The sequence below is a fragment of the Helicobacter pylori genome (assembly GCF_001653475.1).
Taxonomy (GTDB): Bacteria; Campylobacterota; Campylobacteria; order Campylobacterales; family Helicobacteraceae; genus Helicobacter; species Helicobacter pylori_CM.
Genome location: NZ_CP011487.1, coordinates 1,326,032 through 1,441,374, shown reverse-complemented (window position 1 = coordinate 1,441,374; position 115,343 = coordinate 1,326,032). Strand labels below are relative to the sequence as shown.

The following is a 115,343-nucleotide window of genomic DNA, read 5'->3' as shown; positions in this document are numbered from 1 at the left end:
TGCCAGATTTTAAGCCCTATTTTTTTGATTAGTTTGTTTTTCACGGCTGTTTATGTGGGGTTGAATGCGACTCCTTTTGTGTATATGGAAGAAAAAACACAAAATTTAATCTATAAAGACAATTCTTTGAGCGTCTCAGAGCATTTGTTAGTGAAATATAACGATGATTATGTGTATTTTGATAAGATCAATCCCTTATTGCAAAAAGCCCAAAATATCAAGGTTTTTCGCCTAAAAGATAAGACTTTAGAATCTTATGCCGAGTCTAACGAGGCCTCTTTTGAAGGCAAGTATTGGATTTTGCATGACGCCACTATCTATGAGATGCCCTTAAGTTTTGAACTGGGTGCAAACGCTTTAAACACCACGCGTTTAGAAACCTTTAAAACGCTCAAAAATTTCCGCCCTAAAGTTTTAGACACCATTTATCAAAACAAGCCCGCAGTTTCTATCACAGACGCTCTTTTATCCTTGCATGCTTTAGTGCGCCAAAACGCAGACACGAAAAAAGTGCGCTCGTTTTTGTATGTGTTTGCGATTTTGCCCTTTTTTGTGCCGTTTTTAAGCGTTTTAATCGCTTATTTTTCGCCCAGTCTCGCCCGCTATGAAAACCTGGCTCTTTTAGGGCTAAAGTTTATCATTATCGCGCTCGTTGTTTGGGGGCTATTCTTTGCTTTAGGGAAGTTCAGCATTTCAGGGATACTCATTCCTGAAATAGGCGTGCTATCGCCCTTTTTCGTATTTCTAGCTCTGAGTCTTTGGTATTTTAAAAGGCTTAATAAGAGGTTATAGGATTTATAAACCTACTCAAGCCCTCAATTAGAAAGCTAAATTAAAAGACTTGCAACGCAACATTAACTTAAGACTTGTAAAATAGCTTGAAAAATGATTAAGGTCTTTGGTGGGTTTTGTTTAAATCCTAGTCTAATCTCAATTATCCTATTAGCAAAGTGATTAACGAAGGGCTAAGAAATTCTTTAGACACCCATATTATTGCAGTTGCTTTTTTAAGATACAGTGGGGTTGAGGTTATTCAAGATGCTTTGATTGATTCTTTAGAAAGGGGGCAGAATTTGAGATTATTGTAGGACTTGATTTTAAAACAACCGACTCAAAATCCATACGATTTTTGCTAGACTTAAATAAAACTTATAAAAAATTAAGATTTTATTGCTACGGCGACAAAGAAAATAACAAAACAGATATTGTCTTCCACCCTAAAATTTATATGTTTGACAATGGAAAAGAAAAAACTTCCATCATAGGTAGCACCAACTTAACCAAAGGAGAGTTGGAGAATAAGTTTGAAGTCAATACCATATTTTACAGAAAAGAACCCATTATATTATTCACAACTGAACGCTATCTACAATTCTATAAAATATGCAGATAGTCTATTCACTCCTAATGAAGAGTATTTGCAAAGCTATGATGAAGTTTTTAGCGCCATTATTCAAAATGAACAAAAAGTCTCAAAAGATAAAAGCATTCAAGAAAAGATTAAAGAAATTGGAAAACAAGAAAAATTGCTTCCTGGAACCATTCCCTCTATCAAGGCAATGATAGTGGAATTTATTTCCGCCTGTTGAGGAAAAAGGCGTTAAACAAGTCGCATTGCAAGATATTTATCAAGCATTAGAAAGGCGAATAAAAAAAGAATAGTGGGGAAACAAATACAAAAGCGATACTTTTAGGAACACTATTAGGGGCGATCTCAACCACCATGTGCTAAAAGATAACCCTTTAAAAGATAACTTGGGGCTTTTTGAGAGACCAGAAAAAGGTTTTTATGCGCTAACACCCAAAGGGCGTTTGTATAAAGGACGCTAAAGGTATTTATTTTAGACATTACTCAGTCTAGCCTGATTAAATTCTTTGTAAGACTATCTCTATCAATCAAAATAAAGAATTGAAAGAAAAATTTGACTCCAATGAATATATCTTTAGCGATGAAGAATCAGAACACCTTATAGAAATACCCCCACAACAGCATGAGAACTCATGCGGTAATGACAGATTTGTCAAAAGAGCAGAAAATAGCACAGAATGGCTACAGATCAATGACAATTTGAAAGTTTAAAGCATCAAGCTTTCAAATCTAAAGCCTTGCTTAAAAAACCCTACCAAACTTAAAAAGTATAAACATAGCGCAAATACATAGAATACTGACGGCGTAAGGTTTGGGTTAAGCTGAAATTGGTTTCTGCTCCGGTGATAGTGGTTGATTGGCCATTCTCTAGCGGACCTTGTTTTTTCGCTCTTATGGTAGTAGAGCCTTTGAAAAAGTGGTTAGGGAGCGTGGGGATTTTGATACCAAACTCAATGCCATGGTGTTCAAAAATATTAGTCCTAATGCCCACATTCACTAAAAATTGGAAAATCGTGTTATTCACTTTAGCGTTCAATTTTCCTGTGGTATAGACGCTATTAGGGTTAATCCCCACATTACAACTCGCCGGCGTCGTGTCCCCGCATGTGATCGTGCCATCAGCGTTAGTCATGTAAGCGTTAGCGTCGGTATTGACGCCATAAACATACCCATCCTTAAAATACCCCACACGATTATTAGTCCAAGTGTTACCCGCAAAATTCACGCCTACAAAAAACCCAGCCGTGACTTTAGGCTTATCTATAATGTTAAAAAGCATGTCTGTGCCAAAACCATAAGTATACATGTCTGCTTTTTGATCGCTCAAATAGAAAGGCGATATAGCGTTAGCGGCTCTGGAGTTAGAGAAATTGGTATGCCCATAATCAAAAAAGCCGTAATAACGCAACCCAAACCACCTCTTTTTACCGATAAAATGCTTATAGCCTGTCATCACGCCTAGCCCATACATCGGCTGGTTACGGCCAGGAATGCTTTTATTGGTGCTAAGCATGGTGCGAGAAGTCCAATTGACCACGCAATTAGCTTTAGTATAGCCTGGCGTTCCTGGCGTCCCTGAAGCTGGCTGACAGCCACCGGTCTGCCCAACAGGAACTTTGCCATCATCATTAGCCGAAACATCTCCAAAAGGCACTTGAAACAACCCGCCGTTTTTATAAGCGTTTGTCTTTTGATCAGCCCTACCCACTTCCAAGCTAATCCCCACAAACGCACCATTCTTTTCATGTGCATTTAAGGGGTTTGTCAGCCATAACGAACTCAAAAGAGCGCCTAAAATTACCGAGCCTTTTTTAGAAATATCTAAAGATTGAGCTATCAAAACAGATTCCTTACGATTAAAATTTTTACAAACCTTACGATTTTGCATCCTACTTTTCTTCTTTGTCATAAAATTGAACACCACTCTCTAGGGTACTCCGCTTAAGTGTTACTTTTTTAATTATTTTATTATAACTAATTACAATCTTAAAAGTCAAGCAAAATCCACCCCTAAAATTCCCATAATAGTGGGCTACTTGACAATAAAATCCTTTTATAGTAGATTAAAAACTCTTTAATTTTCCCATAAATAAAGGATTTTAAATGGATGCGATTTATCCTTATGTATTGGTTGTTCATTTATTGTGCGCCATTATTTTTATTGGCTACTTGTTTTTTGATGGGGTAATTTTCCCTAATGTGAAGAAAATGTTTGGCGAAGAGTTTGCTAATAAGGCCAATACAGGAATCACTCAAAGAGCGGTTAAAATCATGCCCTTATGCGTTTTAGGGCTTGTTTTAACAGGGGGCATGATGCTTAGTCAATACATGGGGGGCGATAAAGGCTGGTGTGAAACCCCTTTTCAAAAGATACTCATGCTTAAAGTGATCTTAGCGTCAAGCATTTTTCTTTTAGTGCTTTTTTCTTTATCGTGTAAGTTTTTGGGTAAGAAAAACCCTATTGGTAAATATACCCACCCTATCGCTCTCACTTTTGGTTTTTTAATTGCTATTTTAGCCAAAACGATGTGGTTTGTTTAAAAGCGTTTCAATCTCAAAGAATTTAAGACCACTAAGAGCGAACTCGCGCTCATGCTCAAACTCGCTATTAAAGGATTGATGTATCCTAGCATAGCGACTGGGATTAAAATAGCGTTATAAATCAAGCTCAAAACAATGTTTTGCAACACCACTTGATAGACTTTCTGAGCGTTATAAAACGCTTTTTCCAACAAACTCAAATCCTCTTCTAAAAGCAAAATATCGCATGCGCTTTTACTCAAAGCGCTTTTTTCAAACCCTAAAGAAACGCTCGCTTGTTTTAAGGCTAGCGCGTCGTTATTGCCATCGCCTACCATCGCGCAAACGCCCTTATAAGAACTGATGATTTGAGCCTTATCTTCAGGGGTCAAATTGGCATGATACTTAGAAATCCCTAATTTTTTCGCGCACTCCTTAACCGAGCTTTCATTATCCCCGCTTAAAATTTCTAATTTTAAGCCTTTATTTTGTAAAGCCTGAATAACTTCTTTAGCGTTAGCTTTCAAACGCTCTTCTAAAATGAATAACGCGCATAGAGTCTTATTTTTAACAAAGCCTACCATGATATTAGCGCTCTCTTTAGCCTTTATATTAACCCCCATAGCGTTTAAAAATTTCAAACTCCCCACTAGCAGGGTTTCATTGTGATAGCTCGCTTTTAAGCCATGGGCGAAAAACTCTATCTTTTCTAAATTAACCTCATCACCATCTAGTGATTTAAGAATCGCGCTATGGGCTAAATGCTCCCTCACTTTTAAAAGGCTCTTTAAAAGCCTTTCATCAAATTCTTCATAAATGATTTTTTCTTTTAAAAGGACTTCTTTTTGCGTGAGCGTGCCGGTTTTGTCTATAAAGATTTTTTTCACTTTAGCCAGAGTTTCTAAAAACAACGCTTCTTTAAACACGATCAAAGGGTTTTTAAACACTCCTATCACTAACGCAATGGGCGTAGCCAGAGCGAACGCGCAAGGGCAGCTTATGACTAACACGCTGATACACACCATTAAGGCTTTTTCAAAATTACCCCCCAAACCAAATTGCCATAATAAAAAGCTTATAAAGGCTAAAAACAACACCGCTTTAGAAAAAATATCCGCAATTTTATTCGCGCTGCTCTCAATTAAGGGCTTTTCTAAAAAACTCTTTTTTAAAGTTTCTAACAAACAAGAAAGGCGTGAGTTTTGAAAATTAGCACTCACTTGATAGCTAAAAGGCACGCCTACATTCACATAACCCCCTAAAATTTGATCATTAACCCCCAATTCCAAAGGCTTAAACTCCCCACTGATCAAAGACGCATCCACGCTCGCATGGTTTAAAAGCACGCCGTCTAAAGCGATCTTAGCCCCATTTGGCACCAAAACAACAGAGCCTATAGCGACATCTTTAGGGTGTTTTTCTATCTGCTTGCCATTTTCTACAACGATCACGCTATGGATTTCATGCGATTCTAGGGCCAGGCATTTTTCATTCGCAAACAGCCTGGCCTTTAATTCCAAAAACTTAGAGCCAAAAACAAGCGTTAAAATCGTGCTGCTCGCTTCAAAGTAAGTCTCTTGGGACACCAGCATGGCATAAACGGAATAAACAAACGCCGATAGTGCTCCAAAAGACACGCTCAAATCCATGCCCAAAACGCCATTTTTTAGCCCATAAAATGCCCCCTTAATGAAAAAACGCCCCACAACCACTAACACCAACAAGCTTAAAAAGAGCGATACGAGATCCAAATTCCTTTGCATGAGTTTATCCATGCCAGCGCCATAACTTGCGTATTTGGCAATTGCAATAAACATCAAATTCATGGTGGCAAAAAACCCCACGCTTAAAGTGAGTAAATAGGAGCGCTGCTCTTTTTGGGCTTTTAGAGCGTAATTTTTTGCGTTATAAATTTTAGCCCCATAACCTAAACTCTCAATTTTTTGAACGATCTCTTTAGGGTTTAAAGACTGGTCAAACACGATTTGTAAATGGTGGGTGGTGAAATTCACGCTCACTTTTTTAACCCCTTTTAAGCGCTCTAAAACCTTTTGATTGAGCCACAAGCAAGCGTTACAATGCGTTTTTTCCAGCAAAAGATTCAGGATAAAATCGCCCTTATGGTTTTCTTCAAGAGCCTGTTCTAATTCTAAAGCGCTCATTGAGTTTTGGGGCGTTACGGGGGCTAAAGTGGAATCGTTTAATTTGTCATAAAAGCTCTCTAAATTCAAATCTGATAACAACGCATACACCCTAGCGCACCCCATGCAACAAAAATACAATTCTTTATGATTGATCACTTCTTTAAAAAGCTCACTTTCTTTAAATTCCAACTGGCAATGCGAACATTTCATTTTTTAATCCTTAATTTAGAGGTGCTAATTTAAAAGTGCTTTGATAGAATAAGTGTTACAAATTTGATAGATGGTTAGAACTTCTTTGGTGTTGTCGCTTTGGTTTTTGGAATTGTGCGTGATTAAAGGGGGCAAAACTTTCAGAGTGCTTTTGGAATTATTCCTAGCCGCTCCAAGCATCAAATGAGCGTTTTTGTCTTTAAAACTTTGGACAAACCTTAAAGTTTCTAGCGTGAGTTTAACGCTTTTTAAGCTCTCTATGACCAAGCAAAGCGACAAGGCTTCATAGCAAAAAATAAAATACCCTTTAGGTTTCAGGCATTTTTTCACTTTAGCCGCTAAAGAAACGAAGTTTAATTCGCTCTGATGCCTCGCATGCCCTTTATTTTGAGATTTGATAGAGCCTAAGGCATAAAAAGGAGGGTTGCACACAATCACATCATACAAAATCGGAGGGTTGAAATCTAAAAAATCGCTCTCAAACACTTGAGCGTTAGGGAATTTAAGAGCGTTTTTTTGGGAACAAAACGCCATTTTGCTATCCTTTTCCACTAAATGAACGATCGCTAGCGGGTTGTCTCTAGCGCAGAGTAAGCCTAAAACCCCACACCCTGAACCTATGTCTAAAACCGCACCGCTATTTTTGATAAAAGGGCGTAAAAAATCGTATAAAAAAAGCGAATCACTATTGTAAGAATAAGCGTTTAAAGGCTGGTATAATCTTAAGAGTTTTCTATCCATAAAAGGGCTTCATTTTCTAAGATTTGCACATGCAACAACCGCCCTTTAAAAGGGGTTTTTAGAGCGAGCGTGTTAAACGCTTCGCTAATCATAGACGCATGCGAATGCAAAAGCAATGCGTCTGTTTTATCCCTCAAGCTCTCAAACAATTCCCACCCCCCTTCAATGAAATTAAACCCCTTCTCTAGGGGTAAATCTTTGGGGTCATGGAAAGTATTAACTAATCGATTAGGCGCAGAAAAAACTTTGGAATTGGGGTTGATTGAACGCTTGGATAAAATAGCGATATTGGGGTTTTTATTTTGATAAAAGCTATCGCAAAAGCGAGCGTCTAATAAGGGGTTATCCGTTCTTATGGTTTTCCCAGAAATGATGAGAGTGTCGCATACCGCTCGCTGGTTGTGCGTGAAAATAACGCTTTTTTGCCCAGTGATCTTGCCATGATGATAATCCCCATTCATCCTTAAAGCGAGCTTGAACAAATTAAAACGCTCCTTTTGTTCCATTATCCTAAAAGGCAAGAGCAAGTCTTTAGCCTTGTTTTCTAAATTGTAACAAACCACTCCTTCAATACGAGCCTTTTTTAGCCTTGCTAAACCCCCTTTTTTAGCCCCGTTTTCTTCTGCGGCAATGACCACTCTTTTAGGCTTTAAAATTTCTAACAATTCGCTGCACGCTGGGGTTTTGCCATAAGAATTGCATGGCTCTAAGGTGATTAAAAAAACGCAGTCTTTAAAAGCGTTATCGTGGTGCGTTTTTAAAAAATCGCTTAAAGTTTTAGGGTCTTCTAATTTTTCTAAATCGTTTTTTAAACTGGGGCGTAAAATCTTTAACGCTGATTTGGTGGCTAAGACTTCTGCATGCGGGGTGTTGGCTTTCTTGTGGGTTTCTAAACTTAAGATCTCATGGTGTTTATCTAGCACCATGCAAGCCACGCTTGGGTTTTCTAATGCTAGGGTTTGATGCTCCCACGCCTTATTCAAGCAAATTTCTAATAAACTCTCATAAAGTCTCATGACGGGAAAAAAGGCAAGAGCAAAAAGCCTTTAATCGCTAAAGCGTTAATAATATCAACAAAAAACGCTCCCACTAAAGGCACGACGATAAACGCTACATGCGATGGCCCGTAGTGGTTGGTGATGGTTTGCATATTCACCATAGCCGTTGGGGTCGCTCCAAGCCCAAAACCGCAATGCCCCGCGCACAACACCGCCGCATCATAATCCTTCCCGCACACCCTAAAGGTTACAAGCACCACATAAAGGATCATAACCACCACTTGAACGCTCAAAATAACCGCTAACGGTACAGCGAGTTTTAACAATTCCAATAAATTCACGCTCATTAAAGCGTAGGCTAAAAACAGGCTCAAACTCACATTCCCTATGACTGAAACCTCTCTGTCAAACACGCTATGGATTTTAAAAAACGACAAGGCGTTTCTCAAAATAACCCCTACAAACAAGCACCACACAAAAGTCGGCAAAGTGAAGCTTTTAGGCATCAAATGCGATAAAAAAGTCCCTACTAATAAAGCGATCGCAATCAGAGCTAAAGTTTCTACAAAACTGGATGCGGTGATTAGGCGCTGCTCTTTAGGGGTTTCAAAACCTTTAGACACCACGCCCTCTAAAGTATCTTTTTCTTTAGTGTCTTTAGGTTCTAGTTTGTATTTTGAGATCAAATATTTAGCGACAGGCCCCCCGATAATCCCCCCGCTCACCAAGCCAAAAGTCGCGCATGCCATGCCCACTTCCAAGCTAGAGCTAAAATTATAAGGTGGTTGGGTGAAAAAATTAGCCCATGCCGCACTAGTGCCATGCCCTCCCACTAAAGCGATAGACCCCCCTAAAAGCCCCATTAAAGGATTGACTCCTAAAAGGCTAGCGGTAGAAATCCCCACTGCATTTTGACACACCACAAACCCCGCTACAGCCAGCAAAAAAACCGCAAGCATTTTCCCGCCTTTTTGTAAAGATTTGAAATCCGCACTCAAACCAATGGTGATGAAGAAAGTCAGCATTAAAGGATCTTTTAAGGAAGAATCAAATTGCAAGCCAAAATTGTAAAACTGACGCGCTAACATGATAGCAAAAGCGACTAAAACCCCGCCCACAACAGGCTCTGGAATATCATAATCGCGCAAAAACTTGACTTTAGAAATCACATAACGCCCCAAGAGTAACACTAAAACCATGCACACCAAAGTGGCATAAATATCCAACTTAATTTCTTGCAAGCTTGCATCCTTATTAATCAAATTTATCTTATTATAATATAATACCCCCCTAAAAGAACGAGATTAGTTAGAAAGTAGGTGTTCCTTGCATACAGTATTACAAATTGGAGCTGGTGGCGTAGGCAGTGTGGTAGCGCACAAAATGGGCATGAACAGGGATGTGTTTAAAAATATCATTTTAGCGAGCAGAAGCTTAGACAAATGCTATGCGATTAAAGAAAGCATGCTCAAAAAGGGTTTGGGGGAAATCAGCGTTGAGCAAGTGGATGCCGATGATACGCAAGCCTTAGTCGCTTTGATCAAAAAATACAAGCCTAAAGTCGTTATCAATGTGGCTTTACCCTATCAAGATTTAACGATCATGCAAGCATGTTTAGAGACTAAAACGCATTACATTGATACCGCCAATTACGAACACCCGGATTTAGCGAAGTTTGAATACAAAGAGCAATGGGCGTTTGATAGGGCTTATAAAGAAGCAAGGATTTTAGGGGTTTTAGGGGCTGGGTTTGATCCGGGAGTGACTAACGCTTATGTCGCTCACGCTCAAAGACACCATTTTGACACGATCCACACTTTAGATATTTTAGATTGCAACGCTGGGGATCACAAACGCCCTTTTGCGACGAATTTTAACCCTGAAATCAATTTGAGAGAAGTCAGCTCTAAAGGGCGTTATTATGAAAATGGCAAATGGATTGAAACAAAGCCTTTAGAAATCAAGCAGGTGTGGGCTTACCCGCAGATTGGCGAAATGGATTCGTATCTTTTATACCATGAAGAATTGGAATCGTTAGTCAAAAACATTAAAGGCTTAAGGAGGGCGAGGTTTTTTATGACTTTCTCTCAAAATTATTTAACCCACATGAAATGCTTAGAAAATGTCGGCATGCTAGGCATTAAGGAAATAGAGCATCAAGGCGCAAAAATCGTGCCGATACAATTTTTAAAAGCCCTACTTCCTGATCCGGCAACTCTGGCCAAAGACACCACCGGTAAAACCAACATCGGGTGCTATATGACCGGCATTAAAAACAACCAAGACAAAACGCTCTACATTTACAATGTGTGCGATCATAAAAAATGCTATGAAGAAGTGGGTTCGCAAGCCATAAGCTACACCACCGGCGTGCCAGCGATGTGCACGGCTAAAATGATTTGCAATGACACTTGGAGTGCGGATCATTTTAGGGCTGGGGTGTTTAACATAGAAGAATTAAACACCGACCCTTTCATGGAAGAATTGATCAGACAAGGCTTGCCTTATGAAGTGATTGAGCGCTAGTTTTAGGCTTTTAATCCTCACCTGGCGCAATAAACACCGATTCCCTTTCTATCGTAATGTTCTTATCGTCTGTGCTATAAGCTTGTATTGTAATAGGGATTAAAGCGTCTTTAGCGTTCTTGTATTCTGTGGCTTTACTCTTTAGGGGTTTTCTTAAAATCACTACCGCTTTAATCTTTTGCCCAGCTTTAATCGCAATAGGGTTTAAAGGCTTTTTGATTTGAATGTCTTTTTGCCCTAAAATTTTGAAATAAAACTCATGGTCTTTATTGTCCGTGTTGTGGAATAAAAACACATAATCGTTATCCACATACCCGTTAGAGCGCAATTCATACAGATCGCTGTTGCGGTTAATGTCTAAGAGCATGCGTTCTTTTTTAAACGAAGTGATGGCTAAAAGAGCTACCACAATAGCGATAACCCCCATGTAAGCGATCGTTTTTAAACGCACTAGGCGCACTTTTTGGTGCGTATTAATGGCGTTAGTTGAAGACCATTGGATGAGTGAAGGGCGGTTGAATTTAGACATGGTAATCGTGCATGCATCCACGCATTCTAAGCAATTGATGCATTCTAATTGCAAGCCCTTTCTGATATCAATATGCGTGGGGCAAACCTGCACGCAATGCAAACAATTCACGCATTCGTTTTCTGGACTGCGTTTTTTAGGAGGCAAAGAAAAGAGATGACCCTGATTGTCATAAAGCGCTCCGCCGCGTTTTTCATCATAGATGGGGTTTAAGGTATCGTTGTCATACAACACCGATTGCACCCTAGCATAAGGGCATAAATAAATGCAAAAACGCTCCGCAACCACCACTATATCAAATAGCACCACTAAGGCGCTAAAAAGCCAAAAACCCATAGCAACAGGATGCTCGCTAGGGTTTTTAAGATACATAAAAAAGTCTTCAGGGGCGATGAAATAAAAGAAAAATAACATCATTAGCCCCGCCACAACAGGAGCGAACAATAAAACGCTCAACACTTTACGCACCTTATAGCTTGAGGTGTTTTTAGGGCTTTCTTGCTTGTTGCTGATCTTTTTATGGAGTTTGAAAATCTTAGTCTCAATCACATCTCTATAAAGCACCCTTAAAAAGGTTTGCGGGCAAGCCCACCCGCACCACACACGCCCAAGGCTAGTGGTGATGAAAAAAATCCCTATAAAAAGCAAAATAACCATAAAAGGCATGACATGCAATTCTTCAGCGCTAAAGATCTTGCCTAAAAAATGCAGTTGCTTATGTTCAAAGGAGATCAAAAACAAATGCGCCCCATCAATGCGAATAAAAGGCGTGATTAATAGCGCTAAAGAAATCAATAAAAACCCTATATAACGCTTCAAGCGGAACGATTTTAAAAAATGGCTAGAAGATTCAAGCATTCTCAATATCCTAAAATTTTTAAGCCACTATACCCTAACAACTTAACGCTTTCACTTAAAAATCAACATGTTATAATGATCGCTATTTTATTTGAAAGGGTATTTATGGAAGGCGTTTTAAATTTCCTAACCAATATCAATGTGATTTTCACCCTTTTGGGCTATCTTATTGGGGGGATTCCTTTTGGCTATGCGTTAATGAAAATCTTTTATGGCATGGATATTACTAAAATCGGATCGGGGGGCATTGGTGCAACGAATGTCTTGCGCGCTTTGCAAAGTAAGGGCGCAAGTAACGCTAAACAAATGGCCCTATTAGTCCTAATTTTGGATCTATTCAAAGGCATGTTTGCTGTTTTTCTAAGCAAATTGTTTGGGTTGGATTATAGTTTGCAATGGATGGTCGCTATCGCTAGCATTTTAGGGCATTGCTATTCGCCTTTTTTGAATTTCAATGGAGGTAAGGGCGTTTCTACAATCATGGGCTCTGTGGTGTTGCTCATTCCTATTGAAAGCCTGATCGGTTTAACGGTGTGGTTTTTTGTGGGTAAGGTGCTTAAAATCTCTTCACTCGCTAGCATTTTAGGGGTAGGCACAGCGACTGTTCTTATCTTTTTTGTGCCTTATATGCATATCCCAGATAGCGTCAATATCCTTAAAGAAGTCGGCACGCAAACGCCTATGGTGCTTATTTTTATTTTTACCCTTATCAAGCATATGGGCAATATTTTCAATTTATTAGCCGGCAAGGAAAAGAAAATCTTATGAAAATCCGACAAGGCGTTCATATCCATAACTTTGTGTTTGAAACGATTTTGGGGATTTTAGAATTTGAACGCCTAAAACCCCAAAAAATAAGCGTGGATTTGGATCTTTTCTACACGGAATTACCCAATAAGGCTTATTTAGACTACATGGAAATCCAAGAGATCATTCAAAAGATGGTGCAAGAAAAACAATATCTTCTCATTGAAGACGCCCTAAAAGATCTAAGCCATGTTTTAAAAACGCGCTATAGCGGAATCTCTGAGCTTTATTTAAAAATCAGCAAATTAGAAATTTCTCCAAATTCTCAAGTGGGAGCGAGCGTGAAAATTTGCTATGAAAACAATCTTTAGCCTCTTTTTTCTCGTTATTGTTTTAAAATCAAACCCCATAAACCCTTTATTAGAGCCGCTATATTTCCCAAGTTACGCGCAATTTTTAAATTTAGAACCGCATTTTGTCATTAAAAAAAAGCGCGCTTATAGACCCTTTCAATGGGGGAATACCATCATTATCAAACGCCATGACTTAGAAGAACGCCAAAGCAACCAGCCAAGCGATATTTTCCGCCAAAACGCTGAAATCAATGTGTCTTCTCAAACTTTTTTAAGAGGAATTAGCAGCGCTTCTTCACGCATAGTGATCGATTCAGTCGCTCAGTAAAATGCTAAAACTTTTTTTAATCACATTTTTCTTGGTATTTTCTTAATTTTAAAACAAAATTTAAGGTATTATTAAATAGAATAGTGTAATAATAATCTAGGTTTAAGATTCCATTAAACTTAAGAAAAAGTAAATAAAAAGGCTAAAAGAAATGCTCAGAAATAAATTTCGTATCGTGTTTGTCTCTTGTATTGTCGCTAGCAGCTTGCAAGCTGAAGAAAAAACCCACACTTTGGGTAAGGTAACCACTAAGGGTGAAAGGACTTTTGAATACAACAACAAAATGTATATTGACAGAAAAGAGCTCCAACAACGCCAAAGCAACCAAATCCGTGATATTTTTAGGACTAGAGCGGATGTGAATGTGGCCAGTGGAGGCTTGATGGCACAAAAGATCTATGTTAGGGGGATTGAGAGCCGTCTTTTAAGGGTAACGATAGATGGCGTCGCTCAAAATGGTAACATTTTCCATCATGACGCTAACACCGTGATCGATCCTAACATGATTAAAGAAGTGGAAGTGATCAAAGGGGCAGCGAACGCTTCAGCAGGTCCTGGTGCGGTGGCGGGTAAATTGTCTTTCACCACGATTGACGCTAACGACTTCTTAAGAAAGAATCAAACTTATGGCGCTAAAGCGGAAGCTGGCTTTTACACCAACTTCGGGTATCGCATGAATGCTACTGCAGCCTATCGCGGTAAAAATTGGGACATACTCGCTTATTACAACCATCAAAACATTTTTTACTATAGAGATGGGAATAACGCTTTTAGGAATCTCTTCCACCCTAACTACGATTTACAAGATCCAAGCAATAGCGATATGAGCGTAGGGACTCCGAGTGAAGTCAATAGCGTTTTAGCTAAAATTAATGGCTATATCAATGAAACCGATAGCATTAGCGTGAGCTACAACCTCACACGAGAAAATTCTACAAGGCTTTTACGCCCCAACACCACTTCAGCCCTCTCCAAAGCCAATGACCCAGGAAGCCAGCCAGCCCCCTTTGTGATTGACTTCGGGAAAGAATTAGCCCATACGATCAACTTCAACCACAATCTGAGCTTGAAATACAAGCATGAAGGCGGCCCTAATTTTAACCAGCCGCGCGTTGAATCCACCGCCTTTTTAGGGGTAAGGGGGGGGAATTATAACCCTGTGGTGAATCCTTTCGCTTACAATTCTAACGAGCCAGCCAATCCGGATTATATCCCTGAAGTGAGGGAGTGGTGTAATAACCCAGATAATATCAGTCAATGCACGCAAGGGGCTATCAGGCCTTCTAATGGAGGGTATCAAATAGGCTATGGCGCGCCTAACTCTATTAATTGGCAAGGGACTGGCGATTCTAGTGGGGGGGCGCAAGCAGGGTATGGGCAGCTTAACGCTACTATGCTTTCTACAAGCGCGAATGTTTATCATGGGCTTGTCCCTAAAAATCCTGATTATGACATGACTCCCCCTAACGCTCAAAACCCTAGTGCAAACGATTGGACTTTAGGGAATGCGGATGCTGAGGGGACTTTAGCCAGAAGGATTTTCTTAATCAACTCGGGTGTTAATTTTAAAGTGACCCACCCCATTAGCGAAGATTATGGGAATGTGTTTGAATACGGCATGATTTATCAAAACCTGAGCGTTTTCTCTGGATTGGATAAGGGCAAAAACGGCTATTATAAAAACAACATTGACCCTAACGACCCTAACGGGCCGGGCTTGCCTTACCGCCATTACTACACCGATCAAAGCTCTCAATACCCTCAAAATCTAAACGCGCCTAACCCGCTCTATCGTAACATGCCCCAAAATTCGCATGCGATTGGGAATATCATCGGTGGATTCATGCAAGCAAACTACAATATTTTAAGCAATGTGATCGTGGGTGCGGGAACTCGTTATGATATTTACACCTTGCTAGACAAAAACGGTCGCACGCATGTGACTTCTGGTTTTTCACCTTCTGCAACCGTGCTTTATAACCCCATTGAAAGCATTGGCTTGAAAGTGAGTTATGCGTATGTGACCAAGGGGGCTTTGCCTGGCGATGGCGTTTTGATGCGCGATCCTACGGTGATTTATCAAAGGAATTTACGCCCTGCGATCGGTCAAAATGTGGAATTCAATGTGGATTACAACAGCAAGTATTTCAATGTGCGCGGAGCAGCGTTCTACCAAGTCATCAATAACTTCATCAACAGCTACGGGCAAGACACTTCTAAAAACGGAGGGGGTAACGCGACTGCAAAAAACATGTCAGGGAATTTACCCGAAACCATTAATATCTATGGTTATGAAGTTTCAGGGAATGTGCAATATAAAAATTTCGTAGGGACTTTCTCAGTGGCTCGCTCTTGGCCAACGGCTAGAGGGCATTTATTGGCCGATACTTACGCTTTAGCTGCAACGACTGGGAATGTGTTTATCTTAAAAGCCGATTATAATATTCACAGATGGGGGCTTACTTTAACTTGGCTCTCACGCTTTGTAACCAACATGTTCTATGAAGGCTATTCTATCTATTACCCGCAATACGGCTTGATGAAAATCCATAAACCCGGGTATGGCGTGCATAATGTCTTTATCAATTGGACTCCGCCTTCTAAAAGATGGCAGGGTTTAAGGATTTCAGCCGTGTTTAATAATATTTTAAACAAGCAATATATCAGCCAAGCTTCGGTGTGGCAAGCGAGTGCGGACGCTCCAGCAAGCGATATGATCCCCAAAGATAAGCGCATGGCACTCCCTGCCCCTGGATTTAACGCGCGTTTTGAGGTATCCTATCAGTTCTAAAATTAAAGAAATCTTAGGATTTCTTTTTGAATTTTAAAACATGGAAACAAACATGAAAAAGCCCTATAGAAACCGCCAAACTCTATGGAAAAAATTCCAATCACTCAATAAACTCATTAAAACACTCTTAAGGATTTTAAAAAAGTAGTTTTATCAAAAATTTAGCGAGTTTAGTTTAAGATAACGCTTTATTTTAATCCTCAACAAAGGAACCAAACGCGCTTCATTATGGCTAAAGAAACACCCCCAATAACCCCGGATCTTTTGAAAAGCCCTTATCAAAAAATCATCAATGCGAGCGCGAGCGTTTTTGATGAAAATCATGGGCGATCGTTTTTTAGCCCGCAACTTTATGAAAAAATTGAACCTTATTTAAAAGAAGTTTTAACCCATCCCATTGATTTAGAATGCGATTTAAACACCGCTAAAAAAAAGGATCGCTTAGCCCCTTTAAAAAAACTTTTCAAAGCGTGTTTTAACACGGAAGAAATTTTGATTGTGAATAACAACACCAGTGCAATATTCCTCATTGCTAACGCTTTAGTGCAAGAAAAAGAAATCATTGTTTCTTATGGCGAATTAGTGGGGGGGGATTTTAACCTTAAAGATATTTTATTAAGCAGTGGGGCTAGATTGCATTTAGTGGGGAACACTAATCGCGCTTATTTAAGGGATTACCGCTTAGCCTTGAATGAAAACAGCAAAATGCTGCTTAAAACCCGCAACCCCCATTTTAAAAAAGACACGCCCTTTAAAGATTTACAAACTCTAGCTAAAGAGCATGATTTGATAGATTATTACAATTTAGGGGATGTGGATTTGCTAGACAGAGCGGCTTTAGAAGAAATTTTAGCTCTAAAACCATCGCTTTTAAGCTTTAGCACGGATAAACTCTTTAACAGCGCGCAAGCGGGCATTATTGTGGGGCAAAAAGAACGGGTTGAAGCGTTAAAAAACCACCCTCTTTATAGAGCCTTGAGGGCGGGTAAAATCACGCTCACCTTGCTTTTTCATAGCCTAAAAACATGGGCAAATCATCAAGAAGAAATCACCATTTGTGCGCTACTCCACCAAACTAAAGACGCCTTATTGCAAAAAGCCCTCAAACTCTACGCCCTTTTAAAACCCTTAGAATTGAATGTGAGTATAGCGTCTAGCTTTTCTAAAATAGGGAATTGGTCCAATAGAGAATTAGAATCCTTTTGCGTGAAAATCCAGCCCAAAAACACCCGCGCTTTAAATGGTGAGAAACTTTATTTAAAGCTTTTTCAAAAAGGCGTTATCGCAAGGATTTCATGCGAATTCGTGTGCTTTGAAGTCTTTAGCTTGAATGAAAAAGATTTTGAAAAAATCGCTCTGGTTTTAAAAGAAATTCTTAATAAAGCTTAAAAATTCGCTATAATAAAGTTTCTTTTAAACGCACCATATCCCCCACAAAACGATAGAGAATGACAGAAAACGACAGAAAATAAATTTAAAGGAACTTAAGAATGGAAAAAATCAGCGATCTTATAGAATGCATTGCGTATGAAAAAAATTTGCCTAAAGAGATGATTTCAAAAATGATTCAAGGCTGTTTGTTAAAAATGGCACAAAATGAGTTAGACCCCCTAGCGCGCTACTTGGTAATTGAAGAAAACAAGCAGCTCCAGCTTATCCAGTTGGTAGAAGTTTTAGAAGATGATGATGAAAGATTGATTAACGACCCTTCTAAATACATCAGCTTGTCTAAAGCCAAAGAAATGGATCCAAGCGTTAAGATTAAAGACGAATTGTCTTACAGCTTGAGTTTGGAGAGCATGAAGCAAGGAGCGATCAACCGCCTTTTTAAAGATTTGCAATACCAGTTGGAAAAAGCGTTAGAAGACAGCCACTTTGAAGCGTTTCAAAAGCGTCTCAACAGCGTTTTAATGGGGAAAGTGATTTTAGTGGATAACCATCAAAACACTTTCATTGAGATTGAGCAGCAATTTCAAGGCGTCCTTTCCATGCGCCATCGCATCAAGGGCGAGAGTTTTAAAGTAGGCGATAGTATTAAAGCGGTTTTAACGCAAGTCAAACGCACGAAAAAGGGCTTATTGTTAGAGCTGAGCCGCACCACCCCTAAAATGCTTGAAGCTTTGTTGGAATTAGAAGTCCCTGAAATTAAAGATAAAGAAATTGAAATCATCCATTGCACACGAATCCCAGGCAACAGAGCGAAAGTGAGCTTTTTTTCCCATAACGCTAGGATTGACCCCATAGGCGCGGCGGTGGGGGTTAAGGGCGTGCGCATTAATGCGATAAGTAACGAATTGAATAAAGAAAATATTGATTGCATAGAGTATTCTAATATACCTGAAATTTATATCACTCTCGCGCTCGCTCCAGCCAAAATTTTAAGCGTTGAAATTAAAAAAATCCCTATAGAAGAATTGAGCGCTGAAGAAAAAGAATCCATTCAAGAGCGTTTCATTGTCAATAACCATTTGCAAAAGGCTAAAGTGCGTTTGTTAGACCTTGAAAAATCTAAGGCTATCGGTAAAGGCGGGGTGAATGTGTGCTTAGCGTCCATGCTTACAGGCTATCACATAGAGTTTGAAACCATTCCTAGCGTCAAAGAAAACGCAGAAAATGAAAGCGAAAAAGAAACGCAAAAAGTAGGGGTAGAAGCTTTAGAGTCTTTGTTTAAGAATTAAAATTGTTTCTGTGGAACTTGTTTGAGTCTTTAATCAAAAGGCATTTAAATTAAAAGGCTTGCGGTGTTGAATAAATATGTAATGCAATTTCAAAAATTTGGAAGAAAGTTTTTAATGCGATTTTAAATGAGTGGTTTGCAGCTTTTATCAAAATCGTTTTTGAAAGATTAGGATAAAATAACGCTCACCCCCTAGTTTTTTCCACTAGAATTAGGGGGTAAATTACCTTCAAAGGATTACTATGTCCAAAAAACATGGTAAAAAGCCTTTGGTTGTATTATACTTAAAAACACCTTTTTTTAAGTATAGGGTTAAAATCGTTGTTAAAAAAACCCATTAAAGCCAAAGGTTTCCCCTATTTAAGGGGTTTCCTTTAAGGTAAATCGCTTTTTTTGATCGCCTTCAATGATTTTAATTTCTTCATCGGTGAGGCTGTAGAGCTGATAGACTAAGGCGTCAATTTCTTTTTCTAATTCTTGGGTGTTGGCTTTAGGGTCTTTTTCTTTTATTTGCAGGATTTGCTGTGCGCCATCGGTGATTTTACGGGCTAACTCTTGGTTTTTGGGGGTAATTTTGGGAATGGGAAGCCGTTCTATAAAAGCCTTTTTATAGCGATAGCCACTCTTGCCTAATCCTCCGCCTGCATAGAAAGTTTTGAAAGCAAAAGTAATCAATTTAGAGTGTAACATTCCTAAAAGATAGCGCAAATGCTCTCCTGTGAGAATGAAGCTCGTGGCTTCTGCATAAAAATACCCTCCATTATCTAAATAAAATCGTGGCTCTTGCTCAATCTCGCCATACACAATTTTCTCTTTTTCAAAATCTTGATAATAATTTGCCGCCCATCTTTGCAAACAATACCATTCGTATCTTTTTCCGGTTTCATCTTTATTGCGTTTTAAAAGTTTATCTTTATGTGAAAGCAAGTGAGCATAGATAATAGGATAATGGATAGAAAAATCTTGTTCATTTTCTTCCATGTTTTTTGGGTTATCAGTATTTGGAAAATGCCAAGGTATAAAAATAACCCACTCCCCCGCCCACTCATAACGATACCTTTTAATGTCTTTCCCTCTTAAAATAGGCTTGATGAGAGCGTCTGTGCGCTCCCTCTCTTCTTGCGTCTTGCAAGCGTTTAAAATTTCGTCTCTTTTTTCAGTAGGAATGATAAAGGCGCCGTTAAAACCGGTTTTTATCCCATAATTGATTTTAATATCCCAGTCTTTAAGCGGTGCCGCTTTTTCCATTTTGTCCCTTAAATCTAAAAGCTTGGTGTCGGCAAAAATAAAGCTTTCTGTTTTGAGCGCGTTTTGTCTCATAAGTAGAGGGCGAGCGCTTTTCAAATCGTCTTTATCGGTGGGTTTGTAATAATTAAAGCGACTCTCTTCAAGGGGCGGTTCTTTGATGAAATTCATGATGCTTGTATCCACTGCGGCGCTCTCAAAGACTTTTAAAGCATTTAATTCCATGTAGCTAAAGATGGTGGTTTTTTTGAGCAGCAATTCTCTCAATTTAGCGCCGTATTTAGCTCGCGCGTATTTGTTAGAAGTGATGAAAGCGTTAAACCCCTTTTCTTTTAAAAGCTTGAAAGCCAGGGCAAAAAAGTAGGTGTAAAGATCTGCGGTGCCAGCGTAGAAATCTTTATATTGCTTTTCTAGTAAAGACTTGTCTTTGATTGCTTCTTGGCGGATATAAGGCGGGTTGCCTATGATTAAATCAAAGCCTAAAAAATCCCCCTCATCATCTAAAACTTCAGGGAATTCAAAGCGCCATTCAAATGCATTTTGATACTCTCCACCACTTAAGGCATCATCAAGTTTTTTTCTTAAAGATCTAATACGCCCATAAGAAGCAAAAGCCTCTTCCTCTTCTTTAGGGCTTAGTTCGGGCGTGCCAAAAAGGTTTGGGATAAAGTAATTTAACCCATCTAGCAAACTCTTATCGTCTAGGGCAAAATCATTGTAATTTTTAATGTGTTTTTCAATAGCCTTTTCAAGCTCTGCTTTAGTTTTAGGGTCTTTGAGCGTGAGAGAAAAAGTGTTTTTTAAGTCTTGGATTTTGTTGATAAGATCTGCTTTATTTAAAGGATAGAGAGGGTTTGGGTCTTTGTATTGGGCGACTAAATCTTTGTAATCTTGGATTTTTTTCTTGATATTGGAGATCTTTTTGAGATCGTCATTCAAATTAAAGCGTGAGATCAAGCTGTTGCCGCACTTAATGTTAATATCAATGTTGGGGAGGGTTTCAAGCGTTTGGGTGTTTTGATTATCCTTAAAAATATAGTAGCTGTATTTTAAAAGCTCTATCCATAGCCTGAGCTTGGTGATTTCGCAAGAATTGGGGTTAATATCCACGCCAAAAAGGCAGTTTTCAATGATAGATTTTTTAAGCTCAAAAAGTTCTTTTTGGATTTGGTGGTTTAGCTCTTCTTCAGAGCTTGGGCGTGTGTAGAGAAATGGCTTATTAGAAATTTTAATAAGGATTTCATCATTTTCTAGCTCTAAAATAGCGCTTAAGGGCAAGGAAACAATAAACCCCAGCTTAAAAGCAATCCACACCATTTCATTGAGCGCAGAAACTAAAAAATGCCCGCTCCCTACCGCCGGATCGCAAACGCGTAAAGTGAGAAAGACTTGCAAGTATTCTTTGCGTTTATTCTCTTTATAGTTATAGTTATTTTTGAGATAATTTTTTAATTCTGTTAAATCTTTACACTCTATTTTATAATTTTGATTGAATTTCTCCAACACGATTTTCGTGATACTCTCTTTACACATGTAGCTTGTGATGAAGCTTGGGGTATAAAAGCTTCCCTCTTCATAGCCGTTGAGTTTTTCAAAAACAAGCCCTAAAACGCTAGGGTTAATCAAACGGCTTTCGCTAGTATTTCTATTATCTTTAATGTCTTTAGGGGTGGTGGTGAAATCATAAGCATGCAAAAATTTAAAAAGGTATTCCAGCAAGGGCAAAGCTTTTTCTTTTTTATCATTTTTATCTTTTTTGAGAATGGAATTAGGATAAATCTCTAAACGCTCGTTTTGGAGCAATTTGATTTCATACCCATTTGATTCTAAAGGCGTTTTATCAAACAAACTGGAATTCAAATAAGGGATTTTTTCTAAAATATTGTCTTTTTTTTCTAAGGAGCGTTCATTATTTTTCTTGGCTAGGACTTCAAAAAAGAGGGTGTTTAGGGCGTTGAAATCTCTAAAGTTTTCTGTGGTTAAGAAAGGTTTTTCAAGATGCTCAAAAGAAATTAAAAGGCTTTCTAAAAGCCGTAAAAACAAGATGCGGTTATTCCAAGCAATCAACAACGCCATGACTTTTTCATCATCATTATCTAAATCTTTATATTGCTTTTTTAAAGCATCGCTTAGGGAGTTTGTGGTGCCGCTAGGATTGATTAAAATTTTCCCTTTGTCTTTTTGCTCTTTTAACCCTAAAATGTAAAGCAATTCGTTATAAAAACCTTTATTAAGCGTGTTAGCGTCAAGGGTTTTCTTTTGCTTTAAAAGGACTTCGTGGCTTAAAGCTTGATAAATCAAAGGAAGCTTTTCATCATCGCTCAAATTAAAGTGAGCGTAACGGAGTTTGCCCTGAAAACCTTCTTGTAAATAGTGTTCTAAATCTTGGTAAAATTTTGGTTTTGAAGAGTCTGTGCCTTCTTTTTTAGTGCAATTGTTATAGAATTTTTTGATGTTTTTATCTTCGTTTAAAAAGAGCAAATCCTTACAATCAAAGAGAAAAAATTCATGCGCGTTGCAAATAATGGCGTGTTTTAGGGAGTTGTTTTCCTTTATCTCTTCTAAAAAATACAAAATCATTTGACAAAAGGCTTTACTGAGCGGATTTTCTTTGTCTTTAGGGAATTCTGTCTTGTTGTTTAGGGCTTTGACTTCAATAAGCACCCGAACTTCTCCATCCACATAGATCGCGCTATCCACTTTTTTATGGGTATTGCAATCATAGTCATAAGTTTTTTCTAAAAAAGAATTAATTTTCTTTTTTTGAAACTCTTCATCATCTTGTCTTGGCGCTTTTTCTAATAAGCTGTTTATTTCTTTTTTAAAATTTTCTATAGTTTCCGTTTTGGGTTCTTGGGGATTGTATTTTTTAATAAAATCTTTGAGCGAAATGCGAGTGAAATTAATCATAAAACGCCTTTGAAATGGGATAAAAACGATTATAACAAAAGCGCTGTGAATTTTAAATAAAACGCTTTTCTTTAAAATTGTTCCATGTGAAACATTAAGGTAATTGATCTTATTAGCTCTAATCTTTACGATTTAAAACTTCATTAATCAATGCACTTAATTGATGGTTTTCCATCTTGGTTTTGTATTCAATATTCACGCCTTGCTTTTTTAAAGCTTCAAAAAATTTCTCAGCGGTTGAAATTTTGCGCTTTTCTTCTTCGCGCAATTCGTTTTCATTTTCAACCCCCTTAGTTTCTACCACTAACAACACTTTTTTATCGTTGTTTTCAACCACATACCCAAAATCAGGGCTATAAGTTTGATTCAACCCTATCGGGATCTTAACCCTAGGGAGCTTGCCAAAAACAATGATTTTAGTGTCGTTAGATTCTTCAATCGTGTCTTTTTCAATCTCGCTATCCACTTGCATGAAATTTTCATACAGGCATTTTTCTCGCGCGCTTGAATTTTTAATCTCGTATTTATTTACCCCCAAACTCCCGTCTAAAAATTCTCTAATTTCTCCTTTTTCATCATAAAATGCATCGTTTTTTTTGTTTTTAATAGTCGTTTCGCGCATTTGATAGGAAATTTTATCTTTAATATTTTGATAAATCATTTCTAAAAACAGCTCTTCTAACCGCCTTAAGCTCTCTTGTTCGTTCTTTTTAATCAGCTCAAACTTGTTTCCATCAATGCTTTCTAACACTTTAGCCACGCTTTTAAAACTCAATTTCACCTTATTAGACAAAGTGCTGATAAATTCATGCAAGCTCCACACGCATGCGCTTTTTCGTTCAAAACTCTCTGTTTTGGCATCATTTCCCATCGTTTCTACTTTTTTATGAGTCGTAACCGAAACGATTTTTGATTTGACATTAAAAGAAGAATCGATCTTTTTGACAATCTCATCAATCAAGCTCTCGCTATCAATGGCATAAGCGATCCGGGCTTGATGATTCAAACCCTCCCATAAGGTTTCAAATTTTTTAAAATTTTCCTTATTGATTTTGATTTTTTCAGTTTTTCGCTCGTTTTTGTTCTTAACTCTAAAATGGCCCACTAAACGATCTTTTAAAAAATCTTTTAATTTTTCAAGATTCAGCATGTATTTTTCATCTTTTAATTTTTCTAGTTCTGGCTCTTTTTTTAAAAATTCGTTTTGGTTGAGAGTGAGTTTAAAGTTTTCATCATCTGTTTTTTCTCCAAAACCCAAACCCTCTAATGTTTCCAATAAAGCCCCGTAATACCCTTTTTTAACAATGCCGCTTTCTTCCAACTCTTCCCCGCTAAATGCTTGTTTAATCAAACTATGTTCGCTTATCTCTTGCTGGATCGCTCCCACAAAATCCCCCTCAACTTGCGGCACGATCACCACCAATTCATTGACAAAATCAAAATCAGCATGCTCTTTAGTGATGCGTTCACCCTTATCATTCACAGCGAGCCTTAACCCCCTACCGATTTGTTGCAATTTAGTGATATTGGAATGGCTAGGGGCTAATTTGCAAATCGTCATCACATTAGGGTTATCCCACCCCTCTTGCAACGCCCATTGCGAAAAAATAAACCTGAGATCGGAATCAAAACTCATCAATTTTTCCTTTTCTTTTAAAATGAGCGTGATCACTTGGGCTTCATCGCCATCTTTATTGCTTTTAGCAAAATACCCTCCATGCACTTTTTGAATAGCGTCTTTGGTGCGTTCCAAATACGCTCTATAATTTTCATCTAAAGGCTTTTTTAAGACTTTTTCAAGCTCTTGTTGGTAGAGTTTTTCAAATAAAAGGGCTAATTTGGCCGGCTTTTCATTCTCGCTTAAATAGCTATTCACCCCGCTAATAAACACCATGCACAAGGCTTTAATCCCCTTTTTAAAAAGCCCTTCTTCTCTTTCAAAATGGCTTTCTATCGCTTCTTTGAGCATCACTTCTTGATCGCCCTCTAAAAGATGAGAAAAAGGCTCTTTTTGATCCAGCAACAAATTAAAGCCATTACTAAAAAGAACCTTAGTTTTAGCGATATTTTCTACAATGTAATCTTCTAAAGCGCTGATTTGAGTTAGCACCCCTAAATTATCATGCTTTTTGATTTTGACGCTTTTTGTTTTATTTTCTAAATTCGTGTAGTTAATCGTAGCTTCATTTCCATTTTGTTTTTTGTTAACCTCTTTAAGCTCTAAAAAACACTCTTGACTCTCCCCCACAGACGCCACGCTAATGCTTTTCACTAGGGCGCAATCAAACGCTTTTTTGCTGTCTAGTGCATAAATCAGATTATGATAATCATCTTTAAAAGTCGCCCCAAACCTGAGCGTAAATAGAGCGTTTAATTGTTCCAAATATTTTTTTGTTTTATCGCCCAAAAATCGGTGCGGTTCGTCCATGATTACGATAGGGCGGATACTGGCTAAAGCTTGCATGTAACTTTTTGCACCATTGAATAGATTCGTGTCTTCTAAACATGATTTATTGATAACATTCTTCTCTTTATTGAAGGCAGAAAAAGTCATCACCAACACGCAGCCTTTGTGATTGCTCGCTAGAATGAAGTCTCTTATATTTTCATAGCTTTCTAAATGTGCAGGATGCTCGCTCGTAGAATACTCGCTTTTAAAAAATTCTCTGGTGATTTCAATACTCTTTAAAACCCCTAATTTAATGGCGTTGCTTGGCACTAAAACGATGAATTTTGACAAATGGTAGTTTTTATGCAAGGCATAAACGCATTCCAAAAAGCAAAAGGTCTTCCCTGTGCCTGTTTCCATTAAAATATCGTAGTTTAACGACTCACCAATCCCCACGCTCCCATGGGTTATTTTTTGCTCTGATTGCAAGTTTTGGATATTTTCTAATAAAAGATCTTTGAGATCCCCTATTTCAAAAACGGGGTTAGAAATCCTTTGAATGTCCTTTTCTGGCTCTCTCAAATCAATCCCCTTAAGAACCCCTAAAATTTGATTCAAGCATTTTTCTTGGTAATCCAATCGTTTGAATTTGATTTTCATCTCTACCCCCTAATCTTTAAATCGCCACTCTCTAATTTCAAATCAAACAAATTACTGCCCAATTCCAAACACAGCCTGTCGTTACTGATAGCTGGCATATACATGCTGATTTTTTCCACCCCTTTATCTTTCAAGTTTTCTAAAACTTCACTCGTTTCTATATCCCCCACAATGAAAGCCGTATTTTTAGCCAGATACAAGGCGTTTTCAATCAAGCAAGTTATAGGGGTGGTGAGCTCTAAACCCTCGCAGCATAAAAGCTTGATTAAAATCGTTTGAGTTTCCCTTTTTTCAGGGTTAGAATAAAGGAATAAATCCTTTTGATGGGCTTCACCCAGATTTTTATCATTAGCATGCGTTTCATCATCAATGATTTCAAACGCTTGAAACCCCACATCTAAAGGCGGGCAATCTTCTTTGATTTTAGCCCCCGCTCTTTTAATCCTTTCTTCGGTGATGTCAAAAATGCTTGGAGAGGCAGATTTTAGGGTGTTTAAACAAAAATCATGCGCACTTTTGTTTTTCTTGGGATCAATTTTTTCATCTAACTGAACGAGAATGAACTGCCTTTCTTTAAATTCGGCGTTCAAGCCATTAAATAACCCCCCCCCCTCACTTAATTTTTGATAATCGTTCTTATTACTCTCCAACACGGCATGAGCGGTTGTCCCGCTTCCGGCGAAAAAGTCTAAAATGATGTCGCCTTCGTTTGTGGATAATTCAATCAGTCGGCTAATGAGTTTTAGGGGTTTTGGGTATGAAAAAATTTTTTCTCCATTAAAAATATTTCTTACTTCATTCGCTCCTATATCGCTATAAAGATTAGTAATTAAATTAGAATACGCATTCCCACTTTTACGATAGATAATCTGTAGTTTTTTATTATCAATTGCACATAATTCATACATTTTTCTATATGCACACCAAAAACCATCGCTCGTTTTTTGAAATTCAATAAACCCATTTTGATTACCAAAATCAAATAATTTTTTACTCCAAGTATAGCAGTATGATTTCTCTTTTTTAATATTTTGATGGTTTTTAAACCATGTGCCATCAGGCGCTTGTATTTCATAATCCAAGCTCTCAATATATTGAAAACTACTTGCAGAACATGAGCGCATTAAAGGAGTAAGCTTATAATGCCCTCTTGTTTCAAAATATTCATCTTTTAAAATATAACCTTTTTCTTCCAATTCTTCTTTTGTATTTTCATGTTTATTTGCTTTAAAATTATATCTTTGATAGCAAAAAATATATTCTGTTCTTGTATCAATCGTTTTATCTTCTGTTGTGTTGCCACTTGGCTTATTTTTAGAATGCCATATAAATTGAGCCACAAAATTCCCCTCCCCAAAAATTTCATCGCATAAAAGTTTGAGTTGGGCGCATTCGTTATCGTCAATGCTGATAAAAATCACGCCGTCTTGTCTGAGCAAATCTTTAGCGAGTAACAACCTGGGATACATGAAACTAAGCCACCCGCTATGGCATTTGGACCCAAAAAGATTCTTGATATAATCTAATTTTTCTTTAGAATAATCCAATTGTTTTAAAGTCTCTTCATTGGATTGTGAAAAATCATCGCTATAGATAAAATTATCGTTTTTCGTGTTGTAAGGCGGATCAATGTAAATCATTTTGATTTTTTCACTATAACTTTGTTTTAAGATTTTGAGAGCGTCTAAATTATCGCCCTTGATGAGAATGTGCTTGCTAGTGGATTCGTTTAAGGGCTTTAAAATCTTATTATTTTTCTTAAAAGCTTCATTTAAGGCGATTTTCTTACCCACAAAATCCAACCCATAGCCCTCTTCTTTTATTTCGCTAAAATCCCCTAGCAACGCTTTTAATCTTCCCACATCCAGCGTGAGTTTATCATCATTTTCTATACTCAAGCAACCGGGAAAATAACGATTAAAAACCTCTAAATTTTTTTCATTAACGCTTTTTTCTTCACAAATTTCTTTATTTTGCATCTCTATCCTTTATTTTAAATGATTTAAATTACTCAAATCTACCTTAATTTTCAAATGTTCCATGTGAAACGCTAGCGCTTTTTAAAAAATCCCGTTTCACTTCAGTGATAATGTTTTCATCTTTGGCTAAGTCAATGTATTCAAAACTATTCCCGCTCTGCTCTCCACCTTGGAGTAAATCCCCGCTTTTTCTGTATTCCAAATCCAATTCAGCGATTTTAAAGCCGTCTAGTTCATCAGCAAATTTTTCTAATCGTTCGTTTTCTTCTTGGATCGTGCATAAAAAACAATAGCCTTTCAAGCCATTACGAGACACGCGCCCCCTTAACTGGTGCAAAGTCGCTAAGCCTAATCTCTCAGGCGCTAAAATCACCATCACGCTCAATCGTGGTAAAGAAATGCCCACCTCAATGAGCGTAGTCGCTAAAAGAATGCTCCCAGACTCCATGAATTCTTCAATCACTTCTTCTTTATTTTTATCTTGCCCTGAAGTGGTATAAACATTTTTAAAGCGTTTTTGCCAAAAACTTGCCCCCTCACTGAGCGATAAATACGGGATTTTTTCGCTTTCATTCACAAGCGGATAGACGACAATGACTTGATGGTTTTGAGCGATTTCTTCGCTGATTTTCTCCATCACTATTTTAAAATCTCTTTTATGCAAAACTAGAGTTTCAATCTCTTTAGAATAAGGGATTTCTCTAATCATGGTCGTTTTCACAAACGCGCTTTTGGCTAAAGCCAGAGTGCGAGGAATGGGGGTAGCGGAAAATTGCAAGGAATGGGGTTTATTGCCCCCCTTACTGCTCGCCATTTTTTCCAATTGATAGCGTTGCTTTGTGCCAAATCGGTGCTGCTCATCAGTGATCACCAAAGCGAATTCATTCAAATTGCGCTTATCAAACAACAACGCTTGCGTGCCTATAACGACATGAGTGATTTTTTCAAACAAATGGTTTTTTTTGTGGCTCCCGCCAAGCAGTAATTCCACTTCAAAATAAGGGGGTAAAAATTTTAAGGCTTCATTATAAAGCTGTTTAGCGAGAATGGAAGTGGGTGCCATTAAAAGGGTTTTATTAGGGTAAGCTAATACCATGCTCGCTAAAATCACCATCGTTTTCCCGCACCCCACATCGCCCACAATCAAACGCTTGCACGCTATAGGGCTAGTGAGATCGTTTTGGATTTCTTTAATGGCGTTTTGTTGGTCGTTGGTGAGTTTAAAGGGTAAAGAAGCGATAAACGCTTTCAAGCGTTCGCTGTTATTGGGGCATGCGATTTTAGCGTTGAATTGCAATTTTTTGCGCTCTAAATTTTTCATATAAAAAAACATTTCAATGTATTTTAATGCATTTAAATGTTGTGAAGGAAAATTTTTATTGGTTTCAAAATCCTTGACAAAATGCGGCGTGGGGAAAAAGATTTCTAACAATAAATGCGCGATATTCTCTTTAATGCCTTCCTTTTTTAAATTTTCTAACGAAATGAGTTTTTGTAAATTTTCTTGTATTTTTTTATGATTTTTAACTTTTTTAAAAATTAAAGAAATTTTGCCAAATTCGGTAAGGATTTTAGGCGTGTTAATAGTATAAGCTTGATTGAAAGAGCTTTGCTCTAATTTACCATAAATGAACAAACTCTCGCCGGTTTTAAACTGCTTGTGATGGAACGCGCTGTAATTGAAAAAAACAAGCTCTAAATTTTTGTAAAATCGTTTGGAATAGGCAAAAATCTTTAAAACTTTGGCGTAGTTTCTTTTATCTAAAATATCCACTTCTAAAACGCCGCTCAAGCCCAATTCAAAATGTTTTAATAAATTTAAATCTTTATAGCCTTTGGGCGTATAAACAAGCAAGGCTTCTAAAAGCGATTTCACATTCAATGTTTTTAATAAGTTGTCTGTTTCTTGCAATTTGTTCTGACCCTAGCCAATCCTTAATCATTTTTATGATAAGATAATCAAATTATACATTGACTTAAGGAAATTTAATTGATGAAATCTAAAATCACTCATTTTATCGCTATCTCTTTTGTTTTAAGCCTGTTTAGTGCGTGCAAGGACGAGCCTAAAAAATCGTCTCAATCACACCAAAATAACCACCAAACCCAAACCACTAAAAAGACGCAAAACAATCAAAATAATCAAGCTAATAACGATGTCAAAAAAATTGAGCATGAAGAAGAAGATGAAAAAGTCACCAAAGAAGTGAATGAACTGATCAATAACGAAAATAAAATTGATGAAATCAATGAAGAAAACGCTGATCCTTCGCAAAAAAGAACGAACAATGTTTTGCAACGAGCCACTAACCACCAAGACAATCTCAGCTCCCCACTCAACAGGAATTATTAAAGTTTGAAATGTTTTTCAAAGGACTTAAAAAAGTAACCCCCTTATTTTTAAGCGTTTATTTTTTAAACCCTACCATTATGCAAGCCAAAAGCCGTTTTTATGTGGCTTCTCAATATCAGGTAGGGAAAATGATCATGAAAAAATACAACGATCTTAAACGCACGATTGAAGGAGCGAGCTTTTCTTTAGGCTGGGAGATTAACCCCACTAACTATTGGTTTTATTCGCGCTATTACTTTTTTATGGATTACGGGAATGTCATACTCAATAAAAGAACGGGCGCTCAAGCGAACATGTTCACTTATGGCTTTGGAGGGGATTTGATCGTGGAATACAATAAAAACCCCTTGTATGTTTTTTCCCTTTTTTACGGCATGCAAGTTGCTGAAAACACATGGACGATTTCCAAACACAGTGCGAATTTCATCATTGACGATTGGCGCAGCATTCAAGGGTTTTCGCTCAAAACTTCAAATTTCAGGATGTTGGGTTTAGTGGGGTTTAAATTCCAAACCGTGCTATTCCACCATGACGCTAGCATTGAAGTAGGGGTCAAATGGCCTTTTTCTTTTGAATACGACTCCCCTTTTGTAAGGCTTTTTTCTGTCTTTATTTCGCACACTTTCTATCTTTAAACTAATTCCAACCCTACCGGGCAATGATCGCTCCCTAAAATATCTTTATAGATTAAAGCGTCTTTTAAGCGCATTTTTAAAGGATTAGAGCATAAAAAATAATCAATGCGCCAACCAATGTTTTTATCTCTTGCTTGTTGCATATAACTCCACCAGGTGTAAGCCTTTTCTTTGTTAGGGTAAAAATAACGGAAAGTGTCAATAAAACCGGCGTTCAAAAGCTCGTTGAATTTCCCTCTCTCTTCATCGCTAAAGCCCGCATTTTTTCTGTTTGTTTTAGGGTTTTCTAAATCAATTTCATTGTGAGCCACATTCAAATCCCCGCACACAATGACAGGTTTTTTTAACTCTAAAGCTTTTAAAAATTTTCTGAATTCCACTTCCCAACTCATGCGATAATTGAGCCTGAATAGGGCTTGTTGGGAATTAGGGGTATAAACATTCACTAAATAAAACGACTCAAATTCGCAAGTGATCACGCGCCCCTCTTGGTCATGTTCTTCTATATTGATACCATAGCTCACGCTTAAAGGCTCTTTTTTAGTGAAAGTTACCACCCCAGAATAGCCCTTTTTAATTGCGCAATTCCAGAAATCAAAATACCCTTTAAATTCAAAGGTGTTTTGTTCTTGTTGCATTTTAGATTCTTGAATGCAAAAAATATCCGCATCAACGCTATTGAAAAAATCCATAAAGCCCTTATTCATGCAAGCCCTTAAGCCATTCACATTCCATGAAACCAGTTTCATTTTAATCCTTGTTTAATTTTGAGTAAATCATATTTTTTTAGTCGTTTTTTAAAAATTAAGCTTTATTTTACCTTTTTTATGTAATAATTGTTCTTTGCTTGGCTTGATAGCTCAGTCGGTAGAGCAGAAGACTGAAAATCTTCGTGTCGGTGGTTCGATTCCGCCTCAAGCCACCATTTTAAACTTCGTTGAATAAATAATTCCCCTTTTTGACACAAACAACTTTAGAATTTTCAATACTCAAAGGCGTGCTTTTGGCTCGTGGTTGCTCTTCTATTTCTAAAACCATGCACACCCCTTCTTTAAACCGCACATGGTTTTTAACCCATTCTTTGTATTCGTTGCTTTCTTTGACTATATCGTTTAAATAATGCCCCTCATACACTTCCACAAATTCCATGAATTTTTCATTCAAATTCAATTCATTATGCGTTATTTCGCTTTTTCGTGTGGAAGAATAAGACAATTCGCTGGTTTCATAAAAAGTCGGCTCTACTTGATCGTCTTGTTTGGGGCGTTCATATACAGCTTTCACTAATTGTGTGGTGATTTGATACTCACTTTCCCATGCTTGTTTTAAAGGCTCTTCTATCAGATAGCATTGCCTAATCGTGCCGTCTTTTCGCGCTCTGGCCCTTTTGCATTTTTCTGTAGAGCTTCTAGCTTGGAGAATGGTAAAATGGTTTTTAGCTTCAAAAGTTTGCGGCTCTTCTAAAGGCTCTGTTTTATGAACAGAGATTTTAGTGTAGGGGGTAGTGATTTTACCGCTTTTATTTTCAGCGTTGCTGTAATCGCAAGGGGTAATGTCTGTCGCAGTCTGTTTGTCTTCATCAACGCGTTTTAAAATGCTCGGGCGGTAGGCTTGTAAATTTTCATCATCATAGACCCACTTCCCGCATGCAAATTCTTTAACATTAGGATCTCTAACGGCTTGTTTTTCCACATTATCCCTATTCTCGTTGTTTGCACTATTTTCATTGTTTTCGTTAATATCAGCGTTAGGGGTGTTGTTAGGGAGCGTTTTTTCAGTGGGTGGCGCTATAAAGAGGTTGTTTTCTTGATCTTCTGAAGAATGCTTTAAAGGGGGTTTAGTGTCGTTTGTTGGCGTTTTAACTTCATTAGCGGGACTTGTTTTGCCAGGAGTTGCTAAAGGCTGTAAAAGGCTACTTTTAAGGTTTTTAGAGCCTAGTTTGGACTCTGGGTAAGAAAAATTTTGAAGAGATTGTTGCGATGAATTGGGCTTGTTTTGTGGTTTTTGTATGGGCGTGTTTAAAGAAGGCATTTGGTGCGGGTGCAACTCTTTCAATTCTTTTGAAGAAAAAACAATTTGAGTGTTTCTGGGAATAGTAGGGCGGTTAGGGTTTAGGGTCGTTTCTAAAGAAAGTTTTTCATCAATGGGTTGATAGACAATTGCAGTGGATATATGGGTGATAGTGAGCGTGAGTTTTTTGTGTGGGGAGATATTATAAACGCCTAAAACTTGTCTTGGTTCTTTAGAATCAAGGACTTTAGCCTTAAAAGTGCCTTTATGCGGCGAAGTTTTGATTTCTTCTAAAAGCTCGATCACAAGGGCTTGAAGAGGGTTAGAGAAAGTCAGAAAGAAAGACAGACAGAGGGTTTTTTTCATGCTTATTCCTTTTTATTTTGGATTATAGCTTAAAAAAGGTTTATTAAAAGTTATAAATAAGTTATAGATAGGTAACACTTTGATTAATAATAATTAGTAACAGTAGTAGGGGCGTGAATGGGTGGAATGAAAAATTAAAAAGCTTTAAAGATGCGCGTTTTTAGGGGGTTTGTGAGATTCGAAAAAAAGTGAATGAAACGCTTTTTGATAAGCCTTTTTTCATTCACTTGAATTGAAAGCGGTTTTTTTGTCGTTCAATTCGTTCAGGCGGTTTTTGATTTCTTCTCTAAGGTTTAAGACAAAGGGATTTTTTTCCTCTTCAAGCATTTTTTTAACGCTAGAATACATTTTAGAAATGCTTGAATGATCCTTTAAATCCAAAAATTGAGCGAGCGAGAGCGTGGGGTTAGGGGTGTAGAGTCTAGCGAAATACACGACTAATTTTCTCGCCAAAGCGACATTTTTTTGGCGCGAAGAGACTTTGATTTCACTGGATTTGAGATTTAGGCTTTGCGCGACCGCGAGCAAGATATTTTCTAAGCTTGAGCCTTCAGCATGATCTTTTTGCAAATCTTCTAAAACGGTTTTAGCGAGGTTTAAATCAATGGGAGCGTTCATTAAGTTCGCATTCACGCTGATTTTAATGATCGCGCCTTCCATTTGACGGATATTGTTGCTGATGTGTTGGGCGATGTATTCCATCACTTCTTCAGGCAAAGTGATTTTATTGAGCTGGCATTTTTGTTTGACAATGGAAAGTTTGGTTTCTAAATCAGGGGGCATGACTTTAGCGGTTATCCCCCATTCAAAGCGCGATTTTAAGCGATCTTCTAAACCGGCGATGTTTTTAGGCGATCGGTCTGAAATCAATACGATTTGTTTGCTGTTAGCGTGCAATTCGTTAAAAGTGTGGAAAAATTCTTCTTCTAGTTTGGGTTTTCCTTGCAAAAATTGAGCGTCATCTAACAAGAAAAAGTCGCAATGGCGGTATTTTTTTTTAAAAGAATCCATGGTTTTGTTGTCTAAATGCTTTAAAAAGTCTGTCAAAAAATCTTCCGAAGTGACTAACACGACTTTTTTATGCTTTTCTAGGGCATGGTTACCGATAGCGTTTAAAATGTGCGTTTTGCCTAACCCTGTGCCGCCATAAAAAAGCACCGGGTTATAAGGGGGGGTATCGCTTTGGGCGACTTTTTTAGCGATTTCATAAACGGTGTTATTGCATGATCCTACGACAAAATTTTCAAAAGTGTAAGAGTTTTTGACGCTCGTTTTTACCGCTTTGTAATTGATATTAGGTTGAGCGTTAATTTGGATTTTGGGCGCTACTTCAATACGCACATCCACGCTATGGGCTAAATGCATGCCGACTTTATTTTGGCTTAAAATTTCTTTAAGCAATGCGCCGTGTTTAGCCGTAATCCAATTGCATAAGAGCATGTTAGGGGCATAAAAAAAGGCAATGTCGCTTTTGCTCGCATTAGGGTTGTATTTGAGTTGGCTTAAGCAATTTTCATACTCTATGGGGCTAACTTTTTGTTTGATTAGCGCCAAGATTTCTTTTTCAATATTGTTGTTGGTATCCATGGCGTTATTATAGCGTGAATAAGTTGTGAATGAAAAAGGAATAACATGTGAATGAAATGTGAATGAAGCCTTAAAATTAAGGTGTTTCTTTTAAGGGTTTGTCTATAATGCTTACTCATAATAAACTAATGGATGCGAAAAAAAGGATTTTCATGCTGCTTTGCGCTGGAAGGAATGAAACTTTAAAGGGAGCGATTCCTATTGGTGTGGGTTTGATAGAGAGTGCGATTAATTTAACGAGAATGTGCCTAAAAAACCCTGATACAGAAAGCCTTATTTTTATAGGGAGCGCGGGGAGTTATAGCCCAGAAATTGAGCTTTTAGGCGTGTTTGAAAGCGTTTGCGGCTATCAAGTTGAAGAGAGTTTTAGCCATTTAAACAGCTACACGCCTTTGGATAATTTCATTCAAATAGAAACCAAAGAGGAAGCTCTTTTTAAAAGGGTGTGTGTGAATAGCAGTAACTATATCCACACCAGCGAAATGTTTGCTAAAAAAATGGCTCAAAAGGGCGTTTTATTAGAAAACATGGAGTTTTTTAGCGTCTTAAGCGTGGCTAGGGCGTTTTCTTTGAAGGCTAAAGGGATTTTTTGCGTGAGTAATCATGCAGGGCTTAACGCACATAAGGAATTTAAAGAAAACCACGCCAAAGTTAAACAAATTTTAGAAGACACGCTCAAAAGCTTATAAGAATACTTTAGCTATCATGGAACATTCTGAAATTAAAGGCGGTTGAATGTTTGAAAAAATACGCAAGATTTTAGCGGAGATTGAAGACTCGCAAAATGAAATTGAAATGCTTTTAAAATTAGCGAATTTGAGTTTGGGGGATTTTATTGAAATTAAAAGAGGGAGCATGGACATGCCAAAGGGCGTGAATGAAGCGTTTTTTACGCAATTAAGCGAAGAAGTGGAGCGATTGAAGGAGCTTATTAACGCTTTAAATAAGATCAAAAAAGGGTTATTGGTGTTTTAAATGTGCGGGATTGTAGGTTATATAGGGGATAGCGAGAAAAAATCCATTCTTTTAGAGGGCTTAAAGGAATTAGAATACAGAGGCTATGACAGCGCTGGTTTAGCCGTATTGAGTAATGATCGTTTGGAAGTGTTTAAAACTCAAGGGAAATTAGAAAACCTTACACTAGAGCTTAAAAATAAAGAGTTTTTGGGTTTTGGCGTGAGTATCGCTCACACCAGATGGGCCACGCATGGCAAGCCAAGCAGTGTAAACGCCCACCCGCATTTCACAGAAAATTTAGCCTTAGTGCATAATGGCATCATTGAAAATTACGCGGACTTGAAAAAAGAATTAAAAAACAAAGGGCATGCGTTTTTAAGCCAAACGGACACGGAAGTCATTGCGCATTTATTAGAAGAAACGCTTAAAAGCGAGAGCGATTTATTGAAAGCTTTTGAAAAAAGCATCAGCCTTTTAAAAGGGAGTTATGCGATTTTAATGCTCCATAAAAGGGCTAAAGAGAGCTTGTTTTACGCTAAATCTTCTTCGCCTTTAATCGTGGGTAAGGGCAAAGAGGGGGTGTTTTTTGCGTCAAGTTTGAGCGTGTTAGCTCCTAAAGTGGATCAATTTGTCATTTTAGAAGAAAACAGCGTGGGGCAGATTTCTTTAGAAAATTTTAAAGATTTAAAACATATTGAAAACATGAAAGATTACGCTTTTGAGAATAAGGATTATTCTAAAGGGGATTTTAGGAATTATTTAGAAAAAGAGATTTATGAGCAGCATAGCAGTTTGTTAGAGTGTTTAGAGGGGCGTTTGGAAGCCTTGAATGTGTATTGCGAAATCGATCCTGAATTTTTAGAGAATGCGAGTGAAATCACGCTGTGTTCTTGTGGGAGCAGTTACCATGCGAGTTTGGCGAGCGTGTATTTGTTTGAAAGATTAACCAAAATAAGAGCGAGGGCCATTTTAGCGAGCGAGTACCGCTACGCCAATTTTAAAAGCAACCCTAACGAGCTTTTTATAGCGATTTCTCAAAGTGGCGAAACCGCTGACACTTTAGAGGCTTTAAAATTAGCCAAAGCCCAAGGGCTTAAAACCATTAGTTTGTGTAACGCTCCCTTTAGCATGATGAGCCGCATTAGCGATCGCACGCTTTTGATTAGAGCGGGGATAGAAAGGAGCGTGGCATCCACTAAGGCGTTTTCTTCGCAAGTGATGCTTTTGTGGCTTTTGAGCGTGTATATAGGCAAACAGCTAGGGACAATCTCTAAAGAAGAAGAAAAAATCCAAGCTAAAAACATGCTAAATAGCGTGAATGCGATGAAAGTAGAGCCTAAATTGCATGAAAAAATCAAGCGCTTGTCCAAACGCTACTTGCATGGGCATGGCTTTTTTTATATCGGGCGCGATGTGTTTTACCCGCTCGCTTTAGAAGGATCGTTGAAACTTAAAGAAATCAGCTACTTGCACGCTGAGGGGTATGCGAGCGCGGAGATGAAGCATGGCCCTATTGCGTTAGTGGATTCTAATCTTTTTACCATTGCTCTATTGTCTAAGCACCTGTTGTTTGATAAAACCAAAAGCAATATTGAAGAATTGAGCGCTAGGGATTCTACGATTTGCGTGTTAAGCTCTGAAATTTTAGAGATCGCTGATGATTTTATCCAGTTAGAAGAGAGCGGAAGTTACATGGAAGAATTTTTCCGCATGAATTTAGCGATGCAGCTTTTAGCCTTAGAAATCGCTATGCGTTTAAATCACGATGTGGATCACCCAAGAAACTTAGCTAAAAGCGTTACCGTGGAATAAAAGCGATATTAGGAGTCAGATAATGGAAGTGATTTGTAAGCATTACACCCCTTTAGACATTGCAAGCCAAGCGATCCGCACTTGCTGGCAGAGTTTTGAATACAGCGATGATGGAGGCTCTAAAGATAAGGAGTTGATCCACAGGGTGGGGAATATTTTTAGGCATTCTTCCACTTTAGAGCATCTTTATTACAATTTTGAAATCAAGGGTTTGAGCAGGGGAGCGTTGCAAGAATTGAGCCGGCACAGAATAGCGAGCTTGAGCGTGAAATCAAGCCGCTACACTTTAAGGGAGTTGAAAGAAGTGGAGAGCTTTTTACCTCTTAATGAAACGAATTTAGCGAGAGCCAAAGAGTTTTTAGTGTTTGTGGATAATGAAAAAGTGAATGCAATGAGCGTTTTAGCTTTAGAAAATCTCAGGGTTTTATTGAGCGAGCATAACATTAAAAACGATTTAGCCAAATACGCCATGCCGGAGAGCTATAAAACGCATTTAGCGTATAGCATTAACGCTAGGAGCTTGCAAAATTTATTGACTTTAAGAAGCAGTAATAAAGCCTTAAAAGAAATGCAAGATTTAGCCAAAGCCTTATTTGACGCTTTACCTTGCGAGCATCAATATTTGTTTGAAGATTGTTTGAAGCACTAGTTTTAAAAAATACCGCTTCAATAACGCTAATTCTTTAATGTTTTAAAAACGCCTTGTTTTAGCGTTTGATTGGATGAAGTTTTAAGGGGGTTTATTATAAATATCTTACGCCCCCATAGTTGCGATATGGGGCAAATCCGGTTAAAAGGGTTTATCATGGAAAAGAAAACATGATAAAAACTCTTGTATTATACATTAGAATCTCTTTTAAGGGGTTTAAAGCAGTCTTTTCTATAGAAAAGCAATGCATTAGCCAAAGTTCCCTTAAATTTAAAAGCTTAAGGGTTTCCTTGTGAGCGGGTTTGTTCTTGACTTTTGGGGTGCTTATTTTTCTAAAACCCTGATTTTAGCGTTCATTAAATCGTGGTTTAAAGCTTTTTTGATGTTTTCAAATTGGCGTTTTTTGTTTTTAAGGCTAGCGATCTCATTATCCAAATCGCTTAAAATGTTAGCGATAGCGATCTGTTCGTTTAGAGAGGGTAAAAGGATTTCAAAATCTTTTAAAGTTGCCATTACGATATAAGGGGTATTACCTTCATTTCTATTTGTTTGAATATGGGATTGCAAAAACATTGTTAAAAAATATTTTACAAATATAATATGTTCGCTAAAATTATCCAACACATAGGTTCTTTGATAGGCGTTAAATTTGCCCTTATAGTAATGCACATACCCTACATACGCACCATTTCCAGAAATTAAAATTGCTTCTGTGTCAAAAGCGTATTTATCTATAAAATAATATTCTTTTGCACATGTATAAAATCTATATTTTCCATAAGAAACCATTTCATTTGCATCTAATGAACCGGTTGTGATTTCGCATATATCCCCAAGCCTCACTCTTTGCCAAGCTTGATTGAAGCCTTTCAAGCGTTTTCTTTGGCTCAATAGTTCAAAGCTTAAAGCTTTTTTAACGCCCTCTTTTTTAAGAATGAGAGCGTCTAAAGCATCAAGATAACGATCCAAATCGCTTAAAATGTTAGCGATAGCGATCTGTTCGTTTAGAGAGGGTAAAAGGATTTCAAAATCTAAAATTTTATCTTTTGAAATACTATAAGGTGTAGCATTTCTATTTGAAATTTCATATAAATAATTTTGATTAACTTTCAAAAAATAATACAAGAAAATATTTTTTATAATATCTTTATTAGGGTATATACAAAAACAAACATCATTAGCCCAAAATTTATTTTTTGAAAATTGACATAACCAGCCGTTCCATATTGAGCGATAGTAATTGTATTTTCATATCTATTGAAGTTGTTTGTGTAACCCAAAAAGCCAACTCCACCTGAAACCACAGGGTATTTTCCAAATATATCTAATTCATTTTTTGTTATGCGAATACCCCTTTTAATTTCAGCAATATCCCCAAGCCTTATTTTTTGCCAATTTAAGGGTGTTGTTAATGCGTCCATGCGTTCTCCTGAATGGTCTTAAAAAAGATAGTGCGCTCTAATTTTAGGGTGTTATCAAAAGCGTTTTTAGGGTTAAAATCCAGCCTTAATAGCAAGATTTCAATGTTTTTAACTAGTGAACTTGTTTTGATTTTAGAAGGGTTGTTGTGGAATAAGTCATTCCTGGCTTTTTTTATCAAGCTGAAAGCCTTTAAAAAATGCTCCCAAGTGCCATAGGTTGGCAAAACATGTTCGTTGTATGTTTTGTAATCTGCAAATAAGGGTTTAAAATCGCTCCAATACATTTTGATAATGGTTTTTAAAGTGTTAAGAGTGAATAAATTTAAGATTTGAAAGCCATTGTATCCTTTTAAGCTTTCTAAATGGTGGGTTTTTTTAAGTATTCAATCTCATGGCTAAGCTTTTTAGACAAAAACCAATCGTCAATATCCTTGCTGCTGTGTTTTTGAGCCAAAATAACCGCTATTTTAGAACGCAAAGCCGTTTCAAAAAAATGTATCCATAAAAAAAGCATGTGGTGCGTTTTAGTCCGTTTGTTGTAAAAATGCATTAAAAAATCAAAAAGGTTATTGATCTCATTTTCTTTATTGGGGTATTTTTGTAATATAATACCTAATTCCTTACTAGCGCCTATGAGATAGTCATAGCGCAACACGCTAATAGATTTTTTTAATTGATCTAAACCCTTATTTTTGAAAGCAAGGGGGTTTTTTAGGGCTAGATGCTTTAAAATGCGATTAAAAACTTCATTTTCAAGTCCCATTAAATTTCCTGTGCTATAATCGCTTTCAGTTTGGAGGTCTCATAGCGAGGATACGCTAGTCAAAAGGCACTCCAAACTTTTTAATGTCAAACTACAACCCCCAAATCTTTCAAATGCTCTAAAACTTTTGATTCACTCTCTTTGACTTCTTTGTCTAATTCCAACAAGCTGTTAGAGTAGTTTGAAATGATTCCATTAAGGGCGCTAGTGAAAGCGTTGATGCGTTTTTGGATTTTGTTTTCTAGGGCGTTTTTCAAGCTGTTAAGCCATTTGTCTTTGATGATGAGATCTTTAATTTCATCTAATTTCAGGTTTTTATATTGGTGGAACGCTTTTAATTCCAGCTCCTCATGGGCTTTATTTTTCATTTTCAGCACCTTGTTTTTAGCTTCTAGCAATTCTAAAGCGGTTTTTAGGATTTTCTCATCTTCTGAATCGGTGGCGTTTTTTAGCTCTTTTTTCAAAACGCTTTCATTGATTTTCAATTCATAAAAAAGCCCTTCTTCGTTAGAATGCTCTTCTATAAATTCTTCATAATTGGCCTCTTTTTCATTAAGGGCGTTTTCTAATTCTTCTAATTCTTTGGCTTCTTTTTCAAAAAAGCGTTGTTTGATCAGGTTTTTAGGGATCAGATCGCTTTTATAATAGGTTTTTTGGATGACAAAATCCGGCTCTTCTAAATAGTTGGCTCTTTTGTTTTTGTCTTTTAGGGGGTTTAATTTCCTCAATTCTTTAGCGCTTATAAAATCATTGAATGAAAGAAGGAACCAATCGTCTTGCAAAACTTGATTGTAGTAATCTTTAAAGAGCTGATACACGCCGTATTTGTCTAAAATCTCTACCTTTTCAAATTCTTTTAAGACTTTTTGACAAACGCTCTCTATTAGGGTTTTTGGGTTAAAACCTGGCTTTAAATTGTCAAAAGTTGTCAATAAATCCAATCGGTCAAAAGCGTTTAAAACAGAAGTGTGGAAGGTTTGGTATTCTAATCTTTTTGTGATTAGATCTTTAAAGTTTTTGCATTCTGTTTGTAAAGCGTAATAACCCTCTTTATCGCTCTTTTTAAAAAGCGTGTTTTTAAGTTCTTTAAACACTTTAAAATAAGGGGCGAGGCTTTCAATTTCGTTTTTTGGCAAAAACTTGGCTTTGTGGCTGTTGATTAAAGCGAACAAGTCTTTTTCGGATTCTAATTTGGCGGCAATGTAGCGTGGGATATTCAAGTTATAGTCGTTAGCGCTGATTTCTTCTAGGCTTACCATTTTGGAATAATAAGGGATTTCTTTTAAAGCGTTAAAAGTGTCTATCATTTTTTGGACATCTTGCTCTCTCAAGCGGTTTTTATTGCCGTCTTTTTTAAAATCCTTGCTCGCATCTATCACAAAAACGCCCTTTCTGGTGTGCGCGTTTTCTTTGTCTAAAACAATCACGCATGCAGGAATGGAAGTGCCATAAAAAAGATTAGGGGCTAGGCCTATCACGCCTTTAATATAGCCTTTTGTTAAAAGATTTTTTCTGATTGCACTCTCAGCATTCCCCCTAAATAGCACCCCATGGGGTAAAATCACTGCCCCTTTGCCTGTGTCTTTTAAGGATTTGATGATATGGAGCAAAAAAGCAAAATCGCCGTTTTTTTTCAGGGGGCGTGCCGTCTTCAAAACGATTGAATCTATCATTAATGACTTGCTTGCTTTTAGGGTCTATGCTTAGCCCATCAGTCCAGTTTTTCAAGCTAAAGGGAGGGTTAGCCACGACATAATCAAAGGTTTTCAGCATGCCATTTTTAATAAAAAGGGGGTTAGAAAGGGTGCTAAAACCCCCTTTAGCAATATCAGCAGTAGCGTTATTGTGTAAAATCATATTCATTCTACAAAGGGCTGTTGTGGAAATGTCTTTTTCTTGACCATAGATACTTAAGCCCTTTTCGCTAGCCAAGCTAGAAGCTTTTAGTAATAACGAACCGCTCCCGCAAGTGGGGTCATAGATGCTTTTATCCGGTCTGGTGTTTCCATCAATGCTAAGCAAAAGGGATAATAAAAGCGAAACTTCGCTAGGGGTGTAAAACTGCCCTTTGGATTTACCGGATTCGCTAGCAAAATGGCGCATTAAATATTCGTAAGCGTCGCCCAATAAATCATCGTCTAAAGCCCCATGCGCGCCTAAACTCAAATCAGCAAAGATTTTAACCAGATTAGAAAGGGTGTCCATCATCGCTTTACCCTCTCCAAGCTTCGTGTTATCGTTAAAATCCACGCTGTCAATCACGCCTTTTAAGTCATTGCGCTCTGCAATTTCTGCGATGATTTTATTGAGCTTGTCGCCTATTTCTTTATCGCCCTCTAAAGCGAGAATGTCTTCATAAAAGCACCCTTGCGGCACTTCTATGGCGCTAGGAGTATGGTTTTTAGCGTCATTTCTGGCTTTATCGCTGATGTATTTTAAAAAAAAGCAGGTTCAAAACATAGTTTTTATACTCGCTCGCATCCATTCCGCCCCTTAAGCTATCCGCCCCAGCCCATAAAGAGCTATACAATTCGCTTTTTTTGATCGCCATTCTAATCGCCCTATTTTGTTTTTAGGATTATAATATAAAGCGATAAAAAGCGTTCTTAAGGGGTTTATGGTGAAAACAGAAAAAGAAGCTCAAAAACAAGTCATAGAAACTTTTAAAACCATGGGCTATGCGTATTTAGGGGATTTAATAAAGAGCGATAATGAAAACATTAATAAAGAAAGCTTGAAAGCATGGCTAGTTAAAAATCAAAAAATCAATAATGAAAGGTGGCATAAAATTGAGCATGAAATCAATAACGCTTTAAAAAACGACTTATACGAAGCGAATCAAAAATTTTACGGGCTTTTAATTTATGGCGTGAAAACGAAAATAAGCCAGAATGAACCAACCCAAACAAGTTGGCTCATTGATTGGAAAGATGTTTCTAAGAATGAATTTAGCGTGGCTGAAGAAGTGAGCGTTAAAGGGCCAAACATGAAACGGCCGGATGTGGTGCTTTATGTTAATGGGATCGCTTTAGGGGTGTTAGAATTAAAAAAATCCAGCGTGAGCGTAGAAAGCACTATCAGGCAAAATTTAGACAACCAAAAGAAAGAATTTATTGGAGATTTTTTTAAAACGATCCAATTGGTTATGGCGGGCAATGAAAGTCAAGGGCTAAAATACGGCGTCATAAAGACGGAAGAAAAATACTACCTTTCTTGGAAAGAAGAGGGCGTTCAAAAAAATTTGTTTGAGACGATTGGATGCTTTTTAAAAAAAGAAAGGTTTTTAGAATTTATCCATGATTTTTTGATTTTTGATAAAGGTCAAAAGAAATGCGCCAGGTTCCACCAGTATTTTGCGGTTAAAAAAACGCAAGAATTTATCCGCAGAAAAGAAGGGGGGATTATCTGGCACACGCAAGGCAGTGGCAAGAGCCTCACTATGGTGTGGCTGACTAAATGGATAAAAAGTAATACCAAAGAACCAAGGATTTTAATCGTTACAGACAGGAGGGAATTAGACGCTCAAATTCAAAGCGTGTTTGAGAGAACAGGCGAGAAAATGCATCGCACAGAAAGCAAGAAGGATTTATTGAGCGCATTGTTTGAAAATAAGAAATCTTTGGTTAGCTCGCTTGTGCATAAATTTGATGACAACGACTTAGAAGACTTAAAAAACAACCCGTTTTAAAAGAATGGATTGTTTTAGTGGATGAATGCCACAGAACCCAAAGCGGTAAATTGCACAACGCCATGAAAAGCCTGCTCCCTAATGCGATTTTTATAGCCTTTAGCGGCACGCCTTTGTTGAAACAAGATAAAAAGACAAGCCAGGAAGTGTTTGGGAATTATATCCATTGCTATAAATTCAATGAAGCCGTTAGCGATAAAGTGGTGTTAGATTTAACTTATGAAGCCAGGAGCGTGGATCAATATGTCAGTAACGATAAAAAGCTAAACGAATATTTTGAATTAAAAACCCAAAACTTGAATGATGCGGCCAAAGCAAAGCTTAAAAAGAAATGGGTTAATTTGCAAAAACTTTTTTCCACTAAAGACAGATTGGAACATATTGTGCAAGATATTGTGTTGGATATGGCAAAACTCCCAAGATTAAAGAATGGAAAGGGGAATGCCATGCTAGTGGCTGAAAGCGTGTATAACGCATGCCGGTATTTTGAACTCTTTTCAAAAACAGAATTAAAAGATAAGGTGGCTGTGATCACAAGCTATGAACCCAATATTGCCGATCTTAAATGCGGGAGCGATGAGAGCGAAGAGAGTTACAAATACCGCACTTATTGCGAAATGCTGCAAAAATTTTTTAATGAAAAAGATGAGAAAAATGCCCTTAATAAAACCAAAGAATTTGAAGAAGAAGTTAAAAGGCGTTTTATTAAAGAGCCTATTAGGATGAAGCTATTGATCGTGGTGGATAAGCTATTGACCGGTTTTGATGCGCCAAGCCTCACTTATTTATACATTGATAAGAAAATGCAAGATCATGGGTTTTTTCAAGCGGTGTGCAGGGTGAATAGGCTGGATGGTGGAGATAAGGATTTTGGCCACATCATAGACTATAGCGATTTGTTTGATAGCTTGCAAGAAGCGCACAGCGATTACACTAATGGGGCGTTTGAAAACTATGAAAGAGAAGACATTCAAGGGCTTATCTCTGACAAAACCCAAAAGATTAAGAAAAAATTAGAAGAAATTAGAGGGCAGTTAAGATCGCTTTGTGAAAGCGTGGAAGAGCCCAAAGATGAAACGGATTATATCGCTTATTTTTGTGGGAGCGATTTGGAAAAAAACGCTCAAAAAAGGCGGTTGTTTTACCAGCTTGTTGGCGCGTTTTTAAGGATGTTTGTGGAATTGAACAACTCAGAAAATCCCGTTTATTCTAAAGAAGAAATGCAAAAAATCAAACAAGAAGTGCAAGATTATAGGCATTTACAAAAGGTGATTGGCTTAAATAGTGGGGATAGCGTGGATTTAAAAAGCTATAGCGAATACATGCACTGGATCTTAGACGCTTACATTAAAGCCACGGATAGCAAGACGCTAATTAAAATGCAAGATCAAGGGCTGTGCGAAGTTTTAGCCCAAATGGATGTTAATGATTTTAATAAGGTGCTGTCTCAAGTGTTTAAAAACGAAAGCTCTATGGCAGAAAGCATCGCTAACAACACCAGAAAACGCATTATAGAAGAAGAAGCGAGCGATCCTAAATATTACGAAAATTTATCTTCGCTTTTAAACGATTTGATCAGCCAGTTTAGAGAAAAGAAATTAACCCATTTAGAATACTTGCAACAAATCCACGATTTAGCCAAACAAGTTATCCATAAAAAAGATAAAAATTACCCTGAAAAGATCAACACTGACGCTTTAAAAACCCTCTATGATAATTTAGATGGAAATGAAGCCTTAGCCCTAGAAATAGACGCATGCATAAGGGGTAATAAAAAAGCTGATTGGGTGGGGCATCTTATAAAAGAAAGAATCCTTAAAAACGCTTTAAAACAAATCATAAAAGGTGATTTGTTAGAAGAGATCTTTAATTTAGCCAAAAACACAGAGGAGTATTGTTAATGAAGGCTTATTGTTTGACTTTAAACGATACAGACATCGCTATAGAAAAAAAGGATATTAAGCATTTACATATTAGCGTTTGCCCGCCTGATGGCTCTGTGCATGTGTCTTGCCCCCTAGCTTTAAGCGATGAGGGTCTCAGGCTTTCTTTGATTAAAAGACTCCCTTGGATCAAAGAACAGCAACAAAATTTTTTAAACCAAAACAGACAAAGCCAAAGAGGGATGTTAGAAAGAGAAAGCCATTATCTTTTTGGGAAACGCTATCTGTTAAAGATGGAACACACCACGCAAAAACACTTCGTCCTTAAAAGCCCTAAATATTTAATCTTGCATGCTAGTCAAAAAACAAGCTTAAAAAACCGCTTAAAAGTGTTGGAAGACTATTACAGACAAGTCTTAAGAGAAAAAATACAAACCTACATCAACCAGTATGAAAAGATTTTAAACGAAAGCATACAAAGCTTTAAAATCCAAAAAATGAAACGGATATGGGGGAGTTGCAACATGGCTAAACGCACCTTGCTTTTTAATTTGGAACTGGCTAAAGCGCCTAGCGAGGGCATTGAATATGTGGTTGTGCATGAATTATTGCGTTTAAAAGCGCACCACCATAACGAATATTTTAGGGATTTATTGAGTTTGTATTTGCCCAATTGGCAAAGGGCTAAGGCCAGCCTCAAAGAGACTTATTTGGAGCGTTCTTAAATGAAGATTCCATCATCTCAATCAAATCGCTAAGTAGCTCATTTGAGCGGCTCACCATAGCACAACAATCCCCCTCCTTTTTAAAGCCTTTAGAAAGTGTAGTTCAAATACGCTGTAACCGATCTTCCAGGTGCAGGTTGCAAGCCTGCAGGGCTAGAGCCAATCCCTGTAAAATAATACTTCATGTTGAAGATGTTGTTGATTTGCAAACTTCCTGTAACTCTGTGTCTCCCGTTTTCCCAAAAAATTTGGCTCACTTGGATATTCCACACCCAATACCAAGGCAATAGCCCTTCATGTTGGGTCATACACCAAGCTTCGCATTGATAACCGCTATTGAGAACGCTTTCATAGTTGTTCCCCCCACTATAATATTGCATTCCGTAATAGCCTCCTGCTGCACTGTTGCTAATCCCGCTATAAGCACGGCTATAAAAATAGCTAGAAATACCAATGGTGGTTTTATGCCAATTGTAACGAGCGTCAAAAATGAACTGGAAAGGGCTTACAAAAGGGAAGTGCTTGTTATAGCTAGTCCCTTTTAGCACATCCCCGTTCAAGTCTGTTAAAGGGCCATGGCTGGTTACACGAGTGTCAATGTAGTTGAAAGCGGCATGGAATTGCAACCCTCTAATAGGTCTGTAATACAATTCCAGCTCCACGCCTTGAGAATAGCCGTTAATGGGGCGCACATTACCTTTCATAGGGCCGCTTGTATAGACTGAATACTGTCCGGTGGCAAAATCGCGCGCCCAAATCCTAAAATAGTCCGCATTGAAGCTAAATTTATCCTTATAGCTGTAGCGCGCTCCTGCTTCCACAGTGTCAAAGTGTTGGGTAAAATACTCCGCTCCTCCATAGCTCAAAACGTCTAATTGAGGCGGGACAAAAGAGCGTTGGTAGTTAAAGTAGGTAAGCACATTGTGATCGCCTTGCACAGGGATAAAGCCAATGTTGGTGGAGGGCATCCAATTGTTCATGTGCTTGATTTTTCTTAAATCCTTCTCAGGGATTTGTGCCCAGTTAGCCGCATTTTCGTTGTTGTATTGCACAAAAGCGTAGCGCAAACCAGGCACGATGAAAAAGCGCCCGTCCCAAGCTTCAATGCGATCGCTCAAATAAACTGCTGTGTAATTGTTACGCCAGTTATTCCAGTTTCTATAAACGCCATGCTTGATGTGGGGTTGCCAACCGCTCATCACATTAGGGCCCTCACACAAGAATCCTGCCCCCTCACCGCTCGTTTTGGTGGGGCATTCATTGGTGTTTAAGTATTGGCGTTGTAAAAAAGTGGTAGTCATGAAACGCAAGCCCATGATAAAGGTTTGCCTGACTTTCCCGGTATTGACGATCAAATTCACTTTAGGCTCAAAAGCGTTGTTGATGGAGCGCACAGGATTTTCTACTTCTGCCCAACCATTGTAGTTGGTGGCATAATAAGGCACAGCCAAGTTATACCCTGCCGGAAGTCCTGCCGCCCTGCATGCCGCTTCGCTAAAACAAGTAACCATGTTAGCACTGTTGTAACTAGAGCTCACTTGAAAGTCCCTAGTCATCAACTGCCCGTAGTAAGTGAAGCTAAAAGTCCCGCCCACTTTGTCTAAATCCCCGAAGCGGTTTTCATACACAGCCCCAAAGCGTTGGGAGCGTCCGCCTTTTTGGTTGATGGGGCGTAAATTAGCGAAGCGGTTTATTTTGTAATCTTGCTCGCTGAGTGATCCCGGTTGAGCGATAGCAAAATCGTAGTATTGGTAATAGGCTTTAATCCCATTGTTTTCATTGATGTCATAGACCCCATCTAGCCAATAGTTTGAAATATTAGAGGGGCTATTGTCCCTAAAGCCTTGTCCTCTAACCCAGTTAGCTTGCGCTTGGATACCCACATGCTTATTGATCATCCCTCCACTTCTCACATAAGTGTTATAGAGAAGGTTATTGCCTAAAGACTTTATAAAAGAAGGATCGCCGGTTTTATCAGGGGGAGCGGCAAACCCGGCGTTTCTAGCCTTAGCCCAATAAGTGATCCTTTCAGCCGCTTGGTTTTCCCATTGGTTAGGGATAGGTTTAGTGATGATATTGACAATACCCCCATAAGTGTTAGGCCCGTATTGCACGCTACCCCCGCCTTTAATCACATCAATGCGATCAATGGCTTGGAAGGTAACAGGGAAAATGTCTAGCTCAATGTGAGAGTAGGGAGCCATATAAACAGGAATACCATTAACCAACATAAGCGTCGCATCGCTATGCCCTGAACCCCCTGCTCCAAAGCCACGGATTTGGATAGTAGGCATAGCCCCTACACCTGTCGCATTCCTAATTTGCAGACCTGGGACATTCTGTAAAGCTTCTTCAATGCTTTGGTTAGCTTGTTGGGTGAGTGCTTTATTAGAGATCACCGTGCGGCTTCCTGTGTATTTTTTCACTTCTTCATCCTGCCAACTCTTAGGTGCGGTAATCCCGCTATAACCCAAATTGACCTGCCCAGAATAATCAGATTTATCCTTTTTACCGGCAGTAGAAACCTTGCCCAAAGTGTAGTCTTTTTCCTTAGCGAACAAAGACTCTTGGCAAATCAAACTGGCCGTTAAAGCCAACACAACTTTTTTATGCAAGAAAAACTCCTTATGTTTTGAGAGATTAAAAAATAATTTAAACTTTTTGAGTAAAATCACACTAGTAACGAACGCAATTAAGTAATAAAAACAAAAAAAAATTAACAACGCATGAGATTCTATCATAAAATTCTTAAAATTTTATTAATCGCATGAAAATCTTTTTTTTTTTTTTGATTGTGTCGATTTTGCTCAATCTCTAGTAAAAATCCCCGTTTTTGACGCGCAATAAACTTGCATGCGTTCTTAAAACACACAAGACATTCTTTGACGCTAAAAGGGGTTTTATTTTTCAACTTTTTATCGTTTTGTTTAAAAAAGCGATCAGGGACTCATTATAAAAGATGGCTTCTTGTCTTTAATTTTGCAGCTATTGATGATGAGATCTAAGATCTCTAAAACCTGCTTTTCTTCTTCGTTGGTGTGTTTTGTGCTCACCGTGGGGTTGTATTCGGTTACCTCAACCGCTCCCAATCTGTCTTGAAAGCTTTCTAAAAGCAAGCCCAGTAATCGCTTCAACTCATTAAAACTCAGCCTGTTATTTTCACGCACGCCGGTAGAAGTGAAAAGCTTGCCGTCCATAATGTCTAAATCCAAGCTGAGGTAAATAATACCCACCGCTTTTAATAATTCTTTGGTTTTTTGAACCACTTCTTGCATGTTTTCTCTTATCGCATCCACGCTAAATAAAGGGATTTGTAATTCCTTAATCACATCTCTTTCACTCTGTTCGGTGCTTCTTACCCCAAAATACACCAAACATTTAGGATCAATTTCTAACCCTCCCTTTTCTAACCCCAAAGAGCAAAGCTTTTGCCATGCCTTTTCTTCGCTCTCGCTCATGCGATTAAACCCGCTATGGACACGATTTAAAACCATGCCTAAAGGCATGCCGTGGATATGCTTTGAATCGCTGTCATAAGCCGTATGAATATCCGCATGCGCATCTAAATACAAAATCCCTATTTTTTTGTCCTTATGAACGCTCCTAAAGGCTTGGAAAATCCCAAACATGTTCGCATGCTCTGAACTTAAGATCAAAGGAAATTCTTTTTTCTCAAACACTTCTCGCATGCAAGGGATCAAATTTTCTTTACAAAAAAGGTAGTAATCTTCAAAATTCTTAGCGTATCTAAACTCTTTATCAAGCACGCATTGCTCTTGAATGATCGTTTGCATGCCTTTAATCAAATCGCCATGCGTTGCACTTAAAACTTCTCTCAAACGCCTAACCCCTTTATCGGTGCCTCTTTTTGAGGCTCCTAATTCCGCTTCCAATCCTACTAAAATCATTTTATCACTCCTTGAAATCCCCACTCGTATCTCCCATTCTAAACCAAAATTAACAACCAATTATTAATAAGCAAATGGATAATAAATAGAACAATTTCATTGTGTAAAAGAGTAAAACCATTCAAGTTTTTGACCGAAAAGCACTCAAATAGTCTTATTGAGCGAATATAATCATAATTGACACTACTATTTAAAGGATTAACATGACGATTGGGCTAGTCAAAGAAAGCATGGATTTAGAATCACGAGTGGCTTTGGTGCCTGATGATGTGGTGCTAATCATTCAAAAGGGCGTGGAGGTTTTAGTGGAAAATCATGCCGGCGCTAATAGCGGTTATAGTAACGAAGCGTATGAGAGCGTGGGGGCTAAAATCGTGGATTCTAAAACAGCGTGGGGGCAGGATTTGGTGGTCAAATGCAAAGAGCCTTTAGAGCATGAATACCCTTTGTTAAAAGAAAAAGCTACTCTATTTAGTTATTTGGATTTAGCGTATCAAAAAAGCTTGTGCGAAATGTTTATAGATAAAAAAATCACTTCCATTTGCACTGAAACCATTGCCGGGCCTAAAAACGACTACCCTATTTTAGCGCCTATGAGCGTGGTGGCTGGGAGGTTAGCCGCGCATTTAATCCAGCATTATTTACTGGCTTTAGAGCATGTTAAGGGGTTTATGGGTAAGGGGGTCATGCTAGGGGGTTTATCCGGGACGCAAAGGGCTAAAATTGTCGTAGTTGGGGGCGGTGTGGTTGGCATGGAGAGCGCGAAAGTCTTAAGCCAAATGGGGGCTAAAGTAACGATTTTGGAATTAGACTACGCTAAATTGCAAAACCACCCCTATTATCATCTGTATGATTTAGAAGTTTTAAGCGTGAATGAAGCCAATATCATTCAGGCTTTAAGCGGGGCGGTGGGGCTAGTGGGAGCGGTGCTAGTTACAGCGAGCCAAACCCCTAAAGTGATTTTAAGAAGGCATTTAAAACGCATGCAAAAACAAGGGGTAGTGATAGATGTGGCTTGCGATTTAGGGGGGTGCATAGAGACCATACACCAGACAAGCCATTCTAATCCGGTGTATGTGGAAGAGGATTTGTTGCATTATGGCGTGCCTAACATGCCAGGGATTGTCGCTAAAACAAGCTCTGTAGCTTATAGCCATGCGAGCGCGCCGTATTTGTTGTATTATTTAGAGCATGGCTTGAAGGGCTTTTTAAAAGCCAACACTAAAATCGTGGCAAACACCCTTGGAGGCTTGAGCGCTCATAACGGCTATATCACCCAAGAAGGCATCGCTAAAACTTTCAATCTGGCGTTCAAATAGCCTTTGGAAATTTTAAAGGAGCTTTAAAAACAGGTTGTAAAAAAGAGCATGGCAATCAACCATGCGTCTTAATGTGTGGAAATATTTCAAAAAAAAAAAAACACTTTTTAATGTTATAATCCATCTTAAACAATACAAGGGGTTTTTATGGCAGATGAAAGTATTAAAGGCGAAGCTTGTAAATTAAAAGATATTTTAGTTACAGAACTTGATTCTTATTACCAAATCCCGATTTACCAACGCCCTTACCAATGGACAGAAAAAAACTGCGAAAAGCTTTTAGACGATTTGTTTTCTAGCTATGAACTTTATAACGAAAGCGATTATTTTTGCGGCTCATTAGTCTTAATCGCAATTGGCACAGATTCCAAAACCAAGGCTAAAACCTATGATATTGTAGATGGCCAGCAACGCTTAAGCACTTTCATTCTGCTTGCAAAAGTTTTAGCCACCCTTTATGATAAAGATTTAAACAAAATTAGCAGAGATTTTTTAGAAAAGAGTTTGGGCGATACTGATGAAGAAAAAAGAGATCGATTGAATTTTAACGCTATGGCGTTTAATTCTAAAAAAGATTTTAAAGACGCCTTAACTTCTTTCAATGATGCTCCTAAAAGCAACGATAAGAATAATTACCTAAAAAATGCGATTTGTTTAAAAAACTATCTCAGAAACAAAGAGATTGGAGACATTAACGATTTCATTAAATGGCTGTATTTTAAGATCGTATTTGTCAAAACCACTTGCTCCAATATAAGCATGGCGTTAAGGATTTTTAGTGTTTTAAACGCTAGGGGTTTGCCCTTGCATGCGATAGATGTTTTTAAGGTGGAGTTGCAAAAAAAAACTCTTTATAGAAAAGGATCAAGAATAGTTTGCGTCTTGTTGGAATGCCTTGTGCAAAAAAATGCAAAGAGAATGAGTCAAAATTTCCAAAGAGAAAAGAGAACAAGCGAGAGAAAAACGCCGCAGAAATATTATTCAGCTGGTATTTAACCTATCTCAATCCGGTAACTAGTGGGAAAAGCATGGAAGAAAGACTTGCCGATCAGTTTGAAAAACTTGATAAAACCCCATTCGAATACCTTGAGAATGTAGAAGCTTTTTACAACGCTTATTGTAAAGTGTTAGAAATGCAAGATTGGCACGCTCATTTGCTTTCTTATCTAGCCTCTGATTTTTGGCGCGTTATTTTGTGCACTAGCATATTGCACCATTATAGCGATCAAGACATAGAGGCTTTAAAAAAATTGTTAGTCAAGTTTTATTACCAAAATTGGGTTGTAGAGCAAAAAGAACCTAAAAAACAAATTAATTGCAATATCATTAAAGCCCTAAAAGAGGAGCAAAGTGTAGAGAGCATCGCTTCTATTGTGAAAAAATATTTAGATGACAATAAGATAACACAACACTTTAGGGAAAAACTAGAAGATGACCATTTGTATGAAAAACACACAAAGGCTTCAAAAAATTCATGGCTCAGACCCGTTCTCATTTTAGTGGAATATTCCATAAGCGATGATCCTAGACCTAAACGCATTCAAGTGAACAATTTTCATATTGAACACATTTTACCTCAAAAGCCTAATTCTTCAAGCCAATGGGTTAAAGACTTTAGCGAAGAAGAAAGAGAGTTATACACGCATTCTTTAGCCAACCTCACGCTTTTAGGAGGCAAGAAAAACGCTCAAGCTTCAAATTTGGATTTCAAAGAGAAAAAAGAAATCTATATGGGAAACCTGTCACGCTAGGCAATAAGACAATTTTTAGTGTGATGACTTGCTATAATATGACTAAAGATGTGTGCTGCTACACAGAATGGACGCCCAAAAGCTTAGAAAAAAGAAAAAAAGAGCTGATTGACATCATTGAGAGCGTGCTTAAGCTCTAGGGATGCACCCCTAGAAAGTGAAAACATAATTCACATACCATGAATACACACGCCTAAACCCTATATCCAAATTTTTTGCAGTGATATAGGGGTTTTTCTTCAGCATGGGGAATTTCACGCCCGCTTCAATGCTAGAATGCTTTAAGATCCTTAAGCGAGCCCCCACATTGAATAAAAATTGGAAAGAAGTGGCTTTTTTGCTCACAAGGGCTTGCTCCACTAAAATGCCCTCAAAGCTCGGCGTCGCCATAAGCCATGAATTGCCGGCTAATTGCACCCCACCAAAAGCCCCCAAACTCATGATGCCATTATTGATGACATTAACCATCACATCTACAGCCCCCCCGTAAGTGAGCATGTTTGGCTCAAAGGTTTTAGGATCGGCAATGTTTGTTAAACGATTGATTTCTTGTTTCCCAAGAATTTGACCCGCTATTTGCGCTGCTTCGCTGTTATAGTTAGGGTTTTTAAGCCTAATAGAATTGGCATGGGCGTAGTCAAAAAACCCATAAAGGCGCAAGCCAAAGTGTTTTTCAAAGAAAAATTGATACCCTAAAAGTGCATCAAAGCCCTTGATAGTAGCGTTAGTGGCTTGTTTTTGAGAATTAATATCCGCATGCATTTGGGCTTGCCCTTGCAAATAACCCGCCCCTATAAACACGCCATTGCCATCCATAGCTAATAGTGCATTTATAGAAACAATCCAAGCTAACAACGATTGAGAAAAAAATTTTTTCATGTGTGATTCCTTAACATAATGCTTACATTCTCAAAAAGAATACCCAAAAAACCATTAAAAACGATTAAAGAATGAAACATTAATAAAAATAAAAACTTTTCATGGATTTTACATCAGATGATAAAAAAGCGGCTAAAACCCCCTTTTTTAAAATTTTGTTTCAAGCTTTAAGCTACAATATACGCATGAAAGATTCACATCAAACTATCGGCGTGTTTGTGCGGCCCACCCATTATCAAAACCCTCTTTTTGAAAAGCTAGAGCAAGCTAAAGAATGGGTTTTAAAGCTTTTAGAAGATGAGGGGTTTGAAAGCTTTATGATTGATAGCGTTGATGGGGTAAAAGACGAACGATTGATAGAAAAAGCTTATGCGTTTTTATGTTTGGGGGGCGATGGCACGATTTTAGGGGCTTTAAGAATGACGCATTCTTACAATAAGCCATGTTTTGGGGTTAGAATAGGGAATTTAGGGTTTTTGAGCGCGGTTGAATTGAATGGTTTGAAAGATTTTTTACAAGATCTCAAGTACAACACAATCAAATTAGAAGAGCATTTGGCTTTAGAGGGCCGTATCGGGAAAACCTCTTTTTATGCGATCAATGAAATTGTGATCGCTAAAAAAAAAGCTTTAGGGGTTTTAGACATTCAAGCTTATGCGGGTCATACGCCCTTTAACACCTATAAAGGCGATGGGCTTATCATTGCCACGCCCCTAGGCTCGACCGCTTATAATTTGAGCGCTCATGGGCCGATTGTGCATGCTTTAAGCCAGAGCTATATTTTAACGCCCTTGTGCGATTTTTCTTTAACGCAACGCCCCCTAGTGTTAGGAGCGGAATTTTGCTTGAATTTTTGCACTCATGAAGACGCTCTTGTAGTTATTGACGGGCAAGCCACCTATGATTTAAAAGCCAACCAACCCCTATACATTCAAAAAAGCCCCACGACCACCAAACTCTTACAAAAAAATTCAAGGGATTATTTTAAAGTGCTTAAAGAAAAGCTATTATGGGGGGAAAGCCCTAGCAAAAAAAGATAAAAGGGTAAAAACATGCGAGATTTTCATAACGCTCAAATCACACGCTTAAAAGTGCGTCAAAACGCTGTTTTTGAAAAGCTGGATTTGGAGTTTAAAGACGGCTTGAGCGCGATTAGTGGGGCTAGCGGGGTGGGAAAAAGCGTTCTTATTGCGAGCCTTTTAGGGGCGTTTGGGCTTAAAGAGAGCAACGCTTTAAACATTGAAGTGGAATTGATTGCGCCTTTTTTAGACACTGAAGAATACGGCATTTTTAGAGAAGATGAACATGAGCCCTTAGTCATCAGCGTGATTAAAAAAGAAAAAACGCGCTATTTTTTAAACCAAACAAGCCTGTCTAAAAACACGCTCAAAGCGTTATTAAAAGGTTTGATTAAACGCTTATCTAACGATAGATTCAGCCAGAATGAACTCAATGACATTTTAATGCTTTCCTTACTGGATGGCTATATCCAAAGCAAAAACAAGGCGTTTAGCCCCCTTTTAGGCACGCTTGAAGAAAAATTCACCCGATTAGAGGAACTAGAAAAAGAAAGGCGATTATTAGAGGATAAAAAGCGTTTCCAAAAGGATTTAGAAGAGCGTTTGAATTTTGAAAAAATGAAATTAGAGAGACTGGATTTAAAAGAAGATGAATACGAACGCCTTTTAGAGCAAAAAAAATTGCTTTCTAGTAAGGAAAAATTGAACGATAAAATCGCTCTGGCGTTAGATGCGCTAGAAAATACCCATAAAATCACGCATGCTTTAGAGAGCGCGGGCCATAGCGCTGAATTTTTAAAAAGCGCTTTATTAGAAGCGAGCGCCCTATTAGAAAAAGAGCAGGCTAAATTAGAAGAGTGCGAGAGTTTGGATATTGAAAAAGTGCTAGAAAGGCTTGGCATGTTAAGCGGGATCATTAAGGATTACGGGAGTATTATGCATGCTAAAGAACGATTAGGGCTTGTTAAAAACGAATTGCATAATCTCAAAGAAATTGACAATCATTGCGAAATTTACCACAAAGAAATAGAGCGATTAAAAACCGAATGCTTGAAATTGTGTGATCAAATAAGCGGCTTTAGAAAAGAGTATTTAGCCGGTTTTAACGCTCTTTTAAGCGCTAAAGCGAAAGATTTGCTCCTAAAAAGCCCTAGTTTGGTTTTAGAAGAAGCCCCCATGAGCGAAAAAGGCGCTCAAAAACTCGTTTTGAATTTACAAAATTCCCAATTAGAAACCTTAAGCTCTGGAGAATACAGCCGTTTGAGGTTGGCGTTCATGCTTTTAGAAATGGAGTTTTTAAAGGATTTTAAAGGCGTGTTGGTGTTAGATGAAATGGATTCTAATTTGAGCGGTGAAGAGAGTTTAGCGGTTTCTAAAGCCCTTGAAACCTTGAGCAGCCATTCGCAAATCTTTGCCATTTCGCACCAAGTCCATATCCCAGCGCTCGCTAAAAACCATATTTTAGTCTTCAAAGAAAACCACAAAAGCCTTGCAAAAACCCTTAATAACGAAGAAAGGGTTTTAGAAATCGCGCGCATGATAGGGGGGAGCGAGAATATAGAGAGTGCGATCTCTTTCGCTAAGGAAAAATTAAAGGCGCAAGAATGAAATTTTTTCTTTTAAAGAAATTCAGCGAATTTTTAAACGCTCAAACGCATTTTAATCTCAAACGCTTGAATGCGTCTCTTTTTTTATTAGAGACTTTTTCTAAAGAAAAACACGCCTTTGTTTTAGATTTGAACACGCCTTATATCGGTTTGTCAAAAAAACCCCCAGAGAGCGTTTTAAAAAACACCCTAGCGTTAGATTTTTGTTTGAATAAATTCACTAAAAACGCTAAAATTTTACAAGCAAGCATCATTGATAACGATCGGATTTTAGAAATCACAAGCGCTAAAGATTTAGCTTATAAGAGTGAAAATTTTATTTTGCGTTTAGAAATGATCCCTAAAAAAGCCAACATCATGATTTTAGATAAAGAAAGATGCGTGATAGAAGCCTTTCGTTTTAATGACAGGGTCGCTAAAAACGATATTTTAGGGGCATTGCCTCCTAATATATACGAGCATCAAGAAGAGGATTTGGATTTTAAGGGATTGTTAGACATTTTAGAAAAGGATTTTTTATCCTATCAGCATAAAGAATTAGAACACAAAAAAAATCAAATCATCAAGCGGTTAAATACCCAAAAAGAACGCTTGAAAGAAAAATTAGAAAAACTAGAAGATCCTAAAAATTTACAGTTGGAAGCGAAAAAATTGCAAACTCAAGCCCAGCTATTACTCACTTACCAGCATTTAATCAACAGGCATGAAAGTTGCGTGGTTTTAAAGGATTTTGAAGATAAAGAATGCGCAATTGAAATTGATAAGAGCATGCCCTTAAACGCTTTTATTAATAAAAAATTCACTCTCAGCAAAAAAAAGAAACAAAAATCGCAATTTTTGTATTTAGAAGAAGAGAATCTAAAAGAAAAAATCGCCTTTAAAGAAAATCAAATGAACTATGTTAAAGGAGCGGGAGAGGAAAGCGTTTTGGAAATGTTTATGCCGGTAAAAAATTCTAAAATCAAACGCCCGATGAGCGGGTATGAAGTGCTGTATTATAAGGATTTTAAAATTGGCTTAGGGAAAAACCAAAAAGAGAATATCAAACTCTTGCAAGACGCAAGAGCGAATGATTTATGGATGCATGTAAGAGGCATTCCTGGATCGCATTTGATCGTTTTTTGCCAAAAGAATACGCCCAAAGATGAGGTCATTATGGAATTAGCCAAAATGTTGATTAAAATGCAAAAAGATGTGTTTAATAGTTACGAAATTGACTACACGCAGCGAAGATTTGTCAAAATCATCAAAGGAGCTAATGTCATTTACTCAAAATACCGAACTGTTAGTCTAAAGGACACTTAAACATTCTAAGGAGGTTAGCATGGGTGTTTCAGCTTTAGGCAATGTAACTTATATCAACCAAAACGCTCCTTTAAATTCTGCTATCCAACAGGGTGCAAGAAGTGATATGCTGGATTTAGCACAAAGCTTTCAAAGCAAGCTTGAATTAGCCCAAGAAACAAGGGCGTTAGAAAACATGCAAGCTATTAGCGATAAAGACCCTAAAGAAGGCTCTAAAAACCGCTACCCAAACAGCCAAAGGACTAAGGCGTTTGGCTTGGAAGAAGAAGAAATTGAATTGTGGCATGAAGAGCATTTGTTGGATATTGTGGGGTAGGGTATCGCAAAATAACCCTCTATTCTTTTATGAATTTTTGCCATGTTAGGGAGCGGTTTTTAGGGTTTTATGTTTGGGGGTTAATGGCAGAGCAAGACCCTAAAGGGCTTATGTTTTCAGGTATAACGATTTGCACGGATAAAAATTCCACTAGAGCCAAGAAATATTTTGAAAAAGCTTGCGGATTGAACGATAGCGACGGTTGTGTAATTTTAGGGGATATTTATCATAATGGTGGAAGCGTAACAAAAAATTTTAAAAAAGCTTTAAAATACTACTCTAAATCTTGTGAATTAAACAATGCCCAAGGGTGTTCTAAATTAGGAGGGGCTTATTTTTTTGGTCAAGGCGTAACAAAAGATCTTAAAAAAGCTTTTGAATATTTCTCTAAAGGTTGTAAATTAAACGATGCTAAAGGGTGTTACGCATTAGCAGCACTTTATAATGAAGCTAAAGGCGTAGCAAAAGATGAAAAACAAATGACAGAAAGTCTTAAAAAGGCTTGCGAATTAGGGTTAAAAGAAGCATGCGGCATTCTCAAAGAACAAAAATGATGGAATAAAATTTTATCCCTAATCAAACCCAATTAAACAATTTTCGTTTAACTGGTTGCTTTTATGATGTTTAACAAGCCCTTTGTCCTCTCAAAAAGAGAAAATGGCGGTGGAGTCTCTTGGTATCTGGCCCTTGGGGGTCTTTTGATTAAGGTGTTAGTGCATTGGGAAAAATCAATCAAATCCATCGTCGTTTTGATGTAACTAGGCAAGTTTAATAGGCATATTTCAAAGAGCTTATAGCTCGCTAAAGCGTCCGCATAGGCTCTATGGCTGACTTCTATGCCAAACCCTAAAAACTCTTTTAAAAAGCTCAAAGAATAACGCATGGATAAAATGGCTCGTTTGGATAAATCCAAAGTGCAAAGCTTTAAATTCAATAAGGGGCAATGCAATTTTTCTATAAAATAACGCCCTAAAAAGTTGTAATCAAAATTAGCATTATGGGCTACAAACACGCTATTGCCTAAAAAAAGCCGCAATTCTTGCAAAGCTTCATGCACACTTGGGGCGTTTAGAGTGTCTTCATAAGCGATGCCTGTAAGCTCAGCGATATAATCAGGCACGCTTTTGACTTTCACAAGGGTTTCAAAACGATTGATGATTTCCCCCCCCATCACTTGCACGGCTCCGATTTCTAAAATCTCATGTTTTAGGGGGCAAGAGCCGGTGGTCTCTAAATCAACAAAGGAAAAAACCTCATCTTTAAGGGGGGTTTTAAGGTTTTTGAGCGTGATTAAATTTTCGCTCGTTTCTATGAAATTAAGCCCGCACGCTTTTAAATATTCCAAATTGATTTCATCATAAATAAGGCGAGAGAGCGATTTTTCTAGCATGCCTAAGCTTAAATCCTGGTGCTTTAAGCGAGCGATTAGGGCTTGAATATCTTTATGCAAGAGGCTGTCTGACATTCTGTAAGCCTTCAATAGCCAGCTTACGATCTTTAGATTTAAAAATATAACTCCCTGAAACCACAACATCCACGCCCGCTTGTTGGAGTTCAAAGATATTTTGATCATTCACGCCCCCATCCACTTCTAAAAGACAGCCAGGGTTGTAGTGCTTAATCAATTCTTTAACTTTCAAGCATTTTTCTAGCACAAGATCTAAAAATTTCTGACCGCCAAAGCCCGGATTCACGCTCATTAAAAGCACCAGCCCCACGCTTTCTAGCAAGTATTTAATGCTTTCTTCATGCGTGTGGGGGTTGAGAACAACACCTGGCGTGATGCCTGCATTTTTAATGAGTTGCAACACCCTGTGGGGGTGCTTTTCATTTTCTGCATGAATGCTAATGATTTGCGGGTTTAAAGGAGCGAATAATCCCACAAAAAAGCTCGCATTTTCTACCATTAAATGCACATCTAAAGGCACTTTGCTCATTTGAGTAACATTCTCTAAAACCATAGGCCCCATGGTTAAATTAGGCACATAATGCCCATCCATCACATCCACATGCAAAAAATCAGCGTTACTCACGCTACCTATCTCTTTGGCTAAATGCATAAAATCAGCACTCAAAAGGCTCGGAGCTACTTTCAAAATACTTCCCTATTTTCAATGTTTTCAAGTAAAATATTAGCATCTTTAACCAAATCATAAAAGGGTTTTTATGGATTACAAACATTTTAAAGGCAAGCATGCAAACATCGTTATAGAAATCATTAGTCTTTTAGAAAAAGGGGTTAAAAAAGCCCAAGAGATTTTAGAAAAGCCAGACGCTGGGAGTTACACTAAGTTAGAAAACAGCAGCGGGGATACGCCTATTAAAGCGGATTTAGCCCTAGACAAATTTTTAGAAGAAAATTTTTTGAGTTTAGAAAATGTGAAAAGCGTTTTTAGCGAAGAAAAAGAAACGCCCGTTACTAAAGAAAACGGCTCTTATTTGATCGCTTATGATCCGCTAGACGGGAGCTCAGTGATGGAGGCGAATTTCTTAGTAGGCACGATTATAGGGATTTATGAAAAGGATTATAAGGCGCAAAATTTAGCCGCAAGCCTTTATGTGGTTTTTGGGCATAAAATAGAATTGGTGGTGGCTTTAGAAGAAGTTTATCGTTACGCATTTTACCAAAACAAGTTCCATTTTATAGAAACCATTATTTTAGAAAATAAGGGTAAGATCATCGCTAGCGGAGGCAATCAAAAGGATTTTTCTTTGGGCTTAAAAAAGGCTTTAGAAGGGTTTTTTGCAGAAAATTACCGCTTACGATACTCAGGATCTATGGTGGCTGATGTTCATCATGTGCTCATCAAAAAAGGCGGAATGTTTTCCTACCCGCAAAAGAAATTGCGAAAGCTTTTTGAAGTCTTTCCTTTAGCCTTGATGGTTGAAAAAGCTAAAGGGGAAGCGTTTTATTTTGATAAGGGGGTTAAAAAGCGTTTGCTAGAGCAAAGCGTAGAAAGCTACCATGAAAAAAGCGAATGCTATTTGACCAGCCAGCATGAAGCTCAAATTTTAGAAAAATATTTAAAGGGAGAATGATGCAAAATAGCACTAAAAAATTAGAATATGAAAAGCGTTTTAATGACGCTCTTTTGAAATTGCAAGCATGCCAAGAAGAAAAACAAGTAGCGAGTTGCTTGAAATGCGATAAGGTTTTAAAATGCGAGATCCGCAACAGCTATGTGAATGCGGCTTATGAAAGCATGAGTTTAGGCGAAGCAGGTGGGTTTGATTTCAACTAAAATGGGGTTAAAATGGTTAGTAATACTGCCTTGCAAAAGAATTTAGACGCTTTTTACACCCATCCCAAAATCGCACGATTTTGTTTGGATTTATTAAAAGATCTCATCAATCAAAATCTAGGGCTAGACTTAAACGCATTCCATTTTTTAGAGCCAAGTGCAGGGAGTGGGAGCTTTGTTGATGCGTTAAAAGGATTAGGGATTGCTGATTGTCTCGCCCTTGATATTGCCCCTAAAGCTCAAGGCATTCAAAAAAAAGATTATTTGTTGGAATGGATTGAGTTTAACAAAAAGTGCATCATTATTGGCAACCCTCCTTTTGGGCATAGAGGGAAATTAGCATTAGATTTTTTAAACAAATCTTTAAACGAAGCACCTATTGTAGCGTTTATTTTGCCCAATTTATTCAAACGCTATTCTATCCAAAAACACATTGATAAGCGTGCAAAATTGGTTTTAAACGCTGATTTAGAAAAAAACGCTTTTATTTTTAGTGAACGGCCCTATGATGTGAAATGTGTTTTTCAAATCTATATGCATAAAAATATCGCCTTAAATCTTAAAGACGAACGGATCATTGCACCCCCAAAAATCCGCCATAATGACTTCATCACTTATATTCATAACAACACGCCACACACCCTTAAATATTTCAACAAAGAAAAATACCAATGGGATTTTGCGGTGGTGAGACAAGGCTTTTATGATTACAACGAAAAGATCACCAATGCAAATTTACTGATTAAAAACCGACAATATTTTTTTATTAAAGCCCACTCCAAAGAAGCTTTAATGATTATCCATAAAATTGATTTTAACAAACTCGCTCATAAAAACACACAAGTTTTAGGGTTTTCTACTTATGATTTTGTGGAAGAATATTGCAAATTAAAGGAAATGCATGCTTGAAAAAGTGTTTCAAGAAATTACCCATAAAAGAAAGTTTTTTGCAAGTTCTAACACAGGGGAGCAGTTTGAAAACAAATTTAGGAATGAATTAAAAAAACACTTTAGCGAAATCAACGGCGATTTAACAGAAGAATTAAGCCATATTGAAGAAAAGCCTAATAAGGAAATCAAAACCACTTTTAGCCAACTCAAAAAGCAAGTTTTAGAAAAAAATCACCTAAACACCCTTAAAAACCCTTTTTCAAACCTTACAAGCCATTTTTTATACCAGCCTTTTGGCTCACAAAATTACCCTGATTTTTTGGTTTTTATTTTTGATTATGTGGTAGGGATTGAAATCAAGTTTTCTAAAAACGATAAGGGTGAAAAAAATCTTCAAACATCTCGCCCCATGTGGAATTCAAACCTGCCTAAACCCAATGCAATTTATGTGTATGGAGTCGCTAATGCAAACATCACTTTTTTTAAAGGCTCAGATATTTTGAGTTATGAAACCAGAGAGGTCTTGCTCAAGTATTTTGATACTTTAGATAAAGATGAAGAAAGTTTGAAAAACGCCTTAAAGGATTTAGAAAACCCTTTTGGGTTTGCCCCCTACATTAGAAAGGCTTATGAACATAAAAAGGAATTTTCTAACCACCACCAGATTGAAAGCTTCTTTTCGCACAACCACATTTTAAGAGAGCAGAATGTCTTGAAATTTTTGAAAACACTCACTCATTAGCGTATTTGCACCCAATAGTTATTATATAGTGAATATTTTTCAATATGTTTAATAAAATTTTCTTTATTGCTGGTAAAAGGGTTAAAAATCAGTTGCCTTTGTGCTAATCTTTTAGTAAAACTAAAAAAAGCAAAATCATCTTTGGCTATATTAAGCCATGATGAAATATATCTTGAATTTGACTCAGTCAAAAATAAGACTTCATGGTTGTTAAAATCCATCTTAATGCGTTCTGCAATTTCATTATTTTTTAAATTACGCGTATCATTTTCTACAAGTTTGAAAATCTCTATATAGTAAGGCTTGATATAACTTTCAAAAACTATCACAAGAAATTCGCTATAGCTCATATTTACAAAGTCTAAACCGATACTTGTAGGATAATTTTTGCTATCAATGAAACCCAATGTGGATAGCGTGATAAAAACATTCCGCCAATTACCATTATTAAGCGAATGGGTCTTTTTTAAAATAGTTTCTTCTATGTTTTTACGATGTGCTAATTTATTTTTAAATTTGAAAATGGCTAAAACTTGGAGCAAGAAATACACTTCAAAAAATCTAATATCACGCACATAATAAGGCGAAATTACCTTAAAATCCCTATGTTTTGTCTCTCTTAATTTCTCTAATTCGTTATCATTAATGTGCCTAACAACTAAATTATGCGAATTAATTTCTAAAATTTTCTTGCTTTTGGGGTATTTGAAAAGCCCCACATTAAAATCGTTGTTTTTTAACACGCTTTCAGGAAAAATCAATACACTATTAAAATTTTGGCAAAATCCATAATTTTTAAGGCTTAGATGATTTTCAAAAAAATATTCGTATTGAAAAATTTGACCGATACCACGAACATACTCGCTCACCCCGATAGCTCCGCCTTTGCACTCTATAATGGCTCTAACTTTATTTTTTTTAAAAAGCGTGAAGTCTGCTGTAATGCCATTGATATAAGTGTCCTCTCTTAACAACTTAAAATCCTTATAATCCATTTCTAAAATAGAGCAAATATCTTTTTGAATGTTGTTGTTACTAGCGATTAAGTCTTGGAAGTCTTTTTCCAGTCTGTAAGGCATGTTAGTTTATTGATGGTTAAAGTTATGAGAGCTTTTAAGTGCAAAACGCACTTAAAAGCTCACTTCATTTGCAAAGCCACTTCTTCAGCGAAATTTTCTGCCTTTTTCTCAATGCCTTCGCCCAATTCAAAACGCGCATACTCAGTGATTTGTAAATCATCATCCCACTCTTTGGAATAATCAGCAAGCACTTGAGCGATAGTCTTTTTATCGTCCATGACATAGAATTGTCCTAAAAGGGTCAGGCGCTGATCAATAAGGGTGTTATCAGCGATAAACCTTTCCATTTTTCCAGGAACGATTTTATCCCAGATTTTTTCAGGCTTACCCTGCGCTTTTAATTCGTCTTCAAAGGCTTTTTTTTGGCGTGCTAAAACTTCATCGCTCAATTCAATGCGGCTCCCAAAAGTGGGGATGTTTTTTAAAGGTTTGCCCAAGCGTTTAGCCTCTTCATTGTCTTTTTCAATTTCAGCGATCAAGGCTAAAGTTTCTTTTTTGACAAAATCAAGGCTAAAGTCTTTGCTGTCTAGCACTTGAGGTTTCATCGCTGCGGCATGCATAGCGATGTTTCGGGCTAGTTCAACCGCTTTTGGAGCGTTTTTCTCGTTATTGTATTTTATATCGATTAACACGCCCACTCTGGCGTTCGAATGCGCATAGCCATTGACGATATGAGAGCTAGAGGCTTTTAAGTGAGCGATTTTTCTCACTAAAATATTTTCACCAATCACAGCAATTTGAGAGTGCAAATATTCTTCAAAAGGCTTGTTGTCTAACGGGCTTTTAAGCAGTTCTTCTGTGGCATGAATATTGTGGGCTTTGATCGTTTCTAAAGTTTTTTTAACCAATTCCTTAAAGCCCTCATTTTTAGCCACAAAATCCGTTTCGCTATTGATTTCTACCATCATCGCGCTTTTAAAATCAGGTGCTACTTCTAAAGCAACTACGCCCTCAGCAGCGATCCTATCGGCTTTTTTAGCGGCTTTACTCAAGCCTTTTTCGCGCAAGAAATCAATAGCCTTTTGCAAATCCCCAGCCACTTCTACAAGGGCTTTTTTGCAATCCATCATGCCCGCATCGGTTAAATCCCTTAATTTTTTGACTAATTGAGCACTAATTCCTGACATTATTCGGCTCCTTGAGTGATTTCTTTTTGGATTTCAGCGAGCATTTCTTCTTTTTCTTCATTGCTCACATACTCTATCTCTTCGCTATTTTCATCCGCATGGACGATTTCTTCTTGCATGAGTTCTCGCCCCTCTAAAATCGCTTCGCTCATTTCTTTACAGAATAGCCTAATAGAGCGGATTGCATCGTCATTTCCAGGAATGGGGTAATCCACTAAATCAGGGTCGCAATTAGTGTCTAAGGGAGCCACGATAGGGATATGGAGTTTTCTTGCTTCAGCGACAGCGATTTTTTCTTTAGCCACATCAATCACAAAAATCATATCAGGGATTTTTTTCATGTGGCGCACCCCGCCAAGATACTTATCCAGCTTTTCTTTTTTCCTTAAAATCATGAGCTTTTCTTTTTTAGTCAATAAATCAATTTGACCGCTATTTTCCATTTCTTCAATGATTTCTAATTTTCTCACTGATTTTCTGATGGTGCTAAAATTAGTTAGCATGCCACCAAGCCAGCGGTAATTGACATAAGGGACTTGAATGCTTTCAGCAAATTCTTTCAAAGTTTCATTGGCTTGTTTTTTAGTGCCTACAAACATGATGCTCTTGCCTTGAGCGCTCGCATCGCGCACGATATTATAAGTGTATCTAAAATAGCGCAAGGTTTTTTGCAAATCAATAATATGGATATTTTTCCTAACGCCAAAAATGAATTTCTTGGTTTTAGGGTTCCAACGCCTTGTTTGGTGTCCAAAATGCACACCGCATTCTAATAAATCTTTCATGGTTACCATGAGAATATTCTCCTTAAAGTTATTTTGGTTCTCTTCCTCCATGCTCATTTGATTCTTAAATTTCTTAAGAACACCTAAATACAAGGATTAGCATGTGTGAATTTGACGCTGTCTTTGCCTTTGATTCTTATAAAATGATAGAAAAACGACAAAACCCCATGATTATAGCAAAAGATTAGGGTTTTTTAGCTTAAGTAAAAAAGGCTTTTAGGTTATAATAAAGACAAAATAGAATTTTAGGATAGCTATAATGGATACAAAAAGACAATGCATGGCTTTAAAGGCTTCAGCAGGAAGCGGGAAGACTTTCGCTTTGAGCGTGCGGTTTTTGGCCCTATTGTTTAAGGGGGCTAATCCTAGCGAGATTTTGACGCTCACTTTCACTAAAAAAGCCACCGCCGAAATGAAAGAGCGCATCTTAGACTATTTAAAAATCTTGCAAAAAGAAAACCTTGAAGATGAAAAAGAAAAAGAAAAATCCCAAAATATCCTAAAAGAATTAGAAGAAAAATACCGCTTAAACCCTAGTTTCGTGCAAAATAGGGCTCAAGAAATCTACCAACGCTTTTTAAACGCCGAAATTAGAATCAGCACCATTGATGCGTTTTTCCAAAGCATTTTGAGGAAATTTTGTTGGTTTGTGGGGTTGAGTGCGAATTTTGAAGTCAATGAAGACACAAAAGCACACCAACAACAGCTTGATGAGCGTTTTTTGAGCGCTTTAAATAGCGAACAGCTTGAGGAATTGAGCGTTTTTATCACTCAATGCTTAAGCCATGATAGTTACACAAGCGATTCTATTTTAAAGCAGCTGCGTTTTTTAAAAAACAAGCTCTATTTATTTGATCCTAATAAGCGAGAGCTTGCATTTGATGAAGAGGGTTTTTTAGAAAAACTAAGAAGCTTGAACAAACAAATTCAAAGCACAGAGAAAGCGTCAGATAAGGCTAAAAAAGCCATTAAATGCGATGATTTTAGGGGATTTTTAAACAGCTCTTTAACCTGGCTTGAAAAAAAGAGCGAATACCACTATTTCAAAAAATTCAAAAATGAAATCCCTGCTTTAGAGAGCGAATGCGAAGAGATTGAAAACGATCTAAAACGCTATTATGAAGCCAAAGAAACCGCATTATTTAAAAAATTCCCTAAATTCATCCGGCTTTATGATAAAGCCACTTCTAAAATCCAAGCCCTGGATTTTGATGCGATTAAAGATAAAGTCCATGCCTTATTGAAGGGTTATGAAGAGGTGCCGGCGGAGTTTTTTTATTTCAGGTTGGACAGCAAAATCGCGCATATTTTGATTGATGAATTTCAAGACACGAGCTTGAACGATTATAAGATTTTAGCCCCTTTTATTGATGAGATTAAGGCTGGGATAGGGCAAGCTAAATGGCACAGGAGCGTGTTTTTTGTGGGCGATGTCAAGCAGAGCATTTATGGCTTTAGGGGGAGTTTTAGCTCCTTGTTTGAAAGCGTTTCTAAGGATTTTCACCACGATAATTTGGAATTCAACCACCGCAGTTCGCCTTTGATTATTCATTATGTGAATACCATTTTTAAAAAGGCTTATCAACATTTCCCCACCGCTTATTTGGAGCAAAAACACCCTAAAGCTTTCAACAATAAACATGCTACAGACGGCTATGTTAAAGTCTCTTTAGTGGCTAATGAAAGAGAATTGTTAGAACAAATCTTACAAGAAGCTCAAAACCTTTTAGAGCATCGCATTGAGCCTAAAGACATTACCATTTTATGCACCACTAATAAAGACGCTTTGAAAATCAAAAATGATTTGCAAGAGAAGTTGAGTGCGATTCGCCCAAGCACGGAATCTAGCGCTAAATTGTCTCAATTTGTAGAATCTAAAATCATTAAGAACGCTTTAGAATACGCTCTAGCTGAAGAACCCTACAAGCCCTTTTATAAGCACAGCGTTTTAAAACTCGCTGGATACTTGCATGATGATGTGATCGCTTTACCTGGTTTTAACCCTAAAAAAGAGAGCGTGGCAGGCTTTGTGTGGAAGGTGATGGAATTGTTTGAGCTTTATACAGAGTGCGCGCAAATCTGCTTGGAGTTGGCGCTTGGGTGCGAAGATGCCGATGAATTTTTAGAAAAATTAGAGGCTAAAAAGATCGCTTCTTTCAATTCAAAAGGCGCTCAGATCATGACTATTCATAAATCTAAAGGCATGCAATTCCCTTATGTGATCGTGTGCGAACGCTTGGGCGAGCCTGAAAATGACTCCAATCAATTCCTTGAAGAATATGAGGGCACAGAGCTTGTGCACTTTTATTGCAGAATGAAAAATCGTGAGATGGTGGATAAAGATTACGCTAGGGCTTTAGGTAAAGAAAAAGCGGCTAAAGATCATGAAAAAATCAATGAGTATTATGTCGCATTCACTAGGGCTGAGTTAGGGCTAGTTGTCGTGGCTAAAGACAAAGACCAAAAAAAAGACCAAAAAGAAAGCAAAAACAAAGGCATGCGCGAAAAACTGGATCTCAAGCCTTTAGAAGAGGGAGAAATCGCACCGGTTATTTTTTCTAAAAAAGAGTCTTCAATCGCAAGTGTTTTGATCAAACCCCATGCCTATGGCGAGCAAGTCCAAGAGATAGAAGAAGAGCCAGATAGCGATTATGAAAAGAATAACGACCAAGAAGCGATCCATTTTGGCATCGCCTTGCACAAGGGATTAGAATACCAATACGCTTATCGCATTCCTAAAAAAAGCGTTTTAGAATATTTAAACTACCATCATGGTTTTTATGGTTTGGATTATCAAGCGTTAGAAGAAAGTTTAGAGCTTTTTGAAAACGATGCAGAGATACAAGCTCTTTTTAAAAATTGGGTCCTAAAGGGTGAAGCGGCTTTTTTATTCCAAGGGGTTGTGTCTAGGATTGATGTTTTATTGTGGGATAAGGGGCAAAATTTGTATGTTTTAGATTATAAAAGCTCTCAAAATTACCAGCAAAGCCATAAGGTGCAAGTGTCTCATTACGCTGAGTTTTTGCAAACTCAAGCCCCCCATTTTAAGATACAAGCGGGCATTATTTACGCTCATAAAAGACTGCTTGAAAAATTATGGGTTTGAAATTAAAAATTTTAAGGTTGTCTATGAATATCAAAAAAACAGAAAATGCGATCAGTGTGACGCTTAAAAACTTCATTAAAAGCGAGTCTTTTGGAGGGATTTTCCTCTTTTTAAACGCTGTTTTAGCGATGGTGGTGGCTAATTCGTTTTTAAAAGAAAGTTATTTTGTGCTATGGCACACCCCTTTTGGGTTTCAAATAGGGGATTTTTTCATCGGCTTTAGTTTGCATAACTGGATTGATGATGTCTTAATGGCGTTATTCTTTTTAATGATAGGATTAGAAATCAAGAGAGAATTGTTGTTTGGGGAGCTGTCCAGTTTCAAAAAAGCTTCTTTTCCTGTGATTGCGGCCATAGGGGGCATGATAGCCCCAGGATTGATTTATTTTTTTCTTAACGCTAACACGCCTTCTCAACATGGTTTTGGGATCCCTATGGCGACAGATATTGCGTTCGCTTTAGGCGTGATCATGCTTTTAGGCAAGAGAGTGCCAACCGCCTTAAAGGTTTTTTTAATCACTCTAGCGGTGGCTGATGACTTGGGGGCTATTGTGGTGATCGCACTCTTTTATACCACGAATTTAAAATTCGCATGGCTTTTAGGGGCTTTAGGGGTGGTTCTTGTTTTAGCTGTATTGAACCGTTTGAATATCCGCTCGCTTATCCCTTACTTGCTTTTAGGGGTGTTGCTTTGGTTTTGCGTGCATGAGAGCGGTATCCATGCGACGATTGCTGCAGTGATTCTGGCTTTTATGATACCGGTGAAGATCCCTAAAGATTCTAAAAATATAGAGCTTTTAGAACTGGGCAAGCGGTACGCAGAAACGAGTTCAGGAGTGCTTTTGACCAAAGAGCAGCAAGAAATCTTGCATTCTATTGAAGAAAAAGCGAGCGCTTTACAAAGCCCCTTAGAAAGATTGGAGCATTTTTTAGCCCCCATTAGCGGGTATTTCATCATGCCCTTATTTGCGTTTGCAAACGCAGGGGTGAGCGTTGATTCTAGCATCAATTTAGAAGTGGATAAGGTGCTTTTAGGGGTTATTTTAGGGCTTTGTTTGGGCAAGCCTTTAGGGATTTTTCTCATCACTTTTATAAGCGAAAAGCTTAAAATCACCGCGCGCCCTAAAGGCATCAGCTGGTGGCATATTTTAGGGGCTGGGCTTTTAGCAGGGATTGGCTTTACCATGTCTATGTTTATTTCTAATTTGGCTTTCACGAGCGAGCATAAGGATGCTATGGAAGTGGCAAAAATTGCGATTTTATTGGGATCTTTGATTTCTGGGATCATAGGGGCTTTGTATTTATTTTTATTAAACCAAAGAGCGGCTTTAAAGAAATAGTTAAAAATGCTATAATTTGAGATTAAAACATCTTTTAAGGAAATTAAATGGGACAAACTAAAGACATTCTAACGACTCTTTTACCATTTGTGGTGTTGTTTCTTATTTTTTATTTTTTGATTGTTCGCCCGCAACGCCAACAACAAAAAAAGCACAAAGAAATGATAGAGGGCTTGACTAATGGCGATAAAGTTGTCACTCAAGGTGGGTTGATCGTTGAGGTGCTTAAAGCGGAAGCGAATTTTTTTAGCGTAAAACTCAATGATGACACCACCGCTAAACTTTCTAAAAACTATATAGCGTTCAAATTAGACGAAGAAGCGGTGCAAAATAACAACTAATGAAACTTTTTAACCCTCGCTTAATCGTTTTTATTTGCGCGCTTCTTTTGGGGGTAGGGTTTTCTGTGCCTTCTTTACTAGAGACTAAAGGCCCTAAAATCACTTTAGGTTTGGATTTAAGGGGAGGGTTAAACATGCTTTTAGGGGTGCAAACCGATGAAGCTTTAAAAAACAAGTATTTAAGCTTGGCGTCCGCTTTAGAATACAACGCTAAAAAGCAAAATATCTTGCTTAAAGACATTAAATCTAGCCTAGAGGGGATCAGTTTTGAGCTTTTAGATGAAGATGAAGCGAAAAAATTAGACGCGCTTTTATTGGAATTGCAAGGTCATAGCCAGTTTGAAATCAAAAAAGAAGCGGGGTTTTATAGCGTGAAGCTCACCCCTTTAGAGCAAGAGGAATTGCGTAAAAACACGATTTTGCAAGTGATAGGGATCATTCGTAACCGCTTGGATCAATTTGGTTTGGCAGAGCCTGTAGTCATTCAGCAAGGCCGAGAAGAAATTTCGGTGCAATTGCCCGGTATTAAGACTTTAGAAGAAGAACGGCGTGCTAAAGAGTTGATTTCTCGATCCGCTCATTTGCAGATGATGGCGGTGGATGAAGAACACAATAAAGATGCGATGAAAATGACGGATTTAGAGGCTCAAAAATTGGGCAGTGTGTTGTTATCGGATGTGGAAATGGGGGGTAAAATCTTGCTCAAAGCGATCCCCATTTTAGATGGCGAAATGCTTACAGATGCGAAAGTGGTGTATGATCAAAACAACCAGCCGGTGGTGAGCTTCACGCTGGATGCGCAAGGGGCTAAGATTTTTGGGGATTTCTCAGGCACGAATGTGGGCAAACGCATGGCGATTGTTTTAGACAATAAGGTTTATTCAGCCCCAGTGATCAGGGAGCGTATTGGCGGAGGGAGCGGGCAAATTAGCGGGAATTTTAGCGTGGCTCAAGCGAGCGATTTAGCGATCGCTTTAAGGAGCGGGGCGATGAGCGCTCCCATTCAGGTTTTAGAAAAAAGAATTATAGGCCCAAGTTTAGGGAAAGACAGCATTAAAACTTCCATTATCGCTCTGATTGGGGGCTTTATTTTGGTTATGGGCTTTATGGTGCTTTATTACTCTATGGCGGGGGTGATCGCTTGCATGGCGTTAGTGGTCAATCTCTTTTTGATTGTGGCGGTCATGGCGATTTTTGGAGCGACGCTGACTTTACCTGGAATGGCGGGGATTGTTTTAACCGTGGGGATTGCCGTGGATGCTAATATCATTATCAACGAGCGCATTAGAGAGGTTTTAAGAGAGAATGAGGGCATTGCTAAGGCGATCCATTTAGGCTATATCAATGCGAGCCGGGCGATTTTTGATTCCAATATCACTTCCTTGATCGCTTCGGTGTTATTATACGCTTATGGCACAGGAGCGATTAAAGGCTTTGCCCTAACCACAGGCATTGGGATTTTAGCCTCTATTATCACCGCTATTGTAGGCACGCAAGGGATTTATCAAGCCCTTTTGCCTAAACTCACTCAAACAAAAAGCCTTTACTTTTGGTTTGGCGTGAATAAAAGAGCTTAGGAGGTTTTATGGAATTATTCAAACAAACTAGAATCTTAAGCTTCATGCGTTATTCCAATTATGGGGTGGTTGTTTCAGCGATCTTAGCGCTTCTAGCGTTGGGGCTTTTGTTTTTTAAAGGGTTTTCTTTAGGGATTGATTTTGCGGGGGGGAGTTTGGTGCAAGTGCGTTACACTCAAAACGCCCCCATTAAAGAAGTGCGCGATCTTTTTGAAAAAGAAGCCCGCTTTAAAGGCGTGCAAGTGAGCGAATTTGGCTCTAAAGAAGAAATTTTAATCAAATTCCCTTTTGTAGAAACGGCTGAAAATGAAGATTTGAACGCTATCGTGGCTAACATTCTAAAACCCAGTGGCGATTTTGAAATCCGTAAATTTGACACCGTGGGCCCTAGAGTGGGGAGCGAATTGAAAGAAAAGGGCGTTTTGTCGCTGATTTTAGCGTTAATGGCGATCATGGTTTATGTGAGTTTCCGCTATGAATGGCGTTTTGCTTTAGCGAGTGTCATTGCGCTTGTGCATGATGTGATTTTAGTGGCAAGCTCAGTGATTGTTTTTAAGATTGATATGAACTTGGAAGTGATTGCGGCTTTACTCACTTTGATTGGGTATTCCATTAATGATACGATCATTATTTTTGACAGGATCAGAGAAGAAATACTCTCTCAAAAAACTAAAAATGCCATTCAAGCCATTAATGAAGCCATTTCCAGCACGCTCACGCGCACGCTTTTAACTTCTTTAACCGTGTTTTTTGTGGTGTTGATTTTGTGCGTGTTTGGGAGTAAGATCATTATTGGCTTTTCATTGCCCATGCTAATAGGCACGATTGTAGGGACTTATAGCTCTATTTTCATCGCTCCTAAAGTGGCGTTATTGTTAGGCTTTGATATGGGCAAATATTATGAGAATGAGGCTAGAAAAATTAAAAAAGCTCAAGAGAAAGAAAAAATGCGCCGTTTGTATGAGGGCGGTCAAGTTTAAGGAGTTTCTATGGATTGGGGTCGGGTCATTCATGTGCTGTTCAGCCTTATTTCTTTAACCACCATTGCAGGGTTTTTGTATGAGCCTAACACGGTGGTGTTGTTTGTAGCGTTAGCTTTAAATCTTATTTCTGTTACGCTTAAAATTGGGGTGTGTAAGCGTTTCGCTTCAGAGCTGTTAGCCAGCTCTTTAGCTACCGTGTTGCATCTCATACCGGCGTTTGTGTTTTTACAGATTTTAAATAATTTGGTTACAGCTTACATGCTCATGATTGGGGCGTTGATTAGCAACGCTTTCAGTCTTATCTTTTTGTTGGTTGAAAGCGTTGTAACGAGCGAAACGGATTAAGGGGTAACGATGGATTTTATTGATATAGAAAAAAAATGGCAAGAATTTTGGTGGAAAAATAAGAGTTTTGAGCCTAAAGACGATTTTAACCTCCCTAAAAAATACATTTTGAGCATGCTGCCTTATCCTAGTGGGGAAATCCACATGGGGCATGTGCGCAATTACACCATTGGCGACGCTTTGGCACATTATTATCGTTTGCATTATTACAATGTGTTACACCCTATGGGGTTTGATTCTTTTGGGATGCCTGCAGAAAATGCGGCCATTAAGCATGGTATCCACCCTAAAACCTGGACTTATGAAAACATTGAAAACATGCAAAAAGAGTTTGAAGCTTTAGGGTTTTCTTTTTCTAAAAATAGGGAATTTGCCACTTCAGATCCGGATTACACGAAATTTGAACAGCAATTTTTCATTGACTTGTGGGAAAAAGGGCTGATCTATCGCAAGAAAGCCATGCTCAATTGGTGCCCTAACGATAAAACCGTTTTAGCGAATGAGCAAGTCATTGATGGGAGGTGTTGGCGTTGCGATACAGAAGTTGTTCAAAAAGAACTCTATCAATATTATTTGAAGATCACCAGTTACGCTGAAGAATTGCTAAAAGACTTAGAGACTTTAGAAAATGATTGGCCTTCTCAAGTTTTAATTATGCAAAAAAACTGGATAGGGAAATCTAGTGGGTTACAATTTGGTTTTAAAATCGCTGATGAGTGCTTGAAATTTTGCAACGGCATTCAAGAAATTGAAGTTTTTACCACAAGAGCGGATACCATTTATGGCGTTACCTATATCGCCATAGCCCCAGAACACCCTTTAGTAGAGCATGCCATTAAGCGAGTGAGCCAAGAAGATTCAAAGATTATTAAAGCGATTTTAAACACGACTCAAAGAGAAAGGGCTTTAGAGAAAAAGGGAGCGTTTTTAGGCATTTACGCTATCCACCCTTTAACCAAGCAAAAAATCCCCGTTTGGGTGGCTAATTTCGCCCTAGCTAATTATGGCTCTGGGGCGTTAATGGGCGTGCCAGCCTGCGATGAAAGGGATTTTGAATTCGCTAATCTTTATCATATCCCTATTAAAGTGATCACTCAAAGCCCTCAAAATTTGCCCCACACCAAAGAAGAGGTTTTAAAAAATAGCGGGGAGTGGAGCGATCTTTCTAGCTCGGTGGCCAGAGAGCAAATCATTGCTTATTTTGAAAAAGAAAACCTCGGTAAAAGGGTGATCAACTACCGCTTGCAAGATTGGGGAGTGAGTCGCCAAAGGTATTGGGGAGCGCCCATTCCTATGATTCATTGCAAACATTGCGGGATTGTGCCTGAAACCCAACTACCGGTAACTTTGCCTGAAGACATTGTGATTGATGGGGAGGGCAATCCGTTAGAAAAGCATGCGAGTTGGAAATTCACTCAATGCCCTAAATGCCACAAAAACGCTTTAAGAGAAACAGACACCATGGATACTTTCATCCAATCCAGTTGGTATTTCTTGCGCTACACCACGCCCAAAAATCAGCGTGAAAATCAAGCGTTTGATCAAAATTACTTGAAGTATTTCATGCCAGTGGATACTTACATTGGCGGCATTGAACATGCGATTTTGCACTTGTTATACGCGCGCTTTTTCACTAAGGCTTTAAGGGATTTGGGCTATCTTAATTTAGATGAGCCTTTTAAACAGCTTATCACTCAAGGCATGGTTTTAAAAGATGGCGCTAAGATGAGCAAATCTAAAGGCAATGTCGTTAGCCCTAAAGAGATACTTAAAAAATACGGGGCCGATGCGGCGAGGCTTTTTATCCTTTTTGCTGCCCCACCGGCTAAAGAGTTAGAATGGAATGACAACGCTTTAGAAGGCGCACACCGGTTCATCAAGCGCTTATACGACAAAGCGAACGCTATTAACCCTGCTACTTCTAAGCCTGAATTTAAAGAAGTCAGCCTGGATGAAGTGGAAAAATTAGCTCGTAAAAAAGTCTATGAAGCGTTAAAAAAATCGCATGAAATTTTCAATAAGGCTGAAAGCGCTTATTCGTTTAACACTTTGATCGCAAGTTGCATGGAGGCTTTAAACGCTTTGAATGCGCAAAATAATGAGCGGATTTTATGCGAGGGCTATTTTGTGTTGTTGCAAATTTTAGAGCCTATTATCCCGCACACGGCATGGGAGTTGAGCGAGAGGCTTTTTAAAAGAGAGAATTTTAAGCCTATAGCGATCGATGAAAACGCTTTGATGGAAGACTTTATGACTTTAGGGCTTACCATTAATGGCAAAAGGCGTGCGGAATTGAAAGTCAATATTAACGCCAGTAAAGAAGAAATTATTGTTTTGGCTAAAAAAGAATTAGCGAAATATTTAGAAAAGGCGAGCGTTAAAAAAGAAATTTATGTGCCTAATAAGCTTGTTAATTTTGTTATCGCATGATTTTTAGGGCTTTACTTTTTTTTATTTTGTTGCTTTTGTTCAAGGGCTGTGGGTATAAGCCGATCGCCACTTACGCTCAAAACGCTTTAGGCGATAGCATCTATGTGAAACTCATTGTGAATTTGCCTAACCCTGAAAACTCTGTAGAGTTTAAGGATTTGATGAATCGTTTAGTCGTGCAACGCTTCCAAAGCCGCTTAGCGAGTGAGAAGGATGCGGATTCTATCATTATTATAGAGATCACGAATGTAACCGATACGAGTATCACGCAAAATAAAGAGGGCTTTACGACTTTCTATCGTGCAACCGTGTCTGTGAATTACACTTACGATAATAAAAGAGGCACACAAAAGACTTTTCAAAATAGCGGGTATTATAATTACGCTGTGAATTTGCAAGACCCCCTTAATACCTACCAGAACCGCTATGATGCTATCAATCAGGCTGTGGAACAAACTTTGACTAAATTTGTGGCTCAAATCGCTTATGAGGGGAAATTCAATAATGAAAAATAGCCATGGATTGAGCGCGTTTTTAGAAGCAAAGCCTAAAGAATACCATAAGTTTGATCCCAGCCGCTTTATTCAAATTTATAAAGATTTTAAAAACGCTTTTTTTGAGATTCAAGCGAAAGTCATTCATGTTATAGGGACTAATGGTAAGGGCAGCACAGGGCGGTTTTTAACCCTTTTATTAGCCGATCAAAATTTTAAGGTATTGCATTTCACCTCCCCTCATGTTTTTGAATTCAGGGAGCGCTTTTTTTTGAATGGTTCTATTGTTAAAGAAAGCGTTTTAGAAAGCGCCCACCAGCAATTGCAACCACACGCTTTCAGCAACGCTTGCTCGTATTTTGAATACGCTACCTTACTGGCCGTCATGCTTGCTAAAGATTGCGATTATTTGGTTTTAGAAGCAGGGCTTGGGGGGGAGTTTGACAGCACGAACGCTTTAGAAAAAACCCTAAGCATTTTCACCCCTATTGATTATGATCATAAGGAATTTTTAGGGGATAGTTTAGAAAGCATTGCACAAACTAAACTAAAAGCGATGAGCTCTCTTAACATCATCGCTCCCCAACAAGAACTGGTTTTAAATGTGGCTCAAAAAATCGCCAAAGAAAAACACGCAAAATTGATTTTAGTTAAAAATGAAATTTCAAAAGGAGTCAGGGATTATATTGAACGCCACCATTTAGCCCGTTTTTTAGCGATGAATTTAGAAGTGGCTTTAAAAGCGTTTGAAACGCTTATGCCATGCAAAGAACAAGAAGTTTTAAAAAACCTAAAGCCCCTAAATTTAATCGGTCGTTGCGAGCTTTTAAGCCCTAATATCTTAATAGATGTGGGGCATAACCCCCATAGCGCCAAAGCCTTAAAAGAAGAAATCAAACGCGTTTTTAACGCAAAAATCGTTTTAATTTATAATTGCTATCAAGATAAGGACGCTTTTTTGGTGCTAGAAATTTTAAAGCCTGTGGTTAAAAAGGTTTTGATTTTAGAATTGCATGAAGAAAGGGTTATCAAATTAGAAAAGCTTAAAGGGATTTTAGAAACTTTAGGGTTAGAATACGCTTTGTTTGAAGATTTGAAAGAAAATGAAAATTATTTGGTGTATGGCTCATTTCTGGTAGCCAACGCTTTTTATAGATACTATCAAAAGAAGAGGGATTGATGCCGCAAAACCAGCTCATGATCACCATCATTGATGAATCAGGTTCTAAACAGCTCAAATTTTCTAAAAATTTAAAACGCAACCTCATCATTTCTGTTGTTATTTTTTTGTTGATCGCAGGGCTTGGCGTGGGTTTTTTAAAATTTTTAATCGCTAAAATGGATACGATGACAGCAGAAAGGAATGCGGTTTTAAGGGATTTTAGGGATTTGTATCAAAAAAATTACACTTTAACAAAAGAGATTAAAAACAAGCGAGAAGAGCTCTTTATTGTGGGGCAAAAGATTCGCACGATAGAAACCTTGATTGAAGTCAAAAGAGGGGCTAATGGGGGCGTGCATCTTTATGATGAAGTGGATTTAGAAAATTTGAATTGGGCTCAAAAACATTTAGCGCTCATGCTCATTCCTAATGGCATGCCTTTAAAAACTTATAGCGCTATCAAACCCACCAAAGAAAGGAACCACCCCATTAAAAAAATTAAGGGCGTTGAATCCGGGATTGATTTTATCGCGCCATTAAACACGCCTGTTTATGCGAGCGCTGATGGGATTGTGGATTTTGTGAAAACCCATTCTAATGTGGGGTATGGGAACTTGGTGCGCATTGAACATGCGTTTGGTTTTAGCTCCATTTACACGCACTTAGATCATGTCAATGTGCAGCCCAAAAGCTTTATCCAAAAAGGGCAGTTGATTGGCTATAGCGGGAAGAGCGGTAATAGCGGCGGCGAAAAATTGCATTATGAAGTGCGGTTTTTGGGTAAAATTTTAGACGCAGAAAAATTTCTAGCATGGGATTTAGATCATTTTCAAAGCGCTTTAGAAGAAAATAAATTTATTGAATGGAAGAATTTGTTTTGGGTTTTAGAAGACATTGTTCAGCTCCAAGAGCATGTGGATAAAGACGCGCTGATAAGCCAGTAAGGATTTTAGTGTTTTTAGACAGGCGTTTGATTGTGATGATTACGGACTCTAAAGGGAGCCGTTATATTAATGTTCATATCTTATTCCGTCAAATTGGCTTGTATGCACTTTTGATTGTTGTGGGATCTTTATTGTTTTTAGGCATTTCGTTACTGGTTTTAAATCAAGAGATTAAAAACATTGAAAAACAGCATGCTTTAATCACTAAGGAATTTGAGAAAAAAAAAGAGACGAATGAAAAGCTTTCTTTGCAAATGGATGAATTTTTAGACGATTTGCAACTTTCAGGGGAACGCATCAACGATTTAGAAGAAGTGGTGGGAGTGAATAGACCTGAAGAAAAAGAAGAGGGCAATTTTTCCAGCCGCCTGGATGTCGCTGGGATTACTGGGCTTCAAAAAAGCTTTATCATGCGCCTTATCCCTAATGACTACCCGCTAGAATCCTATCGGCGCGTTTCAGCCGCCTTTAATAAAAGAATCCACCCTATTTTGCATGTGTTGCACAACCATACCGGGCTCGATCTAAGCACCGCTATTAACACCCCTGTGTATGCGAGCGCGAGCGGGGTAGTAGGGTTAGCGAGCAAAGGGTGGAATGGGGGGTATGGGAATTTAATTAAAGTTTTCCACCCTTTTGGTTTTAAAACTTACTACGCCCATTTGAATAAAATCATCGTAAAAACGGGCGAATTTGTCAAAAAAGGGCAGTTGATTGGGTATAGTGGTAATACAGGGATGAGCACAGGGCCGCATTTGCATTATGAAGTGCGTTTTTTAAATCAACCCATAAACCCCATGAGTTTCACCAAATGGAACATGAAGAATTTTGAAGAAGTTTTCAATAAAGAAAGGAGCATCAGATGGCAATCTTTGATAACAATAATAAATCAGCTAATGCAAAAACAGGACCAGCGACTATCATCGCTCAAGGCACAAAAATAAAAGGTGAGCTTCATTTGGATTACCATTTGCACATAGATGGCGAATTAGAAGGGGTGGTGCATTCTAAAAGCACGGTGGTGATCGGGCAAACCGGATCGGTATTGGGTGAGATTTTTGCTAATAAATTAGTGGTCAATGGCAAGTTTACTGGCACGGTGGAGGCGGAAGTGGTAGAAATCATGCCTTTAGGGCGCCTTGATGGTAAAATCTCTAGCCAAGAGCTTGTGGTGGAAAGAAAGGGGATTTTGATTGGGGAAACTCGCCCTAAAAACCTTCAAGGGGGGGCATTGTTAATCAATGAGCAAGAAAAGAAAATTGAAAATAAATAGGGAATGATCCAATCTAGCCTTTATAAAGCCTTAAACAAAGGCTTTGATTATCAAATACTTGCTTGTAAGGATTTTAAAGAGTCTCAACTCGCTAAAGAAGTCATAAGCTATTTTAAGCCCAATAGCAAAGCCGTTCTTTTTCCGGAGTTTAGGGCTAAAAAAAACGATGATTTGCGTTCGTTTTTTGAAGAATTTTTACAGCTTTTAGGAGGTTTAAGGGAGTTTTATCAAGCTTTAGAAAAAAAGCAAGAAGCGATCGTCATTGCCCCTATTAGTGCATTATTACACCCTTTACCTAAAAAAGAACTTTTAGAAAGCTTTAAAATCACTCTTTTAGAAAAATATAATCTCAAGGACTTAAAAGACAAGCTCTTTTATTATGGTTATGAAATTTTAGAATTAGTGGAAATGGAAGGCGAAGCGAGCTTTAGGGGGGATATTGTGGATATTTATGCACCTAATTCTAAAGCATATCGCTTGAGTTTTCTTGACACAGAGTGTGAGAGCATTAAGGAATTTGACCCCACCACTCAAATGAGCCTCAAAGAAGATTTGTTAGAAATTGAAATCCCCCCCACGCTTTTTAGTTTGGACGAACAATCTTATAAGGATCTGAAAACAAAAGTAGAGCAAAGCCCATTAAACAGCTTTTCTAAAGATTTGATCAGTTTTGGTTTGTGGTTTTTAGGGGAAAAAGCAAACGATTTGTTGCATGCCTATAAAAGCATTATAAGCCCTAAAGCTTTAGAAGAGATTCAAGAATTAGCGAGCTTAAACGAATTGGATTATGAGCGTTTCAAATTTTTAAAGGTTTTAGAAAACCCACAAGACTATGAAGATTTAGAAATCCATGCGCATGCCCTAGAAGGCTTTATAACTTTGCATTCAAATCGTAAAATCACGCTCCTAGCTCCTAATAAAACGATTTTAGACAATGCGATAAGCACGCTTGAAAAGAGCAGCATTGAATGCGTTATCGCCCCCTTTGTGTTAAACTTTAAAACCCCTGACGGGATTTTTATTTCGCTCAATTTTTTTGAAAGGAAGAAAAAACGCCAAAAATCCAAACTCGCTTTGAATGAATTGAATGCTGGCGAATGGGTGGTGCATGATGATTATGGGGTGGGCGTGTTTTCTCAATTAGTCCAACACAGCGTTTTAGGGAGCAAGAGGGATTTTTTAGAAATCGCTTATTTGGGCGAAGACAAACTGCTATTACCGGTAGAAAACCTGCATCTAATCGCTCGCTATGTGGCGCAAAGCGATAGCGTGCCAGTTAAAGACCGGCTAGGGAAAGGGAGTTTCCTCAAACTAAAAGCTAAAGTTAGGAATAAGCTTTTAGAGATTGCAAGCAAGATCATTGAATTAGCGGCTGAACGCAATTTGATCTTGGGTAAAAAGATGGACACGCATTTAGCGGAGCTAGAAATCTTTAAAACGCATGCAGGGTTTGAATACACAAGCGATCAAGAAAAAGCCATCGCTGAAATCTCAAAGGATTTAAGCTCTCACAGAGTGATGGACAGATTATTGAGTGGGGATGTGGGTTTTGGAAAAACAGAAGTGGCGATGCATGCGATTTTTTGCGCGTTTTTGAACGGCTTTCAAAGCGCTTTAGTCGTGCCTACTACTTTATTAGCGCACCAGCATTTTGAGACTTTAAGGGCACGTTTTGAAAATTTTGGCGTTAAAGTGGCTCGTTTGGACAGGTATGCGAGCGAAAAAAACAAGCTTTTAAAGGCGGTGGAATTAGGGCTGGTTGATGTTCTTGTAGGCACGCATGCGATTTTAGGCACGAAATTTAAAAACTTGGGCTTAGTGGTGGTGGATGAAGAGCATAAATTTGGCGTGAAACAAAAAGAAGCTTTAAAAGAATTGAGTAAAAGCGTGCATTTTTTAAGCATGTCCGCTACGCCTATCCCACGCACTTTAAACATGGCACTCTCTCAAATTAAAGGCATTAGCTCTTTAAAAACCCCGCCCACAGACAGAAAACCCAGCCGCACTTTTTTGAAAGAAAAGAATGACGAACTCTTAAAAGAGATTATTCATAGAGAATTACGCCGTAACGGGCAAATTTTTTACATCCATAACCACATCGCTAGCATTTCAAAAGTCAAAACCAAGCTAGAAGATTTAATCCCTAAACTCAAAATCGCCATTTTGCATTCCCAAATTAACGCTCATGAGAGCGAAGAAATCATGCTAGAGTTTGCTAAGGGAAACTATCAGGTTTTATTATGCACTTCTATTGTGGAATCAGGGATTCATTTGCCTAACGCTAACACGATCATCATAGATAATGCGCAGAATTTTGGGCTGGCTGATTTGCACCAATTAAGAGGGCGTGTGGGGAGAGGTAAAAAAGAAGGCTTTTGCTATTTTCTTATAGAAGATCAAAAAAGTTTGAATGAACAGGCCCTAAAACGCTTGCTCGCTTTAGAAAAAAATTCGTATTTAGGCAGTGGGGAGAGTATCGCTTATCATGATTTAGAAATCAGGGGGGGCGGGAATTTGCTCGGGCAAGATCAGAGCGGGCATATTAAAAATATCGGTTATGCGCTCTATACGCGCATGCTTGAAGACGCGATTTATGAATTGAGTGGGGGGAAAAAAAGGCTTGAAAAAAGCGTGGAAATCCAATTGAGCGTGAGCGCTTTTTTAAACCCTGAACTCATTGCAAGCGATAGTTTGAGGTTGGATTTATACCGCCGTTTGAGTTTGTGTGAAAATACAGATGAGGTGGGGCAAATCCATGAAGAAATAGAAGATAGGTTTGGCAAAATAGACGATTTGAGCGCTCAATTTTTGCAAATCATTACGCTTAAAATTCTAGCCAACCAGCTTAGCATCATTAAACTTTCTAATTTCAATCAAAACATCACCATTACTTATAGCGATGAAAAGAAAGAAAACCTGAAAGCCCCAAGCAAAGACGATAACGATATTTTAGAAACCCTTCTGAAACATTTGCACGCTCAAATTTCTTTAAAGCGGCGTTAAAAGCGTTTGATTTTAGCGTTAATTTTGTTATTTTAAAAAGATTATTAAGAGAGTTTGTGTAAAATAGGGATTTGCTATGCCTTTAGTCGTTAAAAGGTAATTATCATTAAGGAGTTTTTTGATCATGGCAGATATTCAAAGGCGTGATTTTTTAGGAATGAGCCTTGCTAGTGTTACAGCTATAGGGGCTATAGCGAGTCTAGTAGCGATGAAAAAGACTTGGGATCCGCTTCCAAGCGTTGTTTCAGCCGGTTTTACAACCATAGATGTGGCGAATATGCAAGAAGGGCAGTTTTCCACCGTGGAATGGCGTGGGAAACCGGTCTATATCCTCAAGCGTTCCAAAAAAGAGGGCTTTAATGAAAAGCGCGATTTTAAAATTGGCGAGAGCGTTTTTACCACAGCCATTCAAATTTGCACGCATTTAGGGTGTATCCCCACTTATCAAGATGAAGAAAAAGGCTTTTTATGCCCATGCCATGGGGGGCGTTTCACTTCTGATGGCGTGAATATTGCCGGCACTCCCCCTCCACGCTCTTTTGATATCCCGCCTTTTAAAATTGAAGGCACTAAGATCACTTTTGGTGAAGCCGGGGCTGAATACAAGAAAATGATGGCTAAAGCGTAAGGAGAGTTCAATGGCAGAGATAAAAAAAGCGAAGAATTTAGGCGAATGGTTGGACATGCGTCTTGGCACTAACAAGCTTGTTAAAGTGCTGATGACAGAATATTGGATCCCTAAAAACATCAATTTTTTATGGGCCATGGGGGTGATTTTATTGACCCTTTTTGGCGTGCTTGTAATTTCAGGGATTTTCTTGCTCATGTATTACAAGCCTGATGCGAAAATGGCGTTTGACAGCGTGAATTTCACCATCATGCAAGAAGTGGCTTATGGCTGGCTTTGGCGCCACATGCATGCCACGGCAGCGAGCATGATTTTTGTCATCATTTATATCCACATGTTTGTTGGCATCTATTATGGCTCTTACAAAAAGGGCCGTGAGATGATTTGGATTAGCGGGATGGTTTTGTTTGTGGTCTTTAGTGCGGAAGCCTTTAGCGGGTATATGCTGCCTTGGGGGCAGATGAGCTATTGGGCCGCAGCGGTTATCACGAATTTATTTGGGGGCATTCCTTTCATTGGGGCTGATGTGGTGGAGTGGATTAGGGGGAATTATGTTGTGGCTGATTCCACTTTAACGCGCTTTTTCATGCTCCATGTGTTTTTACTGCCCATTGCGATCATTTTACTCATTGGTGTGCATTTTTATTCTTTACGCATCCCGCATGTCAATAACCAAGAAGGCGAAGAGATTGACTTTGAATCAGAAGAAAAGAAATTCATTGAAGGCAAGAAAAAAGAGTCTAAAGTCATTCCTTTTTGGCCGGTATTCTTGTCTAAAGATATTTTTGTGGTTTGCGCGTTTATGGTCTTTTTCTTTTACTTGGTGTGTTACCACTATGATTTTGCGATGGATCCTATCAACTTTGAAAGGGCTAACAGCCTTAAAACGCCGCCTCACATTTACCCTGAATGGTATTTCTTATGGAGTTATGAAGTCTTAAGGGGCTTTTTCTTTAGCGCTGATTTAGGGTTAATGGCCTTTGGCGTGGCGCAAGCGATCTTCTTCTTACTACCCTTTTTGGACAGAAGCCCAGTTGTCGCTCCCGCGCACAAACGGCCAGCTTTTATGGTGTGGTTTTGGCTCTTAATCATTGATATGATTGTTTTAACGATCTATGGTAAATTGCCTCCGCTTGGGATCGGTAAATACATTGGCTTATTGGGTTCAATCACTTTCCTAGCCCTTTTCTTTGTGGTATTGCCCATTATCGCCATCTCCGAGAGCAAGAAACAAGGGGGTGTTAGATGAAAGAATTTAAGATTCTAATTATCCTTATTGTGGTGATAGGCGTGATTTATTATGGAGTTGAGCCTTATGCGCATTCGGTGATGCACCCTAAAATCGCTCCGGCAGATTTTGCTTTCAAGGATTTAGAGCCGATTGATTTAAAAAATGGCGACGCCAATAAAGGCAAACAGCTTGTAGCCGAAAATTGCACCGCTTGCCATGGCATTAAATCTCAAAACATTCCAGCCCCTATGGATAGTCTTAGTGCGAGCAACTCTTTTGGGGTCGTGCCACCGGATTTAAGCCATGTGGCGGGGGTTTTGAATGCGAATTTCTTAGCCCACTTCATCAAAGATCCTGTGAAAACGGCGAAATTGAGTCATAAATTTAACGATGAAAGGCCATATCCCATGCCGGCGTTTTCTCAATTTAGCGATAAAGATTTGAGCGATATTGTGGCGTATCTCACTTCCATTTTGCCTAAAAATTTGAGCGATAAGGAAGTGTTTGCTCAAAGCTGTCAAAGGTGCCATAGCTTGGATTATGCTAAAGATAAGGCCTTTAGCGATCCTAAAGATTTAGCCAATTATTTAGGCTCTCATGCGCCTGATTTGTCCATGATGATTAGAGCTAAAGGCGAACATGGTTTGAATATTTTCATCAACGATCCGCAAAAGCTTTTGCCTGGCACGGCTATGCCTAGAGTGGGGTTGAGCGAACAGGCTCAAAAACAAGTCATCTCTTATTTGGAAAAAGCGGGCGATAGAAAAAAACATGAAAGGAATACCTTAGGGATAAAAATCATGATTTTCTTTGCGGTGCTGTCGTTCTTGGCTTATGCGTGGAAAAGAAAAGTTTGGAGCGAAGTGCATTGAATTATAAAAAGGGGGGAGGGCATGGTTTGATGATCTTTGATCGATGGTGGGGTGTTTGAAGGGCATCTTCAAAACAACCTTTATTTTAGGATTTTATTATTACTAATATACCCTCATAAGATTTTATGGCTATAAAGCTTTTTAAGTGGTTTAAACTCAATTTGAGAAAGATTTTAATACTTGTAAAATCAAGGGTTTTATTGGGTTTGTTTTAAAAAATCAATCAATGCTTGAAGTTTTTTAAGTCAAAATTAAAAAGTTTTTTAAGAATTTCTGTCTTTTTTGGCTTATCTGGCATTTTAGTGGTTGCAGTAACAGGATCTAGATCGTTTAATCCGCAAGAAACAAAACCTCTCTCTAAACAAATAGAAAGCGTGATATAGGGTTGTAGCCAACATTTAGCGTGTTTTTTTCTCTCCTAACAGATGTTTTATTTTTATTGATTTTTTCAAAGACTTTATTAAAAAGCGCATTGTAATGTTGGCAAAAACTTGCGTGAAACGCTTTATTTTCACTTTCTTTTGCCATTTTTTCTAGCGAATGCTCTAATCCACAATAATTTGAGATCGTGTTCAGTCTCATCATTTTCTGGCAATAAAAAATCTTAATTTGGTTAAACTCTTCATCATTTAAGCGGTGTTCTTCTTTTGGGTTTTCTTGGAGTTGTTCCTTTATTTCTTGAACTTTAGTCTCTTTTGTTTGGTTGTCTGAATCAAAAACGATGTAAATATCCTTAGCTTTTAGGTATTCTTTAATACTCTCTTGCTTTTTTAAAAAGCTTGATATTGCTCTCACAAATAACAATATCTCCATCATCAATCTCTAAATTTTTAACTTTATTCAAAAGTATCAAAAAGATTTTGTCTGATTCGCCCTCCACATAAACGATTTTTTTCTCATTAGCCTCTAACCTCCATGCCATTATGGAGCGTTTTTTTTAACATAGAATAGCTGTGCCTGATAAAGCCAGAAGTGCTTTCTTGTTCCAGTTCGAACAAGGCTATCTCTTTAAAAACTTCCGTTTCATTATCTGGCATGGTGTTGATAGCGTTCCACAAAAATTCTTTATTGTGCGTGGTGGCAAAAATTTGAATCTGTAATTTTTGAGCCAGCTTAAACAAACTCCTTAAAAACTCTCGCATTTTTGTATGGTGCAAACCATTTTCAATTTCATCAATGAAAAGATACTTGATGCGGTTATCAATAAGAATGCTCGCTATGATAAAGAATTTGATAAACCTCCAACCAAACGAATTTAAGAGTCTTTTGGGATTGGGGCTTTGGTGTAAGGGCGTTTTTTCATCTTTGATTTGGATATAGACGGACCCCTTTATTGCTTCGGCATTTAAAATATCAGAGTTGAAAGATTGTAGGATTTCAACTAATTCTTTTTCTTTGCTCGCTAATCGTAAATTCTCTAGTGCGTGAAGATGATTGACAAAAGATAACTCCACAGGAATAAACGCAGTGCGTTCTTGATAGGTTTGACCTATTCTATCTAAATTTGGATGCGCTAAGCTTAGCTGTCTTGTTTAGGCTCATAAGCCATTACCATGGGAGAAAGAGATGGGTTGTAAGAAAATTGGAGATGAGAATTAGTCATTGCTTTGTTTGCAAGGCTTGTCACATGAATATCGTCGTTATTTAAATCAATATCTTTACTGTAACTGTTTTGTGTGGAGTATTGGGTAATAAGAGGGATAGTAGTATGCTCAAATTCGGTGCGGATACTAATGGGATTAGCGGTGTTTCGTTGATGAAAAAAAGTATTTAGATTGTCTGTATTGAGTTTGATTTTTCTGAAGTTACTAATTTTCACGACATTTTCAGGAGAGAGATTGCCTTGATTGGTAATGGGGTCATAAGTACCCATGTTAATATAGAGAGCTTCTAAAAGATTGGTTTTGCCCGTATCGTTCTGACCGGTAAAGAAGTTGGTGAGTTTAGAATTTTCCATTTTGAGATGCTTGAAATTTTTGTAATTTTCAATTTCTACGCTTTTGATCATGTGAATTTCGCCTTTTTAATGAACCTAGTTGATGCCATTAGGACTATAATTGCTCTAATTTTACTTTATTTTGATTAAATTTGGACGCTAATTGATCGTAAAAGCTACAAGTTTTTGGCAAAAACTCTTTTGAGAATTTAAAAACAATAGGCACCAAAAACCTACGCTTTTTGGAGTAGATGTGTTTGATTCAACCTTTCACGCGCCGTTTCTCCAACGCATTTTGAATTGCAATAGAGGGCGATAGGTAATTGTAACGCACTAAAATTGCGGTGATTTCTTTAAAAATGGGGGCTGCAATCTTACTGGCGTAATATTCTTCCTTGCCGTGCGAACCTAAGATAACCACGCCGATAGTAAAAACCTGCCTTTCATCTTCAGCAAACCCAAAAAAAGAGCTGTTGTAGGACTCCGCACTATAACTCCCGTTTTTAGCAACCCTAGCTGTGCCTGTTTTGCCCCCTATGTATAGCCCTTCAAATTGAGCGTTTTTGCCTGTGCCATAACGCACCACTTTAATTAAGGTTTCTTTCATCTTTCTAGCACTTTTTGGATTAATGACTTGAAAAGTGGGTTTGGGGCTAGGGATGTAAATATCGCCATTAGGGGCGGTCTCTCGTTGCACTAAATAGGGGGTAGTCAATTTGCCTTCATTAGAAAATACCGCATAAGCCCTTAAAAGCTGCAAAAAAGTCGCGTTCAGCCCGTAGCCATAAGAGACGCTCCCCTTTAGCACTTCACGCTTGAAAGCGGACAAAGGAGGGATCTTTCCTGTGGCTTCTAAGGATAAATCAATGCCCGTTTTTTGAGAAAATCCATAGCCTAAAAGCCCGTTATAGAAATCCTCCGGGTTGAGATTTTTGCTGATTTTTATCATGCCCACATTGCTAGATTGGATCAAAATGTCTTCCACAACGGCTTTTTTACTAGGGATAAAGTCGTCTTTAATGGTGTATTTTCCTAATTGGTAATAGCCATGGTTTAAATCAATGCGCTCTTTAGGGTTGATTAAATTCTTTTCTAACAGCAAGGAATAAACGATGGGTTTAATCGTGCTGCCTGGCTCAAAAACCTTTTCGGCAACGCTCAAATTCAAACTTTCATAATCGCTGGTTTTAATCGCATTAGGATTGAAGCGCTTGCTTGAAGCTAGCGATAAGATTTCTCCGCTTTTAGGGTTAATGATACCCACTAGGATTTCTTTAGCTTTGAGTTTGTCTTTAGTTTTATCTAATAGGGTTTCAATTTCTCTTTGGAGTTTTAAAGGAATGCTCAAATACACCTCATAGCCATCAAGCCGTTCAATTTCTGTATAAGAGCGGTTTTGGATAAAGTTAAAACTCACATCTCTTTTGCCTGTTCTTATGCCGTTTTGTTGGGCCTTAAGCAAGTGATCTTGAAATTTTTCAACGCCTTTTTTACCGGTAGTTAAAGTGAGCTTGTCTTCTTCTTGTTTTTGCACATAGCCAATGACTGGCTCTAGGCTATTTTGATAAGGGTAATTCCTGGAAACGCCGCTCACTTCAATGTTTAGCCCTTGCTTTTGCCACACTTTATCGTGCGCATCTTTGAAATTTTGAAAAACCCCAAAGGCTAAAAATTTCTTATTCAAGTCCCTAATATTAGCAGCAGTATTGGGCGTGAGATCATAGGTTAGAATAATATAGCCTTTCGTATTGATGGCGTCTTTTAGGGACTTTTTAGGGATATTGCTATAAATAGAAAGGAAATCAATGAAAAAATCTTCTTTATTCGGGTTTAAAAACCTCGTGTCAAAGCCTAGTTTGAAAAGGGTTTGCGAAGTGGCCAGGCTGTAGTTGTCTTGACTATAGATAGTCCCCCTAGTCGCAGTGTCTTGTTTGCTCATCACTAGAGTGGGCATGTTGGCTTGGGCAAAAAAAGCTTTTTTAAAAGCCACCATTAAAAAAATAAAAAAAAGCAATAAAAAGATTAATGCTGTAACAGAGCCCTTGTCTCTTTGGGTTTCTAAAAATTGTTCTGGGTTGAAGTCGGGATCAATGTTTTTATTATCCATGAACGCTTACTTGAAAATGGTGCAACATTGGACTTTCACAACGCATGAGAACATGAATTTTTGATGATAAAATCCGTTAAAATCGGGTGCAACAAAAACGAACCCTCTCTTTAAAAAGGACCAAGCGATCATTAAAGAGACGCCACTTGAAAGACTAGATCTGCGTTCTTAAAAGCTCTTTATAAGCGCTGATAGCTTTGTTGCGCACTTCAAGCATGAGTTTCATGCTCGTTTCAGCCTTCCCTATAGCGATAGCCGCCTGGTGTAAATCTTTGATTTGCCCTGTCGCCATGTCAGCTAAGGCTTTGTCAGATTGCTCTTGAGTGTTGTTAAGCTCATTAATGGATTGTTTTAAGAGTTTAGAAAACTCCCCACCTTTTTGTTCTTTAAAAGTGCTGCCCGATTCTTCTCTTTTAGTCCTGTTGTCCGTGTTAAGCTCAGAGAAAGGACTCAATAAGCTTTTATCATTGTGTATGGCTTGCATAGAATCTCCTTAAGCTCTTTTTTAAAAATTTAACTCTATTAAATATCTTATTCATCTCTGTATTCTACTGATCTTTGGCTAATACTACCTAAATTTTCTTATACTACCATAAATTGTTGGAAATCGTTCATGTTTGTAACATGCCAATCGCATTTTGCACCATATTTTTAGTGCTTTGAAAGGCTGCAACATTGGCCTGATAGGCCCTAGTCGCTTCCACTAGATCCGCCATTTCAACCACCGCATTCACATTGGGGTAAGCCACATAGCCTTGAGCGTTAGCGTCAGGGTGGCTTGGATCGTATTTCATCAAAGGCTCGCTATCATCGCGCACAATCTTATCCACCACCACGCTTGTGATAGGGATTAAGGGGTCGTCATCGCCTTCATCTAAAGGGTCTTCATAGGGAGTGATTTGATTGTTTTGAGCGATTTTTTGGTTTAAAATCTCATTGAAATCAAAAGCCTTAAACACTGCTTCTTGCCTCCTATAAGGACCTCCTTCGCTCGTGCGCGTGGTGTTGGCGTTAGCGATATTAGAAGAAATCAAATTAGCCCTTAAGCGTTGGGCGGACAAACCATAACCGCTAATATCAAAAGAAGATAAAAACATGCTTTCCCTTAACTATAAATTCTTACTAGAATCAATGGCGTAATTGATCACGCCTCGATACTTTTTTAAGGCTGAACTCAAGGCTAAATACATGGTAGAGTTCTTGCCCATTTCACTCGTTTCTATGTCTAAATCCACGCTGTTGCCATCATTTTTAGCCAAATGCCCGTCTCTAAAAAAAAGGCTTGCCCCATCTTTAGTGCTATTTTCAAAGTCTAAATGCCTAGGGTTAGTGTGGGCTAAAGGCAAAACTTTACTGGATTGGTTTTCAAAAATTTCTGCTTTTTTCTTCGCTAAAACGCTTTCAAAATCCAAATCCTTTGACCTGTAAAAGGGGGTATCCACATTAGCGATATTGGAAGCGATCATATCTTGCCTTAAAGCTCTATAATCCAACGCTTTATAAACCAGTCCAAACGCTTTAGAAAAATCCATCAAAACCCCTTTTTTAAACCCTTGCAAATTTATAGCATGCAAAAAGCATTCCAATAATCGGCTCGCTTCCTCATTAAAGAATGCGATCCATTTCAAAGCACGCTTAAGCTTGAGCGCTAAGCCAATTCAGAGCCATTATAGTGTAAAATACCCCTAAAATACCTTAAGAGAACGCCTATTCAAAAAACTAAAATAAGGAAATCCTAATGACTACAGACAGAAACCTGTTTTTTTGCACTTCGCTATTGATTTTTTTGGGGGTATTGATGAGCTATTCGCTCTCAACTTACACCACAGTGGTGCTGTATCATTACGGGGAATTCCATTTTTTCATACGGCAGCTTGTGAGTGCGATCATGGGGATTGTTATCATGTGGGGGTTGTCTAGGGTTGATCCTGGCAAGTGGTTTAGCCGTTTGGGGTTTTTTCTTCTTTTTATCCCGCCATTACTCATTATTGGCATGTTTTTTTTGCCAGAAAGCCTTTCTAGCAGTGCAGGGGGGGCGAAGCGTTGGATCCGCTTGGGGTTTTTCTCTCTAGCGCCTTTGGAGTTTTTAAAGGTTGGTTTCACCTTTTTTCTTGCGTGGAGTTTGTCTCGCACCTTTGTGGCAAAAGAAAAAGCTAATGTTAAAGAAGAACTCATCACTTTTGTGCCTTATTCAGTGGTGTTTGTGGCATTAGCGATTGGGGTGGGAGTTTTGCAAAACGATTTGGGGCAGATTGTTCTTTTAGGGGCGGTTTTAGCGGTGTTATTGGTTTTTTCTGGGGGGAGCGCGCATTTGTTTGGCTTGATTGTTTCAGGGGCGTTTGCGATTAGCGTTTTAGCGATTGTTACAAGCACTCATCGGATTTTGCGCCTAAAATTGTGGTGGTCTAATTTGCAAAATTCGCTTTTCACGCTCTTGCCGGATAAATTAGCGAACGCTCTTAGAATAAGCGACTTGCCCGAATCCTATCAAGTCTTTCATGCAGGCAATGCCATGCATAATGGGGGGTTGTTGGGGCAAGGGCTTGGGCTTGGGCAAATCAAGCTTGGGTTTTTGAGCGAAGTGCATACGGACATGGTCTTAGCTGGGATCGCTGAAGAATGGGGGTTTTTGGGGCTATGCGTTTGTTTTATTTTGTTTTCTGTTTTGATTGTTTTGATTTTTAGGATCGCTAACCGCTTGAAAGAGCCAAAATACTCGCTATTTTGCGTGGGCGTGGTGCTGCTCATCAGTTTTTCTTTGGTGATCAACGCTTTTGGCATGGGCGGGATTCTTCCGGTTAAAGGTCTAGCGGTGCCGTTTTTGAGCTATGGAGGGAGTTCGCTTTTAGCGAATTGTATCGCTATAGGGCTTGTTTTAAGCCTAGCACGATACGCAAAGGGCTAAAAAGATTAACCCTTTTTAAAAATCAATGCCATAATAATGGTTCAACTTCTGCATCATTCAAATCAAAAACCACTTTATAATAGTCTTTAACAATCGCATTAATATCCACGCCCTTAAAGGCTTCAGGGTGGGCTTTTAAAGCGATATACAAGCTAATGAGTGGGGCTCTAGGCCCGCCAATATCCATTGTGGGGAGTTTATAAACTTGCTTGTTTTTAATGGCTTTGATGGTAGCAAATTTGGGATTGTTTAACACATCTTCAGGCGTGAGCGGGCTTACCCACCAAATAAAGATAATCTCAGGGTTTTCTTTAACGATTTTTTCCACGCTAATGTCAGCGCGCCCGAATTTGACATATTTCAAACCAAAATTGTCTATGCCCCCTTTTTCTAAAATGTCTGAATCAAGGGCTTGATGGCCGCTGATTTTATTGACTTTGTGGAAGAGTTCCACCCCTTTTTTCTTTTTGACATCTTTCAAACGCTCTTGGATAAAATCCAAAGTTTCTTGCATTTTGGCCAGTTTTTTAGAAGCGTCAATTTCTAAGACTTTAGCTTGAGCGTCAATATCCTCCATAACTTCGGCAATGGTTTTTTCTTGGAAAGAAAGGAATGAAATCCCAAATTTTTTCGCATGCTCTACCGCTTTAGGGTTGCCCACAAAGGTTACAACCAGATCAGGGCTAAGCTTTTTTAAAAGCTCTACATTCAATGCCGCCACATGATCGCTGCTCATGGATTTAATGCGTTTGGGATCTTTGAGAGTGGCTTTAACAATATCAGATTTAAAAGCGTAATCCGAAACGCCTACAACTCTATCCCAAGTGTTGAACATAGCAGGCACTTCTGCAAAGCTACCCAAGTAGATCATTTTAGAAACAGGAAGCTTTATCGTTTGCTCCCCGAAATAATCCTTGACTTTGACTTCTTGTGCTGAAGCGTTGCACACATTCAATAACAATGAAGCGACAAGCACGCCCAAAGAATAAGAAATGAAAGCTTTTTTAAAGCGAGTGACTAACATGACGATCCTTTTTGTATGATTTATAAAGCGATTATAACACCATTAAGGAAATACAAGCAGTAAAAATGAAACTATTTTTCACAAAATCCTAAAATATTAAAGAAAATATTTTTTCATTAACTTTTTAAGAATATACTCCACCATGTTTCCACCGATTGAGTGGAAAGCACGATAAATTAAATCTATTTTGGGTTTAATTTTGATCCAACAAAATTTTAAAACACTTAAGGAGTTGTATATGTTAGTTACAAAACTTGCCCCAGATTTCAAAGCACCTGCTGTTTTAGGAAACAATGAGGTTGATGAACACTTTGAGCTTTCTAAAAATTTAGGTAAGAGCGGTGCGGTTCTTTTCTTTTGGCCAAAAGATTTTACTTTTGTATGCCCTACAGAAATCATTGCGTTTGACAAAAGAGTGAAAGACTTCCAAGAAAAAGGCTTTAATGTGATTGGCGTGTCTATTGATAGCGAACAAGTCCATTATGCGTGGAAAAACACCCCTGTAGATAAAGGCGGTATTGGTCAAGTAACTTTCCCTATGGTGGCTGATATTACTAAGAGCATTTCTAGAGACTATGATGTGCTGTTTGAAGAAGCGGTCGCTTTGAGAGGAGCTTTTTTGATTGACAAAAACATGAAAGTAAGACACGCAGTGATCAATGACTTGCCATTAGGTAGGAATGCAGATGAAATGCTTCGCATGGTAGACGCTCTCTTACACTTTGAAGAACATGGTGAAGTATGCCCAGCAGGTTGGAGAAAAGGCGATAAAGGCATGAAAGCTACCCATAAAGGCGTTGCAGAATATCTTAAAGAAAATTCCATTAACCTTTAATGGTTTAGTTCGCTGTTTGATCAAGAGAAACTCCGTTTTTCTTGGTTGAATCCTTTTCTTTTTATTCTTTGCCAGTTTCTAAAATTTTCGCATCGTTTTATCTTTTTATAATTTTTGAATTAATTTTTTTAATAAAGGGGTTTTTATGAATATATTCAAGCGTGTTATTTGCGTAACTGCTATTGTTTTAGGTTTTTTTAATCTCTTAGACGCCAAACACCACAAAGAAAAAAAAGAAAACCACAAAATCACTCGTGAGCTTAAAGTGGGCGCTAACCCTGTGCCGCATGCGCAAATCTTGCAATCAGTCGTGGATGATTTGAAAGAAAAAGGGATCAAATTGGTGATCGTGTCTTTTACGGATTATGTGTTACCTAATTTAGCGCTCAATGACGGCTCTTTGGACGCGAATTACTTCCAACACCGCCCTTATTTGGATCGGTTTAATCTGGACAGAAAAATGCATCTCATTGGTTTAGCTAATATCCATGTGGAGCCTTTAAGATTTTATTCTCAAAAAATCACGGACATTAAAAACCTTAAAAAAGGCTCAGTGATTGCCGTGCCAAATGATCCGAGCAATCAAGGCAGGGCGTTGATTTTACTGCATAAACAAGGGATTATCGCTCTCAAAGACCCAAGCAATCTATACGCTACGGAGTTTGATATTGTCAAAAATCCTTACAACATCAAAATCAAGCCTTTAGAAGCCGCATTATTGCCTAAAGTTTTAGGGGATGTGGATGGGGCTATTGTAACAGGGAATTATGCCTTGCAAGCAAAACTCACCGGAGCCTTATTCTCAGAAGACAAGGACTCGCCTTATGCCAATCTTGTAGCCGCTCGTGAGGATAACGCGCAAGATGAAGCCATAAAAGCGCTGATTGAAGCTTTGCAGAGTGAAAAGACCAGGAAATTTATTTTAGATACCTATAAGGGGGCGATTATCCCGGCTTTTTAAGCTAGGCAAAATGCATCTTTAGGATGAATGGGGGGCGTTTTAGGCGCTAATAAAACGCTTTTTTCTCATTGAGTGTTAAAAACGCTAAAAGTATTTTTAAAATAAAACGAAAAGAGCTTGTGCTAATCAAGCGATAATTTCCTAAAAGCGTTATTGCTTAAGGGGGAAATGGTGCAAAATAACCCCCTATCCTTTTAAGAAAATAATGATCAAATCAAAACGATGAAGCTAACTAAAACCCCATTTTTTAAAAATATTAAACAAAACTTTAGCTGTCAATATGCGATCAGAATAAAGCCAAAATACAGCAAGCCTAAATCTCATTAAAGTTACGCTTTTAGAATTTTTCCAATAAAGGCCAGTTTTAAACCACCCGTTAGACTGAATTATAGAGCGCTAAAATGGGTTGGAAACAAGTTGGCTATGGTTTTTAGCGTTTAGGGGGTTGCGTTTTTGAAAAGATTTACAATTTTATTAAAGATAGCCAAGCTCATAGAGTTTATTGCTCATTTTCACCAACAAGCCTCCTAGTTTTGAACCCCCTTCCCCATGTTCTACTAGAATAGTGATAGCGTATTTGGGTTTTTCATAAGGCAAAAATGCAGTAATCCACGCATGGGATCGATGGAAATATTCCATATCCTTTTCTTTCATGCGATTGATGGTGTTTTGAGCGATTTCCACGACTTGTGCGGTGCCGGTTTTACACGCTAAAGTAACCTTAGAACCCCTTGTGGAATGATAAGCGGTGCCGTCTTTATGGTTACACACTTCATACATGCCCACTCTTAAGGCTTGGAGCTTCTTTTTTTGAAAGCTATTTAGGGGATCTTTGAGCGGTTGTTGGTTGTTGATAGCAAAATGAGGCGTTGCCAGTTTGCCCGTAGCAATGAGTCCCGTGTAGGCTAGAACCTGCAAGGGCGTAGCTAAAAAAGAGCCTTGCCCAATAGCGGTAATGAGCGTGTCCCCAACGCGCCAATCTTGATTGAAGCGTTTGAGTTTCCACAAATTATCCGGCACAATCCCTACAAATTCATTCGGCAAATCAACGCCCGTTTTTTCCCCAAAGCCCACTTCCCTTAAGGTTTTAGAGAGTTTTTCTATAGAGATTTCAAGTCCAAACTTATAAAAATACACATCCACGGACTCCCTAATGGCTTTATACAAATTAGAATTGCCATGCCCTGTTTTTTTCCAGTCTCTGAATTTGCGCTTACCCACTTCAATAAAAGGCGGGGTGGGTATGGTGGTGTTTTCTGTGATATTAAGGTTTTCTAAAAAGCTCAAGCCCACGCCCATTTTAACCACAGATCCCGGCGGATACAAGGCGTTAGCGAAGCGGTTTAGTAGGGGATTATAAATATCATCTTGAAGTTTTTGCCATTTATCTTGACTGATCCCGCCTACAAAATCGTTCAAATTGTATTCAGGGTAACTTCCTGCAACGAGCAATTCCCCATTTTCTGCATCCATCACTAAAATAGCCCCCCTTTTATTTTCAAAGAGCTTGTCCGCTTCTTTTTGCAAGCGTTTGTCCAAACTCAATTGCAAGTGGTTGTTGGCGCTCGGTGGCATTACTTCTAAGGTGGCTAATTCTTGATTGAGCGCATTGACGCGCATGATTTTATAGCCCACCTTGCCTTGTAAAAGCTTGTTGTATTCTTTTTCAATGCCGGTTTTGCCCACAATCTGGCTGTATTGATTCTCTTCATCGTCTTTTAAATCTTGCAAGCTTGCCACCCCCACATAGCCTAAAACATGCGAAGCTAAAGCGTTATTGGGGTAGTAGCGCTTGTCTAAAGGGAGTGCAAAAATGCCTTGGGTTTGGATGAGTTTGGTATAAAGAGGTTGCATGGCAGCATAAGGAATGAAGCCAACTACTTTAATGAGGTTATGGTTATAAAGCGAATTTTCTTTTTGGTAATTGTTTAAAAGCGTTTCTTTGGAAAAGTTAGGGAAAAACTTTTGGATTATTTCAATTTTTTCTAAAAGCTCTTTTTGTTTCAATCTGCTGGGCAAAAACACGCCAAACACCAATTCATTAGTGGCTAAAAACGCATGGTTTCTGTCTGTAATATTGCCCCTTGTAGGGACTAAAAATTCCTTTTTAGTCATGTTTCGTTCAGCCAGTTTTTCATAGTATTCTTGATTTTTAACGCTTAAAATAAATAAGTTTAAAACCAATAACCCCCAAAACCCTATAAAAACAAAGAGCAAAAGTTTATAGCGAAGATTTTTCATACAAACCCCACAAAGCACTCTCTATTAAAGCAAAAAGAGCGAGAAAGCTGAGTATTTTCAAACTCAAGGACACAGAAAAAAAGCGCGATAAATAAAGGTAATAAACTAAAAAAACATGCAAGGTTTTGAATAAAAAGCCGTCATTAAAAAACTTTAAAGAGTTTTTATAGACGATTTGATGGTAGATTAAAAACAGCAAAGCTAAAACGCCTAAAGTCTTTAAATGCATGCTCTCAAACCAAAACAAACAACCAAACACGCTCAAACTGGGTAAAAGATGATCGTATTTTTTCGCATAAAACAAGAATAAAAACCCAATCATTGGGGGTAAAAAAGGCATTAAGTCTCTCAAAAGGCTATAAAAATAAAAACCAAAGATCCCTAAACATAAGAAAAAAAAGGAATCTTGTTTTAAAGAGAGCATGGTTTTGTGGCTTATAAAGGGCTAGTGAGCAAATATTTCAAAAGGGTTTGGCGCACTACTTCAAGGGTTGGGTATTTTGAAGAAAGGGCGTTAAAACGGATAGTATTGATTAAAAAAGGTTTAGGGGCGTTTAAAAAAAGGCGGTGTTGCTCGTTTTTATTCAACTTGTCAAATTTCGTAAAAAGAGCAAGGTAGGCTTGATCGGGCCTTAAAAGGGCTTGAATATTTTCTTTAGCGTTTTTATCAATTTCTAAATTCAAATGGCGCGCATCCACTAAATGGATAAAAAGTTTGATAGAAACCCTAACGCTTAACAATTCCCATAAAAACCCCTCCCATTCTTTTTTCAAGCTTTTAGAAACTTTAGCGTAGCCAAACCCGGGCAAATCAATCACATTAAAAGTTGTTATTAAGGCGTTTTCTTTATCTTCCCAAGTGGTGGAAAAAAAATTCGCTAAACGGGTTTTTCCAGGCGTTGCTGAACTTTTGGCGAGATTTTTTCCTAACAAGGTATTAATAAACGAGCTTTTACCTACATTGCTGCGCCCTAAAATGACCATTTCAGAAGTCAAGCTCGCAGGGCATTGCGAAAGTTGGCTAGAAGAAGTGAGAAAATGAGCGTCTTTAATGGCGATCATGGTTTTTCCTTAGTGCCTTTCTTCTTCAATTTAGCCTTACGATTTTCTTCATTAATATCTTCCATATCAAACACAAATTTAGCGGGCCGTTTCGCGCTCCCCAACACATCAGCATAACCCTTAGTTTTGTTTAAAATGATCTCATCGCCGGTGATGACATTAGATTTCCCCACTTCTCTAACCACCGCATTTTGCAATAACTTGTATTCCCCATTCAGCGCGTTATAAATGAGCTTGTCAGCGCTCCCGCTGATTTCACGATTATCCTCTGTAAAGATGTTAAAATGCGTGTTCCCTGTGGCTTCATAGCGCTCTGGCTTTCGTTTATCGTTTAAAAACACGCTCACCTTATCCGCAAACAACCGGTCTTTACCTTTTTTGATCTGCACATTGCCTTGAATAACGGCGGTTTTTGTTTTGTCGTTCGCTACAAATTGGTTGCCGGTAATTTCTAAAAGCTCTCTTTCTTTTTTCAAACCTTTATTCTCTGTTTTTTGAGCGCTCATCACGCTTAAAAAGCTCAAACAACACACAAGAACACACCACCAACGCATTAAAACTCTCCTTTGAAAGTGGGGAATTTTTTCTTTTCTTTCTGGCTTTGTTTGATTTCATCTAAAAATAAATACGCTTGAATGCTTTGAGCTTCAACAATGGCTAGAGCATGCGAATAAGAAATGTCAAGCCCTTCAACCTTGCTATCCTTTGAAGTGAGAATGAAACGGCCCTTGCCTTTAAAATTTTGCTCTTTATGGTTGTAAATCCCTGTTTCACTCCAAAAACTAGAATCATCGCTTCTTTTATAAGTAACCCCATTAGGGAAGAAATACAAATCCTGCTGCCGTTTGGCTTTAGGGGATTCAACGCTTTCTATCGTGTCTTCATCATAGCGCTTGATTTGAGAATTAAAAAAGATCTCGTAATCATCGTATTGCAGAGCTTTTTTGCCCTCTATGGACAGATCAAGGATTTTATCGTTGACTTGAAACGCTTTAAAATTTTCTAATTCAATTTTAGGGATATTTTCTTTAGAGACCACGCTAGTGGGTTGGGAACGCAAAAAGAAAAAAACTAACCCTATCGTGATGAAAGATAAAACCACAAAAAAGTTTAAAACACTATTAGAGGTAAAGCTTGAGCGCTTCATTTTGCAAGCCTTCTAATGTTAAAAGATAATCAATCGCTTCCCTAACAGCCCCCTTACCCCCTGAGTTTTGTAACACTTTATAGGCCTTGCTTTTAAGCAAGGGGTGCGCATCAAACGGAGCGAAACTCAAAGTGCATGCCTTAAACATGCCTAAATCGTTATAATCATCGCCTACGCATGCGATTTCTTGTGCGTTTAATTGCAAGTCTTTTTTGAGCCGCTCCACAACCACGCTTTTATTTTCAACGCCCATAAAAACCAACTGAACGCCTAAACTCTCCATGCGTTTTTTGACCATTATTGAAGTTCTTCCTGTAATGATAGCGATTTTTTTACCTAATTTTTGCCATAGCGTCATGCCAAGCCCGTCTTTGACATTAAAAGCCTTGATCTCGTGAAAATTTTCATCAAAATACAACGACCCATCTGTGAGCGTGCCATCCACATCTAAAAGCAATAACTTAATCATTCTCTCGTTAAAACCGCATTCTGGTTATATTTTTTCATAAAATCCCTAGCCTCTTCTTCGCTTTGAAACCCTTGAACTAAAACTTTATATAGATCGTCTTTAAAAGCGATCTTGACGCTGTAATTTGGATTCTCTGCTTGCAATTTATCCGCTAAAGTTTGAGCACCCATTTGGTTTCTAAAAGCCCCCATTTGCAAAGAAAATTTCCCTCCGCTCACGCTTTTTTCGCTCTCGCCGACTTTAAATTCCTTGTGTAAGATCTTTGAAGAGTTAGCGTTAAAGGCTTGTTCGTATTGATTGGAGATAACCCCACCAAAACCCAAAACAATGAGACGCACGCTGGCTGTGCCTTTTTTAACCATGTCAATATCCCTAGCGGCCGCATTAGACAAATCAATGATGCGATCGCTCACAAAAGGTCCTCTATCGTTGATGCGCACAATGGTGCTTAAATTGTTTTCAACATTGATGACTTTCACCACGGTGTTCATGGGTAAAGTCTTGTGCGCGGCGGTGTGGGCATACATGTTATAAATTTCCCCATTACTGGTTTTTTTGGCATGGAAACTGGGGCCATACCAGCTCGCAATGCCATCAAATTTTTCGCCCAAATCCACTTTAGTGGGATAATACCACTTGTTCCCCACTTGATAAGGGCGCATGGTGGCTCTTTGGATCGCGCTAGAATCGCGCATGCCGTTATCTAGCGGCTGATCTTTTGTGTTGCCATCTTGCGAATTGGAGTGGCGTTTGAAATGGCGTTCAAAAAAATTGCGTTTATAGGTGGCTTTTTTGGTTGTTGGGTCATAGTCTTTAGCGTTTTCATAAGCGCGCAAGCTTTCATGCTTGTAAGACAAATTCTTTACCCCCTCTTTTTTAACCGCACAAGCACTAATCAAAAAAATAACGCCTAAAAAACAAACTTTTTCCAACGCCAAACCCATTAAAATTCCCTTGTAGCGAGTAATTTTTTGTTGGTGGGGATGATTAAGCACTGGTGGATAAAAATATTAGAATCTTTGAGATTATTGGCTAATTGAATACTGGAAATACTGACTTGATAGCGTTTAGCGATAGAAGATAAGGTTTCTTTAGGCAAGACCACATGGGTGATAAAAGGGCTTTTTAAACTAGCTTGAATGTTTTTATTTTGTTTGAGCTGGCGTTGTTTGAAAAGGGCGAGTTTTTCATAAGGGATATAAATGGTGTAGGTGGGGTCTTTAGAAGGCAGAATGTTATAACGGAATTGGTGGTTGTAGGATTTTAAGGTTTCTAAACTCAAGTTTAAATTTTTAGCCACTTGAACTAAAGAAGTGTGCCTTTTAAACGGGACGCCCACTAAACTCACCCTCGCCCCACGATTGAGCAGATATTCTTTATCTTTGAGATTGTCTAGGCTGTTGAACTTTAACGCCAGGATTAGAATGGAGCGGATATACTCTCGTGTTTCTTTAGGGAGGTATTTTTTATCTTCATCCAACAAAATCTTAATGTCCGAAGTGCCGGCGGCTTTAATGGCGTTTTGAACCTTGCGTAAGCCGTAATTATACGCCATAGCGACCAAATACCACTCCCCGGTTTGTTTGTAAAGCCGTTTCAAATAAGTGATCGCCGCTTGAGTGCTTTTAATGGGATCTCTTCTTTCATCAATGTAATGATTGACCTTAAGCCCTAATTCTTTAGCCGTGTTTGGCATGAATTGCCAAATCCCTACCGCTTTTTTCCTGCTATAAGCCCTTGATGAAAAATGAGACTCTGCCATCGCTAAAAACAAAAATTCTTGCGGAACGCTCGCTTTTATTAGCATGTTTTTAATGATAGGGATGAACTGGTAATTTGCGTCAAACCTTTTGACGAGCCTTTTCCATTCTTCTTTTTCATTCATTTTTTTTAAAGCGTTTGGCATTTGAGATAAAAAGCCCGCATTAACCCCAAAAGCCTCTAGCACTTTGGTGTCAATATTGGACTCAAAAGCGATCTTAGCGTGGCTTAAAGAAGCTAATAAAAGCCAATGAGTCATTAAAAAAAACAACCATTTGGTATTAAAATATTTCATTCTTTTTTAAAATCCTAATTATTTGATAAGTTTAATAATGGCTCTAATTATAACTAAACTTGAATAACGCTTTCTAACACAGCCCCATTTTAGGGGAAACTAAAGAGCGTTTGAGCGTTATGCGTGCTTAAAGAAGCGAGCTCTTCAGTCTCTAAGTTGATGATTTCGGCAATTTTTTGAGCGATTAAAGGGATATAAGTAGGGCTATTTCTGGTGCCTCTAAAAGGGTGTGGGGTCAAATAGGGCGAATCCGTTTCTAAAAGAAGCCTGTTTTTAGGGATTTTAGGCAGAATCTCTACCAGTCTTTTAGCGTTTTTAAAAGTGCTAACCCCTCCTATCCCATAATAAAAACGATCGCTTAGCTCCAAAAGCATGCCATCAGCGTTAAAGCAATGCAACACCCCAAAAGCCTTAGGATAGCTTTTTAAAATATTCAAACTATCAAAACTCGCCTCTCTGATGTGGATAATCAAGGGCTTGTTGTGTTGGATAGAAAATTCAATCTGTTTTGTAAAAATTTCTTTTTGCTTGCTTTTATAATTTTCTCTTTCATTCAATTCAGGCAAGCGGTAGTAATCCAGTCCGCATTCGCCTATCGCCACGCATTTTTGATGCTCAACAAACTTTTCAAACAAACTTTCATCAAAGCTTTCCACATCATAAGGGTGAGCGCCTATGGCAAAAAACACGCCTTCAAATTTTTCGCTAATTCCTACCGCTCTATTCAAATCTTTCATGTCCGCGCCCGGAATCACGCATTGAGTAACGCCTTTTTCTAAGCTTTCTTTTAACACTTCTTCTAAATCGTTTTCATAATCCCTATGATCCAAATGGCAATGCGTATCAATAAACATGCTTTTATCCTATGGTTTTATTTAATATGTTATAATAATTAAGCATTCTAACATGAGGAAAGTAATCATTAACGATGTTCAGCGGCATAATCCATCAAATAGCTAGAGTAAAAAGTTTCCAAAACAATATTTTAAGTATAGAGAGCGATCTCAATCCCAAGCTTGGCGATAGCATTGCGATTAACGGGGCGTGTTTGACCGCCATAGAAAGTTCAAAAACGCATTTTAGCGTGGAATTGAGCCAAAAAACCCAAAACAGCGTAGCGTTAGAAAATTACAAGGATTTAGTCCATATTGAGCCAGCCCTAAAAGCCGATGCGAGTTTGGATGGGCATTTTGTACAAGGGCATATTGACGCTATTGGGGTGATTGAAAAAATCATTCAGTATTCTAATCAAGTGGATTTTTTTATCAGTGCTTCTAAAGAAACGCTTTTATTGTGCGTTGAGCAAGGCTCTATTGCAGTTGATGGGGTGAGTTTGACTTTAAGCAAGGTAGAAGAAAAAGGGTTTTGGCTAACGATTATCCCTTACACTTTAGAAAACACCCTTTTTAAGACTTATAAACTCAAACGGCGCGTGAATGTTGAAACGGACATGCTAGTGCGCAGCGTTGCGTCTATTTTGAAAAAAACAAAAGGGCTTGAGAAAAATTTCTCTTGGAATGACGCCGACTCTTTGACTTTAGGGTATTAGATGAATAAAACCATAAAAGCCGCCGCTCTAGCTTATAACATAGGGCAAGATCATGCCCCAAAAGTGATCGCAAGCGGGGTGGGCGAAGCGGCTAAAAGGATCATTCAAAAAGCTAAAGAATACGATATAGCGCTCTTTTCTAACCCCATGCTGGTGGATTCGCTTTTAAAGGTGGAATTAGATTGCGCGATACCTGAAGAATTGTATGAAAGCGTGGTGCAGGTGTTTTTATGGCTCAATAGCGTGGAAAATAACGCGCAAATGTCCAAGTGAGCAAGATATAAAGTTAAAACGATGATAGTAGAACTAAAAAACATTGAAAAGATTTATGAAAACGGGTTTCATGCCCTAAAAGGCGTGAATCTGGAATTAAAAAAAGGCGGTATTTTAGGCGTGATAGGCTATTCAGGGGCAGGGAAATCCACGCTCATTCGCCTGATTAATTGCTTGGAGCGCCCCAGTTCTGGCGAAGTTTTAGTCAATGGAGTCAATCTGTTGGAATTAAAGCCTAAAGAATTGCAAAAAGCGCGCCAAAAAATAGGCATGATTTTCCAGCATTTCAATTTATTGAGCGCTAAAAATGTGTTTGAAAATGTCGCTTTCGCTTTAGAAATCGCCCGATGGGAAAAAACCAAGATCAAATCAAGGGTGCATGAATTGTTGGAATTAGTGGGGCTAGAAGATAAAATGCATTTTTACCCTAAACAGCTAAGCGGTGGGCAAAAACAAAGAGTGGCCATTGCTAGGAGTTTAGCGAATTGCCCTGATTTATTGCTTTGCGATGAAGCCACATCCGCATTGGATTCTAAAACCACGCATTCTATTTTAACGCTTTTAAGCGGTATTCAAAAAAAGCTTAATTTAAGTATTGTTTTCATCACGCACCAGATTGAAGTGGTTAAAGAATTGTGCAATCAAATGTGTGTGATCAGCAGCGGCGAAATTGTGGAAAGAGGCTCGGTAGAAGAAATTTTTGCTAACCCTAAACATGCCGTTACTAAAGAATTGCTTGGCATCAAAAACGAGCATGGGGATCAAAAACCGCAAGACATTTATCGCATCGTGTTTTTAGGGGAGCATTTAGACGAGCCGATCATTTCTAATTTGATCAGGCGTTTTAAAATAGATGTGAGTATCATTTCAAGCAATGTTGAAGAGCTTACGACTAAAGATATAGGGTATTTAGTGGTGCGGTTTTTAGGCAATACTGCAGAGACTCAAAGGGCTTTAGAGTATCTAAACGCTTTAGGCTTACAAGTGGAAAAATTAAAGGATTAAAATGATTTCTCAAATGCTTATTCAAGCCACGCTAGAAACGCTTTATATGGTGTTTGTGGCGAGCTTTTTGGCGGTTGTTTTTGGCTTGCCTTTGGGGGTTTTATTGTTAGTGAGTAAAAAAGGGCATTTGTTAAACAAACCCCTTTTGCATAAAATTTTAGACACTTCTATCAACATGACTCGCTCTTTCCCTTTTATCATTCTCATTATTTTGCTCCTGCCTTTATCGCGCTTTTTGATTGGCACAAGCATTGGCTCTAGCGCGAGCATTATCCCGCTAGCCATTTCAGCCATTCCTTTTGTCGCAAAGCTTTTTGAAAATTCTTTAATGGAAGTAGAGCATGGCAAAATTGAAACCACTTTAAGTTTGGGAGCGTCTCATTTGGAAGTCATTAAGATGATGCTTTTAGAGAGCTTGCCCTCTTTAGCGAATAATATCACCATCACCTTAATTTCTTTAATAGGCTATTCGGCTATGGCGGGAGCGTTAGGGGCTGGGGGCTTGGGGGATTTAGCCATTAGGATTGGCTATCAAAGTTATAGGGGCGATGTGCTTTTTTATGCGGTGGTTGTGATTATTGTTTTAGTGCAAATCATTCAAAGCGTGGGGGATTATGTGGTGAAGCACCTAAGGAAGCATAAGTATTAGGGGTTTGGTTTCGCCCTGTGACTCCAACAAATTAGAACTTTTTTTTGAAAAAAATTTTTTGAAAGAAAGTTTTTATCGGTTTAGACCATCGTTCTTTAACCACTAAATTATAGTAATGGGATGCAAAAACTTTAATGGATCGTATGCTCACTTCATAGAGACACTTATCTTGAGAAAAATAATGGATTTTTTGAGCAATATCTCGGTATTCTATGCGTTTTTTTTGTATTTCTAGAGTGAAGTCTTTCCAAAATGGGGTGTGTGCAAGCATCTCTAACCACAGGTGGTATTGGTTCCCCAAAGGGAACTCCCAAGGTTTGCCATTGTAGATTCCAAGAGCATCTTTATCGGATTCATAGTGCATGATAATAGGGTTTGAAAGAATGTCTTGAATTTGAGAGATCTCATAGGGGATTTGCTGGCGATAGATAAATTCATTGGGTTTGTCTTGATGGATGATTTCAAACCGAATGGGTGAGGAAGCTTTATGCCGCAAATCGTCAAGTTCTTCTTGATAATAATAAGGCAAAACACAATAGTGTAAGGGAAGTTCTTTAATATAAGCATGCAAATGGTGTATCAATGTAGGTTCTTTAAAATATGGACGCATTAATTGAATTTTAAATTTTTCTAAGACTTGTTCGCTAAAGGAGTTTTTGCGCATATAATCCAAATTGCAAAACCAAAACCCCTCTGTAACTGATTGTGATACTAAACTTATCACACCACTCAAATGAAAAGATTCGCTTATATCTAAAGCGATAAAATCATCAGCGAAAGCTCTGCAAAAGACCACATCCACATCAGACCAAATCATTTTGCTATATTGGGGGAATAAACTAGGGAGAAGGTATTTGACCAGAATCATTCTGGAATAACGATTAACCCATGCACTATCCGTGATGGTGGGCAAAGAATCAAGAGTGGCGCTAATATCTTGGCATTTCAAAGTGGCAAAATGTTTGAAAGGCTTGATGGTTTCTTGGAGTCTGTTTAAATCATCTTCATTTAAACCGCTATAGAATACATAGATACTAAAAAGTACCCCTTCAACTGCACGATGGGCATGCAATAAAGAGTAGAGAGCCACAGCCCCTGTTTTTAGGTAGTTTTTATCAAAGGCAAAGGCAATAGGGATCTCATGTTGCATCAATTTTCCTTGGAGATTTTGTAGAAATAAACTATATCATAGCTCATGTTAGTTTTTATTGATAAATTTATCCATCTGTTTTTCTAAATCTATGATTTGCGTTACCGCTCCCTCTAAAATTTCAAAATTTTTAGCGTTTTTTGGGGTAATGCATGCAAGCTTGTTGGAAGTTTTTTCTAACGATTGGATGTCTTTAAGCAGGGTTTTTAAAACTTCTGTGCTTTTAAAATCCTTCTCAAAATAATCATCAAATTGCTGTTCTGTTTGAGACAAATTCTCTAAAAAAGCGCTTTGAAGGCGTATTTGAGTGCGATCATGCCCGGTTTTTACACAGGTTTTATAGGTTCTATCGATCGCCATAAAAGCGTCTTTGGCTTTCAAAAAAGCCTTTGAAAGCTCAACGATGATTTCATAATGTTCGCCTTCCGCTCTTAAAAACCCTAAAAAGAGCAAAATGAGTAGTAACTTTTTTAGCACTTTATCCCTTTACCATTGATAAGAAAAGCTCACCCCATAGCGGCTACTGCCCTTAAAATCGCTAGAGATTTCAGGATAGAGCATCCATTGCTTAGGTTTGTAGCGTGAAGTGAATAAATAAGCAAACCCCCATGCGATAAGGCTGCCGATCGTAACTTGCAAGATCGTGTGTTGTCCTGCCACCACTCTGCTGGCATCAGTGAGTATTGCAAGAGCGATCACAGGAAGAGCCGGTTTCCACCCGTAGCGGTAATACACAAACCCGGCCGCACTAAACGCCCCCCCAGCATGCCCGCTTGGCATGCCTCTCCAAGAATTACAGCACGGGCGTTTAGCGAATTCCACTCTAGCCCCATCTTTATGGGCGGTGCTAAAAGCTCCTTTAAGGCCATAAATCACTCCTTGAGTGACTAATGTGCCGACCGCTAATTCCCCTAAACCTCTATAATCGCGCATCGCCAAACTGACCGTGCCTACAAAAATAGGCAAAAACCTAAGCACATCGCCAATCTCTTCTAAAATGTATGCCCCCTCATTGATCGGTTCACTCCTTAAAGGATATACCCATAAGAGCAGACTCAAAAAAAGACTTTTGAGCTTTTTCATTAAAACGCTCGTTTTTCTAAAACGCAAACTTGCCTATTCAAATAAGCATAACCCATTAAATAGCATGCGATAAAGACCAGGCTAATGACAATGAGCGCGTAAGCGTTTAAGCGAAAAAAGACGCTTATTAAAATAAAAGGCAGGTTGCATAGAATAAGGATAAACGCGCATAAAGGGTTGGGGTAATTTAAAGAGCGTTGTTGCAAGAATTGGAATAAAAGGGTGTGCAAATGCAAATTATCCGGCATGGTGGCTTTCTGGCGTTTTATTTTGCGCCTAAGGATACTAAAAAGCACCTCTATGACCGGATAAAGCATTAAATTGAGCCCAAAAAACACGCTGATTTTTTGCTCTAAACTCAAATTTAAAAGGGAAATCCCGCACACCAAACCCAAAAAATACGCCCCCCCATCGCCTAAAAAAATCTTTCCTAAAGGGAAATTTAACACCATAAACCCAAGCACCATGTAAGCCAGCAAACAAGACAAACTGCTAGGGTCTATATAATGAATGACTAAAAGCGTAATCGTGCAAATCCCTGATGCAAGTCCGTTAAACCCGTCAATGATATTAATAGCATTACTGATGCCCACTAGCATAAAAATTGCGAATAAAAAAGCAACAAAATAAGGCAAGCTAAAAAGGGGCGAAAAATCGCTCACCACTAAAGGCGTTGATGAGATGATGCAAATAACCCCTACGGCTTGCAAAATAAGGCGTATTTTAGGGCTGAGTGAAAGGTTAATGTCTTCTAAAAAACCGCTTAAAAAGATTAACAACAGCCCCAAAAAAACAAAAAACCCCTTAAAAGGCATTTCAAAAGGTTCAAAATAACAAGCCAACGCAAAAGAAAGAAAGATCCCAAGCCCCCCGGCTCGTGGGGTTCTTGCATGATGAAAGCCTTGTATTTTGTTAGCGTTATCCACAAAGAGCGTGGATTTTTTAGACCACAAAACAATCAAAGAGCAAATGAAGAGACTGGTTAGAAAATATAGCACCCACAACACTTTTTATTGGATTTAATTGGCATTTTGTTTTGGGTATTATAGCAAAAGATAGCTTGATGATAAAATCTTATTAGGTGTAATGAGGTGGGTTTTATGTTACAATTTCAAAAATCATTATTATAAAATAAAGGATAGTCATGCGTTTTGGATTGAATATTGATCACATTGTTACTTTAAGAGAGATAAGAAAAACTTATGAGCCTGAGATTTTAGAAGCCCTATTTATCGCTAAAAACACCCATAAAGTGGATTTAATCACCATTCATTTGAGGGAAGACAAACGGCACATTCAAAATGAAGATGTTTTGAAGCTGCTTGAAATAAGCCCTTTGCCTATCAATATTGAATGCTCTATCAATGCTGAAATCACTGATTTTTTATGCTCTTTAAAAAATAAGCCAAGTAAGGTTACAATCGTGCCTGAAAACAGAAATGAGGTTACGACAGAGGGGGGATTGGATTGTTCATTAAAGGGTTTAGAAGAGGTGATTAGAGCGTATCGCAATCAAGGCATTGAAGTGTCTTTGTTTATTGATCCTTTAAAAGACGCCCTGCATTTTGCAAGGGAGCATCAAGTCAAGCAAGTGGAGTTCCACACTGGGGTGTATGCGAATTTGCACAACGCTCTACACTCTAACGCTAACAATCAAATCCATGCCATTAGTGCGCTCAAAGACAAAAGACCTAAAGAACTGAAAGAAGAATTGCACAACGCCTTTTTGCAATTAAGAAGAATGAGTAAGGAAGCGTTTTTTATGGGCATTACAGCATGCGCAGGGCATGGGTTGAATTATTCTAATGTGAAAGAATTGTTAAAAATCCCCTCTTTAAGAGAGCTTAATATCGGTCATAGCGTGATTTCAAAAGCGGTTTTAGTGGGCTTAGAAAAAGCGATTTTAGAAATGGCGCAACTCATTAAACGATAATGGCTAAAAAGAAAATTGCGATCAGTTGTGGGGATGTTCAAGGCGTAGGCTTGGAATTGATTTTAAAAAGCCATAAGGAAGTGAGCGTGCTTTGTGAACCGTTGTATCTCATTGATGGCGAGCTTTTAGAGCGGGCCAATCAATTGCTTAATAACGCTTATGAAGCTAAAACGCTTAACGCAATCGCTATCAATTCCCCCTTACCCTTATTGAATTCTAACACGATAGGCAAAGTCAGTGCTCAAAGCGGGGCGTATAGTTTTGAGAGTTTTAAAAAGGCTTGCGAGTTAGCGGATGATAAAGAAGTGGATGGCATTTGCACTTTGCCTATCAACAAACTCGCATGGCAACAAGCTCAAATCCCTTTTGTGGGGCATACCGATTTTTTAAAACAACGCTATAAAGAGCGTCAAATTATCATGATGCTTGGGTGTTTTAAACTCTTTGTGGGGCTATTTAGCGACCATGTGCCTTTAGGGGAGGTTTCTAAACTCATTCAAGTGGAAGCGTTAGTCCGGTTTTTGTTAGCGTTTCAAAAAAGCACTCAAGCTAAAATCGTTCAAGTGTGTGGTTTTAACCCCCATGCGGGCGAAGAGGGCTTGTTCGGGAAAGAAGATGAAAAGATTTTAAAGGCCATTCAAAAGAGCAACCAAACGCTAGGTTTTGAATGCTTTTTAGGGCCTTTGCCCGCTGATAGCGCTTTTGCCCCTAATAAACGCAAAATAACCCCTTTTTATGTGAGCATGAGCCATGATGTGGGGCTAGCCCCTTTAAAAGCGCTCTATTTTGATGAAAGCATTAATGTGAGTTTGAACGCCCCCATTTTACGCGCTTCCACTGACCATGGCACAGCGTTTGATATTGCTTATCAAAACAAAGCGAACAACAAAAGCTATTTGAATGCGATCAAGTATTTAGCTTAAAGGCTTTTTCTAAAAAGGGGGCTTATTTTAAGCTTTAATTTTAGTTCTTATCTCTTTATTATGATCCATATATTTAATTCCAGCTTTCTATTCATTGGTATTTTTGTAAATTCGCTTTTTAGTTTTTGTTTAAAGGCTTTAGAATGCTGCTAACAAGGTATAATTCAAGCAAAAACACCACCCAAAGATAAAGATAATGATTTTAAGCATTGAAAGTTCTTGCGATGACAGCTCTTTAGCCCTTACAAGAATAAAGGACGCTAAGCTCATCGCTCATTTTAAAATCTCTCAAGAAAAGCACCACAGCTCTTATGGGGGCGTTGTGCCTGAGCTTGCATCGCGCTTGCATGCTGAGAATTTGCCGCTCTTATTAGAACGCATTAAAATAAGCTTGAATAAGGATTTTTCCAAAATTAAAGCCATCGCTATCACTAATCAGCCAGGTTTGAGCGTGACTTTAATAGAAGGTTTGATGATGGCAAAAGCCTTGAGCTTGTCTTTGAATTTACCCTTGATTTTAGAAGATCATTTGAGAGGGCATGTGTATTCGCTCTTTATCAATGAACAACAAACCTGCATGCCTTTAAGCGTGTTGCTAGTCTCTGGGGGGCATTCTTTGATTTTAGAGGCTAGAGGTTATGAAGACATTAAAATCGTTGCCACGAGTTTAGACGATAGCTTTGGGGAGAGTTTTGATAAGGTTTCCAAAATGCTTGATTTAGGCTATCCAGGGGGCCCCATAGTGGAAAAATTAGCCCTTGATTATGTGCATCAAAACGAGCCTTTAATATTCCCTATCCCTTTAAAAAACAGCCCGAATCCGGCTTTTAGTTTTTCAGGTTTAAAAAATGCGGTGCGTTTGGAGGTTGAAAAAAACGCCCCCCATTTGAATGATAGCCTCAAACAAAAGATTGGCTATCATTTTCAAAGCGCAGCGATTGAGCATTTAATCCAGCAGACTAAACGCTATTTTAAAATCAAACGCCCTAAAATTTTTGGCATTGTGGGGGGAGCGAGCCAAAATCTTGCTTTAAGAAAGGCGTTTGAAAACTTGTGTGCTGAATTTGATTGCAAGCTTGTTTTAGCCCCTTTAGAATTTTGCAGCGATAATGCCGCCATGATAGGGCGATCAAGCCTAGAAGCTTATCAAAAAAAGCGCTTTGTCCCTTTAGAAAAGGCCAATATTTCGCCAAGAACGCTGTTGAAACGCTTTGAGTGAACAGACACAAAAAGAAAGTGTTATAATCAAACGCCCTAAAATTTATCAATAGCGTCAAGTATCGGTTATTTTGAGGCAAGAGCTTAAAAAAGAGAGCGTTAAAAAAGAGCGTTTTAGTCAAATTTAATCTTATTTTTGTTACAATCCTAGGCTGTTAAGTTTTAGTTTAAGGGGAAAATCATGCTCCGCTCTCTCTATAGCGCCACTTCAGGGATGCTCGCCCAACAAACGCATATTGACACCACTTCAAACAATATCGCTAATGTCAATACCACCGGGTTTAAAAAATCTCGAGCGGATTTTAACGACTTGTTTTACCAAGCGATGCAATACGCTGGCACCAACACAAGCAACACGACTTTATCGCCAAATGGCATGGAAGTGGGCTTAGGCGTGCGTCCTAGTGCGATTACTAAAATGTTTTCGCAAGGCAGCCCTAAAGAAACGGAAAATAATTTAGATGTCGCCATTACGGGTAAAGGCTTTTTTCAAGTCCAGTTGCCTGATGGCACCACCGCTTATACAAGGAGTGGGAATTTTAAGCTAGACGAACAAGGCAATCTTGTAACGAGCGAGGGCTATCTCCTCATCCCTCAAATCACTTTACCTGAAGACACCACGCAAGTGAATATCGGTGTGGATGGCACGGTGAGCGTGACTCAAGGCTTGCAAACGACTTCTAATGTGATCGGGCAAATCACTTTGGCTAATTTTGTCAATCCGGCGGGGCTTCATTCTATGGGGGATAATCTGTTTTCAATCACCAACGCTAGCGGCGATGCGATTGTGGGTAATCCGGATTCTCAAGGATTAGGCAAGTTAAGACAAGGCTTTTTGGAGCTTAGCAATGTGAGATTGGTAGAAGAAATGACGGATCTAATCACTGCTCAAAGGGCTTATGAAGCCAATTCTAAAAGCATTCAAACCGCTGATGCCATGCTCCAGACGGTCAATTCCCTCAAACGCTAAAAGGATTTTACCTCTCTCTTAACGCTCTTTAACCCCCCACTTTCTTGTTGCTTTTTTGCTTGGGGATAGTTTTGTGCTTTAGGGTGGTTGTTACTCTTTTTTGTGGTTCTTGGGGCTTGGATTTTTGGCGTCAATTTTTGGACTATCGCTTGTGGGCTAGTTGATGCTTGCGTTATTGTTTGATTGGTGTTCTCTTTTGATGAAAAAACAGCTAAAATAGCTGGACCAATGAGAATACAAAAATCAATAACCAGATACCACATTTTCTTAGTTTTATTTACTTTCTGTTTTGCTTCTTGTTCCGCTTTTAGTTTTTTCCGTAAGGCGGCAACCACAAAGCATGCTGGCACGGTTACCCTATAAGCCGGCCCTGCAAGACTAATACTTGCTAGTGTGCCTGTAATGGCCCAACCAATAGGGTCAGCTAAAATACCTAGAGTTTTTGTGAGTACCATCTTACTTGCTACAGCTTTTAAACCATGCCCTAAAGTTTTGCCTGCCACTGCACTTGCGATACTCGTGGTCAATTGATAGGAATGAAAACCATCTGTTTTGAGCAAACCCAAAAAGACTGCATTCAAGGTTTGTTTGTTTAAACTATCTATGTTTTTTATATCTAACCCACGACCAACTTCCCTCTTCTATTCATCGCTTATCTCTTCTAATCTTTTTTCCAAGATCTTAGCAAGCATGTTTTCCTCAATCAAAGAGGCGTTAGATTTTTCATTGTAATTAACTTTTAAATGATCGCACACATCGCACAAAATTTCTTTGTATAAAACCCCTTCGTCTCTAAACAAATTCGCAAAACTATTGCTCCCATAACACTGTAATTCTTCGGCGATCCTTTTGGGGTATTTAGCGTAATCACTACCATATGTTTTGTATTCTGTTGAATTTTTAGCAATTCTTCACTCATTCTTGGTGCGCCATATTCATCATAAATAAGCACATCAAACAAATCTTTCAAATCGTTAGAGCTTAATTGCTTTAAAAATTCCAAATCGCTATCGTATCTGTATGCCATGCAATCCCTTTAATTTTACTTCTAACACTCGCTCAAATCCCACTAAACCCCCTTTTTAGTGATTAGTGATTAGTGGTTAGTGGTTAGTGGTTATAACATCATTTTTTAAAATCATGCTCAACCCCTTAAAAGGCTTAAACGCACCTGCTAATTGCACACAAAAATAGCGCTACAGATGCCAATGAGCTTTATTGGTTTTACAACTAGAGAATAATAATAATTAAAATATTTTGATACGCTTATCATTTTAGATAAGATAAATCTGATTTGAAGGTAGGAAACTATTGACTTTTTCTTT

General features: G+C 38.3%; 97 protein-coding genes, 1 tRNA gene and 8 pseudogenes (1 of these 106 cut by a window edge). 58 read left to right on the top strand and 48 right to left on the bottom strand.

The window, feature by feature from the left end:
- From AA974_RS06985 to AA974_RS07965, 3 genes and pseudogenes are all read left to right on the top strand, one after another.
- Window positions 1-792: the 3' portion of an LptF/LptG family permease gene (locus AA974_RS06985; RefSeq protein WP_064433949.1), read on the top strand. 276 nt of this gene lie to the left of the window's left edge; only the last 792 of its 1,068 coding nucleotides appear in the window; the start codon falls outside the window, past its left edge; its stop codon occupies window positions 790-792.
- A 158-nt stretch (window positions 793-950) separates the two neighbouring features.
- Window positions 951-1,830, top strand: a pseudogene (locus AA974_RS06980) (phospholipase D-like domain-containing protein).
- A 79-nt stretch (window positions 1,831-1,909) separates the two neighbouring features.
- Complete coding sequence (locus tag AA974_RS07965; RefSeq protein WP_196207228.1) at window positions 1,910-2,080, top strand: hypothetical protein; 171 nt, start codon at window positions 1,910-1,912, stop codon at window positions 2,078-2,080.
- A 49-nt stretch (window positions 2,081-2,129) separates the two neighbouring features.
- Here the strand turns inward: AA974_RS07965 and AA974_RS06975 are convergent, their stop codons facing one another.
- Window positions 2,130-3,293 (bottom strand): outer membrane protein, encoded by a 1,164-nt coding sequence (locus tag AA974_RS06975; RefSeq protein ID WP_080471067.1) that lies wholly within the window; start codon window positions 3,291-3,293, stop codon window positions 2,130-2,132.
- A 179-nt stretch (window positions 3,294-3,472) separates the two neighbouring features.
- Here AA974_RS06975 and AA974_RS06970 point away from each other — a divergent pair, with 179 nt between their 5' ends.
- Window positions 3,473-3,910: a CopD family copper resistance protein gene (locus AA974_RS06970; RefSeq protein ID WP_064433947.1), complete on the top strand. Its 438-nt coding sequence runs from the start codon at window positions 3,473-3,475 to the stop codon at window positions 3,908-3,910.
- Here AA974_RS06970 and AA974_RS06965 read toward each other — a convergent pair.
- Genes AA974_RS06965 through gltS form a run of 4 tightly spaced genes read right to left on the bottom strand, consistent with a single transcriptional unit; the run spans window position 3,907 to window position 9,223 of the window.
- A complete protein-coding gene (locus AA974_RS06965; RefSeq protein WP_064433946.1) occupies window positions 3,907-6,243 on the bottom strand; it encodes a heavy metal translocating P-type ATPase in 2,337 nt (778 codons plus the stop codon). The two genes, AA974_RS06970 and AA974_RS06965, sit on opposite strands and share 4 nt — an antisense overlap.
- A 24-nt stretch (window positions 6,244-6,267) precedes the next feature.
- On the bottom strand, window positions 6,268-6,984 hold the full coding sequence (locus AA974_RS06960) for a tRNA1(Val) (adenine(37)-N6)-methyltransferase (protein WP_064433945.1): 717 nt from the start codon (window positions 6,982-6,984) through the stop codon (window positions 6,268-6,270).
- A complete protein-coding gene (locus tag AA974_RS06955) occupies window positions 6,966-8,000 on the bottom strand; it encodes a dihydrofolate reductase family protein (RefSeq protein WP_064433944.1) in 1,035 nt (344 codons plus the stop codon). Before AA974_RS06955 ends, AA974_RS06960 begins: the two co-directional genes overlap by 19 nt.
- Window positions 7,997-9,223: a sodium/glutamate symporter gene (gene gltS, locus AA974_RS06950; RefSeq protein WP_064433943.1), complete on the bottom strand. Its 1,227-nt coding sequence runs from the start codon at window positions 9,221-9,223 to the stop codon at window positions 7,997-7,999. The genes AA974_RS06955 and gltS overlap by 4 nt, the downstream gene beginning before the upstream one ends.
- An 85-nt stretch (window positions 9,224-9,308) precedes the next feature.
- Between gltS and AA974_RS06945 the strand changes: the two genes are divergently transcribed.
- Window positions 9,309-10,508: a saccharopine dehydrogenase family protein gene (locus AA974_RS06945; protein ID WP_064433942.1), complete on the top strand. Its 1,200-nt coding sequence runs from the start codon at window positions 9,309-9,311 to the stop codon at window positions 10,506-10,508.
- A gap of 10 nt (window positions 10,509-10,518) precedes the next feature.
- Here AA974_RS06945 and ccoG read toward each other — a convergent pair whose 3' ends face one another.
- Complete coding sequence (gene ccoG / locus AA974_RS06940) at window positions 10,519-11,895, bottom strand: cytochrome c oxidase accessory protein CcoG (protein ID WP_064433941.1); 1,377 nt, start codon at window positions 11,893-11,895, stop codon at window positions 10,519-10,521.
- 105 nt (window positions 11,896-12,000) lie between these two features.
- On the opposite strand from ccoG, the gene plsY reads away from it, so the two are divergent.
- The 6 genes from plsY to nusA all read left to right on the top strand — a co-directional run bounded on the left by plsY (window position 12,001) and on the right by nusA (window position 18,792).
- Window positions 12,001-12,663 carry a glycerol-3-phosphate 1-O-acyltransferase PlsY gene (gene plsY / locus AA974_RS06935; RefSeq protein WP_064434091.1) on the top strand — a complete coding sequence of 221 codons (663 nt, stop codon included), beginning with the start codon at window positions 12,001-12,003 and terminating at the stop codon, window positions 12,661-12,663.
- A complete protein-coding gene (locus AA974_RS06930) occupies window positions 12,660-13,013 on the top strand; it encodes a dihydroneopterin aldolase (protein ID WP_064433940.1) in 354 nt (117 codons plus the stop codon). Before plsY ends, AA974_RS06930 begins: the two co-directional genes overlap by 4 nt.
- Complete coding sequence (locus tag AA974_RS06925) at window positions 12,997-13,323, top strand: hypothetical protein (protein WP_064433939.1); 327 nt, start codon at window positions 12,997-12,999, stop codon at window positions 13,321-13,323. The genes AA974_RS06930 and AA974_RS06925 overlap by 17 nt, the downstream gene beginning before the upstream one ends.
- 151 nt (window positions 13,324-13,474) lie before the next feature.
- Window positions 13,475-16,114 carry a TonB-dependent receptor gene (locus AA974_RS06920; protein ID WP_064433938.1) on the top strand — a complete coding sequence of 880 codons (2,640 nt, stop codon included), beginning with the start codon at window positions 13,475-13,477 and terminating at the stop codon, window positions 16,112-16,114.
- Window positions 16,115-16,342: 228 nt separating this feature from the next.
- Window positions 16,343-17,503: an aminotransferase class V-fold PLP-dependent enzyme gene (locus tag AA974_RS06915; protein WP_064433937.1), complete on the top strand. Its 1,161-nt coding sequence runs from the start codon at window positions 16,343-16,345 to the stop codon at window positions 17,501-17,503.
- A 101-nt stretch (window positions 17,504-17,604) separates the two neighbouring features.
- On the top strand, window positions 17,605-18,792 hold the full coding sequence (gene nusA, locus AA974_RS06910; RefSeq protein WP_064433936.1) for a transcription termination factor NusA: 1,188 nt from the start codon (window positions 17,605-17,607) through the stop codon (window positions 18,790-18,792).
- Window positions 18,793-19,151: 359 nt separating this feature from the next.
- Here the strand turns inward: nusA and AA974_RS06905 are convergent, their stop codons facing one another.
- The 4 genes from AA974_RS06905 to recG all read right to left on the bottom strand — a co-directional run bounded on the left by AA974_RS06905 (window position 19,152) and on the right by recG (window position 29,886).
- On the bottom strand, window positions 19,152-22,946 hold the full coding sequence (locus tag AA974_RS06905) for a type IIG restriction enzyme/methyltransferase (protein WP_064433935.1): 3,795 nt from the start codon (window positions 22,944-22,946) through the stop codon (window positions 19,152-19,154).
- 118 nt (window positions 22,947-23,064) lie between these two features.
- On the bottom strand, window positions 23,065-25,995 hold the full coding sequence (locus AA974_RS06900; RefSeq protein ID WP_064433934.1) for a type III restriction-modification system endonuclease: 2,931 nt from the start codon (window positions 25,993-25,995) through the stop codon (window positions 23,065-23,067).
- A gap of 2 nt (window positions 25,996-25,997) precedes the next feature.
- A complete protein-coding gene (locus AA974_RS06895) occupies window positions 25,998-27,974 on the bottom strand; it encodes a site-specific DNA-methyltransferase (RefSeq protein ID WP_064433933.1) in 1,977 nt (658 codons plus the stop codon).
- Window positions 27,975-28,017: 43 nt separating this feature from the next.
- A complete protein-coding gene (gene recG / locus AA974_RS06890) occupies window positions 28,018-29,886 on the bottom strand; it encodes an ATP-dependent DNA helicase RecG (protein ID WP_064433932.1) in 1,869 nt (622 codons plus the stop codon).
- An 81-nt stretch (window positions 29,887-29,967) separates the two neighbouring features.
- Here recG and AA974_RS06885 point away from each other — a divergent pair, with 81 nt between their 5' ends.
- Together AA974_RS06885 and AA974_RS06880 are read left to right on the top strand one after the other, a co-directional pair.
- Window positions 29,968-30,327: a hypothetical protein gene (locus AA974_RS06885; RefSeq protein WP_064433931.1), complete on the top strand. Its 360-nt coding sequence runs from the start codon at window positions 29,968-29,970 to the stop codon at window positions 30,325-30,327.
- Between the two features lie 8 nt (window positions 30,328-30,335).
- Window positions 30,336-30,962: an outer membrane protein gene (locus tag AA974_RS06880; RefSeq protein ID WP_064433930.1), complete on the top strand. Its 627-nt coding sequence runs from the start codon at window positions 30,336-30,338 to the stop codon at window positions 30,960-30,962.
- Here AA974_RS06880 and AA974_RS06875 read toward each other — a convergent pair.
- Window positions 30,959-31,711 (bottom strand): exodeoxyribonuclease III, encoded by a 753-nt coding sequence (locus AA974_RS06875; protein WP_064433929.1) that lies wholly within the window; start codon window positions 31,709-31,711, stop codon window positions 30,959-30,961. The two genes, AA974_RS06880 and AA974_RS06875, sit on opposite strands and share 4 nt — an antisense overlap.
- Before the next feature lie 100 nt (window positions 31,712-31,811).
- On the opposite strand from AA974_RS06875, the gene AA974_RS06870 reads away from it, so the two are divergent.
- Window positions 31,812-31,887: transfer RNA gene (locus AA974_RS06870), tRNA-Phe, on the top strand.
- A 2-nt stretch (window positions 31,888-31,889) separates the two neighbouring features.
- Here AA974_RS06870 and AA974_RS06865 read toward each other — a convergent pair.
- Together AA974_RS06865 and dnaA are read right to left on the bottom strand one after the other, a co-directional pair.
- On the bottom strand, window positions 31,890-33,338 hold the full coding sequence (locus tag AA974_RS06865; protein ID WP_064433928.1) for a hypothetical protein: 1,449 nt from the start codon (window positions 33,336-33,338) through the stop codon (window positions 31,890-31,892).
- A 219-nt stretch (window positions 33,339-33,557) separates the two neighbouring features.
- Window positions 33,558-34,925, bottom strand: a complete 1,368-nt coding sequence (gene dnaA / locus AA974_RS06860) for a chromosomal replication initiator protein DnaA (RefSeq protein ID WP_064433927.1) — start codon at window positions 34,923-34,925, stop codon at window positions 33,558-33,560.
- Window positions 34,926-35,077: 152 nt separating this feature from the next.
- Here dnaA and AA974_RS06855 point away from each other — a divergent pair, with 152 nt between their 5' ends.
- The 4 genes from AA974_RS06855 to thyX are packed head-to-tail and all read left to right on the top strand — an operon-like array spanning window position 35,078 to window position 38,343.
- Complete coding sequence (locus AA974_RS06855) at window positions 35,078-35,614, top strand: nucleoside phosphorylase-I family protein (protein WP_064434090.1); 537 nt, start codon at window positions 35,078-35,080, stop codon at window positions 35,612-35,614.
- Window positions 35,615-35,660: 46 nt separating this feature from the next.
- Entirely contained in the window at window positions 35,661-35,900 is a 240-nt protein-coding gene (locus tag AA974_RS06850; protein WP_000461845.1) for a DUF2443 domain-containing protein, read from the top strand.
- Window positions 35,901-37,694 (top strand): glutamine--fructose-6-phosphate transaminase (isomerizing), encoded by a 1,794-nt coding sequence (gene glmS, locus AA974_RS06845; protein WP_064433926.1) that lies wholly within the window; start codon window positions 35,901-35,903, stop codon window positions 37,692-37,694. It begins immediately after the preceding gene.
- 22 nt (window positions 37,695-37,716) lie between these two features.
- Window positions 37,717-38,343 carry an FAD-dependent thymidylate synthase gene (gene thyX, locus AA974_RS06840; RefSeq protein WP_000451934.1) on the top strand — a complete coding sequence of 209 codons (627 nt, stop codon included), beginning with the start codon at window positions 37,717-37,719 and terminating at the stop codon, window positions 38,341-38,343.
- Window positions 38,344-38,667: 324 nt separating this feature from the next.
- On the opposite strand, the pseudogene AA974_RS08275 reads toward thyX, so the two are convergent.
- From AA974_RS08275 to AA974_RS06825, 3 pseudogenes are all read right to left on the bottom strand, one after another.
- Window positions 38,668-39,764 (bottom strand): annotated as a pseudogene (locus tag AA974_RS08275) (restriction endonuclease subunit S).
- Window positions 39,752-40,527: pseudogene (locus tag AA974_RS06830) on the bottom strand (CAAX protease). The pseudogenes AA974_RS08275 and AA974_RS06830 overlap by 13 nt, the downstream one beginning before the upstream one ends.
- A gap of 86 nt (window positions 40,528-40,613) precedes the next feature.
- Window positions 40,614-43,078: pseudogene (locus AA974_RS06825) on the bottom strand (type I restriction-modification system subunit M).
- A 69-nt stretch (window positions 43,079-43,147) separates the two neighbouring features.
- On the opposite strand from AA974_RS06825, the pseudogene AA974_RS06820 reads away from it, so the two are divergent.
- Together AA974_RS06820 and AA974_RS06815 are read left to right on the top strand one after the other, a co-directional pair.
- A pseudogene (locus AA974_RS06820) lies at window positions 43,148-46,116 on the top strand (type I restriction endonuclease subunit R).
- Window positions 46,116-46,823 carry a M48 family metallopeptidase gene (locus AA974_RS06815; RefSeq protein WP_064433925.1) on the top strand — a complete coding sequence of 236 codons (708 nt, stop codon included), beginning with the start codon at window positions 46,116-46,118 and terminating at the stop codon, window positions 46,821-46,823. The pseudogene AA974_RS06820 and the gene AA974_RS06815 overlap by 1 nt, the downstream one beginning before the upstream one ends.
- An 89-nt stretch (window positions 46,824-46,912) precedes the next feature.
- Here AA974_RS06815 and AA974_RS06810 read toward each other — a convergent pair whose 3' ends face one another.
- Window positions 46,913-49,438, bottom strand: coding sequence for a TonB-dependent receptor family protein (locus AA974_RS06810; protein ID WP_064434089.1), 2,526 nt, complete (start codon window positions 49,436-49,438; stop codon window positions 46,913-46,915).
- Between the two features lie 324 nt (window positions 49,439-49,762).
- Window positions 49,763-50,731: an arginase gene (rocF, locus tag AA974_RS06805; protein ID WP_064433924.1), complete on the bottom strand. Its 969-nt coding sequence runs from the start codon at window positions 50,729-50,731 to the stop codon at window positions 49,763-49,765.
- A 203-nt stretch (window positions 50,732-50,934) separates the two neighbouring features.
- On the opposite strand from rocF, the gene AA974_RS06800 reads away from it, so the two are divergent.
- Together AA974_RS06800 and AA974_RS06795 are read left to right on the top strand one after the other, a co-directional pair.
- Window positions 50,935-52,050, top strand: a complete 1,116-nt coding sequence (locus tag AA974_RS06800; protein WP_064433923.1) for an alanine dehydrogenase — start codon at window positions 50,935-50,937, stop codon at window positions 52,048-52,050.
- Window positions 52,051-52,197: 147 nt separating this feature from the next.
- A pseudogene (locus tag AA974_RS06795) lies at window positions 52,198-53,941 on the top strand (DUF262 domain-containing protein).
- Between the two features lie 10 nt (window positions 53,942-53,951).
- Here the strand turns inward: AA974_RS06795 and AA974_RS06790 are convergent.
- Window positions 53,952-54,680 (bottom strand): outer membrane protein, encoded by a 729-nt coding sequence (locus AA974_RS06790; protein WP_064433922.1) that lies wholly within the window; start codon window positions 54,678-54,680, stop codon window positions 53,952-53,954.
- A 185-nt stretch (window positions 54,681-54,865) separates the two neighbouring features.
- On the opposite strand from AA974_RS06790, the gene AA974_RS06785 reads away from it, so the two are divergent.
- From AA974_RS06785 to AA974_RS06765, 5 genes are read left to right on the top strand one after another with little or no spacing between them, the layout of a single operon-like run.
- Window positions 54,866-55,720 (top strand): NAD(+)/NADH kinase, encoded by an 855-nt coding sequence (locus AA974_RS06785; RefSeq protein WP_064434088.1) that lies wholly within the window; start codon window positions 54,866-54,868, stop codon window positions 55,718-55,720.
- 12 nt (window positions 55,721-55,732) lie between these two features.
- On the top strand, window positions 55,733-57,307 hold the full coding sequence (locus tag AA974_RS06780) for a DNA repair protein RecN (protein ID WP_064433921.1): 1,575 nt from the start codon (window positions 55,733-55,735) through the stop codon (window positions 57,305-57,307).
- A complete protein-coding gene (locus AA974_RS06775) occupies window positions 57,304-58,611 on the top strand; it encodes an NFACT family protein (RefSeq protein WP_064433920.1) in 1,308 nt (435 codons plus the stop codon). Before AA974_RS06780 ends, AA974_RS06775 begins: the two co-directional genes overlap by 4 nt.
- Before the next feature lie 19 nt (window positions 58,612-58,630).
- Window positions 58,631-58,927, top strand: a complete 297-nt coding sequence (locus AA974_RS06770; protein ID WP_064433919.1) for a hypothetical protein — start codon at window positions 58,631-58,633, stop codon at window positions 58,925-58,927.
- Window positions 58,928-58,956: 29 nt separating this feature from the next.
- Entirely contained in the window at window positions 58,957-59,481 is a 525-nt protein-coding gene (locus tag AA974_RS06765) for a tetratricopeptide repeat protein (RefSeq protein WP_230380948.1), read from the top strand.
- Window positions 59,482-59,528: 47 nt separating this feature from the next.
- On the opposite strand, the gene AA974_RS06760 is transcribed toward AA974_RS06765, so the two are convergent.
- On the bottom strand, window positions 59,529-60,392 hold the full coding sequence (locus AA974_RS06760) for a 3'-5' exonuclease (protein ID WP_064433918.1): 864 nt from the start codon (window positions 60,390-60,392) through the stop codon (window positions 59,529-59,531).
- Window positions 60,370-61,023, bottom strand: a complete 654-nt coding sequence (rpe, locus tag AA974_RS06755; RefSeq protein ID WP_064433917.1) for a ribulose-phosphate 3-epimerase — start codon at window positions 61,021-61,023, stop codon at window positions 60,370-60,372. The genes AA974_RS06760 and rpe overlap by 23 nt, the downstream gene beginning before the upstream one ends.
- Before the next feature lie 70 nt (window positions 61,024-61,093).
- On the opposite strand from rpe, the gene AA974_RS06750 reads away from it, so the two are divergent.
- The 4 genes from AA974_RS06750 to AA974_RS06735 are packed head-to-tail and all read left to right on the top strand — an operon-like array spanning window position 61,094 to window position 63,802.
- A complete protein-coding gene (locus tag AA974_RS06750; protein WP_064433916.1) occupies window positions 61,094-61,966 on the top strand; it encodes a class 1 fructose-bisphosphatase in 873 nt (290 codons plus the stop codon).
- The gene (locus AA974_RS06745) at window positions 61,966-62,169 is read left to right on the top strand and encodes a hypothetical protein (RefSeq protein WP_064433915.1); all 204 of its coding nucleotides are present in this window, start codon (window positions 61,966-61,968) and stop codon (window positions 62,167-62,169) included. Before AA974_RS06750 ends, AA974_RS06745 begins: the two co-directional genes overlap by 1 nt.
- A 12-nt stretch (window positions 62,170-62,181) precedes the next feature.
- Window positions 62,182-63,078, top strand: coding sequence for a hypothetical protein (locus AA974_RS06740; RefSeq protein ID WP_064433914.1), 897 nt, complete (start codon window positions 62,182-62,184; stop codon window positions 63,076-63,078).
- The gene (locus tag AA974_RS06735; RefSeq protein ID WP_064433913.1) at window positions 63,071-63,802 is read left to right on the top strand and encodes a hypothetical protein; all 732 of its coding nucleotides are present in this window, start codon (window positions 63,071-63,073) and stop codon (window positions 63,800-63,802) included. Before AA974_RS06740 ends, AA974_RS06735 begins: the two co-directional genes overlap by 8 nt.
- Here AA974_RS06735 and AA974_RS06730 read toward each other — a convergent pair.
- From AA974_RS06730 to rpsB, 3 genes are read right to left on the bottom strand one after another with little or no spacing between them, the layout of a single operon-like run.
- A complete protein-coding gene (locus tag AA974_RS06730; RefSeq protein WP_064433912.1) occupies window positions 63,799-64,881 on the bottom strand; it encodes a DUF5343 domain-containing protein in 1,083 nt (360 codons plus the stop codon). The genes AA974_RS06735 and AA974_RS06730 overlap by 4 nt on opposite strands.
- Window positions 64,882-64,940: 59 nt before the next feature.
- A complete protein-coding gene (gene tsf / locus AA974_RS06725) occupies window positions 64,941-66,008 on the bottom strand; it encodes a translation elongation factor Ts (protein ID WP_064433911.1) in 1,068 nt (355 codons plus the stop codon).
- Window positions 66,008-66,802, bottom strand: a complete 795-nt coding sequence (gene rpsB / locus AA974_RS06720; RefSeq protein ID WP_000258279.1) for a 30S ribosomal protein S2 — start codon at window positions 66,800-66,802, stop codon at window positions 66,008-66,010. Before rpsB ends, tsf begins: the two co-directional genes overlap by 1 nt.
- A gap of 250 nt (window positions 66,803-67,052) precedes the next feature.
- Between rpsB and AA974_RS06715 the strand changes: the two genes are divergently transcribed.
- From AA974_RS06715 to AA974_RS06640, 16 genes are all read left to right on the top strand, one after another.
- Window positions 67,053-69,899 (top strand): RecB-like helicase, encoded by a 2,847-nt coding sequence (locus tag AA974_RS06715; RefSeq protein WP_064433910.1) that lies wholly within the window; start codon window positions 67,053-67,055, stop codon window positions 69,897-69,899.
- 23 nt (window positions 69,900-69,922) lie between these two features.
- Entirely contained in the window at window positions 69,923-71,239 is a 1,317-nt protein-coding gene (gene nhaA / locus AA974_RS06710) for a sodium/proton antiporter NhaA (RefSeq protein ID WP_064434086.1), read from the top strand.
- A 47-nt stretch (window positions 71,240-71,286) separates the two neighbouring features.
- Window positions 71,287-71,580, top strand: a complete 294-nt coding sequence (yajC, locus tag AA974_RS06705) for a preprotein translocase subunit YajC (RefSeq protein WP_064433909.1) — start codon at window positions 71,287-71,289, stop codon at window positions 71,578-71,580.
- Window positions 71,580-73,157, top strand: a complete 1,578-nt coding sequence (gene secD, locus AA974_RS06700; RefSeq protein WP_064433908.1) for a protein translocase subunit SecD — start codon at window positions 71,580-71,582, stop codon at window positions 73,155-73,157. Before yajC ends, secD begins: the two co-directional genes overlap by 1 nt.
- An 8-nt stretch (window positions 73,158-73,165) precedes the next feature.
- On the top strand, window positions 73,166-74,137 hold the full coding sequence (secF, locus tag AA974_RS06695; protein WP_064433907.1) for a protein translocase subunit SecF: 972 nt from the start codon (window positions 73,166-73,168) through the stop codon (window positions 74,135-74,137).
- A gap of 9 nt (window positions 74,138-74,146) precedes the next feature.
- Window positions 74,147-74,485 carry a DUF6394 family protein gene (locus AA974_RS06690; protein ID WP_000383763.1) on the top strand — a complete coding sequence of 113 codons (339 nt, stop codon included), beginning with the start codon at window positions 74,147-74,149 and terminating at the stop codon, window positions 74,483-74,485.
- Between the two features lie 9 nt (window positions 74,486-74,494).
- Window positions 74,495-76,915 (top strand): leucine--tRNA ligase, encoded by a 2,421-nt coding sequence (gene leuS / locus AA974_RS06685; protein ID WP_064433906.1) that lies wholly within the window; start codon window positions 74,495-74,497, stop codon window positions 76,913-76,915.
- A complete protein-coding gene (gene lptE, locus AA974_RS06680) occupies window positions 76,912-77,430 on the top strand; it encodes an LPS assembly lipoprotein LptE (RefSeq protein ID WP_064433905.1) in 519 nt (172 codons plus the stop codon). The genes leuS and lptE overlap by 4 nt, the downstream gene beginning before the upstream one ends.
- The gene (locus tag AA974_RS06675) at window positions 77,420-78,589 is read left to right on the top strand and encodes a bifunctional folylpolyglutamate synthase/dihydrofolate synthase (RefSeq protein WP_064433904.1); all 1,170 of its coding nucleotides are present in this window, start codon (window positions 77,420-77,422) and stop codon (window positions 78,587-78,589) included. The genes lptE and AA974_RS06675 overlap by 11 nt, the downstream gene beginning before the upstream one ends.
- A complete protein-coding gene (gene csd2 / locus AA974_RS06670; RefSeq protein WP_064433903.1) occupies window positions 78,589-79,515 on the top strand; it encodes a M23B family cell shape-determining DD-metalloendopeptidase Csd2 in 927 nt (308 codons plus the stop codon). The genes AA974_RS06675 and csd2 overlap by 1 nt, the downstream gene beginning before the upstream one ends.
- A gap of 8 nt (window positions 79,516-79,523) precedes the next feature.
- Complete coding sequence (gene csd1 / locus AA974_RS06665) at window positions 79,524-80,459, top strand: peptidoglycan DD-metalloendopeptidase Csd1 (RefSeq protein WP_064433902.1); 936 nt, start codon at window positions 79,524-79,526, stop codon at window positions 80,457-80,459.
- Entirely contained in the window at window positions 80,378-80,788 is a 411-nt protein-coding gene (locus AA974_RS06660; protein ID WP_064433901.1) for a bactofilin family protein, read from the top strand. The genes csd1 and AA974_RS06660 overlap by 82 nt, the downstream gene beginning before the upstream one ends.
- 3 nt (window positions 80,789-80,791) lie before the next feature.
- Window positions 80,792-83,791, top strand: coding sequence for a transcription-repair coupling factor (gene mfd / locus AA974_RS06655; protein ID WP_064433900.1), 3,000 nt, complete (start codon window positions 80,792-80,794; stop codon window positions 83,789-83,791).
- A 124-nt stretch (window positions 83,792-83,915) separates the two neighbouring features.
- The gene (petA, locus tag AA974_RS06650; protein WP_064434085.1) at window positions 83,916-84,419 is read left to right on the top strand and encodes a ubiquinol-cytochrome c reductase iron-sulfur subunit; all 504 of its coding nucleotides are present in this window, start codon (window positions 83,916-83,918) and stop codon (window positions 84,417-84,419) included.
- 10 nt (window positions 84,420-84,429) lie between these two features.
- Entirely contained in the window at window positions 84,430-85,668 is a 1,239-nt protein-coding gene (locus AA974_RS06645; RefSeq protein ID WP_064433899.1) for a cytochrome b, read from the top strand.
- Window positions 85,665-86,522 carry a cytochrome c1 gene (locus AA974_RS06640; RefSeq protein ID WP_064433898.1) on the top strand — a complete coding sequence of 286 codons (858 nt, stop codon included), beginning with the start codon at window positions 85,665-85,667 and terminating at the stop codon, window positions 86,520-86,522. The genes AA974_RS06645 and AA974_RS06640 overlap by 4 nt, the downstream gene beginning before the upstream one ends.
- Window positions 86,523-86,719: 197 nt before the next feature.
- Here AA974_RS06640 and AA974_RS08270 read toward each other — a convergent pair.
- From AA974_RS08270 to flgB, 7 genes and pseudogenes are all read right to left on the bottom strand, one after another.
- A pseudogene (locus tag AA974_RS08270) lies at window positions 86,720-87,444 on the bottom strand (DUF3226 domain-containing protein).
- Window positions 87,422-88,530 (bottom strand): annotated as a pseudogene (locus tag AA974_RS06630) (AAA family ATPase). Before AA974_RS06630 ends, AA974_RS08270 begins: the two co-directional pseudogenes overlap by 23 nt.
- Before the next feature lie 190 nt (window positions 88,531-88,720).
- Window positions 88,721-90,565, bottom strand: a complete 1,845-nt coding sequence (locus tag AA974_RS06625) for a peptidoglycan D,D-transpeptidase FtsI family protein (RefSeq protein WP_064433897.1) — start codon at window positions 90,563-90,565, stop codon at window positions 88,721-88,723.
- 6 nt (window positions 90,566-90,571) lie between these two features.
- Window positions 90,572-90,697 (bottom strand): transcriptional regulator, encoded by a 126-nt coding sequence (locus tag AA974_RS07960; RefSeq protein WP_080471064.1) that lies wholly within the window; start codon window positions 90,695-90,697, stop codon window positions 90,572-90,574.
- 22 nt (window positions 90,698-90,719) lie between these two features.
- On the bottom strand, window positions 90,720-91,049 hold the full coding sequence (gene fliE, locus AA974_RS06620; RefSeq protein WP_001147918.1) for a flagellar hook-basal body complex protein FliE: 330 nt from the start codon (window positions 91,047-91,049) through the stop codon (window positions 90,720-90,722).
- Between the two features lie 127 nt (window positions 91,050-91,176).
- Window positions 91,177-91,662 carry a flagellar basal body rod protein FlgC gene (gene flgC, locus AA974_RS06615; protein WP_064433896.1) on the bottom strand — a complete coding sequence of 162 codons (486 nt, stop codon included), beginning with the start codon at window positions 91,660-91,662 and terminating at the stop codon, window positions 91,177-91,179.
- A 12-nt stretch (window positions 91,663-91,674) separates the two neighbouring features.
- Complete coding sequence (gene flgB / locus AA974_RS06610) at window positions 91,675-92,193, bottom strand: flagellar basal body rod protein FlgB (protein WP_196207227.1); 519 nt, start codon at window positions 92,191-92,193, stop codon at window positions 91,675-91,677.
- 110 nt (window positions 92,194-92,303) lie between these two features.
- Here flgB and AA974_RS06605 point away from each other — a divergent pair, with 110 nt between their 5' ends.
- Entirely contained in the window at window positions 92,304-93,470 is a 1,167-nt protein-coding gene (locus tag AA974_RS06605; RefSeq protein WP_064433895.1) for an FtsW/RodA/SpoVE family cell cycle protein, read from the top strand.
- A gap of 22 nt (window positions 93,471-93,492) precedes the next feature.
- Here AA974_RS06605 and AA974_RS06600 read toward each other — a convergent pair whose 3' ends face one another.
- Window positions 93,493-94,494: an ABC transporter substrate-binding protein gene (locus tag AA974_RS06600; protein ID WP_064433894.1), complete on the bottom strand. Its 1,002-nt coding sequence runs from the start codon at window positions 94,492-94,494 to the stop codon at window positions 93,493-93,495.
- Window positions 94,495-94,732: 238 nt separating this feature from the next.
- Between AA974_RS06600 and AA974_RS06595 the strand changes: the two genes are divergently transcribed.
- The gene (locus tag AA974_RS06595) at window positions 94,733-95,329 is read left to right on the top strand and encodes a peroxiredoxin (protein WP_064433893.1); all 597 of its coding nucleotides are present in this window, start codon (window positions 94,733-94,735) and stop codon (window positions 95,327-95,329) included.
- Between the two features lie 145 nt (window positions 95,330-95,474).
- Window positions 95,475-96,290 carry a MetQ/NlpA family ABC transporter substrate-binding protein gene (locus AA974_RS06590; RefSeq protein WP_064433892.1) on the top strand — a complete coding sequence of 272 codons (816 nt, stop codon included), beginning with the start codon at window positions 95,475-95,477 and terminating at the stop codon, window positions 96,288-96,290.
- Window positions 96,291-96,764: 474 nt separating this feature from the next.
- Here the strand turns inward: AA974_RS06590 and mrdA are convergent, their stop codons facing one another.
- From mrdA to AA974_RS06545, 9 genes are all read right to left on the bottom strand, one after another.
- The gene (gene mrdA, locus AA974_RS06585; RefSeq protein WP_064433891.1) at window positions 96,765-98,531 is read right to left on the bottom strand and encodes a penicillin-binding protein 2; all 1,767 of its coding nucleotides are present in this window, start codon (window positions 98,529-98,531) and stop codon (window positions 96,765-96,767) included.
- Window positions 98,512-98,955 (bottom strand): hypothetical protein, encoded by a 444-nt coding sequence (locus tag AA974_RS06580; RefSeq protein WP_064433890.1) that lies wholly within the window; start codon window positions 98,953-98,955, stop codon window positions 98,512-98,514. Before AA974_RS06580 ends, mrdA begins: the two co-directional genes overlap by 20 nt.
- An 11-nt stretch (window positions 98,956-98,966) precedes the next feature.
- Window positions 98,967-99,593, bottom strand: coding sequence for a ribosome biogenesis GTP-binding protein YihA/YsxC (gene yihA, locus AA974_RS06575; protein ID WP_064433889.1), 627 nt, complete (start codon window positions 99,591-99,593; stop codon window positions 98,967-98,969).
- Window positions 99,590-100,147 (bottom strand): lipopolysaccharide transport periplasmic protein LptA, encoded by a 558-nt coding sequence (gene lptA / locus AA974_RS06570; RefSeq protein ID WP_064433888.1) that lies wholly within the window; start codon window positions 100,145-100,147, stop codon window positions 99,590-99,592. Before lptA ends, yihA begins: the two co-directional genes overlap by 4 nt.
- Complete coding sequence (locus tag AA974_RS06565) at window positions 100,147-100,740, bottom strand: hypothetical protein (RefSeq protein WP_064433887.1); 594 nt, start codon at window positions 100,738-100,740, stop codon at window positions 100,147-100,149. The genes lptA and AA974_RS06565 overlap by 1 nt, the downstream gene beginning before the upstream one ends.
- Window positions 100,715-101,209: a KdsC family phosphatase gene (locus AA974_RS06560; RefSeq protein WP_064433886.1), complete on the bottom strand. Its 495-nt coding sequence runs from the start codon at window positions 101,207-101,209 to the stop codon at window positions 100,715-100,717. Before AA974_RS06560 ends, AA974_RS06565 begins: the two co-directional genes overlap by 26 nt.
- The gene (locus tag AA974_RS06555; protein ID WP_064433885.1) at window positions 101,206-102,153 is read right to left on the bottom strand and encodes a septal ring lytic transglycosylase RlpA family protein; all 948 of its coding nucleotides are present in this window, start codon (window positions 102,151-102,153) and stop codon (window positions 101,206-101,208) included. The genes AA974_RS06560 and AA974_RS06555 overlap by 4 nt, the downstream gene beginning before the upstream one ends.
- On the bottom strand, window positions 102,153-103,265 hold the full coding sequence (locus tag AA974_RS06550) for a lytic transglycosylase domain-containing protein (protein WP_064433884.1): 1,113 nt from the start codon (window positions 103,263-103,265) through the stop codon (window positions 102,153-102,155). The genes AA974_RS06555 and AA974_RS06550 overlap by 1 nt, the downstream gene beginning before the upstream one ends.
- A gap of 89 nt (window positions 103,266-103,354) precedes the next feature.
- Window positions 103,355-104,119, bottom strand: a complete 765-nt coding sequence (locus AA974_RS06545; RefSeq protein ID WP_064433883.1) for a TatD family hydrolase — start codon at window positions 104,117-104,119, stop codon at window positions 103,355-103,357.
- 74 nt (window positions 104,120-104,193) lie between these two features.
- On the opposite strand from AA974_RS06545, the gene ribE reads away from it, so the two are divergent.
- The 4 genes from ribE to AA974_RS06525 are packed head-to-tail and all read left to right on the top strand — an operon-like array spanning window position 104,194 to window position 106,741.
- Window positions 104,194-104,814 (top strand): riboflavin synthase, encoded by a 621-nt coding sequence (gene ribE, locus AA974_RS06540; RefSeq protein WP_064433882.1) that lies wholly within the window; start codon window positions 104,194-104,196, stop codon window positions 104,812-104,814.
- Window positions 104,815-105,087 carry a FlhB-like flagellar biosynthesis protein gene (locus tag AA974_RS06535; RefSeq protein ID WP_064433881.1) on the top strand — a complete coding sequence of 91 codons (273 nt, stop codon included), beginning with the start codon at window positions 104,815-104,817 and terminating at the stop codon, window positions 105,085-105,087.
- Window positions 105,088-105,108: 21 nt separating this feature from the next.
- Window positions 105,109-106,092, top strand: coding sequence for a methionine ABC transporter ATP-binding protein (locus tag AA974_RS06530; protein ID WP_064433880.1), 984 nt, complete (start codon window positions 105,109-105,111; stop codon window positions 106,090-106,092).
- 1 nt (window position 106,093) lies between these two features.
- Complete coding sequence (locus AA974_RS06525) at window positions 106,094-106,741, top strand: ABC transporter permease subunit (protein ID WP_064433879.1); 648 nt, start codon at window positions 106,094-106,096, stop codon at window positions 106,739-106,741.
- Window positions 106,742-106,772: 31 nt separating this feature from the next.
- Here AA974_RS06525 and AA974_RS06520 read toward each other — a convergent pair whose 3' ends face one another.
- From AA974_RS06520 to wecA, 4 genes are read right to left on the bottom strand one after another with little or no spacing between them, the layout of a single operon-like run.
- Window positions 106,773-107,891, bottom strand: coding sequence for a glycosyltransferase family 8 protein (locus tag AA974_RS06520; RefSeq protein ID WP_064433878.1), 1,119 nt, complete (start codon window positions 107,889-107,891; stop codon window positions 106,773-106,775).
- A gap of 48 nt (window positions 107,892-107,939) precedes the next feature.
- Window positions 107,940-108,368 (bottom strand): hypothetical protein, encoded by a 429-nt coding sequence (locus tag AA974_RS06515; RefSeq protein WP_064433877.1) that lies wholly within the window; start codon window positions 108,366-108,368, stop codon window positions 107,940-107,942.
- A gap of 9 nt (window positions 108,369-108,377) precedes the next feature.
- Window positions 108,378-108,974, bottom strand: coding sequence for a lipid A 4'-phosphatase (lpxF, locus tag AA974_RS06510; RefSeq protein ID WP_064433876.1), 597 nt, complete (start codon window positions 108,972-108,974; stop codon window positions 108,378-108,380).
- A complete protein-coding gene (wecA, locus tag AA974_RS06505) occupies window positions 108,974-109,981 on the bottom strand; it encodes an undecaprenylphosphate N-acetylglucosaminyl transferase WecA (protein ID WP_064433875.1) in 1,008 nt (335 codons plus the stop codon). Before wecA ends, lpxF begins: the two co-directional genes overlap by 1 nt.
- 137 nt (window positions 109,982-110,118) lie before the next feature.
- On the opposite strand from wecA, the gene pdxJ reads away from it, so the two are divergent.
- From pdxJ to flgG, 4 genes are all read left to right on the top strand, one after another.
- Window positions 110,119-110,907, top strand: coding sequence for a pyridoxine 5'-phosphate synthase (gene pdxJ / locus AA974_RS06500; protein ID WP_064433874.1), 789 nt, complete (start codon window positions 110,119-110,121; stop codon window positions 110,905-110,907).
- The gene (gene pdxA / locus AA974_RS06495; protein ID WP_064433873.1) at window positions 110,907-111,830 is read left to right on the top strand and encodes a 4-hydroxythreonine-4-phosphate dehydrogenase; all 924 of its coding nucleotides are present in this window, start codon (window positions 110,907-110,909) and stop codon (window positions 111,828-111,830) included. Before pdxJ ends, pdxA begins: the two co-directional genes overlap by 1 nt.
- A 196-nt stretch (window positions 111,831-112,026) precedes the next feature.
- A complete protein-coding gene (gene tsaD / locus AA974_RS06490; RefSeq protein WP_064433872.1) occupies window positions 112,027-113,049 on the top strand; it encodes a tRNA (adenosine(37)-N6)-threonylcarbamoyltransferase complex transferase subunit TsaD in 1,023 nt (340 codons plus the stop codon).
- Window positions 113,050-113,229: 180 nt separating this feature from the next.
- Window positions 113,230-114,018 (top strand): flagellar basal-body rod protein FlgG, encoded by a 789-nt coding sequence (gene flgG, locus AA974_RS06485; protein ID WP_064433871.1) that lies wholly within the window; start codon window positions 113,230-113,232, stop codon window positions 114,016-114,018.
- Here flgG and AA974_RS08305 read toward each other — a convergent pair.
- The 3 genes from AA974_RS08305 to AA974_RS08295 form a co-directional block, all read right to left on the bottom strand.
- Window positions 114,015-114,584, bottom strand: coding sequence for a hypothetical protein (locus tag AA974_RS08305; protein WP_412767736.1), 570 nt, complete (start codon window positions 114,582-114,584; stop codon window positions 114,015-114,017). The genes flgG and AA974_RS08305 overlap by 4 nt on opposite strands.
- A 75-nt stretch (window positions 114,585-114,659) precedes the next feature.
- Window positions 114,660-114,818, bottom strand: a complete 159-nt coding sequence (locus AA974_RS08300; protein WP_412767740.1) for a hypothetical protein — start codon at window positions 114,816-114,818, stop codon at window positions 114,660-114,662.
- A complete protein-coding gene (locus AA974_RS08295; protein ID WP_080471062.1) occupies window positions 114,758-115,045 on the bottom strand; it encodes a DUF3944 domain-containing protein in 288 nt (95 codons plus the stop codon). The genes AA974_RS08300 and AA974_RS08295 overlap by 61 nt, the downstream gene beginning before the upstream one ends.
- Between the last annotated feature and the right edge of the window lie 298 nt (window positions 115,046-115,343).

Excerpts from the sequence above, each read along its gene's own strand:
- AA974_RS06900 (WP_064433934.1), bottom strand. The coding sequence starts at position 25,995 with ATGAAAATCAAATTCAAACGATTGGATTACCAAGAAAAATGCTTGAAT.
- AA974_RS06780 (WP_064433921.1), top strand. The coding sequence starts at position 55,733 with ATGCGAGATTTTCATAACGCTCAAATCACACGCTTAAAAGTGCGTCAA.
- flgG (WP_064433871.1), top strand. The coding sequence starts at position 113,230 with ATGCTCCGCTCTCTCTATAGCGCCACTTCAGGGATGCTCGCCCAACAA.
- AA974_RS06775 (WP_064433920.1), top strand. The coding sequence starts at position 57,304 with ATGAAATTTTTTCTTTTAAAGAAATTCAGCGAATTTTTAAACGCTCAA.
- AA974_RS06735 (WP_064433913.1), top strand. The coding sequence starts at position 63,071 with ATGCTTGAAAAAGTGTTTCAAGAAATTACCCATAAAAGAAAGTTTTTT.
- AA974_RS06930 (WP_064433940.1), top strand. The coding sequence starts at position 12,660 with ATGAAAATCCGACAAGGCGTTCATATCCATAACTTTGTGTTTGAAACG.
- AA974_RS07960 (WP_080471064.1), bottom strand. The coding sequence starts at position 90,697 with ATGATCGCTTGGTCCTTTTTAAAGAGAGGGTTCGTTTTTGTTGCACCC.
- petA (WP_064434085.1), top strand. The coding sequence starts at position 83,916 with ATGGCAGATATTCAAAGGCGTGATTTTTTAGGAATGAGCCTTGCTAGT.
- AA974_RS06555 (WP_064433885.1), bottom strand. The coding sequence starts at position 102,153 with ATGGGTTTGGCGTTGGAAAAAGTTTGTTTTTTAGGCGTTATTTTTTTG.
- AA974_RS06560 (WP_064433886.1), bottom strand. The coding sequence starts at position 101,209 with ATGATTAAGTTATTGCTTTTAGATGTGGATGGCACGCTCACAGATGGG.
- AA974_RS06595 (WP_064433893.1), top strand. The coding sequence starts at position 94,733 with ATGTTAGTTACAAAACTTGCCCCAGATTTCAAAGCACCTGCTGTTTTA.
- AA974_RS06880 (WP_064433930.1), top strand. The coding sequence starts at position 30,336 with ATGTTTTTCAAAGGACTTAAAAAAGTAACCCCCTTATTTTTAAGCGTT.
- yajC (WP_064433909.1), top strand. The coding sequence starts at position 71,287 with ATGGGACAAACTAAAGACATTCTAACGACTCTTTTACCATTTGTGGTG.
- AA974_RS06640 (WP_064433898.1), top strand. The coding sequence starts at position 85,665 with ATGAAAGAATTTAAGATTCTAATTATCCTTATTGTGGTGATAGGCGTG.
- rpsB (WP_000258279.1), bottom strand. The coding sequence starts at position 66,802 with ATGGTAACCATGAAAGATTTATTAGAATGCGGTGTGCATTTTGGACAC.
- AA974_RS06690 (WP_000383763.1), top strand. The coding sequence starts at position 74,147 with ATGGATTGGGGTCGGGTCATTCATGTGCTGTTCAGCCTTATTTCTTTA.
- glmS (WP_064433926.1), top strand. The coding sequence starts at position 35,901 with ATGTGCGGGATTGTAGGTTATATAGGGGATAGCGAGAAAAAATCCATT.
- AA974_RS06960 (WP_064433945.1), bottom strand. The coding sequence starts at position 6,984 with ATGGATAGAAAACTCTTAAGATTATACCAGCCTTTAAACGCTTATTCT.
- AA974_RS06790 (WP_064433922.1), bottom strand. The coding sequence starts at position 54,680 with ATGAAAAAATTTTTTTCTCAATCGTTGTTAGCTTGGATTGTTTCTATA.
- AA974_RS06970 (WP_064433947.1), top strand. The coding sequence starts at position 3,473 with ATGGATGCGATTTATCCTTATGTATTGGTTGTTCATTTATTGTGCGCC.
- mrdA (WP_064433891.1), bottom strand. The coding sequence starts at position 98,531 with ATGAAAAATCTTCGCTATAAACTTTTGCTCTTTGTTTTTATAGGGTTT.
- secD (WP_064433908.1), top strand. The coding sequence starts at position 71,580 with ATGAAACTTTTTAACCCTCGCTTAATCGTTTTTATTTGCGCGCTTCTT.
- AA974_RS06660 (WP_064433901.1), top strand. The coding sequence starts at position 80,378 with ATGGCAATCTTTGATAACAATAATAAATCAGCTAATGCAAAAACAGGA.
- fliE (WP_001147918.1), bottom strand. The coding sequence starts at position 91,049 with ATGCAAGCCATACACAATGATAAAAGCTTATTGAGTCCTTTCTCTGAG.
- AA974_RS06590 (WP_064433892.1), top strand. The coding sequence starts at position 95,475 with ATGAATATATTCAAGCGTGTTATTTGCGTAACTGCTATTGTTTTAGGT.
- dnaA (WP_064433927.1), bottom strand. The coding sequence starts at position 34,925 with ATGGATACCAACAACAATATTGAAAAAGAAATCTTGGCGCTAATCAAA.
- AA974_RS06550 (WP_064433884.1), bottom strand. The coding sequence starts at position 103,265 with ATGAAATATTTTAATACCAAATGGTTGTTTTTTTTAATGACTCATTGG.
- AA974_RS06530 (WP_064433880.1), top strand. The coding sequence starts at position 105,109 with ATGATAGTAGAACTAAAAAACATTGAAAAGATTTATGAAAACGGGTTT.
- AA974_RS06715 (WP_064433910.1), top strand. The coding sequence starts at position 67,053 with ATGGATACAAAAAGACAATGCATGGCTTTAAAGGCTTCAGCAGGAAGC.
- tsaD (WP_064433872.1), top strand. The coding sequence starts at position 112,027 with ATGATTTTAAGCATTGAAAGTTCTTGCGATGACAGCTCTTTAGCCCTT.
- AA974_RS06625 (WP_064433897.1), bottom strand. The coding sequence starts at position 90,565 with ATGGATAATAAAAACATTGATCCCGACTTCAACCCAGAACAATTTTTA.
- ccoG (WP_064433941.1), bottom strand. The coding sequence starts at position 11,895 with ATGCTTGAATCTTCTAGCCATTTTTTAAAATCGTTCCGCTTGAAGCGT.
- AA974_RS06765 (WP_230380948.1), top strand. The coding sequence starts at position 58,957 with ATGAATTTTTGCCATGTTAGGGAGCGGTTTTTAGGGTTTTATGTTTGG.
- nusA (WP_064433936.1), top strand. The coding sequence starts at position 17,605 with ATGGAAAAAATCAGCGATCTTATAGAATGCATTGCGTATGAAAAAAAT.
- AA974_RS06760 (WP_064433918.1), bottom strand. The coding sequence starts at position 60,392 with ATGTCAGACAGCCTCTTGCATAAAGATATTCAAGCCCTAATCGCTCGC.
- AA974_RS08295 (WP_080471062.1), bottom strand. The coding sequence starts at position 115,045 with ATGGCATACAGATACGATAGCGATTTGGAATTTTTAAAGCAATTAAGC.
- csd2 (WP_064433903.1), top strand. The coding sequence starts at position 78,589 with ATGCCGCAAAACCAGCTCATGATCACCATCATTGATGAATCAGGTTCT.
- AA974_RS06740 (WP_064433914.1), top strand. The coding sequence starts at position 62,182 with ATGGTTAGTAATACTGCCTTGCAAAAGAATTTAGACGCTTTTTACACC.
- AA974_RS06675 (WP_064433904.1), top strand. The coding sequence starts at position 77,420 with ATGAAAAATAGCCATGGATTGAGCGCGTTTTTAGAAGCAAAGCCTAAA.
- AA974_RS06905 (WP_064433935.1), bottom strand. The coding sequence starts at position 22,946 with ATGATTAATTTCACTCGCATTTCGCTCAAAGATTTTATTAAAAAATAC.
- thyX (WP_000451934.1), top strand. The coding sequence starts at position 37,717 with ATGGAAGTGATTTGTAAGCATTACACCCCTTTAGACATTGCAAGCCAA.
- AA974_RS06895 (WP_064433933.1), bottom strand. The coding sequence starts at position 27,974 with ATGCAAAATAAAGAAATTTGTGAAGAAAAAAGCGTTAATGAAAAAAAT.
- AA974_RS06600 (WP_064433894.1), bottom strand. The coding sequence starts at position 94,494 with ATGTTAGTCACTCGCTTTAAAAAAGCTTTCATTTCTTATTCTTTGGGC.
- secF (WP_064433907.1), top strand. The coding sequence starts at position 73,166 with ATGGAATTATTCAAACAAACTAGAATCTTAAGCTTCATGCGTTATTCC.
- AA974_RS06885 (WP_064433931.1), top strand. The coding sequence starts at position 29,968 with ATGAAATCTAAAATCACTCATTTTATCGCTATCTCTTTTGTTTTAAGC.
- AA974_RS06770 (WP_064433919.1), top strand. The coding sequence starts at position 58,631 with ATGGGTGTTTCAGCTTTAGGCAATGTAACTTATATCAACCAAAACGCT.
- AA974_RS06875 (WP_064433929.1), bottom strand. The coding sequence starts at position 31,711 with ATGAAACTGGTTTCATGGAATGTGAATGGCTTAAGGGCTTGCATGAAT.
- AA974_RS06580 (WP_064433890.1), bottom strand. The coding sequence starts at position 98,955 with ATGCTCTCTTTAAAACAAGATTCCTTTTTTTTCTTATGTTTAGGGATC.
- AA974_RS06800 (WP_064433923.1), top strand. The coding sequence starts at position 50,935 with ATGACGATTGGGCTAGTCAAAGAAAGCATGGATTTAGAATCACGAGTG.
- lpxF (WP_064433876.1), bottom strand. The coding sequence starts at position 108,974 with ATGAAAAAGCTCAAAAGTCTTTTTTTGAGTCTGCTCTTATGGGTATAT.
- AA974_RS06545 (WP_064433883.1), bottom strand. The coding sequence starts at position 104,119 with ATGTTTATTGATACGCATTGCCATTTGGATCATAGGGATTATGAAAAC.
- AA974_RS06785 (WP_064434088.1), top strand. The coding sequence starts at position 54,866 with ATGAAAGATTCACATCAAACTATCGGCGTGTTTGTGCGGCCCACCCAT.
- AA974_RS06525 (WP_064433879.1), top strand. The coding sequence starts at position 106,094 with ATGATTTCTCAAATGCTTATTCAAGCCACGCTAGAAACGCTTTATATG.
- AA974_RS06925 (WP_064433939.1), top strand. The coding sequence starts at position 12,997 with ATGAAAACAATCTTTAGCCTCTTTTTTCTCGTTATTGTTTTAAAATCA.
- AA974_RS06815 (WP_064433925.1), top strand. The coding sequence starts at position 46,116 with ATGAAGGCTTATTGTTTGACTTTAAACGATACAGACATCGCTATAGAA.
- pdxJ (WP_064433874.1), top strand. The coding sequence starts at position 110,119 with ATGCGTTTTGGATTGAATATTGATCACATTGTTACTTTAAGAGAGATA.
- yihA (WP_064433889.1), bottom strand. The coding sequence starts at position 99,593 with ATGATCGCCATTAAAGACGCTCATTTTCTCACTTCTTCTAGCCAACTT.
- pdxA (WP_064433873.1), top strand. The coding sequence starts at position 110,907 with ATGGCTAAAAAGAAAATTGCGATCAGTTGTGGGGATGTTCAAGGCGTA.
- AA974_RS06645 (WP_064433899.1), top strand. The coding sequence starts at position 84,430 with ATGGCAGAGATAAAAAAAGCGAAGAATTTAGGCGAATGGTTGGACATG.
- tsf (WP_064433911.1), bottom strand. The coding sequence starts at position 66,008 with ATGTCAGGAATTAGTGCTCAATTAGTCAAAAAATTAAGGGATTTAACC.
- flgC (WP_064433896.1), bottom strand. The coding sequence starts at position 91,662 with ATGTTTTTATCTTCTTTTGATATTAGCGGTTATGGTTTGTCCGCCCAA.
- rocF (WP_064433924.1), bottom strand. The coding sequence starts at position 50,731 with ATGATTTTAGTAGGATTGGAAGCGGAATTAGGAGCCTCAAAAAGAGGC.
- nhaA (WP_064434086.1), top strand. The coding sequence starts at position 69,923 with ATGAATATCAAAAAAACAGAAAATGCGATCAGTGTGACGCTTAAAAAC.
- AA974_RS06955 (WP_064433944.1), bottom strand. The coding sequence starts at position 8,000 with ATGAGACTTTATGAGAGTTTATTAGAAATTTGCTTGAATAAGGCGTGG.
- leuS (WP_064433906.1), top strand. The coding sequence starts at position 74,495 with ATGGATTTTATTGATATAGAAAAAAAATGGCAAGAATTTTGGTGGAAA.
- AA974_RS06520 (WP_064433878.1), bottom strand. The coding sequence starts at position 107,891 with ATGCAACATGAGATCCCTATTGCCTTTGCCTTTGATAAAAACTACCTA.
- AA974_RS06605 (WP_064433895.1), top strand. The coding sequence starts at position 92,304 with ATGACTACAGACAGAAACCTGTTTTTTTGCACTTCGCTATTGATTTTT.
- AA974_RS06915 (WP_064433937.1), top strand. The coding sequence starts at position 16,343 with ATGGCTAAAGAAACACCCCCAATAACCCCGGATCTTTTGAAAAGCCCT.
- ribE (WP_064433882.1), top strand. The coding sequence starts at position 104,194 with ATGTTCAGCGGCATAATCCATCAAATAGCTAGAGTAAAAAGTTTCCAA.
- AA974_RS06730 (WP_064433912.1), bottom strand. The coding sequence starts at position 64,881 with ATGCCTTACAGACTGGAAAAAGACTTCCAAGACTTAATCGCTAGTAAC.
- AA974_RS06535 (WP_064433881.1), top strand. The coding sequence starts at position 104,815 with ATGAATAAAACCATAAAAGCCGCCGCTCTAGCTTATAACATAGGGCAA.
- plsY (WP_064434091.1), top strand. The coding sequence starts at position 12,001 with ATGGAAGGCGTTTTAAATTTCCTAACCAATATCAATGTGATTTTCACC.
- AA974_RS06865 (WP_064433928.1), bottom strand. The coding sequence starts at position 33,338 with ATGAAAAAAACCCTCTGTCTGTCTTTCTTTCTGACTTTCTCTAACCCT.
- AA974_RS06745 (WP_064433915.1), top strand. The coding sequence starts at position 61,966 with ATGCAAAATAGCACTAAAAAATTAGAATATGAAAAGCGTTTTAATGAC.
- AA974_RS06855 (WP_064434090.1), top strand. The coding sequence starts at position 35,078 with ATGCTGCTTTGCGCTGGAAGGAATGAAACTTTAAAGGGAGCGATTCCT.
- lptA (WP_064433888.1), bottom strand. The coding sequence starts at position 100,147 with ATGCGTTGGTGGTGTGTTCTTGTGTGTTGTTTGAGCTTTTTAAGCGTG.
- lptE (WP_064433905.1), top strand. The coding sequence starts at position 76,912 with ATGATTTTTAGGGCTTTACTTTTTTTTATTTTGTTGCTTTTGTTCAAG.
- AA974_RS06850 (WP_000461845.1), top strand. The coding sequence starts at position 35,661 with ATGTTTGAAAAAATACGCAAGATTTTAGCGGAGATTGAAGACTCGCAA.
- mfd (WP_064433900.1), top strand. The coding sequence starts at position 80,792 with ATGATCCAATCTAGCCTTTATAAAGCCTTAAACAAAGGCTTTGATTAT.
- AA974_RS06920 (WP_064433938.1), top strand. The coding sequence starts at position 13,475 with ATGCTCAGAAATAAATTTCGTATCGTGTTTGTCTCTTGTATTGTCGCT.
- AA974_RS06565 (WP_064433887.1), bottom strand. The coding sequence starts at position 100,740 with ATGAAGCGCTCAAGCTTTACCTCTAATAGTGTTTTAAACTTTTTTGTG.
- AA974_RS06965 (WP_064433946.1), bottom strand. The coding sequence starts at position 6,243 with ATGAAATGTTCGCATTGCCAGTTGGAATTTAAAGAAAGTGAGCTTTTT.
- AA974_RS06750 (WP_064433916.1), top strand. The coding sequence starts at position 61,094 with ATGGATTACAAACATTTTAAAGGCAAGCATGCAAACATCGTTATAGAA.